This window comes from Kitasatospora sp. NPDC004615 (assembly GCF_042873545.1).
GTDB lineage: Bacteria > Actinomycetota > Actinomycetes > Streptomycetales > Streptomycetaceae > Kitasatospora.
Window position 1 is genome coordinate 9,382 of record NZ_JBIALQ010000016.1, and the last position, 92,144, is coordinate 101,525.

86 protein-coding genes and 2 pseudogenes are annotated in these 92,144 nt (G+C 71.6%); 68 read left to right on the plus strand and 20 right to left on the minus strand.

The genetic code is table 11. The features are described from left to right. Positions 1-990: 990 nt before the first annotated feature. Positions 991-1,704, minus strand: a complete 714-nt coding sequence (locus ACFYS8_RS34840; RefSeq protein WP_035866446.1) for an IclR family transcriptional regulator — start codon at positions 1,702-1,704, stop codon at positions 991-993. 233 nt (positions 1,705-1,937) lie between these two features. Here ACFYS8_RS34840 and leuC point away from each other — a divergent pair, with 233 nt between their 5' ends. The 4 genes from leuC to ACFYS8_RS34860 all read left to right on the plus strand — a co-directional run bounded on the left by leuC (position 1,938) and on the right by ACFYS8_RS34860 (position 5,174). Continuing rightward, positions 1,938-3,359 carry a 3-isopropylmalate dehydratase large subunit gene (leuC, locus tag ACFYS8_RS34845; RefSeq protein ID WP_387649196.1) on the plus strand — a complete coding sequence of 474 codons (1,422 nt, stop codon included), beginning with the start codon at positions 1,938-1,940 and terminating at the stop codon, positions 3,357-3,359. A 3-nt stretch (positions 3,360-3,362) separates the two neighbouring features. Next, positions 3,363-3,959, plus strand: coding sequence for a 3-isopropylmalate dehydratase small subunit (gene leuD, locus ACFYS8_RS34850; protein ID WP_387649199.1), 597 nt, complete (start codon positions 3,363-3,365; stop codon positions 3,957-3,959). Positions 3,960-4,093: 134 nt separating this feature from the next. After that, positions 4,094-4,384 carry a hypothetical protein gene (locus ACFYS8_RS34855; RefSeq protein ID WP_387649201.1) on the plus strand — a complete coding sequence of 97 codons (291 nt, stop codon included), beginning with the start codon at positions 4,094-4,096 and terminating at the stop codon, positions 4,382-4,384. A gap of 133 nt (positions 4,385-4,517) precedes the next feature. Next, complete coding sequence (locus tag ACFYS8_RS34860) at positions 4,518-5,174, plus strand: HU family DNA-binding protein (protein WP_387649204.1); 657 nt, start codon at positions 4,518-4,520, stop codon at positions 5,172-5,174. Positions 5,175-5,422: 248 nt separating this feature from the next. Here ACFYS8_RS34860 and ACFYS8_RS34865 read toward each other — a convergent pair whose 3' ends face one another. Beyond that, a complete protein-coding gene (locus ACFYS8_RS34865) occupies positions 5,423-6,163 on the minus strand; it encodes a GntR family transcriptional regulator (RefSeq protein ID WP_387649207.1) in 741 nt (246 codons plus the stop codon). A 141-nt stretch (positions 6,164-6,304) separates the two neighbouring features. Between ACFYS8_RS34865 and ACFYS8_RS34870 the strand changes: the two genes are divergently transcribed. Together ACFYS8_RS34870 and ACFYS8_RS34875 are read left to right on the plus strand one after the other, a co-directional pair. Next, positions 6,305-6,550 (plus strand): hypothetical protein, encoded by a 246-nt coding sequence (locus tag ACFYS8_RS34870; protein ID WP_380488859.1) that lies wholly within the window; start codon positions 6,305-6,307, stop codon positions 6,548-6,550. Then, positions 6,547-6,939, plus strand: coding sequence for a hypothetical protein (locus ACFYS8_RS34875; RefSeq protein WP_387649210.1), 393 nt, complete (start codon positions 6,547-6,549; stop codon positions 6,937-6,939). The genes ACFYS8_RS34870 and ACFYS8_RS34875 overlap by 4 nt, the downstream gene beginning before the upstream one ends. Positions 6,940-7,193: 254 nt before the next feature. On the opposite strand, the pseudogene cofC reads toward ACFYS8_RS34875, so the two are convergent. Next, positions 7,194-7,904, minus strand: a pseudogene (gene cofC / locus ACFYS8_RS34880) (2-phospho-L-lactate guanylyltransferase); the annotation flags it as partial. A 223-nt stretch (positions 7,905-8,127) separates the two neighbouring features. Here cofC and ACFYS8_RS34885 point away from each other — a divergent pair. From ACFYS8_RS34885 to ACFYS8_RS34895, 3 genes are read left to right on the plus strand one after another with little or no spacing between them, the layout of a single operon-like run. Next, entirely contained in the window at positions 8,128-8,931 is an 804-nt protein-coding gene (locus tag ACFYS8_RS34885; protein ID WP_387649213.1) for a lysophospholipid acyltransferase family protein, read from the plus strand. Beyond that, complete coding sequence (locus ACFYS8_RS34890; RefSeq protein ID WP_387649215.1) at positions 8,928-9,929, plus strand: NAD(P)H-dependent glycerol-3-phosphate dehydrogenase; 1,002 nt, start codon at positions 8,928-8,930, stop codon at positions 9,927-9,929. Before ACFYS8_RS34885 ends, ACFYS8_RS34890 begins: the two co-directional genes overlap by 4 nt. A 30-nt stretch (positions 9,930-9,959) precedes the next feature. Further along, the gene (locus ACFYS8_RS34895; protein WP_387649218.1) at positions 9,960-11,102 is read left to right on the plus strand and encodes a D-alanine--D-alanine ligase family protein; all 1,143 of its coding nucleotides are present in this window, start codon (positions 9,960-9,962) and stop codon (positions 11,100-11,102) included. A 3-nt stretch (positions 11,103-11,105) separates the two neighbouring features. On the opposite strand, the gene ACFYS8_RS34900 is transcribed toward ACFYS8_RS34895, so the two are convergent. Beyond that, positions 11,106-11,645, minus strand: coding sequence for a DUF3515 domain-containing protein (locus tag ACFYS8_RS34900; RefSeq protein WP_387649221.1), 540 nt, complete (start codon positions 11,643-11,645; stop codon positions 11,106-11,108). A gap of 19 nt (positions 11,646-11,664) precedes the next feature. After that, positions 11,665-11,898 (minus strand): Lrp/AsnC family transcriptional regulator, encoded by a 234-nt coding sequence (locus ACFYS8_RS34905; RefSeq protein WP_387649224.1) that lies wholly within the window; start codon positions 11,896-11,898, stop codon positions 11,665-11,667. Between the two features lie 169 nt (positions 11,899-12,067). On the opposite strand from ACFYS8_RS34905, the gene ACFYS8_RS34910 reads away from it, so the two are divergent. From ACFYS8_RS34910 to thiD, 3 genes are all read left to right on the plus strand, one after another. Next, positions 12,068-13,036: a thiamine-phosphate kinase gene (locus ACFYS8_RS34910; RefSeq protein WP_387649227.1), complete on the plus strand. Its 969-nt coding sequence runs from the start codon at positions 12,068-12,070 to the stop codon at positions 13,034-13,036. Positions 13,037-13,171: 135 nt separating this feature from the next. Next, a complete protein-coding gene (locus ACFYS8_RS34915) occupies positions 13,172-14,197 on the plus strand; it encodes an ATP-dependent 6-phosphofructokinase (RefSeq protein WP_387649230.1) in 1,026 nt (341 codons plus the stop codon). 31 nt (positions 14,198-14,228) lie between these two features. Next, on the plus strand, positions 14,229-15,029 hold the full coding sequence (thiD, locus tag ACFYS8_RS34920; RefSeq protein ID WP_387649233.1) for a bifunctional hydroxymethylpyrimidine kinase/phosphomethylpyrimidine kinase: 801 nt from the start codon (positions 14,229-14,231) through the stop codon (positions 15,027-15,029). Positions 15,030-15,306: 277 nt separating this feature from the next. On the opposite strand, the gene rpmB is transcribed toward thiD, so the two are convergent. Continuing rightward, positions 15,307-15,492: a 50S ribosomal protein L28 gene (gene rpmB, locus ACFYS8_RS34925; protein ID WP_073813963.1), complete on the minus strand. Its 186-nt coding sequence runs from the start codon at positions 15,490-15,492 to the stop codon at positions 15,307-15,309. A 241-nt stretch (positions 15,493-15,733) separates the two neighbouring features. Here rpmB and ACFYS8_RS34930 point away from each other — a divergent pair, with 241 nt between their 5' ends. The 10 genes from ACFYS8_RS34930 to mutM all read left to right on the plus strand — a co-directional run bounded on the left by ACFYS8_RS34930 (position 15,734) and on the right by mutM (position 25,397). After that, positions 15,734-17,347 (plus strand): DAK2 domain-containing protein, encoded by a 1,614-nt coding sequence (locus ACFYS8_RS34930; protein ID WP_387649236.1) that lies wholly within the window; start codon positions 15,734-15,736, stop codon positions 17,345-17,347. 37 nt (positions 17,348-17,384) lie between these two features. After that, a complete protein-coding gene (gene recG, locus ACFYS8_RS34935) occupies positions 17,385-19,592 on the plus strand; it encodes an ATP-dependent DNA helicase RecG (RefSeq protein WP_387649238.1) in 2,208 nt (735 codons plus the stop codon). 104 nt (positions 19,593-19,696) lie between these two features. Next, complete coding sequence (locus ACFYS8_RS34940) at positions 19,697-20,206, plus strand: hypothetical protein (RefSeq protein ID WP_380488276.1); 510 nt, start codon at positions 19,697-19,699, stop codon at positions 20,204-20,206. Positions 20,207-20,292: 86 nt separating this feature from the next. Then, positions 20,293-20,877, plus strand: coding sequence for a 16S rRNA (guanine(966)-N(2))-methyltransferase RsmD (gene rsmD, locus ACFYS8_RS34945; protein ID WP_387649242.1), 585 nt, complete (start codon positions 20,293-20,295; stop codon positions 20,875-20,877). 32 nt (positions 20,878-20,909) lie between these two features. After that, a complete protein-coding gene (gene coaD / locus ACFYS8_RS34950) occupies positions 20,910-21,395 on the plus strand; it encodes a pantetheine-phosphate adenylyltransferase (RefSeq protein WP_387649245.1) in 486 nt (161 codons plus the stop codon). Positions 21,396-21,576: 181 nt separating this feature from the next. Next, the gene (locus ACFYS8_RS34955) at positions 21,577-22,746 is read left to right on the plus strand and encodes an ATP synthase F0 subunit B (protein WP_387649248.1); all 1,170 of its coding nucleotides are present in this window, start codon (positions 21,577-21,579) and stop codon (positions 22,744-22,746) included. Between the two features lie 128 nt (positions 22,747-22,874). Then, complete coding sequence (locus ACFYS8_RS34960; protein WP_387649250.1) at positions 22,875-23,501, plus strand: YceD family protein; 627 nt, start codon at positions 22,875-22,877, stop codon at positions 23,499-23,501. A 49-nt stretch (positions 23,502-23,550) separates the two neighbouring features. Continuing rightward, a complete protein-coding gene (gene rpmF, locus ACFYS8_RS34965) occupies positions 23,551-23,724 on the plus strand; it encodes a 50S ribosomal protein L32 (RefSeq protein WP_035866499.1) in 174 nt (57 codons plus the stop codon). Between the two features lie 20 nt (positions 23,725-23,744). Beyond that, a complete protein-coding gene (gene rnc, locus ACFYS8_RS34970; protein ID WP_387649252.1) occupies positions 23,745-24,539 on the plus strand; it encodes a ribonuclease III in 795 nt (264 codons plus the stop codon). 3 nt (positions 24,540-24,542) lie between these two features. Further along, the gene (mutM, locus tag ACFYS8_RS34975; protein WP_387649255.1) at positions 24,543-25,397 is read left to right on the plus strand and encodes a bifunctional DNA-formamidopyrimidine glycosylase/DNA-(apurinic or apyrimidinic site) lyase; all 855 of its coding nucleotides are present in this window, start codon (positions 24,543-24,545) and stop codon (positions 25,395-25,397) included. Here the strand turns inward: mutM and ACFYS8_RS34980 are convergent, their stop codons facing one another. Together ACFYS8_RS34980 and ACFYS8_RS34985 are read right to left on the minus strand one after the other, a co-directional pair. Continuing rightward, entirely contained in the window at positions 25,398-26,066 is a 669-nt protein-coding gene (locus ACFYS8_RS34980) for a hypothetical protein (RefSeq protein WP_387649258.1), read from the minus strand. It lies immediately after the preceding gene. A gap of 20 nt (positions 26,067-26,086) precedes the next feature. Next, positions 26,087-27,001, minus strand: coding sequence for a hypothetical protein (locus ACFYS8_RS34985; RefSeq protein WP_387649260.1), 915 nt, complete (start codon positions 26,999-27,001; stop codon positions 26,087-26,089). Positions 27,002-27,202: 201 nt separating this feature from the next. On the opposite strand from ACFYS8_RS34985, the gene ACFYS8_RS34990 reads away from it, so the two are divergent. Continuing rightward, complete coding sequence (locus ACFYS8_RS34990; protein ID WP_387649263.1) at positions 27,203-28,600, plus strand: hypothetical protein; 1,398 nt, start codon at positions 27,203-27,205, stop codon at positions 28,598-28,600. Between the two features lie 55 nt (positions 28,601-28,655). On the opposite strand, the gene ACFYS8_RS34995 is transcribed toward ACFYS8_RS34990, so the two are convergent. Beyond that, a complete protein-coding gene (locus tag ACFYS8_RS34995) occupies positions 28,656-29,918 on the minus strand; it encodes an MFS transporter (protein WP_387649266.1) in 1,263 nt (420 codons plus the stop codon). A gap of 169 nt (positions 29,919-30,087) precedes the next feature. Between ACFYS8_RS34995 and ACFYS8_RS35000 the strand changes: the two genes are divergently transcribed. From ACFYS8_RS35000 to ftsY, 5 genes are all read left to right on the plus strand, one after another. Beyond that, positions 30,088-30,888: a hypothetical protein gene (locus tag ACFYS8_RS35000; protein ID WP_387649269.1), complete on the plus strand. Its 801-nt coding sequence runs from the start codon at positions 30,088-30,090 to the stop codon at positions 30,886-30,888. Between the two features lie 147 nt (positions 30,889-31,035). Continuing rightward, the gene (locus ACFYS8_RS35005; RefSeq protein WP_387649272.1) at positions 31,036-31,329 is read left to right on the plus strand and encodes an acylphosphatase; all 294 of its coding nucleotides are present in this window, start codon (positions 31,036-31,038) and stop codon (positions 31,327-31,329) included. A gap of 378 nt (positions 31,330-31,707) precedes the next feature. Beyond that, positions 31,708-31,911, plus strand: coding sequence for a hypothetical protein (locus tag ACFYS8_RS35010; protein WP_387649274.1), 204 nt, complete (start codon positions 31,708-31,710; stop codon positions 31,909-31,911). Positions 31,912-32,186: 275 nt separating this feature from the next. After that, a complete protein-coding gene (smc, locus tag ACFYS8_RS35015) occupies positions 32,187-35,768 on the plus strand; it encodes a chromosome segregation protein SMC (protein WP_387649277.1) in 3,582 nt (1,193 codons plus the stop codon). 24 nt (positions 35,769-35,792) lie between these two features. Next, complete coding sequence (ftsY, locus tag ACFYS8_RS35020) at positions 35,793-37,058, plus strand: signal recognition particle-docking protein FtsY (protein WP_387649280.1); 1,266 nt, start codon at positions 35,793-35,795, stop codon at positions 37,056-37,058. 109 nt (positions 37,059-37,167) lie between these two features. On the opposite strand, the gene ACFYS8_RS35025 is transcribed toward ftsY, so the two are convergent. Then, positions 37,168-37,833, minus strand: coding sequence for a bifunctional DNA primase/polymerase (locus ACFYS8_RS35025; protein ID WP_387649283.1), 666 nt, complete (start codon positions 37,831-37,833; stop codon positions 37,168-37,170). A gap of 433 nt (positions 37,834-38,266) precedes the next feature. Here ACFYS8_RS35025 and ACFYS8_RS35030 point away from each other — a divergent pair, with 433 nt between their 5' ends. The 7 genes from ACFYS8_RS35030 (at position 38,267) to ftsH (ending at position 48,339) form a co-directional block, all read left to right on the plus strand. Next, complete coding sequence (locus ACFYS8_RS35030) at positions 38,267-39,721, plus strand: hypothetical protein (protein WP_387649286.1); 1,455 nt, start codon at positions 38,267-38,269, stop codon at positions 39,719-39,721. Between the two features lie 175 nt (positions 39,722-39,896). Then, entirely contained in the window at positions 39,897-41,213 is a 1,317-nt protein-coding gene (locus ACFYS8_RS35035; RefSeq protein WP_387649288.1) for an ammonium transporter, read from the plus strand. Further along, entirely contained in the window at positions 41,210-41,548 is a 339-nt protein-coding gene (locus ACFYS8_RS35040) for a P-II family nitrogen regulator (RefSeq protein ID WP_387649291.1), read from the plus strand. Before ACFYS8_RS35035 ends, ACFYS8_RS35040 begins: the two co-directional genes overlap by 4 nt. After that, positions 41,545-43,917: a [protein-PII] uridylyltransferase gene (locus ACFYS8_RS35045; protein WP_387649379.1), complete on the plus strand. Its 2,373-nt coding sequence runs from the start codon at positions 41,545-41,547 to the stop codon at positions 43,915-43,917. The genes ACFYS8_RS35040 and ACFYS8_RS35045 overlap by 4 nt, the downstream gene beginning before the upstream one ends. A gap of 103 nt (positions 43,918-44,020) precedes the next feature. Then, entirely contained in the window at positions 44,021-45,574 is a 1,554-nt protein-coding gene (gene ffh / locus ACFYS8_RS35050; protein ID WP_387649293.1) for a signal recognition particle protein, read from the plus strand. 278 nt (positions 45,575-45,852) lie between these two features. Further along, positions 45,853-46,377: a GNAT family N-acetyltransferase gene (locus ACFYS8_RS35055; RefSeq protein WP_387649296.1), complete on the plus strand. Its 525-nt coding sequence runs from the start codon at positions 45,853-45,855 to the stop codon at positions 46,375-46,377. A 57-nt stretch (positions 46,378-46,434) separates the two neighbouring features. Further along, on the plus strand, positions 46,435-48,339 hold the full coding sequence (ftsH, locus tag ACFYS8_RS35060) for an ATP-dependent zinc metalloprotease FtsH (protein WP_387649298.1): 1,905 nt from the start codon (positions 46,435-46,437) through the stop codon (positions 48,337-48,339). On the opposite strand, the gene ACFYS8_RS35065 is transcribed toward ftsH, so the two are convergent. Next, positions 48,326-49,135, minus strand: coding sequence for a class I SAM-dependent methyltransferase (locus ACFYS8_RS35065; RefSeq protein WP_387649301.1), 810 nt, complete (start codon positions 49,133-49,135; stop codon positions 48,326-48,328). The genes ftsH and ACFYS8_RS35065 overlap by 14 nt on opposite strands. Before the next feature lie 242 nt (positions 49,136-49,377). On the opposite strand from ACFYS8_RS35065, the gene proS reads away from it, so the two are divergent. The 18 genes from proS (at position 49,378) to ACFYS8_RS35155 (ending at position 67,198) form a co-directional block, all read left to right on the plus strand. After that, positions 49,378-50,790 carry a proline--tRNA ligase gene (gene proS / locus ACFYS8_RS35070; RefSeq protein ID WP_387649304.1) on the plus strand — a complete coding sequence of 471 codons (1,413 nt, stop codon included), beginning with the start codon at positions 49,378-49,380 and terminating at the stop codon, positions 50,788-50,790. A gap of 422 nt (positions 50,791-51,212) precedes the next feature. Beyond that, a complete protein-coding gene (locus ACFYS8_RS35075; RefSeq protein WP_043916169.1) occupies positions 51,213-51,791 on the plus strand; it encodes a hypothetical protein in 579 nt (192 codons plus the stop codon). Between the two features lie 383 nt (positions 51,792-52,174). Next, positions 52,175-52,603 carry a 30S ribosomal protein S16 gene (rpsP, locus tag ACFYS8_RS35080; RefSeq protein WP_043916170.1) on the plus strand — a complete coding sequence of 143 codons (429 nt, stop codon included), beginning with the start codon at positions 52,175-52,177 and terminating at the stop codon, positions 52,601-52,603. A gap of 2 nt (positions 52,604-52,605) precedes the next feature. Beyond that, entirely contained in the window at positions 52,606-52,845 is a 240-nt protein-coding gene (locus tag ACFYS8_RS35085; RefSeq protein WP_043916171.1) for an RNA-binding protein, read from the plus strand. 294 nt (positions 52,846-53,139) lie between these two features. After that, positions 53,140-53,787 carry a ribosome maturation factor RimM gene (gene rimM / locus ACFYS8_RS35090; protein ID WP_387649308.1) on the plus strand — a complete coding sequence of 216 codons (648 nt, stop codon included), beginning with the start codon at positions 53,140-53,142 and terminating at the stop codon, positions 53,785-53,787. Positions 53,788-53,792: 5 nt separating this feature from the next. Beyond that, positions 53,793-54,611, plus strand: coding sequence for a tRNA (guanosine(37)-N1)-methyltransferase TrmD (gene trmD / locus ACFYS8_RS35095; RefSeq protein ID WP_380488282.1), 819 nt, complete (start codon positions 53,793-53,795; stop codon positions 54,609-54,611). Between the two features lie 155 nt (positions 54,612-54,766). Further along, the gene (gene rplS / locus ACFYS8_RS35100) at positions 54,767-55,117 is read left to right on the plus strand and encodes a 50S ribosomal protein L19 (protein WP_030458810.1); all 351 of its coding nucleotides are present in this window, start codon (positions 54,767-54,769) and stop codon (positions 55,115-55,117) included. Positions 55,118-55,293: 176 nt separating this feature from the next. Next, a complete protein-coding gene (gene lepB, locus ACFYS8_RS35105; RefSeq protein ID WP_387649311.1) occupies positions 55,294-56,082 on the plus strand; it encodes a signal peptidase I in 789 nt (262 codons plus the stop codon). A gap of 268 nt (positions 56,083-56,350) precedes the next feature. Further along, the gene (gene lepB / locus ACFYS8_RS35110; protein WP_387649314.1) at positions 56,351-57,115 is read left to right on the plus strand and encodes a signal peptidase I; all 765 of its coding nucleotides are present in this window, start codon (positions 56,351-56,353) and stop codon (positions 57,113-57,115) included. Between the two features lie 205 nt (positions 57,116-57,320). Continuing rightward, complete coding sequence (lepB, locus tag ACFYS8_RS35115) at positions 57,321-58,244, plus strand: signal peptidase I (protein ID WP_387649316.1); 924 nt, start codon at positions 57,321-57,323, stop codon at positions 58,242-58,244. Between the two features lie 167 nt (positions 58,245-58,411). Beyond that, positions 58,412-59,161: a signal peptidase I gene (lepB, locus tag ACFYS8_RS35120; RefSeq protein ID WP_387649317.1), complete on the plus strand. Its 750-nt coding sequence runs from the start codon at positions 58,412-58,414 to the stop codon at positions 59,159-59,161. A 70-nt stretch (positions 59,162-59,231) separates the two neighbouring features. Then, positions 59,232-59,705 (plus strand): NUDIX hydrolase, encoded by a 474-nt coding sequence (locus ACFYS8_RS35125; protein ID WP_387649319.1) that lies wholly within the window; start codon positions 59,232-59,234, stop codon positions 59,703-59,705. Positions 59,706-59,761: 56 nt separating this feature from the next. Next, positions 59,762-60,088, plus strand: coding sequence for a DUF2469 domain-containing protein (locus ACFYS8_RS35130; RefSeq protein WP_030458804.1), 327 nt, complete (start codon positions 59,762-59,764; stop codon positions 60,086-60,088). A 289-nt stretch (positions 60,089-60,377) separates the two neighbouring features. Next, on the plus strand, positions 60,378-60,848 hold the full coding sequence (locus ACFYS8_RS35135) for a YraN family protein (protein WP_387649382.1): 471 nt from the start codon (positions 60,378-60,380) through the stop codon (positions 60,846-60,848). Between the two features lies 1 nt (position 60,849). Continuing rightward, complete coding sequence (locus ACFYS8_RS35140) at positions 60,850-62,502, plus strand: YifB family Mg chelatase-like AAA ATPase (RefSeq protein ID WP_387649322.1); 1,653 nt, start codon at positions 60,850-60,852, stop codon at positions 62,500-62,502. A 607-nt stretch (positions 62,503-63,109) separates the two neighbouring features. Then, positions 63,110-64,264, plus strand: a complete 1,155-nt coding sequence (gene dprA / locus ACFYS8_RS35145; RefSeq protein ID WP_387649324.1) for a DNA-processing protein DprA — start codon at positions 63,110-63,112, stop codon at positions 64,262-64,264. Between the two features lie 1,330 nt (positions 64,265-65,594). Beyond that, on the plus strand, positions 65,595-66,464 hold the full coding sequence (whiG, locus tag ACFYS8_RS35150) for an RNA polymerase sigma factor WhiG (RefSeq protein WP_387649385.1): 870 nt from the start codon (positions 65,595-65,597) through the stop codon (positions 66,462-66,464). A 98-nt stretch (positions 66,465-66,562) separates the two neighbouring features. Further along, positions 66,563-67,198 (plus strand): TetR/AcrR family transcriptional regulator, encoded by a 636-nt coding sequence (locus tag ACFYS8_RS35155; RefSeq protein WP_387649327.1) that lies wholly within the window; start codon positions 66,563-66,565, stop codon positions 67,196-67,198. Positions 67,199-67,270: 72 nt separating this feature from the next. On the opposite strand, the pseudogene ACFYS8_RS35160 reads toward ACFYS8_RS35155, so the two are convergent. Then, positions 67,271-67,756: pseudogene (locus ACFYS8_RS35160) on the minus strand (peptidoglycan DD-metalloendopeptidase family protein); the annotation flags it as partial. A gap of 592 nt (positions 67,757-68,348) precedes the next feature. Here ACFYS8_RS35160 and rpsB point away from each other — a divergent pair. The 7 genes from rpsB to rlmN all read left to right on the plus strand — a co-directional run bounded on the left by rpsB (position 68,349) and on the right by rlmN (position 74,301). After that, positions 68,349-69,209 carry a 30S ribosomal protein S2 gene (gene rpsB, locus ACFYS8_RS35165; protein ID WP_387649330.1) on the plus strand — a complete coding sequence of 287 codons (861 nt, stop codon included), beginning with the start codon at positions 68,349-68,351 and terminating at the stop codon, positions 69,207-69,209. A 131-nt stretch (positions 69,210-69,340) separates the two neighbouring features. Beyond that, positions 69,341-70,180 carry a translation elongation factor Ts gene (gene tsf / locus ACFYS8_RS35170; protein WP_387649333.1) on the plus strand — a complete coding sequence of 280 codons (840 nt, stop codon included), beginning with the start codon at positions 69,341-69,343 and terminating at the stop codon, positions 70,178-70,180. 287 nt (positions 70,181-70,467) lie between these two features. Then, a complete protein-coding gene (gene pyrH, locus ACFYS8_RS35175; protein WP_387649334.1) occupies positions 70,468-71,223 on the plus strand; it encodes a UMP kinase in 756 nt (251 codons plus the stop codon). A gap of 81 nt (positions 71,224-71,304) precedes the next feature. After that, positions 71,305-71,862, plus strand: a complete 558-nt coding sequence (gene frr / locus ACFYS8_RS35180; protein ID WP_014138333.1) for a ribosome recycling factor — start codon at positions 71,305-71,307, stop codon at positions 71,860-71,862. Next, complete coding sequence (locus ACFYS8_RS35185; RefSeq protein ID WP_387649388.1) at positions 71,859-72,872, plus strand: phosphatidate cytidylyltransferase; 1,014 nt, start codon at positions 71,859-71,861, stop codon at positions 72,870-72,872. The genes frr and ACFYS8_RS35185 overlap by 4 nt, the downstream gene beginning before the upstream one ends. Before the next feature lie 99 nt (positions 72,873-72,971). Then, positions 72,972-73,160 (plus strand): hypothetical protein, encoded by a 189-nt coding sequence (locus ACFYS8_RS35190; RefSeq protein ID WP_387649337.1) that lies wholly within the window; start codon positions 72,972-72,974, stop codon positions 73,158-73,160. A gap of 40 nt (positions 73,161-73,200) precedes the next feature. Beyond that, positions 73,201-74,301 (plus strand): 23S rRNA (adenine(2503)-C(2))-methyltransferase RlmN, encoded by a 1,101-nt coding sequence (gene rlmN / locus ACFYS8_RS35195; protein WP_387649339.1) that lies wholly within the window; start codon positions 73,201-73,203, stop codon positions 74,299-74,301. A 59-nt stretch (positions 74,302-74,360) separates the two neighbouring features. Here rlmN and ACFYS8_RS35200 read toward each other — a convergent pair whose 3' ends face one another. The 4 genes from ACFYS8_RS35200 to ACFYS8_RS35215 form a co-directional block, all read right to left on the minus strand. Continuing rightward, a complete protein-coding gene (locus tag ACFYS8_RS35200) occupies positions 74,361-75,500 on the minus strand; it encodes a hypothetical protein (RefSeq protein ID WP_387649340.1) in 1,140 nt (379 codons plus the stop codon). 9 nt (positions 75,501-75,509) lie between these two features. Then, on the minus strand, positions 75,510-76,217 hold the full coding sequence (locus ACFYS8_RS35205; RefSeq protein ID WP_387649343.1) for an ABC transporter ATP-binding protein: 708 nt from the start codon (positions 76,215-76,217) through the stop codon (positions 75,510-75,512). A gap of 214 nt (positions 76,218-76,431) precedes the next feature. Next, entirely contained in the window at positions 76,432-77,826 is a 1,395-nt protein-coding gene (locus ACFYS8_RS35210) for an aspartate aminotransferase family protein (RefSeq protein WP_387649345.1), read from the minus strand. Next, positions 77,823-78,296 carry an Lrp/AsnC family transcriptional regulator gene (locus ACFYS8_RS35215; RefSeq protein WP_014138339.1) on the minus strand — a complete coding sequence of 158 codons (474 nt, stop codon included), beginning with the start codon at positions 78,294-78,296 and terminating at the stop codon, positions 77,823-77,825. The genes ACFYS8_RS35210 and ACFYS8_RS35215 overlap by 4 nt, the downstream gene beginning before the upstream one ends. 266 nt (positions 78,297-78,562) lie before the next feature. Between ACFYS8_RS35215 and ACFYS8_RS35220 the strand changes: the two genes are divergently transcribed. The 5 genes from ACFYS8_RS35220 (at position 78,563) to ACFYS8_RS35240 (ending at position 83,616) form a co-directional block, all read left to right on the plus strand. Then, positions 78,563-80,008, plus strand: a complete 1,446-nt coding sequence (locus tag ACFYS8_RS35220; protein ID WP_387649349.1) for a gamma-aminobutyraldehyde dehydrogenase — start codon at positions 78,563-78,565, stop codon at positions 80,006-80,008. 173 nt (positions 80,009-80,181) lie between these two features. After that, the gene (locus tag ACFYS8_RS35225; RefSeq protein ID WP_387649351.1) at positions 80,182-81,540 is read left to right on the plus strand and encodes an aspartate aminotransferase family protein; all 1,359 of its coding nucleotides are present in this window, start codon (positions 80,182-80,184) and stop codon (positions 81,538-81,540) included. A 209-nt stretch (positions 81,541-81,749) separates the two neighbouring features. Continuing rightward, a complete protein-coding gene (locus ACFYS8_RS35230) occupies positions 81,750-81,977 on the plus strand; it encodes a hypothetical protein (RefSeq protein ID WP_387649353.1) in 228 nt (75 codons plus the stop codon). Continuing rightward, positions 81,974-83,002: a WXG100 family type VII secretion target gene (locus ACFYS8_RS35235; RefSeq protein ID WP_387649355.1), complete on the plus strand. Its 1,029-nt coding sequence runs from the start codon at positions 81,974-81,976 to the stop codon at positions 83,000-83,002. The genes ACFYS8_RS35230 and ACFYS8_RS35235 overlap by 4 nt, the downstream gene beginning before the upstream one ends. Further along, complete coding sequence (locus ACFYS8_RS35240) at positions 82,999-83,616, plus strand: hypothetical protein (protein ID WP_387649357.1); 618 nt, start codon at positions 82,999-83,001, stop codon at positions 83,614-83,616. Before ACFYS8_RS35235 ends, ACFYS8_RS35240 begins: the two co-directional genes overlap by 4 nt. A 26-nt stretch (positions 83,617-83,642) precedes the next feature. Here the strand turns inward: ACFYS8_RS35240 and ACFYS8_RS35245 are convergent, their stop codons facing one another. Further along, positions 83,643-85,289 (minus strand): PucR family transcriptional regulator, encoded by a 1,647-nt coding sequence (locus ACFYS8_RS35245; RefSeq protein ID WP_387649360.1) that lies wholly within the window; start codon positions 85,287-85,289, stop codon positions 83,643-83,645. 184 nt (positions 85,290-85,473) lie between these two features. Between ACFYS8_RS35245 and ACFYS8_RS35250 the strand changes: the two genes are divergently transcribed. The 3 genes from ACFYS8_RS35250 (at position 85,474) to ACFYS8_RS35260 (ending at position 89,453) form a co-directional block, all read left to right on the plus strand. After that, the gene (locus ACFYS8_RS35250; RefSeq protein ID WP_387649363.1) at positions 85,474-86,988 is read left to right on the plus strand and encodes a gamma-aminobutyraldehyde dehydrogenase; all 1,515 of its coding nucleotides are present in this window, start codon (positions 85,474-85,476) and stop codon (positions 86,986-86,988) included. A 73-nt stretch (positions 86,989-87,061) separates the two neighbouring features. Beyond that, positions 87,062-87,823 (plus strand): hypothetical protein, encoded by a 762-nt coding sequence (locus ACFYS8_RS35255; RefSeq protein WP_387649366.1) that lies wholly within the window; start codon positions 87,062-87,064, stop codon positions 87,821-87,823. Positions 87,824-87,929: 106 nt separating this feature from the next. Continuing rightward, complete coding sequence (locus tag ACFYS8_RS35260; RefSeq protein ID WP_387649369.1) at positions 87,930-89,453, plus strand: CoA-acylating methylmalonate-semialdehyde dehydrogenase; 1,524 nt, start codon at positions 87,930-87,932, stop codon at positions 89,451-89,453. A 59-nt stretch (positions 89,454-89,512) separates the two neighbouring features. Here the strand turns inward: ACFYS8_RS35260 and ACFYS8_RS35265 are convergent, their stop codons facing one another. The 3 genes from ACFYS8_RS35265 to ACFYS8_RS35275 are packed head-to-tail and all read right to left on the minus strand — an operon-like array spanning position 89,513 to position 91,919. Next, positions 89,513-90,154, minus strand: a complete 642-nt coding sequence (locus ACFYS8_RS35265) for a TetR/AcrR family transcriptional regulator (RefSeq protein ID WP_387649372.1) — start codon at positions 90,152-90,154, stop codon at positions 89,513-89,515. Between the two features lie 32 nt (positions 90,155-90,186). After that, on the minus strand, positions 90,187-90,924 hold the full coding sequence (locus tag ACFYS8_RS35270) for a DUF4166 domain-containing protein (protein WP_387649374.1): 738 nt from the start codon (positions 90,922-90,924) through the stop codon (positions 90,187-90,189). Then, entirely contained in the window at positions 90,921-91,919 is a 999-nt protein-coding gene (locus ACFYS8_RS35275) for a hypothetical protein (protein ID WP_387649377.1), read from the minus strand. The genes ACFYS8_RS35270 and ACFYS8_RS35275 overlap by 4 nt, the downstream gene beginning before the upstream one ends. Positions 91,920-92,144 lie beyond the last annotated feature (225 nt).

Here is a 92,144-nt window from a genome sequence, read left to right on the forward strand (position 1 = left end):
CGCAACTGGCCGGTGCCGTCCGGCCCGGCGCCCTTGGCGTTCCGCCGGCTCGGGTGCACCACGGCTCCGCAGCGGCTGCTGCCGCAACTGGCCGGTGCCGTCCGGCCCGGCGCCCTTGGCGTTCCGCCGGCTCGGGTGCACCACGGCTCCGCAGCGGCTGCTGCCGCAACTGGCCGGTGTCGTCCGGCCCGGCGCCCTCAGCGTTCCACCGGCTCACGTGCACCACCGTCCCACAGGGGCGCTTCCGCAGCTCACCGGTCCGGTCTTAGCCGCCCCACTCGTGCACCCGCCAGCCAGGCGCACCGCGGCTCCGCGGCGGCTGCCACGGCTACCGGCTGCCGGCCCGCCACCCTCGGCGTTCCGCCGGCTCACGTGCACCGCTGCCGCGCAGAGACGCTGCCGCCGCTCGTCCGGCCCGCGGTTCTTGTTGCCAGCGCTCTGGCGCCCACCGTTCAGCCCGTTGCTCGCGCCCCATCTGACTTGGCGCGCCACCGGCCTGCGTCGGCTGTGCAGGTTGTCGGTCTGGTCCGGCTTGTGGGCGGTGCTCCGCCAACTCGCATGCGCCACCGCCCCGCAGAGGCACTGCTGCTCGCCGGCCGGGCTGTCTTCAGCGCCCTGGCGACCGCTCGTCGGGTCGTTGCTCGCGCGCCATCCAGCCGGCGCCCCCCGGCCTGCGGGCCGTGCTCCGCCAACTCGCATGCGCCACCGGCCCGCAGAGGCCCTGCCGCAGCTCACCGGCCTGGTCCTGGTGGTCCGAACGCCGTGGCATCCGCCGTGCTTCGTCGGTGCGTGGTTCCACCGGTCCGGTACGTCGCCCCTGTGCCTCCGCTGTACCGGCGGTCCGCCCGTCACTCGTGGCCTGTGGGGGTTCGCCAACTCGGGTGCCTCACTGTCCTGCTGAGGGCAATTGCTCTGTGTCCCGGTGTCCCCGGGCCGTGGAAACGCGTGTGCCCCCGCCGGGTGGGCGGGGGCACGGGCGGTGGGGGGGTGTCAGCTGCGGCGGAGGGCCTCGGTGAGGCGGTTGGCGGCTTCGATGATGGCCTGGGCGTGGAGGCGGCCGGGGTGGCGGGTGAGTCGTTCGATGGGGCCGGAGACCGAGACGGCGGCGACGACGCGGTTGGAGGGGCCGCGGACGGGGGCGGAGACGGAGGCGACGCCGGGCTCGCGTTCGCCGATGGACTGGGCCCAGCCGCGGCGGCGGACGCCGCTGAGCGCGGTGGCGGTGAACCGGGCCCCCTGGAGGCCGCGGTGGAGGCGCTCGGGCTCTTCCCAGGCGAGCAGGACCTGGGCGGCGGAGCCGGCCTTCATCGGGAGGGTGGAGCCGACGGGCACAGTGTCGCGGAGGCCGGAGAGGCGCTCGGCGGCGGCCACGCAGATGCGCATCTCGCCCTGGCGGCGGTAGAGCTGGGCGCTCTCGCCCGTCACGTCGCGCAGGTGTGTGAGCACCGGGCCGGCCGCGGCGAGGAGCCGGTCTTCGCCTGCGGCGGCGGAGAGTTCGGCGAGCCGGGGGCCGAGGATGAATCGGCCCTGCATGTCCCTGGTGACCAGGCGGTGGTGTTCGAGTGCGACGGCGAGTCGGTGGGCCGTGGGGCGTGCCAGGCCGGTGGCGGCGACCAGCCCCGCCAACGTGGCGGGGCCCGACTCCAGTGCGCTCAGCACCAGAGCGGCCTTGTCGAGAACGCCGACGCCGCTAGTGTTGTCCATGTCTCGATACTGCAGTCTCAATCAGCGAGACGCAAGTTCAATCTTCCGAGAAAAGCGCCACTCTGGAGTCAGCAGCCAGGGAGAACACCCAGCGCGGAGCCGTATCACGGTGTCCGCATGCTGGACGGTCCGGCGTGCAGGTCACGATGCCGAGCGAGCCTCACAGGGCGGCACGGGACAAGACCTCGACGATCACGAGAAGGCCGGCAGAGCGGCCGGCTGGAGGGAATCCGATGGGACGGACACTCGCAGAGAAGGTCTGGGACGACCACGTCGTCCGGCGCGCCGAAGGCGAGCCCGACCTGCTCTACATCGATCTGCACCTGCTGCACGAGGTGACCAGCCCGCAGGCGTTCGACGGCCTCCGGCTGGCCGGTCGCCCGGTTCGCCGTACCGATCTGACGATCGCCACCGAGGACCACAACACCCCGACCCTGGACATCGACAAGCCGATCGCCGACCCGGTCTCCCGGGTGCAGTTGGAGACGCTGCGCAAGAACGCCGAGGAGTTCGGCGTGCGCATCCACTCGCTGGGCGACGTCGAGCAGGGCGTGGTGCACGTGGTCGGCCCGCAGCTGGGTCTGACCCAGCCGGGCATGACCGTGGTGTGCGGCGACTCCCACACCTCGACCCACGGTGCTTTCGGCGCACTGGCGTTCGGCATCGGCACCAGCCAGGTCGAGCACGTGCTGGCCACCCAGACGCTGCCGCTGGCGCCGTTCCGGACGATGGCGATCACCGTCGAGGGTGAACTGCCCGAGGGCGTCACCGCGAAGGACCTGATCCTGGCCGTGATCGCCAAGATCGGTACCGGCGGCGGCCAGGGCTACGTCCTGGAGTACCGCGGTTCGGCGATCCGCAGCCTCTCCATGGAGGCCCGGATGACCGTCTGCAACATGTCCATCGAGGCGGGCGCCCGGGCCGGCATGATCGCCCCGGACCGCACCACCTTCGACTATCTGCAGGGCCGTCCGCACGCCCCGCAGGGCGCGGACTGGGATGCCGCGGTCGCCTATTGGGAGACCCTGGCCACCGACGAGGACGCGGTGTTCGACGCCGAGGTGTTCATCGACGCCGCCGAGTTGACCCCGTTCGTCACCTGGGGCACCAACCCGGGCCAGGGCGCGCCGCTGGGTGCCAACGTGCCGAACCCGGCCGACTTCGAGGACCCGCAGGAGCGGATCGCCGCCGAGAACGCCCTGAAGTACATGGGCCTGGAGGCCGGTACCCCGCTGCGCGAGGTCAAGGTCGACGCGGTGTTCGTCGGCTCCTGCACCAACGGCCGGATCGAGGACCTGCGGGCCGCCGCCGCAGTGCTGGAAGGTCGTCAAATCGCCGACGGCGTAAGGATGCTGGTCGTTCCGGGCTCGGTCCGGGTCGCCCTGCAGGCCGTCGAGGAGGGCCTGGACAAGGTGTTCACCGCCGCGGGTGCCGAGTGGCGGCACGCCGGCTGCTCGATGTGCCTGGGCATGAACCCCGACCAGCTGGCCCCGGGCGAGCGTTGCGCGTCCACCTCGAACCGCAACTTCGAGGGCCGGCAGGGCAAGGGCGGCCGTACCCACCTGGTGTCGCCCCAGGTTGCCGCCGCCACCGCGCTGCTGGGCCGCCTGGCAGCCCCTTCCGACCTGCCGCACAATGTCGCCGTGGAGGCCTGAGCCATGGAGAAGTTCACCACCCACACCGGCCGCGCCGTCCCGCTGCGCCGCTCGAACGTGGACACCGACCAGATCATCCCGGCCCATTGGCTGAAGAAGGTCACCCGTTCCGGTTTCGAGGGCGGCCTGTTCGAGGCGTGGCGCAAGGACGACGCGTTCGTGCTCAACCTCCCTGAGCGGCAGGGCGCGACGGTCCTGGTGGCCGGCCCCGAGTTCGGCACCGGCTCGTCCCGCGAGCACGCCGTCTGGGCGCTGCAGAACTACGGTTTCCAGGCCGTCATCTCCTCCCGGTTCGCCGACATCTTCCGCGGCAACTCGCTGAAGAACGGCCTGCTGACGGTGGTGCTGCCGCAGGAGACCGTGGACCGGCTCTGGGAGTTGACCGAGGCCGACCCGACCGCGGAGATCACCGTCGACCTGGAGGCCCGCGAGGTTCGCGCGGCCGGTGTGACGGCCTCGTTCGAGCTCGACGACAACGTTCGTTGGCGTCTGCTGAACGGCCTGGACGACATCAGCATCACGCTGCAGAACGAGGCAGATGTGGCCGCGTTCGAAGCGAAGCGGCCGTCGTTCAAGCCGCGTACTCTCCCGGCTGCCTGAGTCACCGCTTTCTGACGCTCGGACAACAAGACCCGCCCCCCTCCGGGGCGGGTCTTCGTTGTTCGCAGGGGAGTTCGTCACCCGTGAATAGACCCTGGTTCTGCGCAACTGCGTACAGATGGCACAATCGTTGCATGCACCACAACCCCGAACCGCCGTACCCGGGTGGCGAACCCGCGTCTGCGAAGGGTCGGGACGGTGATGCCGACTCGGAAGTCACCCTGCTCCACGCACTGGTGGCCGAGCGGTTGAAGCAAGCCCACGCCCGCGTTCACGCGCTGAACGTGTCGACGGACGCAAAGACCGCTCTCACCCGACAACTGCTGATCGTCACGGAGACCGCCAAGCGTGATCTCCCGGAGGCGGCACGGCGGTTGAGTCGCTTTGTGCAGGACCTCGACGAGGGGCGGATGCCGCCCCGGTGAGCACCTCCATGCGCAAATATGTTGCGACACTAGGGTGATTCACGCGTTTGGTAATTGAAAGTCCGCAGATACATACCTAACGTGCGAAAAGAACGGATGGAATCATCCGGCGCCCGTTTCCGAAGGGGAAGACGTGAACAAGGCTCAGCTTGTCGAAGCGGTGGCCGAGCAGCTGGGCGGTCGCAAGGCTGCCGCAGAGGCCGTCGACGCAGTGCTCGACACCATGGTGCGTGCCGTCGTGGCGGGTGACCGGGTGTCGGTCACCGGCTTCGGCACCTTCGAGAAGGTGGAGCGCTCGGCGCGCTTCGCCCGCAACCCGCAGACCGGCGAGCGGGTCAAGGTCAAGAAGACCGCCGTTCCGCGGTTCCGCCCCGGTCAGGGCTTCAAGGACCTGGTCTCCGGCAGCAAGAAGCTGCCGAAGGAGGGCCCGTCCGTCAAGAAGGCCCCCAAGGGCTCGCTGACCCCGGGCAAGTCCGGTGTGGCCGCCACCCCGGCCGCCAAGCGCGCCGCGACCAAGCGGGCCGCCGCTGCCGCCGCCCCGGCGACCAAGAAGACCGCCGCCAAGAAGACCGCCACCACCGCGGCCAAGAAGGCCACGGCGGTCAAGAAGGCCACCACCACGAAGACCACCGCGGCGAAGACCACCGCCAAGGCCACCTCCGCCAAGACCACCGCGGCGAAGAAGACCACCGCGGCCGCCACCAAGAAGGCCGCCGCCGCCAAGAAGACCGCTCCGGCGAAGAAGACCACCGCGCGCAAGACCACGGCGCGCAAGTCCACCGCCAAGTAAGTCGCACCGAGCCTGGTGCCGGAACAGCCGGCGCCGGGGCGGTCAGGCCGTGACGGCCCCACGCCAGGGGAGACCCAGGACCGGGGCCGTCGCGGCCTTTTCGCGCCCCTGGACAGGCCGTTGGGACGCCCGGACGGGCTGTCGGGACACCCGGGCGAGCAGGCGTCCTCGGGCCCGGGCGAGCAAGTCTTCGGCCCGGGCGGGCAAAGGGCCGTAGCGGGCCGGGAAATACCGCAGGCCGCGCGGAATTACTTCGGCTGTTCCACCGCGAGGTCGTAGATGATCTCCCAGCGGGAATCCGGAATCACCAGATCAGCGGTCTCCACCGGCCGGTCGGAGTCGTCCAGATACGTGCGCTCGATCAGCAGCACCGGATCTCCGGTGCTGATCCCCAGCAGATTCGCCTGCTCTGCCGTCGCCCGCCCGGGACGCGGCCGTTCCTCCGCGCGCACCACCCGCACGCCGATCGAGGCCATCCGTTCCACCACGCCGTGTCCGGCCAGCGGGCCCAACTCCGGTAGCAGTACGGGAGTTCCGCCGGTGATCGCCATCGGCTCCCAGGATTCGGCGAGTTGGACCGGCTTGTGCTCCAGCGTGAACTCGTAGCGGGTGTGGACGGTCAACTCGCCCGGCTCGATGCCCAGTCGGCGGGCCACTGCGGGCGGCGCCTCCACCCGGGCCTCGCTGTGGGACTCCCAACTCCCGTCCGGCACAGCAGACATCGGGAACGCGGCGACCGTGCGGGCGCGTCGCACCGGCAGTCGCTCCACCGGCTCGCGCAGATACGTCCCGGAACCCGCCCGGCCCTCCAACAGGCCTTCCGCGATGAGGACTTCCTGTGCTCGCTGGAGCACGTTGGCCCCGACGCCGTAGCTGAGCGCGAGCTGCGCACGGGACGGCAGCCGCTCACCGATCGTCCACTCCCCGTCCGCGACCCGGCGGCGCAGATGGTCAGCGATGCGGAGGTACGGAGGGTCCTGTGACGGCATCTGGCATCTCCCGGCGGAAGGCGAGACCTGCCGGATCGCGACAGGACGGGTGATTCAGCTTGACAATCTAATGCATCAGGAGGAATCTAATGGCTTAGATTCACTTTGCGTGATCGGCCGACTGCGGGGGAGAGGCGTGGCGTGCGAACCACCAGGGTGTTCGACCTTGCATCCAGGCTCACCGCCGCCACCGGAGCCGAAGCCCGTATCCGACGCCTCCCCGGCGGCGGTTACCGGGTGGAGGCCACCCTCCCCGGAAACCCGGACGCCGAGGCCCATTTGGTGCTCCTCGACGTGCTCGCCGAGGCCGACCGCTACGGACATCGCCACACCGCCCGGTCCCACACCATCTGGGCCGAACTCGACCCGCCACAGGAGCCGCCGTGAAGGGCCCGCAGTCCGGATACGCCGTCAGTATCGAAGGCATCACCGAATCGGCCTCGTTCGCCTCGCTCGCCGACGCGCTCGCCTCGCTCTGGGGCACTCTGCGGACGCTCCCGCTCGGTTGGACGCAGTACGAGGCCTACCGCTACTTCTTCGGCCCGGGCGCCGCGCAGCGGACCGAGGGATTCCTGGCCCGTGACGGCCATCTGCTGCTGAGCTTCGTCCTGCTCGGCCACAACCGGGCGATCCGGGTGCTCCCCACTACCGCCGGCCCGCTGCAACTCGCCCCGAAGCGGCTGGAGTTGCTCAACACCCCGGCCGTTGTGGCGCTCTGCCTGCACGACGCGCCCGCGTATCCCGACCCGGGGAGCCCCCTCCCGCGCAGCGCCTGACCGAAGTCCGGCCGCCGGGGCGGTCGTTGGGCGACGCGTCAGGCCGACTCGGGGTCCGGGAAGGTGGGGAGGGTGAGGAAGGTGACGCGGCGGTCGGCGCCCTCGCCGGTGGTGCGGATCCGCAGGCGCTGGCCCGGGCGAAGGAGCCGGAGGCCACCGGCGTCGAAGGCAGGCGCGTCGAAGGGGAGGGGCGTGCCGTCGTCGAGCAGGACCGAGCCGGAGCGGGTCGTGGGGTCGAAGGTGAACGCGGTGGCCTGCATGGGAAGCAGCATAGAGCTTCGGAGCAGGGCACCGGTGGCCGGGCCGAGGCCCAGCCGGTGGGCGACGGCCAGGTCCTCGGGGGTGTCGACGTCGCGCCGGACGGACGGTACGTCGAGGAGGTGGAGTTCGGTCGCCCCGCCGGCCGCGTGGCGTTCCCGGGAGCCGGGCCCGAAGGCCGGGCGGAGCGGGGTGCCGGGCGGTCCGGCGAGCAGCACCGTCCCGGTGCCGGGGGCGTCCGCGAGGAAGGCCCGGCGCTGCGCGGGTACGGCGGCGAGGACGCGGGCGAGTTCGGCGGGCCGCAGCGCCGGCAGGTCCGCGGAGAGCGTGGCGACGGGGGAGCCGGGGTGCAGCCGGTGTGCGGCGCTACTGCCGTGCGAGAGCGCCGGGTTGAGCCCGTCGCCGGGTTCGTCGTCGAGGACGGTCGCCCCCAGCGCACGCAGCGCACTCGCGGCGCGCGGATCCCGTCCGACCACCAACACCCGTTCGACCACCGGGCAGGCGAGCGCCGCGGCGACGGTGTCCAGGGCGAAGGCGAGGGCGAGCCGGGGCCGCAGCTCCCCGAGCGCCGCGAGGCGGCTCTTCGCCTCGGCGAGCGGCTTGACGGGGACGATCAGCGTCCAGCCGGTGCCGTCCGGTCGCCGCCCGGATCCGCTGCCCGGGACGGACGGGCGGACGGTGCCTGGGCGTACGGTGTCCTCTGTCATCGGCGTCATTGTGACGTCGGCCGGGGAGCCTGGCCAGCGGTTCCGGGGCGTCCGGGCCGTCGGCGGGGCGCCTGTGGGCCGGTGGCGGCGGTGGCTGCTCGACACGGACTTCCCTCGCGGGTGAGACTGGTCGGCGCCTCGGAGCCGTGCCCGGCCCCCGGCGAGGGAGAGAGATCAGCGGCACCGCTCGGGCGGCTCGCCGCGCGAATGAGGAGGAGCTGGGGTGGCCCGCCGCTCTAACGCCAGGTTCGGAAACGCCGACTACGGGATTTGGTACCGCCTGGCGGCGGCGCTCGTGAAGCCGGTGACAAACGCCCTGGCGAAGACGGACTGGCGGGGCTGGGAGCACCTGCCCGAGAAGGGCGGCTTCATCGCCGTCGTGAACCACAACTCGGTGATCGACCCGGTGTTCTACGGGCACTGGCAGTACAACTCGGGCCGCCCGCCCCGGATACTCGGCAAGTCCTCACTGTTCCAGGTGCCGTTCATCGGATTCATGCTGCGCAAGACCGGCCAGATCCCGGTGTTCCGGGACTCCACCGACGCCGCCGACGCGTTCCGGGCCGCGATCGACGCGGTCAAGAGCGGCCAGTGCGTGCAGTTCTACCCGGAGGGCACGCTCACCCGCGACCCTGACATGTGGCCGATGACGGGCAAGAGCGGCGCCGCCCGGGTCGCGCTGATGACGGGCGCGCCGGTGATCCCGGTCGCGCACTGGGGCGCGCAGGAGATCATCCCGCCGTACGGCAAGGGCGGAAAGGGCAAGTACCACCTGTTCCCGCGGCACAAGGTGACGGTCGCGGCCGGCCCGGCGGTCGACCTGAGCAAGTACCAGGGCCAGGAGATCACCGCCCAGGTGCTGCGCGACGCCACCGACGACATCATGGCGGCGATCACCGCCGTGCTGGAGGGGATCCGCGGCGAGCAGGCCCCCGCCGAGCGCTACGACATGCGCAAGGCCGCCAAGGACCGCGCCACGGCCGCCGAGGCCAAGCGCGAGCGCGCCGCCAAGGAGGGTGACCGATGACCCGCTGCGCCGTGATGGGGACGGGCTCCTGGGGCACCGCCTTCGCGATGATCCTGGCCGACGCCGGCTGCGAGGTGACCCTGTGGGGCCGCCGCCAGGAACTGGCCGACGCCATCAACAAGGAGCACGTCAACCGGGACTACCTGCCCGGCCTGACGCTCCCGGACACGATCCGGGCGACCACCGACGCGGCCGCCGCACTGACCGGCGCGGACTTCGCGGTGCTCTCGGTGCCGTCCCAGACGCTGCGCGACAACCTCGCGCACTGGGCACCGATGCTGGCCCCGGACACCGTGCTGGTCAGCCTGATGAAGGGCATCGAACTCGGCACCGCGAAGCGGATGAGCGAGGTGATCGAGGAGGTCGCGCAGGTCGGCCCGGAGCGCGTCGTGGTGGTGTCCGGCCCCAACCTGGCCGGCGAGATCGCCAACCGGCAGCCCGCCGCCACCGTGGTCGCCTGCACCGACGAGGAGGTCGCCAAGCGCTTCCAGAAGGCCTGCCACACCCCGTACTTCCGCCCGTACACCAACACCGACGTGGTGGGCTGCGAGCTCGGCGGCGCGGTGAAGAACGTGATCGGCCTGGCGGTCGGCATGGCCAACGGCATGGGCCTGGGCGACAACACCAAGGCCACCCTGATCACCCGCGGCCTGGCCGAGACCACCCGCCTGGGCCTGCGGCTGGGCGCCGACGCGCACACCTTCGCGGGCCTGGCCGGCATGGGCGACCTGGTGGCGACCTGCTCCTCGCCGCTGTCCCGGAACAACACCTTCGGCACCAACCTGGGCCGCGGCATGACGGTCGCCGAGACCATCGCGGCGACCAGCCAGACCGCGGAGGGCGTGAAGTCCTGCGAGTCGGTGCTCGACCTGGCCCGGCGCAACGGCGTGGAGATGCCGATCGTCGAAGCCGTGGTCGACGTGGTGCACAACGGCCGGCCGACCCAGGAAGTGCTGAAGGGCTTGATGGCCCGTTCGGCCAAGCCGGAGCGCCGGTGACCGGAATCGGACGGTAGTCTCAACGCCGATATGAGCATCGAACAGACCTCCCCGAACCAGTCGGCCAAGCCGCGCGTCGCGATCGTCTTCGGCGGCCGGAGCTCCGAGCACGGCGTGTCCGTGGTCACCGCCGCCAGCGTGCTGCGCTCGATCGACCGCAGCAAGTACGAGGTGCTGCCGATCGGCATCACCCACGAGGGCCGCTGGGCCCTGGTCGGCGACGAACCCGCCCGGATGGCGATCACCGACGGCCGGATGCCCGACGTCGACCAGGTCGCCGAGTCCACCGAGGGCCAGGTGGCGCTGCCCCTCGCCCCCGGCAACCGCGACGTGGTGTGGAGCGAGCCCGGCGCCACCCCCAAGGTGCTCGGCGAAGTCGACGTGGTGCTGCCGCTGCTGCACGGCCCCTGGGGCGAGGACGGCACCCTGCAGGGCCTGCTGGAGCTCTCCGGAGTGCCGTACGTCGGCTCCGGCGTGCTGGCCAGCTCGGTCGGCATGGACAAGGAGTTCACCAAGCGGATCATCGAGTCGCTCGGCCTGTACGCGGGCGAGTACACGGTGGTCAAGCCGCGCGACTGGCAGACCGAGACCGGCCGGGCCGCCGCCCGCGAGCGGATCGCCGCGCTCGGCCTGCCGCTGTTCGTCAAGCCCTGCCGGGCCGGCTCCTCGATCGGCATCACCAAGGTCAAGGACCTCGCCGACCTGGACGCCGCGATCGACGAGGCCCGCCGCCACGACCCCAAGGTGATCGTCGAGAAGGGCGTCGAGGGCCGCGAGATCGAGTGCGGCGTGCTGGAGTTCGAGGACGGCCCGCGCGCCTCGGTGCCCGCCGAGGTGCTGGTCGACGCCGACTTCGAGTTCTACGACTTCGAGGCCAAGTACATCGACTCCTCCGAGGTCGAGATCCCCGCGAAGCTCACCGACGCCGAGCGCACCGAACTCCAGCGGCAGGCCGTCGAGGTGTTCGACGGCCTCGGCTGCGAGGGCCTCGCCCGGGTCGACTTCTTCCTGCTGAACGACGGCCGGTGGATGGTCAACGAGGTCAACACCATGCCCGGCTTCACGCCGATCTCCGCCTACCCCAAGATGTGGGAGGCCACCGGCGTGCCCTACGCCGAGCTGATCGACCGCCTGCTGGCCGCCGCGCTGCGCCGCTCCACCGGCCTGCGCTAGTTCCTAGGCGCCGTCGCCGAAGCAGTCCGAGTCGGCCGTCCCGTTGATCGTCGGGATGGCCGACCGGATGGCTTCGGTGTACGAGCTCAGCGGGTCCGCGTAGTTGGTGTAGGCGCCCGCCGGGACGTGCACCTCCACGTACGCCTTGCGCAGCCCGGTGGCGAACCAGTAGCCGCCCTCCCCGTCCTTGTCCATGCCCCAGCTGACCTCGTCGATGCACGGGCCCTTCCGGTCGAAAGCGCTCATGTAATCCGGCCGGTCCCCGCCGCAGGTCAGCACGGTGCGCGGCGAGGACGCCCAGGCAGCGGTGTACGGCGAGGCCGGGGACGGGTCCTTGCGCGGGTGGCCGAGCACGTCCGCGGGCAGCTTGGCGTCCAGCGCCTCGCAGTACTGCGCGACCTGGGCCTCCGGCGTCGGCGGCTTGACGTCCGGGTCGCCGCTCCAGACGAAGGCCAGCAGCGCGGTGCAGGACAGCAGGACGGCCGGCGGGGCGAGCCAGCGGACCGGTGCGGGAAGGCGGTTCAGGAGCTCACGTGAACGCATCCGTCGATGGTAAGCGCCCCTACAGGCGGACCACCGGACAGGTCAGGGTGCGGGTGATGCCCTCCACCTGCTGCACCTTCGCCACCACAAGACGGCCCAGGTCATCGATGGATCCGGCCTCGGCCCGGACGATCACGTCGTACGGACCGGTGACGTCCTCGGCCGTGATCACGCCGGGGATCTTGGAGATGGACTCGGCGACCGCGGTGGCCTTGCCCACCTCGGTCTGGATCAGGATGTAGGCCTGCACCACAGTGGACCTCCAGGCGGCTGGGTGGGGGGAGTTGCTGACCGGCAGTCTGATCACCACGCTACCGCGCGACAGCGGCACAGGGGAGACCTCGGCACCCCTTGAGGGCGTACGCTGCCGCGCGGGGGCGCACCCCAGACGGATCACGTGAAGAACGCGGGAGGACGGGCTGATGCAGGGGACCGTGGGCGAGCTCGGCGAGTTCGGGCTCATCCGGGAGCTGACCGCACGGCTGCCGATGACGCCGGCGGTGGAACTCGGGCCCGGCGACGACGCCGCCGTGGTCAAGGCCCCCGACGGACGGGTGGTGGCCACCACCGACGTACTCATCGAGGGCCGGCACTTCCGCCGCGACTGGTCCACCGCGTACGACGTGGGCCGCAAGTGCGCCGCGCAGAACCTCGCCGACATCGCCGCGATGGGCGCCGTCCCCACCGCCCTGCTGCTCGGCCTGGTCGCCCCCGCCGACCTGCCCACCACCTGGGCCACCGAACTGATGGACGGCCTGCGCGACGAGTGCCAGGTGGCCGGCGCCACCGTGGTCGGCGGCGACGTGGTCCGCGGCGACACCATCACCCTCGCCATCACCGCCCTCGGCGACCTGCAGGGCCGCCGCCCCGTGGTGCGTTCCGGCGCCCAGGTCGGCGACGTGGTCGCCGTCACCGGCTGGCTCGGCTGGTCCGCGGCCGGCCTCACCGTCCTCCAGCGCGGCTTCCGCTCCCCGCGCGCCTTCGTCGAGGCGCACCGCCGCCCCGAACCGCCGTACCACGCCGGCCCCGCCGCCAGCGACCTCGGCGCCACCGCCATGGTCGACGTCTCCGACGGGCTGGTCGCCGACCTCGGCCACGTCGCCCGGGCCAGCGGCGTGGACATCGACCTGCGGGCCGCGGACTTCGACGTCCCCGCGCAGATGGCCGACATCGGCCAGGCCGTCGGCGTCGACCCGCTGGTGTGGGTGCTGTCCGGCGGCGAGGACCACGCGATCGTCGCGACCTTCCCCAAGAGCGCCGGCCTCCCGGCCCGCTGGCGGCAGATCGGCGAGGTGGTCCGCCCCGCCCGACCCGGCCGCGGGGGAGTGGTCACCGTCGACGGCGCCCCCTGGGACCGCACCGCCGGCTGGGACCACTTCGCCGAGGGCTAGGCCGCCCGCGGCTACCCCTCGGTAGGCCCGTGAACGCGTAGGGTGGCGGCTGTTGGGCGGGCCGGCGATGTCGGCGGTCCGGTCTCCACCTACGCGGGGGCCCCGCGCCCCCGGGAGCAGGAGAACACAGCCACCATGCGCATCGGCGTTCTCACCAGCGGCGGCGACTGCCCCGGACTCAACGCGGTGATCCGCTCCGTCGTCCACCGCGGCACCGACGTCCACGGCGACGAGATCCTCGGCATCGAGGACGGCTTCCTCGGCCTGATCGAGGGCCGCGCCCGCCCGATCTCGCACGACGACGTCACGGGCCTGCTCACCCTCGGCGGCACGATCCTCGGCTCCGCCCGGGTGCAGCGCGAACGGATCCGCTGGGCGGTCGAGAACTCCGCCGAACTCGCCGCCGAACTCGGCATCGACGCACTGATCGCGATCGGCGGCGAAGGCACCCTGACCGCCGCCGAACTGTTCAGCGACGCCGGACTGCCGGTGGTCGGCGTCCCCAAGACCATCGACAACGACATCGACGCCACCGACGTCACCTTCGGCTTCGACACCGCCGTGCACGTCGCCACCGAGGCCATCGACCGGCTGAAGACCACCGCCGAATCCCACCAGCGCGTCATGGTGGTCGAGCTCATGGGCCGGCACACCGGCTGGATCACCCTCACCGCGGGCATGGCCGGCGGCGCCCACGGCATCCTCATCCCCGAGAAGCCCTTCGACATCGAGGCCGTCGCCAGGATGATCGAGGACCGCTTCCGGCGCGGCAAGAAATTCGCCATCGTCGCCGTCGCCGAAGGCGCCCAGCCGCTGCCCGGCACCCTGCGCTTCGAACACGGCCAGGTCGACCGGTTCGGCCACCAGACCTTCGGCGGCATCGGCACCCGGCTCGCCATGGAACTGGAGAACCTGCTCGGCAAGGAGGCCACGCCGGTCATCCTCGGCCACACCCAGCGCGGCGGCACCCCCACCGCACTCGACCGGGTCCTCGCCACCCGCTTCGGCTGGCACGCCGTCGAAGCCGTCCACCAGGGCGCCTTCGGCCACTTCACCGCCCTGCGCAACACCGGGATCCGGCTCACCCCGATGTCCGACGGCGTCGCCCGGCTCAAGACCGTCCCGCCGGACCGCTGGACCGAATCCGAGGCCGTGCTCTGACGCGTTTCCCCCGGTAGATAGGTTGGGGCGCATGACCACCAACACCGCCCCGCCCCGGGTGCTCACCGTCGCCGGCTCCGACAGCGGCGGCGGTGCCGGCATCCAGGCCGACCTCAAGACGATGCTCGCCCTCGGCGTCCACGGCATGAGCGTCATCACCGCCGTCACCGCGCAGAACTCGCTCGGCGTCCAGGGCTACTGGGAACTGCCCGCCGAAGCCGTCCGCGCCCAGTACCGCAGCGTCGTTGACGACATTGGCGTCCAGGCGATCAAAACCGGCATGCTCGCCTCGATCGAACTCGTCGAAACCGTCTCCGCACTCCTCACCGACGCCCCCGCCCCCGTGGTCGTCGACCCCGTCGGAGTCTCCAAGCACGGCGACGCGCTACTCGCCGCGGAGGCCGTCGCCACTGTCCGCGAGCGCCTTCTGCCGGTCGCCACCCTGGTCACCCCCAACCTGCACGAAGTGACCCAACTCACCGGCCTCGAGGTCACCGACGAGAGCCGGATGCTCGACGCCGCGAAGGCACTCCGCGACCTCGGCCCCCGCTGGACCCTCATCAAGGGCGGCCACCTCGAAGGCGAAGCCGCCGATCTCCTGCTCGGCCCCACCGGCGAAACCCACTGGTACCGCGCCCCCCGCCACGACAACCGCCACACCCACGGCACCGGCTGCACCCTCGCCAGCGCGATCGCTTCGCAGCTGGCGAAGGGCGAGCCGATGCCCACGGCTGTCGCGAACGCCAAGTCGTATGTGACGGGCGCCATCGAGCACGGCTTCGCACTGGGTTCCGGCATCGGGCCGGTGGACCACTTCTGGCGCCAGAGATAGGCAGAGGGGGAACCACCAGGGGCCCGGGGAACGGCGGGGCCGAGCTGCGGGTGGTCGGAGACAGCAGAGGGTCGAGACTGCGGCGGGTCAGAGACGGGGACCAGAAACGGCGGAACGCTCAGAGCCCAGTTGATCCTCCGCAGACTCGGCCCCGCCGTTCCCCGGGCCCCTGGGTTCGCACCCCGAATGCAAAAACAGCGAAAGCCGACCATGACCCCCGAAGGGGATGGTCGGCTTTCGCCACAGCAAGAAGGTGACCGGCGGACCGGTCAGCGCGTCAGCGCGAGACCTTACCGGCCTTGATGCACGAGGTGCAGACGTTGAGCCGCTTCGGCGTGCGCCCAACCACAGCGCGCACCGTCTGGATGTTGGGGTTCCAACGACGGGGGGTGCGGCGGTGCGAGTGGGAGATGCTGTTGCCGAAGCCCGGGCCCTTGCCGCAGACGTCGCAGTTGGCTGCCACAGGAGTCACTCCAAGACTTCAGATTCACGAACTTGAAAGCCCGGGTTGTTCCAGGCAACCGGGAGAGCATACAACGGTGACTCCCGCTCAACGAAACTACCACGATCGCGGAGGTGATCGTTCCCGCGACCTGCGGTGGAGGGTGCCGCAGGCGTCGCCGTGGGGGCCGATAACCTGCCAGCATCGCCCCTCGCCACCGCGTCCCGTCGCGTTCTCGTGGCGTTCACCCGGAGGAGACCTGGTGCTGGACACCCTCGACGCCCCGGCCGTCCGCACCTGGTGCCGGCTCGCGCTGGCGGCCCTCGGCCAGGCCCGCGAGGAGATCGACGCGCTGAACGTCTACCCGGTCCCGGACGGCGACACCGGCACCAACCTGTATCTGACCGTGGAGTCCGCCGCCGAGGCGCTGGACGCGCTGTTCGCGGAAGCCGTCGAGGAGCAGCCCGCGCTGGCGGCCGCCGCCACCGCCGCGGCCCGGGGGGCGCTGATCGGGGCGCGCGGCAATTCGGGTGTGATCCTCGCGCAGTGGCTGCGCGGTCTCGCCGAGGTGCTGGCGGAGGGCGGCGAGCTGGGGGAGGCCCTCGACAACGGTGCGCGCTCGGCGTACCTGGCTGTCGCGGAGCCGGTCGAGGGGACCCTGCTGACCGTCGCCGCGGCCGCCGCCGGTGCCGCGCGGGCCGCGGACGGCCTGACCGGTCAGGCGAAGGAGGCGTACCGGGCGGCCCGGCAGGCGCTGCTGCTCACCCCGGACCAGCTGTCGGTGCTCGCCGAGGCGGGGGTGGTGGACGCCGGCGGTCGTGGCCTGGTCGCCGTGCTGGGCGCGCTGGTGGACGCGGTGTCCGGGCAGCAGCCGATGGGGCCGGTGGCGCTGCGGCGGGAGGTGGACCCGGTGGTGGTGGCCGGCTGCGAGGGGCACGAGCGTCCGCCGGGGCCCGGCCATCCCGCGTTCGAGGTGATCTACCTGCTGGAGGCCGAGGACGGGCAACTGCCGAGGCTGCGCGAGCGGCTGGGGCAACTCGGCGACTCGCTGGTGATCGGCGGCGGCGACGGCCTGTGGAACGTCCATGTGCACGTGAACGACGCGGGCGCTGCCGTGGAGGCGGGCGTCGAGGCGGGCCGGCCGTACCGGATCCGGATCACGCACTTCGCCGAGGCGGCGGCCCGCGCGGGCGAGCGCGAGGAGACCGTCTCGCACGGGCGGGCGGTGCTGAGCGTGGTGTCCGGCAGCGGGCTGGCCCAACTGTGCGAGCAGGCCGGTTCGGTGGTGCTCGCCGCCGACCCGGACCGGGCCCCCGCCAGCGCCGAACTGGTCGCCGCCGTGCACCGCTGCGCGGCCCGCGAGGTGATCCTGCTGCTCAACGACCCCGAACTGCGGGCCGCCGCGGGCGCCGCCGCCGACCAGTTGCGCGAGGAGGGCGTGCGGATCGCCGTGCTGCCCACCCGTTCGCCGGTGCAGGGCCTGGCCGCGCTGGCCGTCCACGACGCCGGCCGCCGCTTCGACGAGGACGTGGTCGCCATGACGTCCGCCGCCGGCGCCACCCGGTACGCCGAACTCGCCGTCGCCGAGGGCGAGTCCTGGACGATGGCCGGCGTCTGCCAGGCCGGTGACGTGCTCGGCCTGATCGACGGCGACGTAGCGGTGATCGGCCACGACCTCACCGAGACCGCGCTTACCGTGCTGGACCGGATGATCGCCGCGTCCGGCGAACTCGTCACCCTGGTACTCGGCGAGGACGCCCCCGCCGAGCTCGCCGACCGGCTGATCGCGCACGCCAGGCGCACCCGTCCCGAGGTCGACACCGTCGCCTACCAGGGCGGCCAGGAGGCCGCGCCGCTGCTGATCGGCGTCGAGTGAGCCGCGACGTCGGTCCCGTGGTGTGAAATGGGATCCGATGGGCGCTCTCGATGAACCACTGAAGGACCTGGTCGGCGACCGCACCGCGAAGGTGCTGGCCGACTCCCTCAAGCTGCGCACGGTCGGCGACCTGCTGCACCACTATCCGCGCCGGTACGTCGAGCGCGGCCAACTCACCAGCCTGGACGAGCTGGACGTGGACGAGCACGTCACCGTGCTGGCCCGGATCGAGAAGGTCACGCTGATCCCGTTCCGCGGCCGCAAGGGCGATCGGCTGGAGGTGGTGGTCACCGACGGCCGCTCCCGGCTCTCCCTGGTGTTCTTCAACCAGGGCTGGCGGCAGAAGGAACTCAAGCCCGGCCAGCAGGGCCTGTTCGCCGGCAAGGTCGGCATGTTCAACCGCACCCGCCAACTCGCCTCGCCCGACTACCAGTTGATCGACGACGAGGAAGGGTCCTCGGCGGCGAAGCAGTTCGCCGGCCGGCTCATCCCGGTCTACCCGGCCAGCGCCCAACTGCCCAGCTGGAAGCTGTCGCTCTGCGTCGAACTCGCCCTCACCAAGCACCTGGCGGACGTCGGCGAACCGCTGCCCGCCGAACTGCGCGCCGAGCACGACCTGATCCCGCTGCCCGAGGCGCTCGAACTGATCCACCGCCCGCGCAACCAGGTGGAGAAGGAACGCGCCCAGAACCGGCTGCGCTGGGACGAGGCGTTCGTCCTCCAGGTCGCGCTCGCTCAGCGCCGGGCCGCCGACTCCGCGCTGCCCGCCGTCCCGCGCCGCGCCGTCCCCGGCCGGGTGCTGGACGCGTTCGACGCCCGGCTGCCGTTCACGCTGACCGACGGCCAGCAGAAGGTGTGCGCCGAGATCTTCGCCGACCTCGCCACCGAACACCCCATGCACCGCCTGCTGCAGGGCGAGGTCGGCTCCGGCAAGACCCTGGTCGCGCTGCGCGCCATGCTCGCCGTGGTCGACACCGGCGGCCAGGCCGTACTGCTCGCACCCACCGAGGTGCTCGCCCAGCAGCACCACCGCTCCATCGTCGAGATGATGGGCGACCTCGCCGAGGCCGGGATGATCGGCGGCTCCGAGATCGGCACCCGGGTCGCCCTGCTCACCGGCTCGATGGGCACCGCCGCCCGCCGCGGCGCGATGCTCGACATGGCCTCGGGCAAGGCCGGCATCACCATCGGCACGCACGCCCTGATCGAGGACAAGGTGCAGTTCGCCGACCTCGGCCTGGTGGTCGTCGACGAGCAGCACCGGTTCGGCGTCGAACAGCGCGACGCGCTGCGCGCCAAGGGCGAACAGCCCCCGCACCTGCTGGTGATGACCGCCACCCCGATCCCGCGCACCGTCGCGATGACCGTCTTCGGCGACCTGGAGACCTCCGTCCTCGACCAGCTGCCGTCCGGCCGCTCGCCGATCTCCACCCACGTCGTCCCCGCCCTGGAGAAGCCCAACTTCCTCACCCGCGCCTGGGAACGCGTCCGCGAGGAGGTCGGCAAGGGCCACCAGGCGTACGTGGTCTGCCCGCGGATCGGCGACGAGGACGAGGCGCCGAAGGGCAAGAAGAAGCGCAAGGAGGACCCGGAGGAGGTCGACGCGGGCGGCGCGGACAGCGAGGAGCGCCGGCCCCCGCTCGCCGTGGTCGAGACCGCCGAGAAGCTCGCCAAGGGACCGCTCGCCGGACTGCGGGTGGAGATCCTGCACGGCCGGCTCGCCCCCGACGCCAAGGACGACGTGATGCGCCGCTTCGCCGCCGGCGAGGTCGACGTGCTGGTCGCCACCACCGTCATCGAGGTCGGCGTCAACGTCCCCAACTCCACCGTCATGGTGATCATGGACGCGGACCGGTTCGGCGTCTCCCAGCTCCACCAGCTCCGCGGCCGGGTCGGCCGGGGATCCGCCGCAGGGCTCTGCCTGCTGGTCAGCGACATGCCCGCGGCCAGCGCCGCCCGCGCCCGGCTCGACGCGGTGGCCGGCACCCTGGACGGCTTCGCGCTCTCCCGGATCGACCTCGAACAGCGCCGCGAGGGCGACGTCCTGGGCCAGGCCCAGTCCGGCGTGAAGTCCTCACTCAAGGTGCTCTCCGTCCTCGACGACGAGGACGTCATCGCCACCGCCCGCGCCGAGGCCACCCGACTGGTCGCCGCCGACCCCGAACTCGCCGCCCACCCCGAACTGCGCACGGCGCTGGAGAGCCTGCTCGACGAGGACCGCGCGGAGTACCTGGAGAAGGGCTGACAGGCGGTGTGATCAGGTCGGATTGTCAGTGCCCCGAGAGAGAATGTAGTTGTTCGGGGCGCTCCTCAAGTCGCGCTCCCGGCACGAGATTTGGGGGTCATTGCATGGCATTCCGTCACCTCAACGAGCTCCCGCTCGGCGACAAGGTCTTCCGGATCGAGGTCGCCAGCGAAGACGACCGCGAAGTCACCCTCACCCTGACCGGCTGGCGCGAGGGCAACTCCGCCAACCCGGTCGCCTCCGGCAAGCTCCGCCTCCCGGTGGAGGACGTCGCCTCACTGCGCATCGCGCTCAACCGCGCCCTGCGCGCGCTGGCGATCGTCGCCGACATCTCCGAGCCCATCCCCGACCGCGACGTGCTGCGCGAGCTCTACCCCGGCCACGGCTCCCCCTGGGTGCCGCAGCACGAGGAAGAACTGGTCCGGCGCTTCCACGACGGCGACACCATCGCCCGGATCGCCGCCCGCTACGGCCGCACGCCCGACTCCGTCCGCACCAAGCTGCGCGAACTCGGCCACGACCCGCGCCGCCCGGAGTACTGCCCGCCGGACGGCTGCCTGTCCTGGTCGCGCTACGCCTCGCCGACCCTGTTGGGCGCGGCGTCCAACGAGTAAGCGCTGACGCGAGCGACTGCGCGCCCGGCCATGCACGATTTGTCAGCTATGGTCGGGCGCGCAGTCCCTCCCACCTAAGGAACGTCATGCCCCGCGTCATCGCCGGTGTTGCCGGAGGCCGCCCCCTCGCCGCGCCGCCCGGCCGGAACACCCGTCCGACCTCCGACAAGGCGCGGGAGGCGATGTTCTCCACCGTCGAGGCGCTGTTCGGGCCGATCGCCGGGGCGCGGATGCTGGACCTGTTCGCGGGCAGTGGCGCGGTCGGGCTGGAGGCGCTGTCCCGGGGCGCCGCGCACGCGCTGCTGGTGGAGGACGACGCGGGCGCGGTGAAGACGGTGCGGGAGAACGTCCGGACGCTGGGGCTGCCGGGCGCGGAGGTGCGGGCGGACAAGGCGGAGAAGGTGATCGCGGGCGCCCCGCCGGCCGAGCCGTACGACCTGGTGTTCCTGGACCCGCCGTACGCGGTGGAGGACGCCGTACTGCGGGAGATGCTGGTCACACTCCGCTCGGGGGGCTGGCTGTCCGAGCATGTTCTCGTCACCGTGGAACGCAGCACCCGAGGGGGCGAGTTCGGCTGGCCGGACGGCTTCGAAGGGCTGCGCTCGCGCCGTTACGGCGAGGGCACGCTCTGGTACGGTCGCGCCGCTACCGGGGCTGACCAAGACTCGTAGCAGAACATCCCGCCCCACAAGGGAGCACACCCATGCGCCGCGCCGTCTGTCCGGGGTCCTTCGACCCCATCACCAACGGACACCTCGACATCATCGAGCGGGCCTCGAAGCTGTACGACGTGGTGCACGTGGCGGTGGCGGTGAACCGCAGCAAGCAGGGGATGTTCACGATCGAGGAGCGGCTCGCCCTGATCGAGGAGACCACCGCGCACCTGGGCAACATCCAGGCGGAGTCGCACAGCGGCCTGCTGGTGGACTTCTGCACGCAGCGCGGCATCCCGGCGATCATCAAGGGCCTGCGTGCGGTCAGCGACTTCGACTACGAGCTGCAGATGGCGCAGATGAACCACGGCCTGACCGGCGTGGAGACGCTGTTCGTGCCGACCTCGCCGACGTACAGCTTCCTGTCCTCCAGCCTGGTCAAGGAAGTCGCCTCGCTGGGTGGTGACGTCTCCCACCTGCTGCCCGAGGTGGTGAACCGGCGGCTGGTCGAGAGGATCGCCGAACGCCGCAAGTGACCTGGGGTCCGTCCGGCCGGTCTTGCCGGGCGCCAGGACCGGCCGGACAGGCCCTGGCCGTTGTGAGCGGCGGGGTGGGTGGCCGTACAGTCTGTACTCCCGGCCCCGGGGGCGCAGTCCGCGACCTCGTGGCACTGCCTCCGCCGCACCTCGGCGGCACACGGAAAGACTGAAGACGCCCGTGGACGTGCAGCAGAAACTCGACCAGATCATCGCCATGGTCGAGAAGGCCAAGGCGATGCCGATGTCGGCCTCCTGCGTGGTCAACCGCGCCGAACTGACCGGCCTGCTGCGCGAACTGCGCGACGCCATGCCCGCCGAACTCGCCAAGGCGCAGTCGGTGGTGGCGGACCATCAACAAATGGTCGCCGACGCCCAGGCGCAGGCCGACCAGATCATCCGCGGCGCGCACGACGAGCGCGGCTCGCTCATCTCCGACACCGAGGTGGTGCGCAAGGCCCAGGCCGAGGCGGACCGGATCCTCAACGAGGCCCGCTCCGAGGAACACACCAAGCGCGCCGAGGCGGACGACTACGTCGACTCCAAGCTCGCCAACTTCGAGGTGGTGCTCACCAAGACGCTCGGCGCGGTCGGCCGCGGCCGGCAGAAGCTGCGCGGCGAGGCCGGGGTGTACCAGCCGGAGGGCGAGGGCACCGAGGACGGCGAGGAGTTCCAGCCGCAGCGGATCAGCCTCAGCCCGGAGGCCGACGAGTACGTCGATGTGAAGCTCGCCACCCTGGAGGCGGTGCTCTCGGCGACCCTGGAGGCGGTCGGCAAGGGCCGCGACAAGCTGCTCGGCAAGGCCCCGATCGACGAGCTGGGCGCCTACCTGGCCGCCGCCGACGAGGCCCAGCAGCTCAAGAACCGCGCCGAGGCGGTGGCGGCCGGCTTCGCCACCACCGACGGCGAGCAGTCCTGGTACGCGGAGGTCCCGCAGCACCAGAGCTGGCCCGAGTCGACCCCGGCCGCCGCGGGCTGGCAGAACCCCGCCGAGGACCAGTACGGCCAGCCGCAGGCCCCGCAGTACGCCGAGGTCTACGGGGGCGGCTACGACCCGGCGGCGGCCCCGCAGACCGACCCGTACGGGCAGCCCTACGGCTACCAGCAGCCGGTCGACCCGTCGTACTACCAGCAGCAGCAGCAGTACCAGCAGCCGGGCTACGACCAGTGGGGCAACCCGCTGCCCGCCGAGCCGCAGGCACTGCCCGCCGACCCGCACGGCTACCAGCAGCAGCCGCAGCAGCCGCAGCAGGCCGGGCTGCCGCAGCAGCAGGCCGGACTGGACGAGACCAGCTTCTTCGACACCAGCATGATCGACATGACCCGGCTGCGGGAGCTCGGCGGCCGGTGAACGGCGACGAGTTGGGTTCGGCCCGGACTCTCGGGTAGTCTGACCACTCCGGCCTGCTCGTGCCGGGTTCGCCGCGTGCCCGCAGCCGGGCCGCGCACCGCAGGAACCAAAGTCCGCGCCACGCAGGAATGCGTGTGCCGCCGTCAGGAAGTCAGGAAGCCTTGAACCGCCTCGACCACCGCGACCCGCTCGTGTTCGACACGCATGAGCTCGGCCGTCGCCCCGGCTCGCTGCGCAAGGTGTCCCGGACCCTGGAGGCCCCGGCGGACCTCGGTGTCGCGGATGTGATCGGCGTCCCCGAGAAGAGCGAGATCAAGCTGGAGCTCCGCCTGGAGTCCGTGGTCGAGGGCGTGCTGGTCACCGGTACCGCCGAGGCCCACGTGACCGGCGAGTGCTCCCGCTGCCTGGAGCCGCTGGAGGACGACCTGGAGGTCGACTTCCAGGAGCTGTACTACTACCCGGAGTCCGAGGAGCGTCACCGCGCGATCGCGGGAGACGACTTCGACGAGGAGTCCGAGGACGAGACTTACCGCCTGGAGGGCGACCTGTTCGACCTCCAGCCGGTGCTGCGTGACGCGGTGGTGCTCGCACTGCCGCTGCAGCCGGTGTGCCAGGAAGACTGCTTGGGTCTGTGCTCCGAGTGCGGGGCCCGCCTGAGCGACGACCCGTCGCACCACCACGATGCCGCCGACCCCCGGTGGGCGGCTCTGCAGGGACTCTCCGCCGCCCCCGGCGACGAGGGTGACGAGGAATAAGACACAGCGCTACCCGTGAGGGTCTCGCCGTAGAACCAGGAGATTTACCGTGGCTGTTCCGAAGCGGAAGATGTCGCGCAGCAACACGCGTCACCGGCGTTCCAACTGGAAGGCCGTCGTGCCCGCGCTCGTCGCGTGCGACCGCTGCCACGAGCCGAAGCTTGCGCACATCGCGTGCCCGAGCTGCGGCACGTACAACCGTCGCCAGGTCCTCTCGGTCTGATCGGCGGGGTGCACGGATCGATGTCGGACGGCAGCAATTCTTCTCGCAAGCCGAACCCCAATTCCAACGGGGGCAAGGGCGGCGGGCCGGCTTCGACCGAATACGACGTCCTGGAAGGGCGCCTCGGGTACTCACTTGAGCGCGCCCTTCTGGTACGTGCCCTGACCCACCGCTCGTACGCGTACGAGAACGGCGGGCTGCCCACCAACGAGCGCCTGGAATTCCTCGGCGACTCGGTGCTGGGCCTGGTGGTGACCGACACCCTCTACCGCCTCCACCCGGAGGTCGCCGAGGGGACGCTCGCCAAACTCCGTGCCGCGGTGGTCAATTCCCGCGCGCTCGCCGAGGTCGGCCGCGGCCTGGACCTCGGAGCCTTCATCCGGCTCGGCAAGGGTGAGGAAGGAACCGGCGGCCGCGACAAGTCGTCGATCCTCGCCGACACCGTCGAGGCCGTGATCGGCGCCATCTACCTCGACCAGGGTCTGGGTTCGGCCACGGACTTCGTCCACCGGCTGTTCGACCCGCTGATCGCGGAATCCGCGCTGCTCGGCGCCGGCCTCGACTGGAAGACCAGCCTCCAGGAACTCACCGCCGCCGTCGGCATCGGTGTTCCCGAGTACGTGGTCACCGAGTCCGGACCGGACCACGAGAAGACCTTCACCGCCGCCGCCCGGGTGGCCGGCCAGGACTACGGCTCCGGGAGCGGACGCTCCAAGAAGGAAGCCGAGCAGAAGGCCGCCGAATCCGCCTGGCGCGCGATCAAGGCCAAGCAGGACGGCGGCACCGACGGCGACCAGCCGACCGCGGCCGTCTGACCGGTGCCCGAACTCCCCGAAGTCGAAGTCGTCCGCCGCGGCCTGGCCCGCTGGGCCGTCGGCCGGACCGTCAGCGACATCGAGGTGCTCCACCCGCGCGCCGTCCGCCGACAGGCAGGCGGCGCCGAGGAGTTCACCGCGCTACTGCGCGGCCGCACCTTCGGGGAACCGCAGCGCCGCGGCAAGTACCTGTGGGTGCCGCTCGACGACGGCCTGGCGATGATCGGCCACCTCGGCATGAGCGGCCAACTGCTCGTCCAGGAAGCCGACATGGCCGACTCGGTGCACCTGCGGGTACGCCTCCGGTTCGCCGACGGCGGCACCGAACTGCGCTTCGTCGACCAGCGCACCTTCGGTGGCCTCGCCGTCGAGGAGACCGAGCCGGACGACCCCGAGTCCACCCCGCTCTCGCTCGCCCACATCGCCCGCGACCCGCTCGACGCACGCTTCGACGACGCGGCGTTCGCCACCGCGCTGAAGGCCAAGCGGACCACCGTGAAGCGGGCCCTACTCGACCAGACGCTGATCAGCGGCGTCGGCAACATCTACGCCGACGAGGCGCTGTGGCGCAGCCGCCTGCACTACGAACGCCCCACCGCCACCCTCACCCGCCCCGCCGCGCTCGAACTGCTCGGCCACGCCCGGGACGTGATGACGGCGGCACTGGCCGTCGGCGGCACCAGCTTCGACTCGCTGTACGTCAACGTCAACGGCGAGAGCGGCTACTTCTCCCGCGACCTCGACGCCTACGGCCGCGAGGGCGAGCCGTGCCGCCGCTGCGGGACGGCGATGCGGCGGGACGCCTGGATGAACCGCTCCAGCTACTACTGCCCGAAGTGCCAGCGCCGGCCGCGCTGATCAGCTGTACGCGATCCGCTCGATCTCCTGGAGCCGGTAGGCGCCGAGGAAGCCCGGGTCGAGGGTGAGCAGCCACTCCGGCAGCACCGGCCGTGCGTCGAACTCCTCGTGGAAGCCGAAGCGCACCTCCAACCGGCGTTCCAGCCAGCCGTCGACCGCCGCCGAGAGCTGCTCCTCGGCGTACCCGGTGCCCACCTGCGCCCACCGCTCCAGCCACGGGACGAGCGTGCCGGTCAGCGGGACGGCCAGCTCCAGCGCGTCGACCGGGCGCACGCCGGACGGCTGCCGCAGGACGGTCTCCCACCAGGCCGACAGGAACCGCTCGACGGCCACGCGCTCGGGCCACTCGCGCCAGCCCGCCGCCAGCAGCCGGGAGGCGACCATGGCCGGCTCGGCTCCCCCGCCGTTGAGTGCCAGGGAGCGCAGGATGCGTGGGGTCAGGCGGCGGTAGAGACCGGGGAAGTCGTCCCAGTGGTCGGGGACTTCGGCGGCCACGGCGTCCACCAGCCGGTCGGGTATCCCGGCCACCGGGCCGGAGAGGAGCGCGAGGTCGGCTTCGCCGTAGCAGTACGTGCAACCGTCGACGGGCTGTTCGGCGTACGGGGCGAAGACGGCGTCCACCCGGTCGAGGGCGTCGAGCAGGTGCTGGTGCTGGTGCGGGTCGGTCACGGGAACCACCGGGAAGGCCATCAGCTCGACTTCCCGGCGGAGGTCTTCTCCTCTTCGGCGGCCGCTTGGATCGCCCCGCCGTCCTCGCCGAAGTAGGCGACGCCGACGGCGCTGACCACGGCCAGCAGGAAGCCGAGGACGGCCAGCCAGGCGAGGCCCGGGCGGGAGGAGTCGCCGAGCCAGAGCACGCCGACCGCGCCGGGGACGACGGTCTCGCCGACCACCAGGGCGGCGGTCGCGCCGTTGACGGAGCCGACCTGGAGGGCGACGGTGTGCAGGTACATGCCGCCGATGCCGCCGATCAGGATGGCGTACAGCGCCGGGTCGGCGAGCAGCGCGGTGATCGAGAACGGCTCGATGCCGTCCAGGATGCGCACGCCGATGCCCAGCGCGCCGAAGCCGAGACCGGACAGCAGACCGGCCACGATCGCCCCGTTGGAGCCCATCCGCCGGACGATCAGCGAACCGCCGGCGATCAGCACCGCGGAGCCGATCAGCAGCCCCCAGTGGAACGCCCGCGCGGCGTGGTGACCGCCCTCCGGCCCGGCGGCGACCGCCAGCAGCACCAGGGCGCCGCACAGGATGCCGATGGACAGCCACTCCAGCTGGCGCAGCCTCAGTCCGAGCAGCTTGATCGACAGCAGCGCGGTGATCACCAGGTTGGCGCTGATGATGGTCTGCGACAGGAACAGCGGCAGCAGCCGCGCGGCCAGCGCGCCGAGCCCGAAGCCGATGAAGTCCAGCACCGTGCCGAGGATGAACTCCCAGGTGACGGCGGCCTTCGCGGTGGAGGCGAGGCTCGGCCCGCCGTGCTCGGTGACGGTGCCGTCGGCCGCCTCCTGCCGGGCCGACCGGCGGGCGCCGACGGCTTGCAGCACGGAGCCCGTGCCGTAACAGACGGACGCGGCGACGGCGGTGACGAGGCCGAGGATCACGCTGGGGGCTCCTGTCGGGAGGAGGGAAGATCGTCACCACTATGCCTGCTCCCGACCGGGCCGAGGCCGGGCGGGGCCCAACTCCGGCCGGTCGGCGGGGGTCGGGGCCGGTGGGCTCGTCCCCGGGTAGGGGAAGAAGTCAGGGTCGGACCGTCCCGAGGTAGGGCGTGGATCCTTACTTCGGACCGGTACGGTCTTGGTATGAGAACTGTGCTTCGACGTTCCCGAGCCACCGGGCCGGCCGCCGTGCTGGCAGCTCTGCTCGGCCTGTTGATGGTCCTCGGCCTGTCCGCGCCCGCCCAGGCGGCCGGACTGAGCGACGCGACCGACTCGCTGAAGAAGACTCAGGTCTACGTCGACCCGGCGATGACCAGCCGGTTCTCCCCGGACCAGGCCGACGCGCTGGCGAAGAAGCTGAAGAAGGCCGACAAGCCGATCTTCGTCGCGGTGCTGCCGGACAGCCAGGCCTACGCCCCCAAGACCCTGATGAACGACCTGCGCACCAAGGTCGGCATCGTCGGCGTCTACGCGGTGTGGCGCGGCAACGGGTTCGATGCCAAGGCCGACTCCAAGGCGCTGTCGTCGAACTCCGCCAGCAAGATCGCCGGTTCGTCCTTCCGCTCGCACAACGGCGACATCAACGGCACCGTCAACGACTTCGTCGACCAGGCCGTCGGCCAGACCAAGGGCGAGGGCCCGCAGCACAGCACCTCCGCGGCCTGGATCATCGTCCCGATCGTGCTGGTGGTGCTGGCCGGCGGCGGCGTGTTCCTGCTGTTCCGCCGCGCCAAGAAGCGCAAGGAGGAGAAGGCCCGCGCCGAACTCGCCCAGCTGCGCACCGTGGTGGACGAGGACATCACCGCGTTCGGCGAGGAGCTCGACCGGCTCGACTTCAACCCCGGCGCCCCCGGCTCGGACGACACCCAGCGCGCCGACTACAGCCGGGCGCTGGACTCCTACGACCGCGCCAAGCGGACCATGGACGAGGCCAAGAAGCCCGACGACGTCCGCCCGGTCACCGAGGCGCTGGAGGACGGCCGGTTCGCGCTGGCCACCCTCGCCGCCCGCCGCGACGGCCGGCCGCTGCCCGAGCGCCGCGTCCCGTGCTTCTTCGACCCGCGGCACGGCCCCTCCACCACCGACGTCCAGTGGGCGCCCGCCGGCGGCGCGCCGCGTTCCGTCCCGGCCTGCGCCGACGACGCGCACCGCCTGGCCACCGGCCAGGACCCGTACATCCGCACCGTGGAGACCGAGCACGGCCACCAGCCGTACTGGAACGCCGGCCCGGCCTACAGCCCGTGGGCGGGCGGCTACTTCGGCGGCGGCATGCTTTCCGGCCTGCTGGTCGGCACCATGCTCGGCTCGGTGATCTCCAGCCCCGGCTACGCCTACGCGGGCGGCCACCACGACTACCACGGCGGTGGCGGCGGCGCCGACTACACCGGCGGCGCGGACGCCGGTGAGTACTCGGGCGCGGCCTTCAACAACTCCGACTTCTCCGGTGCCGACTTCGGTGGCGGCGGCGGGGACTTCGGCGGCGGCAGTGGCTTCGGCGACTTCGGTGGCGGCGACTTCGGCGGCGGGGACTTCGGCGACTGACGCCCGGTCGTCCACTGCCCGGCCCCCGGTCCCGTTCGCGGACCGGGGGCCGCTGTCATGCCCGGGCGGGGGAGGGGGCCCCGGCGGCCTCGACGCCGGCGGGGTCGGCCGGCTCCCGGCGGCCCAGGACGAGCAGGGTCAGCGCACAGGACGCCAACTGCCAGGCCGCACCGAAGCCCAGCACGGAGCCGGTGCCGACCCGGTCCGCGATCGGCCCGGCCAGCGCCAGCCCGACCGGTCCGAAGGCGAACGCGCCGAGCGTCCCGTACGCGCTGACCCGGCCCAGCGCCTCCGCCGGAACGTGGCGCTGCGTCAGTGTGGCGAACAAGGTCATGCAGAGGATCGAGGTCACCCCCGCGCCGACCGCCGCGACCGCCACCAGCGGCAGCGGCCAGCCCAGCGCCAGCGCGCCAGAGGGCAGCGCCCAGCCCGCCGTCGCCGCGATCGCCAGGCGCAGCGGACGAGTGGGCCGGCGTCCGAGCAGCACCAGCCCGCCGAGCACCGCGCCGGCCCCGTACGCACCCATCACCACGCCCCAGCCGCCCGCCCCGCCGAGGCGCGCGTCCGCCACCACCGGGCCGAGGATCAGGAACGGCGCCCACACCAGCAGGTTGAACAGGCAGGCCTGCAGGGTGCTCACCCACTGCCACCGCCGGGAGCTGAACTCGCTCCAGCCGGCCCGCAGTTCGGACAGCAGCGAGGCCTCGCCGGACGGCTGCCGGGCGGCCCTGGGCAGCCGGAGCAGGGCCAGTGCCACGCCGCCGACCGCGTACGAGAGGGCGTCCACCAGCAGCACCCAGCCGGGACCCGCGACGGCGGTCAGCCCGCCCGCGAGGGCCGGGCCGGCCACCGCGACGCCGTTCCGGGCGATCCCCAACAGGGCGTTCGCGTCGGAGAGTTCACCGGCCGGGACGAGCCTGGGCAGCAGCGCGTCCAGGGCCGGCATGAACACTGCCTCGGCCAGGCCCCAGAACGCCATCAGCACGGCCATCGCCCACACCCGGTCGTGCGCGGTGAACATCAGCACCGCCATCACCGCCTGGGTCGCGAAACGCAGCCCGTCCGAGCCGAGCATCACCGGCCGCGGCCCCAGCCGGTCCGCGGCCGCGCCGCCGAGCACCAGCAGCAGCACGATCGGCAGGATCCGCGCGGTCATCACCACGCCGAGCCCGGAGCCGCCGCCCCCGCTGTCGAGCACGGCGAACGCCACGGCCACCGAGGCCATCGAGGATCCGAACAGGGAGACGGCGAAGCCGATGAAGAAGAGGCGGAACTCCCGCCCGCGCAGGACGGCGAGCCGCCGTGAGGTCAGCACCATGACCGGCAGACTGCCCCGCCGCCGAGGCGTCCGGCAAGGGCTTCCGGCGAAATACTTGAGCGTTGTGGTGTCAATTTTCGGGAGCCTCGGAGTTGTCGCAGTAAATCGATTGTTTACCGCAGTCAGGGGCGATATTGACGGCGCATCGGGTTGGCGATTTACTGCGGATATGACACCTGTGGAGTTCGCCGTCGCGGCCGAGTGCTACCTGACGGAGGCCCGGCTCTCGGACGGCTCCCGGCGGGTCTACCGGATCGCCCTGCACACCTGGGCCTGGCTGCTGGTCGGCCGCACCCCGCCGGCCGGCGCCGAGCGGCGGCGGGCCGTGCCGCCGGTGCTGCCGCTCGCCCTGCTGGACGGGCCGGACGCGCCCCGGCGGGTGGCCGAGGCGTTCGCGGCCCGGGCCGGGGCGGTCGGCGCGCGCACCGCGAACCGCGAACTGTCCGCGCTGCGGGCCGCCGTCCGCTGGTGGTGCGGGCAGGGCTGGCTGGCCGCCGACCCCGCCGAGAGCCTGCGCCCGCTGCCCGCCGCCGCGTCCGAACCCGCGCTCACCGACGCCCAGGCGCGGGCCGTGCTCGCGCTGCGGGTGCCGCTGCGCGAGAAGGTGCTGTGGTACCTGGTGCGGGAGACCGGCGCCCCCATCGAACGGCTGCTCGCGCTGGACGTGGACCAGCTCGACCCGGCCGCCCGGCAGACCCGCCCCGCCACCGCCGGCGAGCGCCCGCTGCGCTGGCGCGGCGGCACCGCCCGGCTGCTGCCACTGCTGATCGCCGGGCGCAGCGCGGGCCCGCTGTTCCTCACCGACCGGCGCGCCCCGGCCGGCACCCCGGAGGCCGACCGCTGCCCGTTCACCGGCCGGGCCCGGCTCTCCTACCGCCGGGCCGCCGAACTGTTCACCGCCGCCACCGCCCCGCTCGGCCGGGCCGGCCGCGGCTGGACGCTGCACCGGCTGGCCGAGCCGCGCCACTGAGAGAGCGGTGCGGCCCGGTCGAGAGGTGCCGCTCGGTCAAGAGCGGATGCCGACGCTGTGAATGCGCGCGGGCCGGTGAGGAGGCACGGTAGAAGGGGCGTGAAGTCCGTTCCGTACGCCCCTGAAGTGCCCGACTATGGTCGACGCATGCAAGGTCACGACAGTCACCGTTCCGTCCGCGCCACCATCTGGGTGCGTGGGCGCGTCCAGCAAGTGGGGTTCCGCTGGTGGACCAGGGCCAGGGCCCTGGAGATCGGGCTGACGGGCTATACGAGCAACCTCGGGGACGGCCGTGTCCAGGTGGTCGCCGAGGGGTCGCGCGCGGACTGCGAGCGGCTGCTCGCCGCGCTGCGCGGGCCCGGAACGCCAGGTCGGGTCAGTGGAGTCACCGAAATCTGGAGCGCCGTGGGCAACGGATACGAGGGCTTCGCGATCCGATGAACGCACCGCGGTTGCCGGCCGGAGGAGAGCCGCCGGCAACTGCCGGTGTCATACGGTTGCCATCCGGGCAGACTCGTGGTTGACTCCGCAAGCGAAGTGATCCACTACCCCGGCCGATGGCGTGACAACCCCGCCATGCAGGTGACAGGGGCGCGGTAGCGTGCGGTGATCGTGTTGACCCGTACGGTCTTTGGTGAGACGCTGGAAACCCGCGCACAGGTCTGAGTTTACCGGCGAAGCTCCGCCGTGTGAGCATGCCACTCACCAGCGGCTGTTTCGTAGTGCCCAGCCAGCACGTCCGGCGCGCAGGCGCGTGCGTATCCCCCCAAGACCCACACCGTACACGGTTCGGTCACTCAGCGTGGAGGACCACACATCATGGCAAAGGCGCTTCTCGGGTACGTCGGCGGCCCCGACCCGCGAATGCTCTCCGAGATGCGACGGCTTCAGCAGCGCGTCCAGGACCTGGAGAACGAGCTCGTGAAGCTCCAGGCCGAAAACGATGCCCTGATCGCTGTCGCTGACGAGCATTCGCTGCTCAACAGCATCGACCTGGACCAGCGCGAGCCGGTCCTTACCTGATCGGCAGAACGGCCTGATTCACATGACGGCCTGATCGCTCGTGGTCCTCACGATCGACGCTGTGACGCACTGAGCTTCCCCGCAGGGGATGGCAGCCTGCAAGGGACGTCCGAGGTGGACGTCCCTTCGTCGTGTCCGCGGCGTTCTTGTGCCCTAACGTGCCCAGCCTGCGGCGTGGCCAAACCGCCACCTGGGGGCAGGTCGGCGGCCCGGCCGGATACAGTCGCCAGCGGAGCCGGACAGCGGGGTCGCGGCAGGGCGAGGAGGACGGGCGGGTGCACCTGAAGAGCCTGACCCTGCGTGGGTTCAAGTCCTTCGCGTCGGCGACCACCCTGCGCTTCGAACCCGGCATCACCTGCGTGGTCGGCCCCAACGGCTCCGGCAAGTCCAACGTCGTCGACGCGCTGTCCTGGGTGATGGGCGAACAGGGCGCCAAGTCGCTGCGCGGCGGCAAGATGGAGGACGTGATCTTCGCCGGTACCAGCGGGCGCCCCCCGCTCGGCCGCGCCGAAGTCAGCCTCACCATCGACAACACCGACGGCGCGCTGCCCATCGACTACACCGAAGTCACCATCACCCGGACGATGTTCCGCAACGGCGGCAGCGAGTACGCGCTCAACGGCACCGGCTGCCGGCTCCTCGACATCCAGGAACTGCTCTCCGACTCCGGCATCGGCCGCGAGATGCACGTCATCGTCGGCCAGGGCCAGCTCGACTCCGTGCTGCACGCCGACCCGATGGGGCGACGCGCCTTCATCGAGGAGGCGGCCGGCGTCCTCAAGCACCGCAAGCGCAAGGAAAAGGCGCTGCGGAAGATCGACTCGATGCAGGCCAACCTGAACCGCGTTCAGGACCTGGTCGCCGAACTGCGCCGCCAGCTCGGCCCGTTGGGGCGGCAGGCGAAGATCGCCCGGCGGGCCGCCGGCATCCAGGCCGAACTGCGCGACGCCCGGCTGCGGCTGCTCGCCGACGACGTACTCACCCTGCGGCAGGCCGTCGAGGCCGAGATCGCCGACGAGTTGGCGCTGAAACTGCGCCGCACCACCGTCGAACAGCAACTCGCCGCCGCCGTCCAGCGCGAAGCCGTCCTGCAGGCGCAGGTCGAACAGCTCGGGCCCGCGCTGGAAGCCGCCCGGCAGACCTGGTACCGGCTCTCCGCGCTCGCCGAACGCACCCGCGGCACCATCGGACTCGCCGAAGCCAGGGTCCGGTCCGCCGCCACCGCAGGGCGGTTGGAGGAACGGCGCGGCCGCGACCCCGAGGACCTGGAACGGGAGGCCGCCCGGGTCCGCGAGGAGGAAGCCGCCCTCGAAGAAGCCCTGGAACAGGCCCAGTACGCGCTCGCCGAAACCGTCGAGGAACGCGCCGAACTCGAACGCGCCCTCGCCGCCGAGGAGTTGCGGCTCAAGGCGGCCGCCCGGGCGATCGCCGACCGGCGCGAGGGCCTGGCCCGGCTGCAGGGCCAGGCCGCCGCCGCCCGCTCCCGCGTCACCGCAGCCGAGGCCGAGATCGAACGGCTTGCCGTCGCCCGCGAAGAAGCCCAACTGCGCGCCGAGGCCGCCCAGTCCGAGTACGAGGAACTCCGGGAACGCGGCGAGCAGGACGCGGCCGGGGACGAGGAGACCGACAGCCGCCACGACCGGGCCCGCGCCGCGCTGGCCGACGCCGAACGCGCCGCCGGCGCCGCCCGCGAGGCACTCGCCGCCGCCGAGAAGGAACGCGCCGCGCTCACCGCCCGGCACGACACACTCGCCCTCGCCCTGCGCCGCAAGGACGGCAGCGCCACCCTGCTCGGCCGCCCCGGCGTACTCGGCCCCGCCGCCGAACTGCTGCATGTCGAGCCCGGGTTCGAACTCGCCGTCGCCGCCGGACTGGGCGCCGCCGCGGACGCCGTCGCCGTCGAGGACGTGGCCACCGCCGCCGCCGCGCTCACCCGGCTCCGGGCCGAGGACGGCGGCCGGGCCGCACTGCTGATCGCCGCCGATGGCACGGACGTTGACGACCAGCTGCCCGAAGGTGCCCGCCCGGCAGGGGAGTTGGTCGACGGACCGATGGCCGCCGCCGCCCGAAACCTGCTGCGCCGCACCGCCGTCGTCGAAGACCTCCACGCCGCACAGCAGTTGATCGACCAGCAGCCGAACTGGACGGCCGTCACCCGGGACGGCGACCTGCTCTCCGCCACCCTCGCGCACGGCGGCTCGGCCGGCGCGCCCAGCCCGCTGGAGACCCAGGCCGCCGTCGCCGAGGCTGCCCGCGGCATCGAAGAACTCGACGCCCGCTGCGAAGAGTTGACCCACCGACTGGCCGAGGCGCGGGAACGCCACCGCGAACTCGGCGCCGAAGTCGAACAGTTGGCCGCACTGCGTCGGCAGGGCGAGAAGCAGCGCGCCGAACTCGCCGGAGCACTCGGGCGATCGGGCGGCGCCGCGCGCGCCGCCGCCGGCGAGGCCGAACGCGCCACCACCGCCGCCGCCAAGGCCGAGAGCGGCCTCGCGGAAGCCCGCGCCGCCGCCGAAGAACTCGCCGAACGCCTCGCCACCGCCGAAGAGTTGGCCGGCAGCGGCGAGGACGAACCCGACAGCGCCGAACGTGACCGGCTGGCTGCCACCGGCACCGCCGCCCGGCAGACGGAGCTGGAATCCCGGCTCGCCGTCCGCACCCACGAAGAACGGGTCCGCGGACTGGCCGGCCGCGCCGACCAGTTGGACCGCGCCGCCCGCGCCGAACGCGAAACCCGGGCCCGCGCCGCCGAACGCCGCGCCCGCGCCCGCCGGGAATCCGCCGTCGCCGGAGCCGTCGCCACCGCCGCCCGCCACCTGCTCGGCCGGATCGAGGAGACCCTCGCCGCCGCCGAGACCGAACGCGCCGCCGTCGAGGCCGACCGGGCCGCCCGCGAGAGCGAACTGCGCCAGTTCCGCGAACACGGCCGCGAACTCCAGGCCGAACTCGACCGGTTGGTCGACGCCGGCCACCGCGACGAGGTGCTGCGAGCCGAGAAGCGGCTGCGGATCGAGCAGCTGGAGGCCAAGGCGCTGGAAGAGTTCGGCATCGAGGCCGCCGAACTGCTCACCGGCTACGGCCCCGACCTGCCCGTCCCCGCGCCGCCCGCCGAGGACGGCGAGAGCGTCGGCGAGGAGCGCCCGTACGTCCGGGCCGAGGTCGAGAAGCGGCTCAAGGCCGCCGAACGCGCCTACCAGCAGCTCGGCAAGGTCAACCCGCTCGCGCTGGAGGAGTTCGCCGCCCTGGAGGCCCGCCACCAGTTCCTCGGCGAACAGCTGGACGACCTGCGCAAGAGCCGCCGTGACCTGCTCGACATCGTCCGCGACGTCGACGCCCGGGTCGAGCAGCTGTTCACCGCCGCCTACCACGACACCGCCGCCCAGTTCGAAGGCGTCTTCGCCCGGCTGTTCCCCGGCGGCGAGGGCCGGCTCGTCCTCACCGACCCCGAGAACATGCTCACCACCGGTGTCGAGGTCGAGGCCCGCCCGCCCGGCAAGAAGGTCAAGCGGCTCTCCCTGCTCTCCGGCGGCGAACGCTCGCTGACCGCCGTGGCACTGCTGGTATCGATCTTCAAGGCCCGGCCCAGCCCGTTCTACGTCATGGACGAGGTCGAGGCCGCGCTCGACGAAACCAATCTGCGCCGACTGATCGCGATCATGGAAGAACTGCGGGAAAGCTCCCAACTGATCGTCATCACCCACCAGAAACTCACCATGGAATCCGCCGACGCCCTGTACGGCGTGACCATGAAGGGCGACGGCATCTCCCAGGTGATCAGCCAGCGCCTGCGGATGCCGGAGAGACCGCCACAGCACAGGACGAAAAGGCTGGAGCCCGCACAACCCGGGCCGGCATAGGCGCTAAGTGATACTGGACGGGTTATGGAATACGTGATCCTTGCCGTTGTCATCGCGGTGGTCGCCATCGGCGCGATCACCGGACTCGTCGTTTCCGGCAGACGACGCAAAGAGCTCGACAAGCCGAGCCAGACCCCCACGATCACCGCGCCGCCCACTGCGGACACCAAGAGCGCGCCCACCAAGCCGGCCGAGACCGCCGCGCCGCCGACCGTCGAGAAGCCCGCGGTAGCGAAGCCCGCGGCGGAGAAGCCGGCGGTCGAGGAACCGGCGGCGGAGAAGCCCGCGGTCGAGGAACCGGCGGTCGAGAAGCCCGCCGAGGAGGTGCGGATCGAGGAGGCGGAGGCCGCCCCCGCGATCGAGGTCCCCGAACCCACCGCCGGACGCCTGGTGCGCCTGCGCTCGCGGCTCTCCCGCTCGCAGTCCACGCTCGGCAAGGGCCTGCTCACCCTGCTCTCCCGCGACCGCCTCGACGAGGACACCTGGGAGGAGATCGAGGAGACCCTCCTCACCGCGGACGTCGGCGTCGGCGCCACCCAGGAACTCGTCGACAACCTGCGCACCCGGGTCAAGGTGCTCGGCACCCGCACCCCCGACGAGCTGCGCGGACTGCTCCGCGACGAGCTGATCAAGCTGATCAACCCCGAGCTGGACCGCACCGTCCACTCCGTCAAGACCGACGGCGGCCCCGCCGTGGTCCTGGTGGTCGGCGTCAACGGCGTCGGCAAGACCACCACCACCGGCAAGCTCGCCCGCGTCCTGGTCGCCGACGGCCGCAAGGTCGTGCTCGGCGCCGCCGACACCTTCCGCGCCGCCGCCGCCGACCAGCTCCAGACCTGGGGCGAACGGGTCGGCGCGCACACCGTCCGCGGCCCCGAGGGCGGCGACCCCGCCTCCGTCGCGTTCGACGCGGTCAAGCAGGGCATCACCGACGGCGTCGACACCGTCCTGGTCGACACCGCCGGCCGCCTGCACACCAAGACCGGCCTGATGGACGAACTCGGCAAGGTCAAGCGGGTCGTCGAGAAGCACGGGCCGGTGGACGAGGTCCTGCTGGTGCTCGACGCCACCACCGGCCAGAACGGCCTGGTGCAGGCCCGGGTGTTCGCCGAGGTCGTGGACATCACCGGCATCGTTCTCACCAAGCTGGACGGCACCGCGAAGGGCGGCATCGTGATCTCGGTGCAGCGCGAACTCGGCGTGCCCGTCAAGCTCATCGGCCTCGGCGAAGGCGCGGACGACCTCGCGCCGTTCGAGCCCGGCGCATTCGTGGACGCGCTCCTGGGCTAGCCGCCCGGGTGGGTGCGAAAACAGGGGCGCGGGGGACTGCGCGAGGCACCCGGCAGCAAGGTCCGTTCGAGGAGGGACGTTCTCTCCTGGGACGGACCTTGCTGTGTGTTCAACCCGCCAGCGAGGTTTCCCGATCGCGGGTGCGGTGGCACGCGTACGCCAGGGTGCCCAGCAGCAGGCGGGCCTCCGGCGGGGGGTTGTCCGCGGTGGGGCGGCGCAGCCATCGCATGGGGCCGAGCGGGCCGAGGGCGACCGGTGGGGCGGCCAGGTAGGAGCCGAGGCCGTGGCAGGCGAGGTCGAGGGAGGCGTCGTCCCAGCCCATGCGGTAGAGCAGGTCGGGCAGGCGCTCGGCGGTGCGCGGGGCGACGAAGAGCAGCAGCCGGCCGGTGGGGGAGGCGAGGACGGGGCCGATCTGGGTGCCCATCCGTTCGAGCCGGACCAGGGCCTGGAGGCCGGGCTGGGCCGGTACGTCCAGGACGTCGAACTGGTGGCCGGTGGGGAGCAGGAGCGGCGCGTCCGCCGGACAGCTCGCGGCGAGTTCGGCGGCGCCGGTGCCGGGGGCGATGAGCGGGCCGACCCGCTGGTGCAGGTTGGGCGCGGCGCAGAGCGGGACGGCGCATTCGCAGCGGGCCGAGGTGTGTGCGGGCGGGCTGCCGGCGGCGAGCGTCCAACCCCAGCGCTCGGAGTACTCGGTGGCGGCCTGGAGCGCGGTGGGCCGGGTGCGGCGGCGGGCGCCGAGGGGCGCGCGTCGCAGGGTGCCGAACAGCTTGTCCATACCTCCCCCAACAGCTTCCGGTCGCCGGTGGTTACGGGATTGTGACGGTGCGTCGCCCGGTGGGCGTGTGATGCGTGGTGCGCCGGAGGCGCGCGCGGACCGGCGCACACCGATTCGGGCGGCTCGGGCGAGCAAGCGCCTTGTACGGGTGGTTCGGATGCCGGATCGTCGTTGCCGCACGCGTGCCTCCTTCGGGTCCGGGCATGTGCCGGGGTCATGCCGGGCTGACACATAGTGAAGCGCGGCTCCACGCCCGGTAGTTCACTCGTGGGGGTGGCGAAGGGTGGCGTTTCAGCGACGTTGCTCCCTCGGATGGCGGAGGGACGCTACGTTCTGGATACGGAATGCAGCGGACCGGTCACTGCGGTCGGCGAAATGACGAGTCGTCAAGGCGAGCGGGAGCCCCGGGGCCGGGGCGGGATGGGGACTTCCCATGGGTGAGAAGCAGCCGAACGAGAAGCTGGGCTCCTGGTTCGCGCGCAGTGGCTGGTCGAAGGGCGAGCTGGCCCGCCAAGTGAACCGCCGGGCCCGTCAGATCGGTGCGCACCACGTCTCCACGGACACCTCCCGGGTACGTCGCTGGCTGGACGGCGAGCAGCCGCGCGAGCCGATCCCGAAGATCATGTCCGAGCTGTTCTCCGAGCGCTTCGGCTCGGTGGTGGCGATCGAGGACCTCGGCCTGCGCGCCGCCATCCCGGTGACCACCGTCGGCGGCGGGGTGGACCTGCCGTGGAGCCCGCAGCAGACCGTGCAGGCGATCAGCGAGTACTCCCGCAGCGACCTGATGCTCAACCGCCGTGGATTTCTTGGCACTTCGCTTGCACTGACGGCCGGCGCGGCGCTGATCGAACCGATGCAGCGCTGGCTCACGCCGGGTCCGAACGGCGAGCCCACGCCGATCCTGGCGGCGGCCAACGGCGGCGAGCAGTTCTCCGGGCGGCTGTCCGAGCCGGAGATGCAACTGCTGGAGCAGACCACCGAGATGTTCCGGAAGTGGGACGCCCAGAACGGCGGCGGCCTGCGCCGCAAGGCCGTGGTGGGCCAACTCCACGAGGTCACCGACCTGCTGCAGGAGACCTACCCGGAGGCCACCACCAAGCGGCTGTTCCGACTCACCGCCGAACTCGCCCACCTGGCCGGCTTCATGTCCTACGACGTGGGCATGCACCCGAGCGCGCAGAAGTACTACGTGCTGGCGCTGCACGCCGCCAAGGAGGCCGGGGACCGGCCGTTCGGCGCGCACGTGCTGACCGACATGTGCCGGCAGATGATCCACCTGAACCGCGGCGAGGACGCGCTGGAGCTGATCCACCTGGCCCAGTACGGCAGTCGGGACACCGCGAGCACCCGCCAGCAGTCGCTGCTCTACGCGATGGAGGCCCGCGCGTACGCCACCATCGGCGAGGTCAACCGCTGCGCCCGGGCGATCCGGCTCTCGGAGGACACCTTCACCGACATCAACGCCGGTGACGAGACGCCGAATTGGCTGCGTTTCTTCTCGGCCGCCGAGCTCAACGCGGAGAACGGGCACTCCTACCGGGACTTGGCGTACACCTCGGACCGGAGCGCCGCGATGGCCAAGGCCGCCGAGCCGATGATCACCAAGGCGGTCGACCTGTTCCGGAAGGACGGCGACCACGTCCGCACCTACGCGTTCAACCTGGTCGGCATGGCCTCCGTCCGACTGCTTCAGCGCGAGCCGGAGAACGCGGCGGAGTACTGCGAGGCGGCGGTGGACATCGCCCGCAAGGTCCGTTCGGAGCGGCTGAACACCCGGGTCCGGAAGACCTCCGAGGCCGCCACCCGGGACTTCCGCGGCGTGCCCGGCGTGGACCGGCTCGCCGAGCGGGTGGTCCAGGACATCCCGGAGTTCGTCTCGGTCGTCTGACCGGCCGCCGCGCCCGGTTCACGCGCCCGTAACGGGCGCGTCGACCACGTCACCGCGGTGAAACACCGGGCCGCATCGGCGGAAACCCGCCTTCGGCACGCTCCTCCCATCGCCGTCGTTCCGGGACAGGCACACGTCCCGGCACGGAGCGGCTTCCAGCTGGGAGGAGACGCCGATGCCGGAGGGCTTCAGCGCGGGCGACACCGCCTTCGTGTTCATCAGTGCGGCCCTGGTCATGGTGATGACCCCGGGTCTGGCCTTCTTCTACGGGGGCATGGTCAGGGTCCGGAGCACCCTCAACATGCTCGCCATGAGCTTCATCTCGCTCTCGATCGTCAGCGTGCTCTGGGTGCTCTACGGGTACTCGCTGGCCTTCGGGCCGGACGCCGGCGCCGGGCTGATCGGCAACCTCGACTTCGTCGGGCTGCGCGGCATCGACCTGAACGCGCTCACCGGCAGCATCCCGGTCACCGCGTTCGCCGCGTTCCAGCTGATGTTCGCGGTCATCACGCCGGCGCTGATCAGCGGCGCGATCGCGGACCGGGCCAGGTTCGCGTCCTGGAGCCTGTTCGTGGCGCTCTGGGTGACGATCGTCTACTTCCCGGTCGCGCACTGGGTGTTCTTCTTCGACGGCGGCCACGGCGGCTGGCTCGGCGACCGGGCCGGCGTGATCGACTTCGCCGGCGGCACCGCCGTGCACATCAACGCCGGTGCGGCGGGCCTGGCCCTGGTGCTGGTGCTGGGCCCGCGGATCGGCTTCCGGAAGGACCCGATGCGCCCGCACAGCCTGCCGCTGGTGATGCTCGGCTCCGGCCTGCTGTGGTTCGGCTGGTTCGGCTTCAACGCGGGCTCGGCGCTGGCCGCCAACGGCGTCGCCGGAATGGCGTTCGTGAACACCCAGGTCGCCACCGCCGCCGCGATGCTCGGCTGGCTGGCGTACGAGCGGCTGCGGCACGGCGCGTTCACCACCCTCGGCGCGGCGTCCGGCGCGGTGGCCGGACTGGTCGCCATCACCCCGGCCTGCGGTTCGGTGTCGCCGCTCGGCGCGATCGCCGTCGGTTTGGTCGCGGGTGCGGTGTGCGCCGCCGCGATCGGCCTCAAGTACCGCTTCGGGCTGGACGATTCGCTCGACGTGGTCGGCGTCCACCTGGTCGGCGGGGTGATCGGCTCGCTGCTGGTCGGCCTGTTCGCCACCGGCCACGTCGGACAGTCCGCGGCCGGCCTGTTCTACGGCGGCGGGTTCGGCCAACTCGGCAAGCAGGCACTCGGCGTGGCCGCCGTGCTGGCGTACTCGTTCGTGCTCTCCTGGCTGCTGGGTACGGCGATCCAGCGGACGATCGGCTTCCGGGTCGCCGCGGACGTCGAGGTCTCCGGCATCGACCAGGCCGAACACGCCGAGTCCGCCTACGACTTCACCACCCTCGGGGCCGGCTCGGCCCGCACCGCCACCACCTTCACCACCGCCGGAAAGACCGAGGTCGACGCCCGATGAAGCTCATCACCGCCGTCATCAAGCCGCACCGCCTGGACGAGGTCAAGGAGGCCCTGCAGGCGTTCGGGGTGCACGGGCTGACCGTCACCGAGGCCAGCGGGTACGGCCGGCAGCGCGGCCACACCGAGGTCTACCGGGGCGCCGAGTACACCGTCGACCTGGTGCCCAAGCTCCGGGTCGAAATACTCGTCGAGGACGAGGACGCCGAGCAGTTGATCGACGTGGTGGTCCGGGCCGCCCGCACCGGGAAGATCGGCGACGGCAAGGTCTGGTCGGTCCCGGTGGAGACCGTGGTGCGGGTCCGGACCGGCGAACGCGGCCCCGACGCGCTCTGACCGTGACGACCGACCCCGGCGACCACCTCGCCGAACGCGCCCGGCTGCTGGCGGATCCCGAGCTCCCCGCCCGCAGTCGGCGCACCGCGCTGGCCCGGCTCGCCGACGGCTGGCTGACCGGCCTCCACCGGACGGCCGGCGCGCCCGCCGGCACCGCCCTGGTCGCGGTCGGCGGCTACGGCCGCGGCGAACTCTCCCCGCGCAGCGACCTGGACGTGCTGCTGCTGCACGACGGCCCGCTCGACCCCGGGGTCGCCGAACGGATCTGGTACCCCGTCTGGGACAGCGGCATCGCCCTCGACCACGCCGTCCGCACCCCCGCCGAGGCCCGCAAGGTCGCCGCCGAGGACCTCAAGGCAGCCCTCGGCCTGCTGGACGCCCGCCACCTGGCCGGTGACGCGCGGCTGACCGCCGAACTGCGCGCCCGGGTGCTCGCCGACTGGCGCGCCACCGCCCCCGCCCGGCTGCCCGAACTGCGCGCCCTCGGCCGGGCCCGGGCCGAACGCCACGGCGAACTGTCCTTCCTGCTGGAACCCGACCTCAAGGAGGCCCGCGGCGGCCTGCGCGACCTCGCCGCACTCGACGCGATCGCCGCCAGCTGGCTCGCCGACGCCCCCCGCGACGGCCTGGACGCCGCCGCCCGCACCCTCGCCGACGTCCGCGACGCCCTGCACCTGAGCACCGGCCGCGCCACCGACCGGCTCGCCCTGCAGGACCACGACCAGGTCGCCGAACAGCTCGGCGTGCCCGACGCCGACACCCTGCTGCGGCAGGTCTACGCGGCCGCCCGCACCGTCGTGTACGCCTCCGACGTCACCTGGCGGGCCGTCGACCGGGTGCTCGCCCGCCGGGGTCGGCCCTTCCGAGCGGCCCGCCGGGCCGCGCCCGCCGAACGCCGCCCGCTGGCCGAAGGCGTGGTCGAGCAGGACGGCGAAGCGGTGCTCGCGCAGACCGCCCGGCCCGCCACCGACCCGGTGCTGCCGCTGCGCGCCGCCGCCGCGGCGGCGCAGGCCGGACTTCCTCTCGCCCACGCCACGGTGCGCCGGCTGGCCGCCGAGACCGGACCGCTGCCGGTGCCCTGGCCCGCCGAGGCCCGCGACCGCCTGGTCGGTCTGCTCGGCGCCGGCGAGGCCTGCCTGCCGGTGTGGGAGGCGCTGGACGCCGAAGGGCTGATCGTCCGGCTGCTGCCCGACTGGGAACGCGTCCGCTGCCGCCCGCAGCGCAACGCCGTACACCGCTGGACCGTCGACCGGCACCTGATCGAGACCGCGGTACGGGCCGCCGCGCTGACCCGCCGCACCACCCGCCCCGACCTGCTGCTGGTCGCCGCCCTGCTGCACGACCTCGGCAAGGGCCTGCCCGGCGACCACTCCGCGGCCGGCGAGGCGATCGTCCGCCGCCTGGCCGCCCGGATGGGCTTCGACCGGCCGGACACCGACACGCTGGCGTTGCTGGTGCGCCACCACCTGACGCTGGTGGACACCGCCACCCGCCGCGACCCCGACGACCCCGCCACCGCCGACCTGATCGCCAGGGCCGTCGGCGACCGGACCCACCTGGAGCTGCTGCACGCGCTCACCGAGGCCGACGCCACCGCCACCGGCCCCGCCGCCTGGTCCGCCTGGCGCGCCTCGCTGGTCGACCAGCTGGTCGCCCGCACCGCCGCCCGGCTGGCCGGCACGCGTCCGCCCACCACCGACGCCCCGACCGCCGAACAGGAGCGCCTCGCCGTCGAGGCCGCCCGCACCGCCGGCCCCGCGCTGGCCCTGCGCGCCGAACTCGCCGCCGACGGCACCGAATCCGTCGGCATCGAACTCACCCTCGCCGTCCCCGACCGCCCCGGCCTGCTCGGCACCGTGGCCGGCCTGCTCGCTCTGCACCGCCTGACCGTCCGCAAGGCCGGCCTGCGCGAACTCGACCCGGCCGGCGCCGGCCCGGTCCTGCTGCTCGGCTGGACGGTGGCCGCCGAGTACGGCGACGTCCCCGAGACGGCCCGGCTGCGGGCCGACCTGCGCCGCGCGCTGGACGGCTCGCTGGACGTGGGCCGCAGACTCGCCGAGCGCGACGCCGCCGCCCCGCGCCGGCCCGGCATCCGCACCCCGCCGCCGGTGGTCACCGTCGCCCCCGGCACGGCGTCCCGTTCGGCGACCGTCCTGGAGGTGCGCGCCCACGACGCGCCCGGCCTGCTGCACCGCATCGGCCGGGCCCTGGACACCGCGGGCGCCCGGGTCCGTACCGCGCACGTGTCCACCCTGGGCGCGGAGGCCGTGGACGCGTTCTACCTGACCACCGAGGCCGGCCGTCCGCTGGCACCGGAGCGCGCACAGCAGGTGGCGCAGGCCGTGCGGGACGCCCTGAAGACCCACTGAGAGCCCGTTCACGCAGGGGCGCAGACCGTCCACCGGGCGTACGGCTACCCTTGGGGGCGACGACAGTACCCGTACTCGATGCCGCAAGGGACCCGCGACCGACGTGTTCGACACTCTCTCCGACCGCCTCGCAGCGACGTTCAAGAACCTCCGGGGCAAGGGCCGTCTCAGCGAGGCGGACATCGACGCCACCGCGCGCGAGATCCGGATCGCCCTGCTGGAGGCGGACGTCGCGCTCCCCGTGGTCCGCGCCTTCATCAAGCAGGTCAAGGAACGCGCCCTCGGCTCCGAGGTCTCCGGCGCGCTGAACCCCGCCCAGCAGATCATCAAGATCGTCAACGAGGAGCTGATCGGCATCCTCGGTGGCGAGACCCGCCGCCTGAAGTACGCCAAGACCGGCCCGACGGTGATCATGCTCGCCGGTCTCCAGGGTGCCGGTAAGACCACCCTGGCCGGAAAGCTCGGCCACTGGCTCAAGGCCCAGAAGCACACCCCGCTGCTGGTCGCCTGCGACCTTCAGCGCCCCAACGCCGTCACCCAGCTCGGTGTCGTGGCGGAGCGGGCCGGCGTCGCCTTCTACGGCCCGCAGCCCGGCAACGGCGTCGGCGACCCGGTGCAGGTCGCCCGCGACTCCATCGAGTACGCGAAGCAGAAGCAGTACGACGTCGTGATCGTCGACACCGCCGGCCGCCTCGGCATCGACGCCGAACTGATGCAGCAGGCCGCGGACATCCGCGCCGCCGTCAACCCGGACGAGGTCCTGTTCGTGGTCGACGCCATGGTCGGCCAGGACGCGGTCACCACCGCGCAGGCCTTCCTCGAAGGTGTCGACTTCACCGGCGTCGTGCTCTCCAAGCTCGACGGCGACGCCCGCGGCGGTGCCGCGCTCTCCGTCGCGCACGTCACCGGCCGCCAGATCATGTTCGCCTCCAACGGCGAGAAGGTCGACGACTTCGACGCCTTCCACCCCGACCGGATGGCCTCGCGCATCCTCGGCATGGGTGACGTCCTCTCGCTGATCGAGAAGGCCGAGCAGACCTTCTCGCAGGCCGAGGCCGAGAAGATGGCCGCCAAGCTGCAGGGCGGCGGCAAGGAATTCACGCTCGACGACTTCCTGTCGCAGCTCGAGCAGGTCCAGAAGATGGGCTCCATCTCCAAGCTGCTCGGCATGCTCCCCGGCATGGGCCAGATCCGGGACCAGATCAACAACATCGACGACAAGGACGTCAACCGCGTCGGCGCGATCATCAAGTCGATGACCCCGGCCGAGCGCACCGACCCCAAGCTCATCAACGGCTCGCGCCGCCTGCGCATCGCCAAGGGCGCCGGCGTCCAGGTCGGCGAGGTCTCCAGCCTGGTCGAGCGGTTCTTCGACGCCCGCAAGATGATGGCCGCGATGGCCTCCGGCAAGGGCATCCCGGGCATGCCCGGCATCCCCGGCATGGGCGGCGGCGGCAAGCGCTCCGGCAAGAAGGCCCCCGTCGCCAAGGGCAAGCGCAAGAGCGGCAACCCGCTCAAGCGGGCCCAGGAGGAGGCGGCGGCCGCCGAGCGCAAGGCCCTCGGACCGGGCCAGGCCGACGGCAACGCGTTCGGCCTCCCGCCGGGCAAGGGGCCGTCGGACTTCGAGCTGCCCAAGGAGTTCAAGGACCTGCTGTAACGCGGGTGCCGGCCCAGGCAGAGCATTTCCGTGGGCGACCTGCGCGAGCGGTTGGGTGCGAAAAACAGGGGCGCGGGGAACTGCGCGACCAGCCATGCACCGGTCCGCAAGGTCGCGATCAATGGCAAGTCATTGCCCGCGTCGCGATCTTGCGGTGGGATGCCTTCCGCTGTGCGCAGTTCCCCGCGCCCCTGCTTTCGCACCCCGCTGCCCACGCACCCCACTGCGCCCCTGTTTTCGCTCCCACCTGCTTTCGTGCCATGGGCGATGATGGCGGGATGCGCGTAACGATCCGAGCTCCCCGCCCAGATGACGTCGTTCCCTATGCCGATGCGGTGCGGCGTTCCGCCGAACACATCGGGCGGTGGAACCCGGTGGAGCCCGACGGGTTGCCGGATCTGCTGAGTCGTCAGGGTGTCGGGCTCCGGACGTTCCTGATTTTCGATCAGGAGACCGGTGGCCTGGTGGGCAAGTGCAACGTGGCGAACATCGTGATGGCGCGGTTCCGCAACGGCGTACTGGGCTACGACTCGTACGTGCCGTTCGTCGGGACGGGGCGGATGTCGGAGGGCATGCGGCTGGTGGTGGAGCGGTGCTTCACGCCGGCCGAGCAGGGCGGGCTGGGGTTGCACCGGCTGGAGATCAACGTGCAGCCGGACAACGAGCGTTCGGTGGCGATGGCGCGCCGATTGGGCTTCCGGCACGAGGGGTTCACGCCGCGGATGCTGTTCCTGCAGGACGCCTGGCGTGATCATGAGCGGTTCGCGCTGACGGCGGAGGAGTGGCCGACCCCCGTGCGCTGACCGGCGGCGCGGCGTTGCGCGCCGACCGGTGGTCGGAATGTCCGTATCGTCCGGCTGGTGAGCAACCCTGTGCCGCCGCGTCAGACTCCCGACCAGCCCTGGCGGTCCGAGGGGGCGCCGCCCCCTCCGCCGCCGAAGCGGAAGATGCCGGGCGGCTGGACGGGCCTGATCCTCACCGCGCTGGTGGTGTTCCTGCTGTCCGACCTGCTGCTGAGCTTCTTCGGTGGTGGCGGCTCCACCACCATCTCGTACACCGAGTTCAGCAAGCAGCTCGACAGCGGAAACATCACCAAGATCTACTCCAAGGGCGACTCCATCGAGGGCACCTTGAAGAACAAGCAGCCCAAGCCGGACGGCGGTAAGGGCGACTACACCGAATTCACCACCCAGCGCCCGGCGTTCGCCACCGACAACCTGTGGGGCACCCTCCAGGCGCAGAACGTCGAGGTGATCGCCCGGCCGGTGGTGCAGCAGCGCAGCTTCCTGGCCAACCTGCTGATCTCGCTCGCCCCGATGCTGCTGCTGATCGCGGTCTGGGTGTTCCTGGCCCGCCGGATGGCCGGCGGTCTGGGCGGCGGCGCGCTCGGCCGCAAGGCCCCGCCGAAGCCGGTGGACACCAGTCAGGGCCGGCGCAGCACCTTCCAGGACGTGGCCGGCATCGACGAGGTGGAGGCCGAACTCAGCGAGGTCGTCGACTTCCTGAAGAACCCGCAGGCGTACCGCCGACTCGGCGCGAAGATGCCGCGCGGCGTCCTGCTGTCCGGCCCGCCCGGCACCGGCAAGACGCTGCTCGCCCGCGCGGTCGCGGGGGAGGCGGACGTCCCGTTCTTCTCCGCCTCGGCGTCCGAGTTCATCGAGATGATCGTCGGCGTCGGCGCCAGCCGGGTCCGCGACCTGTTCGCCGAGGCCCGCAAGGTCGCCCCCGCGATCATCTTCATCGACGAGATCGACACCATCGGCCGCCAGCGCGGCGGCGGTGGCGGCATGGGCGGCCACGACGAACGCGAACAGACGCTCAACCAGATCCTCACCGAGATGGACGGCTTCTCCGGCTCCGAGGGCGTCATCGTGATCGCCGCGACCAACCGGGCCGAGATCCTCGACCCCGCGCTGCTGCGTCCAGGCCGCTTCGACCGGCGGATCACCGTCAGCCCGCCCGACCGGGCCGGCCGCGAACAGATCCTGCGGATCCACGCCCGCGAAGTCCCGCTGGCCAAGGGCACCGACCTGGACGTCGTCGCCCGCACCACCCCCGGCATGACCGGCGCCGACCTGGCCAACCTGGTCAACGAGGCCGCGCTGCTGGCGGTCAAGAACCAGCAGGACGCGGTGAACCAGGAGAACCTGTCAGAGGCCCTGGAGAAGGTCCAACTCGGCGCGGTGCGCCCGCTGGTGATGCCCCAGCAGGAACGCGAACGCACCGCCTACCACGAGTCCGGGCACGCCCTGCTCGGCATGCTCCAGACCGGCGCCGACCCGGTCCGCAAGGTCACCATCGTGCCGCGCGGCCGCGCCCTCGGCGTCACCCTCTCCACCCCCGACACCGACCGCTACTCCTACACCGAGCCCTACCTGCGCGGCCGGATCATCGGCGCGCTCGGCGGGATGGCCGCCGAGCAGGTGGTGTACGGCGTGGTCACCACCGGCGCCGAGAGCGACCTCGAACAGCTCACCACCATCGCCCGCTCGATGGCCGGCCGCTGGGGCATGAGCAGCCTGGTCGGCCGGGTCACCGCCATCCCCAACGACGGCCAGTCCCCGTACGGCCTGTCCGCCGCGCCCACCACGCTGGACGCGGTCGACGAGGAGGCCCGCCGGATCGTCGCCGAATGCTGGGAGGAGGCGATCGTGCTGCTGAACCGCCACCGCCACCGCCTCGACGCCCTCGCCACCGCCCTGCTGGAGGCCGAAACGCTGGACGAGGACGCCGCCTACGCCGCCGCCGGGATCACCCGCGAGTAGCGTCCTCCGGCCGGAGGCCCGCCACCCAGCGGTACTCGTTCACCATCCGCACCGAGCCGTCCGGGAGCCGGTACGGGTGCAGCGCCTCCTCCAGCTCCTTGGCCACCAGCGCCGCCCCGGCCTGCTGCTCCGCCCGGTCGAACAGGCCGGTGGCCAGCAGCCCGCGGACCGCCGAGTCCAGGTCCGCGTACGCGAACGGGCAGACCACCCGGCCGGCGGTGGACGGGCGCAGACCGGCGGAGACCAGTAGCGACTCCAGCGCCGCCGGAGCGGGCTCCGGCCGGTCCTCCGGCGGGGCGTGCCGGTGCGCCACCTCCAGCACCGCCGTGCTCTCGCAGCGCGCCGCCGGGCCCCGGTCCGCGAGCACCAGCAGCCCGCCGGGGAGCGTGCGCTGTGCCGACCAGGCGACCAGCGCGGGCGTCGGCGACTGCTCGAAAACCGTCACCAGGGAGTGCGCCGGCCGGGGGACGGGGTGCGCCGAACGGGCGAGGCTCCCACCGGGCGCCACCTGCAGCCCGCGGGCCGCCGCCAGCTCGCGCAGCTCGTCGTCCCACTCCACCCCCGAGACCTGCGCGCCGCGCCCCTCGGCGAGCAGCAGCGCCAGCCCGGACCGGCACCCCACCCCGAGCAGGCTGGTCGCCGGGCCGACCTCGAGCCGCCGGTAAACGTCCTGGTAGAGGGGGACGAGCATGCGTTCCTGGATCTCCGCCCAGTCCCGCGCCCGGCCGCACCGCTCCGCCGGACCGTCCGCCCGGACCCGGTCCACGGTGCTGCCGGTCACTCGCGCTGAAGCCATCGCGGCCTCCCAATCGGTCCACGTCGGTCCTCGGAATCGGCTGCGTGTGCCGCAGCCCGGCACCCCCCGGCCCCTCTCAGCGAACAGCGGGTCGCCGCCGTCGTCCAGAGGGGTGCGAGCAGGACTCCGCGCGCCGCAGGTGTGCGCCCCGGGGTGTGCGCGGGCGCCCCCCGCCCCGTCCGAGGGCCGGGGCGGAGAAACGGATTCACGGTCCGGCCGCCGCTCCCCGTACCATTCGGCCCATGGCTAAGGCACCCGTTCTCACCCCCCAGGCGGAAGACTTCCCGCGCTGGTACCAGGACCTCATCAACAAGGCAGAGCTGGCCGACAACGGTCCGGTGCGGGGCACCATGGTCATCCGACCGTACGGCTACGGCCTGTGGGAGCGGATGCAGCAGGAGATGGACGCGCGGATCAAGAAGGCCGGCGCCCAGAACGCGTACTTCCCGATGTTCATCCCGCAGTCCTACCTGACCAAGGAAGCCGAGCACGTGGAGGGCTTCGCCCCCGAGCTCGCGGTGGTCACCCACGGCGGCGGCAAGGAGCTCGAGGAGCCGGTGGTCGTCCGGCCCACCTCCGAGACGATCATCAACGAGTACTTCTCCAAGTGGGTGCAGAGCCACCGCGACCTGCCGCTGCTGATCAACCAGTGGGCCAACGTGGTCCGTTGGGAGCTGCGCCCGCGCGTCTTCCTGCGCACCACCGAGTTCCTCTGGCAGGAGGGCCACACCGCCCACGCCACCTACGAGGACGCCCGTGACTACGCCTCGCTGATCCACACGGACGTCTACGGCGACTTCATGACCAACGTGCTCGGCATCGACGTGGTGCTCGGTCGCAAGACCGCCCGCGAGCGTTTCGCCGGCGCCATCAACACCCTCACGCTCGAAGGCATGATGCGTGACGGCAAGGCCCTGCAGATGGGCACCAGCCACGAGCTGGGCCAGAACTTCGCCAAGGCCTTCAACACCACCTACCAGCTCCAGGGCGCCGAGCGCGAGTTCGTCTGGCAGACCTCCTGGGGCGTCTCGACCCGCATGGTCGGTGGCCTGATCATGTCCCACGGCGACGACAACGGTCTGCGGGTCCCGCCGCGGCTGGCCGCCGTCCAGGTCGTGGTGCTCGCCATCAAGGGCGAGGACGCGGTGCTGGCCAAGGTCCGCGAGATCGGCGCCCAGCTGGAGGCCGCCGGTGTCCGGGTGGTCGTCGACGACCGCACCGACACCCCGTTCGGCCGCCGCGCCGTCGACTGGGAGCTCAAGGGCGTGCCGCTGCGCATCGAGGTCGGCCCGCGTGACCTGGAGGCCGGCACCGCGATGCTGGCCCGCCGGATCGCCGGCGGCAAGGCCCCGGTCCAGGTCGACTCCCTGGCCGCGATCGTCCCCGGCATCCTGGAGGAGGACCAGGCGCAGCTGCTGCGCGAGTCCCGGGAGCGCCGTGAGGCCCGCACCGTGGACGTCAAGACCATCGACGAGGCCGTCGAGGCCGCCGCCACCGGGTGGGGCCGGATCTCCTGGGCCGACCTCGGCCCCGAGGGCGAGGCCAAGTTGGCCGAGCAGGGTGTGTCGGTGCGCTGCATCGTCGCTGCGGACGGCACCGTGCCGGCCACCGACGACCAGGAGGGCAACCTCGCCCTGGTGGCCCGCGCGTACTGATCCGACCGCCGACGGCGTCCCCGGGCTCCGGCCCGGGGGCCCTGTGCGGAGCGTGATCACCGGGATGAGCTGCGGCTGTCCGGGCCGGCCGTCGCCGAACCCGAACCCCGGTTCGTGTGTTGGTAGTTGAGACTACTCACCAGTCAACTCCCGGGAGTACCTGACAAGCGGTACGGTATACGGCCCGTGGCCCTGTCAATTTTCGGACAGGTCGCGGGCCGTCCGTCGTGGGGATGTTGGGCTCCGCGGCGGGTGCCGAGAGCCCGGCGAAGGCGCCGGGTCCAAACGTGCAGGGGGTTGGTCTTGCGTCAGTTCGGAACCGCGCAATTCGCGTGCGGAAGTGCATTCCTGAGAGTTCGCTGGGAATTCCCGAACCACGGGGTCCAGCGGAACATCGGCTCTCTCCCCATCGTTGGTACAGCGTGAGCACGACACAGCCCCTCGTCCTTGCGGCCGAACTGGCCGCCGCCTGGAGCGACATCCAGGCCCACCACCGGGACCTGCCCGACCTGGCGTCTCCCGAGGCGCTGATCGGCGAGTCCTCGTCGGCCTGCGGCACCCGCCTCAACTTCGAGCGACTGCTGCACGAGGCCGCGCACGGCCTGGCCGCCGCGCGGGAGATCCGCGACACCTCGCGGGCCGGGCGCTACCACAACCGCCGCTTCCTGCTGCTCGCCTCCGAGCTGGGCCTGGCCCACCCGGTCGAGCCGCACGCCAGCAGCGGCTTCTCCCAGGTCACGATGGGCCACGAGACCCGCGAACGCTACGCCGAGACCATCGAGCGTCTCGACCGCGCGCTCGGGGCGCACCAGCTCGCCGTCGCCGGCGAGGGCAACCACCGCGCCTTCCGCGGACCGGCCGCCCGGCACGGTTCCTCGGGCGGCGGCGTGCGGGTCAAGGCGGTGTGCGGCTGCGGTCGCAACGTCCGCGTCGTCCCGTCCGTGCTGGCGCAGGCCTCGATCGTCTGCGGCGCCTGCCAGCAGCCGTTCAAGATCGCTTGACAGCTGTTGAAGAACGCTTGATCCGGGCCGCGGGCGGGGTGTCCGCGGACCGGCCATGAGTCGGCCGACCCCTCCGGGGGGCGGTCGACGCAACTTTTTCCGGCCCTGTTTGTTGTGGCGCTGTCGTGGTGCCGCCTGCCTTGTCGCTCGCCGCTCGCCGTGTGGTGGGGGCGGTCGGTCCGATGGTGCCTGGAGGGCCTGCCGGGCCTGCGGGGGCGCGGTCCGGGGGGTCTCGGCAATGTGGCAGAATGGACAGCTGAGTACTCGGCAGCCAGGCAGGACCCTCTCTCCTAACGGCTGGCGTGTCCCTTGAACGGCATCTCGCGCCGCAGCCCCACGCGGCGGAGCGCTGCTCACCCACGTCAAAACCAGGAGAATCCACCGTGGCTGTCAAGATCAAGCTGAAGCGTCTGGGCAAGATCCGCTCCCCGCACTACCGCATCGTCGTCGCCGACTCGCGCACCAAGCGTGACGGCCGCGCCATCGAGGAGATCGGCATCTACCAGCCGACCTACAACCCCTCGAAGATCGAGGTCGACGGCGACCGCGCGCAGTACTGGCTGTCCGTCGGCGCCCAGCCGACCGAGCCGGTTCTCGCCATCCTCAAGCTGACCGGCGACTGGCAGAAGTTCAAGGGCCTGCCGGCTCCGGAGCCGCTGAAGGTTGCCGAGCCCAAGGTCGAGGACTTCTCGCACCTGTTCGCCAAGGCCGTCGCCGGCTTCGAGGACGCCACCACCGGTGTCGCCATCACCCCGAAGGCCAAGAAGTCGGACAAGGCTGACGAGGCCGAGGCCGCTTCCACCGAGGCCTGAGCATGATCGAGGAAGCCCTCGACCACCTGGTGAAGGGCATCGTCGAGCACCCGGACGAGGTGCAGGTCCGCTCGCGGAACCTGCGCCGCGGCCACACCATCGAGGTGCGGGTGCACCCTGACGACCTCGGCAAGGTGATCGGCCGGGGCGGCCGCACGGCACGCGCACTGCGCACCGTGGTCGGCGCCCTCGGCGGTCGCAACGTCCGGGTCGACCTGGTCGACGTGGACAGCATTCGCTGACCTCCTCGATCGACCGGCAACGTCAATCGACAGGTCGACCACCGGGTTTCCGGACCGGCCGGGACGCATCCGTCCCGGCCGGTCCTTCCCGTTTTCCGGCCCCTTCCGGGCGGCTCCGTTCGGGTAACCCCGGTCGGGTAACCCCGTTCGGGTAACCCCGGCCGGGTAACCCCGTTCGGGTAACCCCGGTCGGACAACTCCGTTCGGGTGGCCCGTTCTTCTCGGGGCCGTTCGCTTCATGTACCGCACCACCTCGCTCGCCTCACCCAGGCTCATCTCAGGAGAACGATCACCGTGCAGCTCGTCGTCGGCAAGATCGGCCGCGCCCACGGCATCCGAGGGGACGTCAGCGTCGAGGTCCGCACCGACGAGCCGGAACTGCGGCTCGGACCCGGCGCGGTCCTCATGACCGACCCGGCAGGCATCGGACCGCTGACCGTCGAGTCCGGCAAGGTGCACAGCGGACGCCTGCTGCTGCGCTTCGCCGGCGTCAAGGACCGCACCGCCGCCGAGGCGCTGCGCGGCACCTTCCTGATCGCCGAGGTCGACCCGGACGAGACCCCCGAGGACCCCGACGAGTACTACGACCACCAGCTGATCGGCCTGGACGTCGTCCTCACCGACGGCACCCTGATCGGCGAACTCACCGAGGTGGTCCACCTCCCGTACCAGGACCTGCTCACCGTCCAACGCCCCGACGGCACCGAGGTGCTCATCCCGTTCGTCGAACAGATCGTCCCTGTCATCGACCTGGACGAGCAGCGCGCCGTGATCACCCCGCCGCCCGGCCTGATCGACCCCGCCGACGCGGTGGTCGTCTCGTCCCGGGACGACGCGGACGCGGACGCGGCGGCTGGCGCTGAAGAGCCGGCCGATTCTGCCGACTCCGAGGGCTCCGAGAGCTCCGAGAGCTCCGACGACTCGACCGGGGGTGCGGCGTGACCGACATGCGGATCGACGTCGTCACGATCTTCCCCGAGTACCTGGAGCCGCTGAACGTCTCGCTGGTCGGCAAGGCCCGGGCCCGCGGTCAGCTCGACGTGCACCTGCACGATCTGCGGCAGTGGACCACCGACATCCACCGCACCGTGGACGACACCCCCTACGGCGGTGGCCCCGGCATGGTGATGAAGCCCGAGCCCTGGGGCGCGGCGCTGGACGCCGTCCTCGCGGCAGGGCCCGAGGGCGAGGTGCCGACCCTGGTGGTGCCCACCCCCAGCGGCCGGCCGTTCACCCAGGAACTCGCGCAGGACCTGGCTGCCCGCAACTGGCTGGCCTTCGCGCCCGCCCGCTACGAGGGCATCGACCGCCGGGTCATCGAGGAAGCCGCGACCCGGATGCCCGTGGTCGAAGCCTCCATCGGCGACTACGTGCTGGCCGGCGGCGAGGTCGCCGTCCTGGTGATGGTCGAGGCGATCGCCCGGCTGCTGCCCGGCGTGCTCGGCAACGCCGAGTCACACCGGGACGACTCCTTCGCCCCCGGCGCCATGGCCGACCTGCTGGAGGGCCCCGTGTACACCAAGCCCGCCGAGTGGCGCGGCCGCGAGGTGCCGGAGATCCTACTCAGCGGCCACCACGGGAAGATCGCCCAGTGGCGGCGCGAGCAGGCGTTCGCCCGCACCCTTGCCAACCGGCCCGACCTGGTCGCCCGTTGGCAGCGCGACGCGTTCACCAAGAAGGAACGCGAAGCACTCAGCGTCCTCGGCCTGGCCTGGGACGACGCCGCAGGCCGATTTCGGTCTGCGGTAGAGCCTGTGGAAGAATAGGCGACTGCTGTCTGTCGCCGGACTCCCCTCGTGGGGGTCAGTGGACCGGTGCCCCCGCCACGGGGGGTTCATCGCCAACCGAAGCGGCCCGCAGCACCACCCAGTTGAGACGATTTTCCGTGGGCGGCCCGTGGCGCCTGCGATGGAGAGCAACGATGAGCAACAAGCTCGCTGCTGTCGACGCGGCCTCGCTGCGCACCGACATCCCCGCCTTCCGCCCCGGCGACACCCTGAAGGTGCACGTCCGAGTCATCGAAGGCAACCGCTCGCGCGTCCAGGTCTTCCAGGGCGTTGTCATCCGTCGTCACGGCGCCGGCATCGGTGAGACCTTCACCGTTCGCAAGGTCAGCTTCAACGTCGGTGTCGAGCGCACCTTCCCGGTGCACACCCCGGTCGTCGAGAAGATCGAGGTCGTGACCCGCGGTGCGGTTCGCCGCGCCAAGCTGTACTACCTGCGTGACCTCCGCGGCAAGGCCGCGAAGATCAAGGAGAAGCGCGACGCGTGATCGCGCAGGCTCGACGGGGGAAGGCCCTCCGACCGGTTTAGACCGGGAGGATAAGCTCACCCCCGATGAGCACGCACGAGCCACCGACGGACCGCGACGGCAGTCCCGTACCCACGGGTGCGGACACGCCGACGCGGTCCGTTGTCGTTTCCGGGCCCGTGATCGGCAGCGGGGCCGTGATCGACGGTGGAACCGAGGGCGACGCTGCGAGTGGGCGCCGGGCCAGTGAACCGGACGCCGGAGACGACGCCGGACACGATGCCGAGGACGACGCCGGAGACGACGCCGAGGACGGTGCCGGGCGGCGGTGGTCGCGGGACCTGCTGTGGATCGGTGCGGTGTGCGTGGCCGCGCTGCTGCTGGTGAACGCCTTCGTGGCCCGGCCCTTCGCGGTGCCGTCCGGCTCCATGGAGGGGACCTTGCAACCGGGGGACCGGGTGCTGGTCAACCAACTCGCCTACGCCTTCGGCGAGCACCCGCAGCGGGGCGATGTAGTGGTCTTCGACGGCATCGGCTCCTTTCTGCCGTACCAGGACGAACCGTCCGGGGTGAAGCGACTGCTGACCAGAGCCGGGCTGGCCCCGGCCGGCAACACGGTCTACGTGAAGCGAGTGATCGGTGTCGGCGGCGACCGGATCACCTGCTGCGGCTCCGACGGCCGTCTCCGGGTCAACGGGGTGCCGCTGGACGAGAGCGGATATCTGCTCCCCGGCGACGCACCGTCGGCAGTGCCGTTCGACATCGTGGTTCCTTCCGGCAAGTTGTGGGTGATGGGCGACCACCGCAGCGCGTCCCGCGACTCCCGGGACCACCTCGGCGAGCCCGGCGGCGGCACCGTTCCCGTGGACCGGGTGATCGGACGCGCCGACTGGCTGCTGTTCCCCCTCGGCCGGACGACCTCGCTCGAACGGCCGGCGGCATTCGCCGCGATAGAGGGGACCGGTGGTCATGGGGAGCAGAGGTAGACCCAGGGCCGCCACCGACGGAGCGGACGGTGCTGACCAGGCCGATGGCGCCGAGGCTGCTGACACGGCCGGGGGAGCGGGGGCTGGGGGAACCGAGGAGGCTGGGGGAACCGAGGAGGCGGGGGGAGCCGAGGAGGCCGAGGGGGCGGCCGACGGCGGTGGGGGCGGTGCCGGGTGCAGCCGGGCCGTGAGGGGCCGCGCCGAGCGGCGGCGGGCCGCAAAGCGGGCTGGGCGTCGCGGACGGCGCTCCTTTCTGCGTGAACTGCCGGTGATCGTGCTGGTGGCGCTGGTCATTGCCGTGGTGCTGAAGACCTTCCTGGTCCAGGTGTTCGTCATTCCCTCCGGTTCGATGGAGCCGACCCTGCAGGTCGGCGATCGGGTCGTGGTGGACAAGCTCACCCCGTGGTTCGGTTCGGAGCCGGAGCGCGGCGAGGTGGTGGTCTTCAAGGACCCCGGCGGCTGGCTGGAGAACGACCACAAGCCGGCTGCGGACGGATCCGTGCTGCACAAGGCCGCGTCGGTGTTCTCCGCGGTGGGGCTCCTTCCTTCCGACGACGAGCGAGACTTGATCAAGCGGGTGATCGGTGTCGCGGGCGACACCGTGGAGTGCTGCGACGCCCAGGGCCGGCTGAGCGTGAACGGCACCCCGCTGGACGAGCCGTACATTGCGCCCGGCAACGTGCCCTCGCGGATCACCTTCAAAGTGACAGTCCCTCAGGGGCGATTGTGGGTGATGGGGGACCATCGCGACCTGTCCGCGGACTCCCGCTACCACATGGGCAATCCGGGCGCCGGGACCGTCCCGGTGGCGAATGTGGTGGGTCGTGCGTTCGTGGTCGCGTGGCCGCCCTCCCACTTCGGTCAACTGGGTGTTCCCAATTCACTCTCCGCTGTGCCGGTGCAAGTGGCAGGATCATCGGCCGTTGGACCGATTCCTGCGGAACCCCCGCTCGTTATAGGTGTGTTGGGCGTCCTCCCGGTCGTTGTCGGGCGGTGGAGAGTGCACCGGCGGGTCGGGCCAACGGCCGACTGACGGTTCGGTCGGCGCGTGGGAACACGGGCTGGCTGACCGGGAGTGATAGAGAAGTGCTGAAGTGCTCGGTTCCGGCCTGGTGTCGGGCGTGCCCGGGTAGGGCAAGCCAGAGGCGGGTTGTCGGTCGATCGCAGAGTGTGGTGCCCGCTGTGCGGCACTGGTGAGCGCGGACGCGCAGGCGTCCGCACAGCAGGGAGGAGATGTCGTGGGGGATCTGGTGATCGGTGCCCGCTCAGGTGCTCCGGAGCCCGACGGGGAGCCTTCGGGCAACTCCGATGGGCGACACGCGGAGGACGGTGACGCCCTGCGGGCGGCCGAGTCCGATGCGGCCGAGGAGAGCGATTCGGCGGCGCCGCCGGGGGCCAAGAAGGCTCCCAAGCAGCGTTCCTTCTGGAAGGAACTGCCGATCCTGGTCGGCATCGCCCTGATCCTGGCCCTGGTGATCAAGACCTTCTTCGTCCAGGCGTTCTCGATTCCGTCGGGTTCGATGGAGAACACGCTCCAGGTCGGTGACCGCGTGCTGGTCGACAAGCTCACCCCGTGGTTCGGTTCGGAGCCGGAGCGCGGCGAGGTGGTGGTCTTCAAGGACCCGGGTGGCTGGCTGAACGACGAGCCCGCCCAGCGCAGCAGCAACTCCTTCGTGCGTGGCGTCCAGGACGTCTTCAGCTTCATCGGGCTGATGCCGTCCAGCGACGAGAAGGACCTGATCAAGCGTGTCATCGCGGTCGGCGGCGACACCGTCGAGTGCCAGGGCACCGGCCCGGTCAAGGTGAACGGCATCGCACTCGACGAGCCGTACATCTTCCCCGGCAACACCCCGTGCGGGGAGAAGCCGTTCGGTCCGGTGAAGGTGCCGGACGGCCGGATCTGGGTGATGGGCGACCACCGCGCCAACTCCCTGGACTCCCGGTTCCACATGGACCAGCCGGGCGGCGGCACCGTGCCGGTCGGGAACGTCGTCGGCCGCGCGTTCGTGGTGGCCTGGCCGATCGGTGACTGGGCGACGCTGCCCGTCCCCGACACCTTCGACCAGAAGGGTCTGGCGGCCGGCGGGCCGCTCGCGCCGCCGCTGGCCGGCGCGGCCCTGGTTGCCCCCGCCGTGTGGTGGGTGCGCAAGCGCCGTCGCTGACCGGTCGCAGACCGTCCGCGACTGACTCTTGCGCGGGCCGTGGTACTCGTGAGTAATCTGCTCGCACGTGCCACGGCCCGCAGTGCTGTCCAGCCCAGGACGGCGAGGCCCAGGCAGGTAGCGAGCGCTCGCCCGGAGCGCGTGAGCGCCAGGAGAGGGCGAAGCCGATGAGCAGCGTCGTGGAGCAGACACCGCCCACCGAGGCCCAACCGGCCCGCCGCCGGAACCCGGCGTCGATCGTGCAGGGCGTGGTGATCGCGATCGGATTCGTGATGCTGGTCGGAGGCTTCGCGATGCTCGCCATCCAGTACCGGCCCTTCAAGATCCCCACCGGATCGATGAGCCCCACCCTGGAGGTCGGCGATACCGTCCTCGCGCACACCGCTGACGGGAAGTCGATCGGACGCGGCGACATCGTGGTCTTCCAGGACACGGATTGGGGCAACGCCACCCTGGTCAAGCGGGTGGCCGCCGTCGGTGGCGACACCGTCTCCGGCGATCGCGAGGGGCGGATCACCGTCAACGGCCACCAGGTGGACGAGCCCTACTTGGCGAAGGCCACAGCGCCCGCCACCGCGTTCTCGGTGACGGTGCCCGAGGGGCGGCTGTTCCTGCTCGGTGACTTCCGCGGGAACTCGATGGACTCGCGCAGCCATCTGGATGTGGCCTTCGGCTCCGTTCCTGCCTCCGGAGTGAAGGCGAGGGTCGAGGCGGTGATCCTGCCGCTGTCCCGGGCAGGGTTGGAGGGGCGCACCGCAGCCTTCGACGAACTGGGTGCGCCGCGTGCTCACCAGGCGGGCGTGCTGGTGCCGGCCAGCTGGACGGCGGTTGGCGGGGCGGTCCTGATCGTGCTCGCCTCCGCGGCGGGCTGGGCGGTCTCTCTGAGCCGCAAGCTGCAGGGGCGGCGGAAGGCCTGAATCGGGGGCCGACGGCATCTCGGGGCCGGCCCGGAAACGGGCGCAGAACCTCAGGACGGAGCTGAACCAGGTGGCGGTCGAACGTCGCAGAGCCGTCCGCGTGCTGCTGCTGGACCCGGACGGGCGCGTCCTGCTGCTGCAAGGGACCGATCCGGCCGCGCCGGGCATCGACTGGTGGATCACCCCCGGTGGCGGCATCGAGCCGGGCGAGAGCCCGGCCGAAGCGGCCCGGCGTGAACTGGCCGAGGAGATCGGGCTGACCGAGGTGGAGTGGGGACCGCTGGTCGCGTACGGCACGGTGACGTTCTCCTTCCAGGGCAGGGACTACGAACAGGAGCAGTGGTTCCACCTGGCCCGCATCGGTCGGAGCGAGGTGGTACTGCGGCAGAGCGGGGCGGAGGAGCACGCGCTGCTGCTCTCCGTCCGCTGGTGGACGGTGGGGGAGTTGAGGACCACTGAGGAGACCGTCTACCCGCGCGGACTGGCCGCGCTGATGGAGCAGGTTCTGACGGAAGGGCCGCCAGAACCGCCAGTACGGCTCTGAGCACGGGCCCGGTGGTCCACAATGGGGTGGACGTGACGAGTGAGGGGACGCTTGGAATGAGTGCCGAAGACCTCGAGAAGTACGAGACCGAGATGGAGCTCAAGCTCTACCGGGAGTACCGGGATGTCGTCGGCCTGTTCAAGTACGTGATCGAGACCGAGCGGCGTTTCTATCTGACGAACGACTACGACCTCCAGGTGCATTCGGTGCAGGGCGAGGTGTTCTTCGAGGTGTCGATGGCGGATGCGTGGGTCTGGGACATGTACCGACCGGCCCGGTTCGTTCGGAAGGTCCGCGTGCTGACTTTCAAGGACGTGAATATCGAGGAGCTGGCCAAGAGCGATCTCGAGCTGCCCTCGGACGACTCCGCGTTCGGGAACTGACCGCTCTGCGGCTGAACGGCCGGCCCGGGAGTGCCCCGGGCCCGACAGCCCAGGGTGGGCGGGGAACGGCGCGGCCGACCGCGCCCTTCCACCGGAGCGGCCGCACCACGATGGCCTGCGGCGACGCCCGGGCCACCGAGACTGGTCGTTGAAATCGTCGGATGTCCAGCGCATTTTGGATTTGCCACTCGAACGAGTGAGCTAAGTTATCCACAGGCCCGAGTTATCCACAGGCTCGACGATTTCGCTGGCCCATCTCCCGGCTGTGACGGCAACCTTCCGGCCGGAGGTGATTGCCGTGCAGAATCCCAACAAGATTTCCACCAACGGCCTCGGACGCTACGGCGAGGAGGTCGCCGCCCGCCGGCTCACGGAGGGCGGGCTGTGCATCCTGGAGCGCAACTGGCGCTGCGCCGAGGGCGAGCTCGACATCGTCGCGCTGGACGGGGACACCCTCGCGGTGTGCGAGGTGAAGACCAGGTCCGAGCGGGGCTTCCAACAGCCGTCCGAAGCGATCGACCAGAGCAAGGCCGATCGGTTGCGCCACCTTGCCGAACGGTGGCTCGTCGAACGCTGGCCCGTGCACTTCTCCCGACTGGTGCTGGCTGCCGAGCGGGTCGACGGCGGCGAACCGACGGACGAAGCCTCGGTCGGCGGACCGGCGCCCCCACCGCCGGGCGGAGTCCGCATCGACCTGGTCGCCGTGGTCAACCCCCGCAAGGGCGCCGCCGCGGTCGAGCACCTGCGGGGGGCGGTGTGAGATGGCCTTCGCCCGCACCTGCTCGGTCGCCCTGGTCGGGGTGGACGGCGTCGTGGTCGAGGTCCAGGCCGACCTCGAACCCGGACTCGCAGCCTTCAGCCTGGTGGGCCTCGCCGACAAGGCCCTCCTCGAAGCCCGCGACCGGGTCCGCGCAGCCGTCTCCAACAGCGGCGAGAAATGGCCGCTGCGAAAACTCACCGTGGGCCTCACCCCGGCCTCCGTACCCAAGAGCGGCAGCGGGTACGACCTGGCAGTGGCCTGTGCCGTACTGGCGGCCGCCGAACGGCTCGACCCCGCGTCGATCGACGGCCTGCTGATCATCGGCGAACTCGGACTGGACGGCCGGGTGCGCCCGGTGCGCGGCGTCCTGCCCGCAGTACTCGCTGCGGCGGACGCCGGCTACCGCCAGATCGTGGTCGCCGAACAGACCGCCGCCGAAGCCGAGTTGGTTCCAGGTGTCTCCGTCCTCGGCGTACGAAGCCTGCGTCAACTCATCGCCATCCTCACCAACGCCCCCATCCCCGACGAACCACCCGATCCGTCCATCGGCCGTCCGGACTCCTCGTTCGCCGGACTGATGCTCCCCGGGCTCGGCGTCCGCGATGTCAGCTCGGACCAGGCCTGCCGACCCGACCTCGCCGACGTGGCCGGGCAGTCCGAAGCCAGGCAGGCCCTGGAGATCGCCGCAGCGGGCGGCCACCACCTGTACCTCAAAGGGCCGCCCGGAGCCGGCAAAACCATGCTGGCGGAACGGCTCCCCGCCCTGCTCCCACCACTCACCCAGGCCGAAGCCCTCGAAGTGACCGCGATCCATTCCGTGGCCGGCCTGCTCCCACCCGACCGTCCGCTTATCAACACCCCGCCGTACTGCGCACCGCACCACTCGACCACCATGCCCGCCATCGTGGGCGGCGGAACGGGACTGCCCAGACCCGGTGCCGTCTCCCTGGCCCACCGCGGCGTGCTCTTCCTCGACGAGGCACCCGAATTCCCGGTCCGGGTCCTCGACGCCCTTCGACAACCCCTGGAATCGGGGGAGGTGATGATCGCCAGAGCCGCGGGTTCGATGCGGCTACCCGCCCGATTCCTGCTCTGTCTGGCCGCCAACCCCTGTCCCTGCGGCCGCTATTCGTTGAGAGGAGAAGGCTGCGAATGCACACCCGTCATGGTCAACCGCTATCAGGCCAGACTGTCCGGGCCGCTGCTCGATCGAGTAGACCTCCAAGTACAGGTCGCCGGGGTCAGCAGAGCCGAGTTGCTGCAGCAGGGCGGAAAAGTCGAGAGCACAGCTACGGTCGCCGAACGCGTAAGGGAGGCCCGCGAGCGGGCCGCCGCTCGCCTCGCCGACACCCCGTGGCGGACGAACGCCGAAGTGCCTGGGCACGAACTGCGCACGCGCTGGCAACTCGCGCCCGGCTCGCTCATCGACGCCGAGCGTGACCTCGACAGGGGGTTGCTCACCGCACGAGGCCTCGACCGAATTCTCCGCGTCGCCTGGACGGTCGCCGACCTCGCCCACCGTCCCCGCCCCACCCGTACCGACGTCCAGACCGCGCTCACCCTCCGCACCGGAGTCCAGCGCGTCACCCGCCCGAACGACCGCAGATCCGACCCGTACTACGACGTGGATGCCGACCTGGGCGCCGAGTCCTGACCAGGCATCACCTGTGCTGCGGCTGGCAAGTCCGCAGGCCGGCAGGCCCGCAGACCCGCAGCACAAGGCGCCACGCAGCGCACCAGACCGTGAAGCGGCCCGTGCGCCAACTCCCCCGCCGGACAAGCCATCGCAGGAGGACCTTCCCGTGACCGCAGCACTTCCCGCACCCCAGCAGCATGCCGACTCCGCCGCCCCACCGACGCTCACCTCGGTGCCCAACGGCCCGGCCCGCGACCGCGAGACCGCAGGCCCGCATGGCGGCCCGGCCCACGCCGGGCGAGCCCAGCGCGGCAGCCGTCACTTCGTTGGCGAGCCCACCTTGCCGGGTCCACCTGACAGCCCCTGTCCGCCCCATCCGCCCGACGACCGTGCGGCGGGTGACGGCCACGACCGGTTGCGCCACCTGATCCGCGGAGCCGGCCCACCCGCCGTTCATCGAGCGGGCTCGGACACCGTCGATTCCCGGCTTGCGGTCCCGGACTGTGCGGTGACCACAGGCCATGCCGCACAAAGTGCCGCGACGAGTCGGCACTGTACGGCCGAACCGGGCGCCGCGGGCCACTCCGCACACCGGGTCATCCGTCCCGTCGGGTGGGCCGCAGCGGTGACCACGCCGGACCCGCCCGAGCCCGAGCGGGTCGCCAGAGCGGCGCTCACCCGGCTGATCGAACCGGGCGATGCGGCCATCGGCCGGGCGATTCAGCGCCTCGGTGTGGTCGGCCTGGTGCAGGGCTTCTACCGCGGAGCATCGCCGAGCCGACTTGGGCTCGGAGCGGACCGGATCACCGCCTACCAGGAGAGGCTGCGAAAGTTCAACCCGGCCACCGACCTTGAACGAATCGCCAAGCTCGGTGGGAAGTTCATCATTCCGGGCGACACGGAGTGGCCCTCTCAGCTGGACGACCTCGGCGACAGCCGTCCAGTCGGACTGTGGATCCGCGGCCGGCCGCGGACGCGGCTCCCCTCGTTGCGCCTGCTGGCGCTCAGGTCGGTCGCCATTGTCGGATCCCGGGCCTGCACCGCCTATGGGCGGCACATCGCCGGCCAGCTCGGCTCGGAACTGGCCGAGCGCGGCTGGGTGGTGGTCTCCGGAGCCGCGTACGGCGTCGACACGGCCGCCCATCAGGGTGCGCTGGCCGTCAACGGGATGACGATCGCGGTCCTTGCCAGTGGGGTCGACATCTGCTACCCGCGCGGGAACGAGTCACTGATCGAGCGGATCGGAGATGCCGGGTTGCTGGTGAGTGAATTGGCGCTCGGGATGAACCCGACCAGGTTCAGATTCGTGCTGCGTAACCGGGTAATAGCGGCGCTCACCAGAGGCACGGTCGTGGTCGAGGCGGCACCTCGCAGCGGCGCGCTCAGCACCGCACGTCGTGCGATGGATCTCAACAGGCACACGATGGGTGTTCCCGGCCAGGTGACGTCCGAACTCTCGGCGGGAGTTCACGCGTTGATCAGAAGCGGAGCCGCAACTCTGGTCACCAACGGTGCCGAAGTGGGCGAGCTGATCGGCTCCATTGGCAACGATCTGGCACCGGAGCGGGTCGGTCCGATCCTGCCGAGAGACGCGCTGGTGCCATCGGTGGCAAGGGTTCTGGAAGCGGTGCCGGCGAGTGCGGACGGCGCACCGGTGCAGCGACTCGCCCAGTACGCCGCGCTCTCCCCGCAGGAGACCGTGCACCACCTGCACGAGCTGAGCTCGCTGGGCTTCGTCGAGAGGCACGGAGCGCACTGGAGGTTGGTACGACGCAAGTGATCGGATCTGCGCAATAGCGGACATGGAAGGTCGACCGAACGGAGCATCCCGTCAACAGGAAGGAACCCCAGGTGAGTTGAGAGCGACGCTGAGACGGGTGAGCCCGGGAGGGCGACAGCGGCGAGCGGGAGTGACGCAAAGATTCCGACGTGTTGAGGGAGGTCTGTGCTGGTCGGCGGCTCGGCGGAGGTGGGGTGCCCGGCAGCCGGCCGGGCCCCGACCCGCGACGCGCCGGTGGAGCCCGTTGCTGCCACCGGATCGGGCGACGCCCGAGTGGCGGTAGCACTGTGCAGCGACTTGGTCACGCTACGCTCCCTTATGGCGTCCCTATCAGCACATGACTCGGCAGAACGGCGCAGACCAACGCATGCCCACTCACATTCCCGGACACAGGGTGACCGGTGACGGTCGGTCCCCGGACGGGACCGGGGCCGAGACCCGCAACGCCGCGGAGCTGCGGGCCAGGCCCTCGGGAGTCGTGGGAATGGCGAGGCCGGGCAACCCCCCGACCGCGACCCCACAGTCCCAGGCCCGTCCCGCTTCGCCCTCGCCCCTTCCCCGTCCTCCCGTCCCGCTGGGGCCGTCGGACCGGCAGTCCCCGGCGCGCCCGCCCATCGAACGGCCCGGCCAGTTGCTGCCCTGCCCACAAGCAGTGCCGTCCAGTGTGGCCAAACCGAGGCCGCGCGGGGAGGAGACCACCAGCACCCCGCCGGGTGGGCCGGCGCCGGTCGGTGGTGGGAGCGCCGATCAGCCGGGCGCCGACCAGCCGGGCGGCAGTCAGCTCGGCGAAGGCCAGGGCGACGATGGGCCGACGCCCGGGCGGGCTGCGGCCGAAGCGCAGGCGGCGGGCGCCTCCTTCGTCGACGCGTCGCCCGCGAACGCCAGGCCGGTGCGGGGCCAGTCCAGGCGCGGCGCGCGTTCGAAGGTGAAGCCGGGGGAGCTTCCCACCCGGAGTTCGCAGGTTCGCCGACAGACGGGCGGGCCGGAGGCGGAACGTTCCTCGGATGCGGCAGCCGCCGCGTCGGCAACGGCGCCGGAGCCAGGGCAGGGCGAGTCGCAGCCTCAGCCCCAGCCCCAGCTTCTGGCCGAGCCGCCGTCGGCCGAGCCGCCGCCGGCCGAGCCGCCGGTCGGTCCGCGGCCAGTCGCGCTGCCCGGGCCGGCCTCGGCGTCGACGTCCAGGCCTGCGCCCGTGTCCGAGACTCCCGCGTCCGAGACGCCGGCGACTGCGGCACCCGCGTCCGCGGCACCCGCCCCTGCGGCACCCGCGTCCGCGGACGGCGAGGGCTTGGCGAATACGGGGACCGGGCCGGGCGCGCGTGTTGGCGCGGTGGTGCCTGCGCCGGCGGCGGCGCCCACGGTGGGTGGTGCCGGGCCCGAGGGTGTGGAGGCTGAGGGGAAGACAGCGGCGGCGAGTCGGGGCAGCACAAAGGGCGGGGCGGACCAGTCGGCGCTCCAGATGCTGTGGCGTTCGTACAAGGAGACGGGCGCCCAGGGGCTGCGCGACCAGCTGATCCTGCACTACTCGCCGCTGGTGAAGTACGTCGCGGGCCGGGTCGGGGTCGGACTGCCGGCCAATGTGGAGCAGGCGGACTTCGTGTCCTCGGGGGTCTTCGGGCTGATCGACGCCATCGAGAAGTTCGACATCGATCGGGCGATCAAGTTCGAGACCTACGCGATCAGCCGGATTCGCGGCGCGATCATCGACGAGCTGCGGGCGCTGGACTGGATCCCGCGGTCGGTGCGGCAGAAGGCGAAGGCGGTCGAGCGGGCCTACGCCACCTTGGAGGCCCGGCTGCGGCGGACGCCGCACGACCCCGAGGTGGCGGCGGAGATGGGCATCGCGCTGGACGAGCTGCACACCATCTTCAGCCAGCTGTCGCTGGCCAACGTGGTGGCGCTCGACGAACTGCTGCACTCGGCGGGCGAGAGCGGTGACCGGCTGACTCTGATGGAGACGCTGCCGGACCACGGTGCCGACAACCCGGTCGAGATCGCCGAGGACCGCGAGCTGCGCCGCCTGCTGGTCTCGGCGGTCAACACCCTGCCCGAACGGGAGAAGACGGTGGTGACGCTCTACTACTACGAGGGCCTGACGCTCGCCGAGATCGGCCAGGTGCTCGGGGTGACCGAGAGCCGGGTCAGCCAGATCCACACCAAGTCGGTGCTGCAACTGCGGGCGAAGATGTCCGACGCCCGCTGAGACGAGGATGCGAAGGCGGGGACCGCTCGCGAGGTCGGCGGATCGGCGGGTACGCGGTGTGCGCCCCCGTCGGCCGTTGGCGTCCGTAGAGTTGGTGCGTGCCGAAAATCCGGGCGGCCACGGTGGCCGAGCATCGACAGTTGCAGCAGGCAGCACTGTTGGACGCCGCGCGCGTCCTGTTGGCGGAGGGCGGCAGGGAGGCGCTGAGCTTCGGTGCCCTCGCCGCGCGGGCCGGCCTGGCCAGGTCCTCGGTGTACGAGTACTTCCGGTCCAAGTCGGAGCTGGTGGAAGCCCTGTGCGCGGTGGACCTCCCGCTGTGGGCCGCCGAGATCGAAGCCGGCATGGCGGCCTGCGACGGTCCGGCCGAGCGGATCGAGGCGTACGTCCGGGGGCAGGTCGCGCTGGCCACCGATCCGGTGCACCGCGCCCTGGTGGCTGTCGCCGAGTACGAACTCGACGACGCGGCGCGGGCGCGGATCAGGGCCGCGCACACCGGCCTGACCGCGCTGGTGGTGCGCACCTTGGAGGAACTCGGCCACACCGGGCCGGCCGTCGCGGCTTCGCTGCTGCAGGGCGTGGTGGAGGCGGCGGTCCGCCAGATCGAGCGGGCCCGGGAGGCTGCCGACGTGCCGGAGATCGCCGACGCCGCGGTGCGGTTCGCTCTGGACGGCCTCCGGTCCGGTGCCGCGGGAACCGCCGGGGCCGACGCGGACTCCGGTTCGGGCGCGGGCTGATCCGGCGTCGGGGGAGTCGAGCGGCAGCAAGCGGGCCCGGCCGGTGCCGAGCAGGGCGAGTGGATCGAGGTAGCGGGTGCCGCGGAGCAGGCCCCAGTGCAGGCAGTCGACGGGGCAGTGCCCGGAGTCGGCGGTCAGTTCGCCGATCGGTTCGCCCGCCGCGACCGCAGCGCCGACCGGGACGGACCCGGCCACCGGGAGGTAGGTGGTCCGCAGCGGGGGAGTGCCCGAGCCGGTGTGGGTGACCACCACGATCGGGCGGCCGGCCACCTGCCCGGAGAACGTCACCACGCCGGGCGCGGCCGCCCGCACCGCCGTGCCGGCCGCGGCTGCCAGGTCGACGCCGCGATGCCCGGCCGCCCAGCGCACCGGAGGCGGATCGAACCGCCGCAGCAACCCGGACCGATCACCCACCGGCCACACCCTCCCCGGCCCCGGCCCGGCCGTCCCGAGCCGTACCGCCCCCGGCCCCGCCGCCGTGGAGAACCCCACCGGGACCACCGCCACCGGGCTCCCCGACCCGTTCCCACCGGTGATCGCGGACGCAAGACCCGCCATCACCAGCACCACACCGACGCGCACCGCCACCCGCCTGAACGAACCCCGCCCACACCCCACGCCAACCTCCCTCAACGCGACGAAACCGGCACAGCGCCAGCACCCGGCGCAAACCACGACAAGCCCGCTCAGCAGGCGCGACCCCCACCATGGAGGTCGGAGCGTTGGCGTCGCCCGCCGATTCCGGGGGCTGTGGACAAACCGGGGGCTGTGGACAACTGCCGTCCCCCACAGGGGTGAACGGTGGGCGGCGGGCCGCCCGTAGCGGTGCTGAACAGGGCGGCGGGACCGCACGGAGTCGCCCGCCGCGCGGGGCTTCCCGTACACTTCACACGCGACCCGGTCTGCCGGGTCGACTTCGCACGCCCCGCCACCGACGGCCCGCCCCTCCGGGGAACGGTCGAAAGGTGCGAGTGCCGCTCGGTCCGCCGAGCCTGCCGAGGCCGCAAGCCCCGAGTAGGCCAAGCGGCTTGGCACGTCGGGGCGTCAGGCGTGACGGTCGCCCGACCGGCACGGACAAACCGAGAGCCCCGGCACCCCGCAGAGCGCACCTGCCTCGCGGCGCGCCGGGAAACACAGAGGAGTACGGCACATGGCCGTCGTCACGATGCGGGAGCTGCTGGAGAGCGGCGTCCACTTCGGTCACCAGACCCGTCGTTGGAACCCGAAGATGAAGCGCTTCATCTTCACGGAGCGCAACGGCATCTACATCATCGACCTCCTGCAGTCGCTGAACTACATCGACCGCGCCTTCGAGTTCGTCAAGGAGACCGTTGCCCACGGCGGCAGCGTCCTCTTCGTCGGCACCAAGAAGCAGGCCCAGGAGGCCATCGCCGAGCAGGCGACCCGCGTGGGCATGCCGTACGTCAACCAGCGCTGGCTGGGTGGCATGCTGACCAACTTCTCGACCGTCTACAAGCGTCTGCAGCGCCTCAAGGAGCTCGGCGAGATCGACTTCACGGATGTGGCCGGCTCTGGCCTCACCAAGAAGGAGCTCCTGGTCCTCCAGCGCGAGTACGACAAGCTGGAGAAGACCCTCGGCGGTATCCGCGACATGCAGCGCGTTCCCAGCGCTGTCTGGATCGTGGACACCAAGAAGGAGCACATCGCGGTCGGCGAGGCCCGGAAGCTCAACATCCCGGTCGTCGCCATCCTCGACACCAACTGTGACCCGGACGAGGTCGACTACAAGATCCCGGGCAACGACGACGCGATCCGCTCCGTCACCCTGCTGACCCGCGTGATCGCCGACGCCGTCGCCGAGGGCCTGAAGTCCCGCGCCGGTGTCGCCAAGGGCGACGCGAAGGCCGAGCCGGGCGCCGACCAGCCGCTGGCCGCCTGGGAGAAGGAGATCCTCGAGGGCGAGAAGGCCGCCGAGGCCCCCGCCGCCGAGGCTGCTGCCGAGGCCCCGGCCGAGGCTGAGGCTCCGGCTGCCGAGGCCGAGCAGGCCTGACGTACCACCAGGGTGAGGGGCACCGGCCGGGCTGAGCCGGTGGGTGCCCCTCTCTCCCGTGCCGGGGTACCGCACCCCGGGCCCCGGCACTTTCCCACGCAGACACGCGAGACGTGAGAAGAGATCACACGATGGCGAACTTCACCGCCGCGGACGTCAAGAAGCTCCGTGAGCTCACCGGCGCCGGCATGATGGACTGCAAGAAGGCTCTGGACGAGGCCGAGGGCGACGTTCAGAAGGCCGTCGAGCTCCTGCGCATCAAGGGCCAGAAGGGCGTTGCGAAGCGCGAGGGCCGTGACGCCTCCAACGGCGCCGTCGCCGCGCTGATCGCCGAGGACAAGAAGTCCGGCGTTCTGGTCGAGCTGAACTGCGAGACCGACTTCGTCGCCAAGGGTGGCAAGTTCGTCGAGGTCGCCGACGCGATCGCCGCGCACGTTGCCGCCACCTCCCCGGCCGACCTGGAGGCCGCGCTGGCTTCCGAGATCAACCCGGGCCAGACCGTCCAGCAGTTCGTGGACGAGGCCAACGCGACCCTGGGCGAGAAGATCGTCTTCCGTCGCTTCGCGCAGTTCGACAACGACGGCTTCGTCGGTGTCTACATGCACAAGTCGGACCCGGACCTGCCGCCGACCATCGGTGTCCTCGTCGAGCTCGACCAGGAGAACGCCGAGACCGCCAAGGACGTCGCGCAGCACATCGCCGCGTTCGCGCCGAAGTACCTCTCCCGCGAGGAGATCCCGGCCGAGGAGCTCGAGAACGAGCGCCGCGTCGCCGAGGCCACCGCGCGCGAGGAGGGCAAGCCCGAGGCTGCCCTGCCGAAGATCGTCGAAGGCCGCGTGACCGGCTTCGTCAAGGAGAACGCCGTCCTGGAGCAGGCGTTCGCCAAGGACAACAAGAAGTCCGTCGCCAAGGTCCTCGAAGAGGCCGGCGTCACCCTCAAGCGCTTCGTTCGCTTCCGCGTCGGCGCCTGAGACCGTTCCGCGCAGTTCCTCCCCGCCAGGACCGGCCCCGGGCCGGACATAAGGTAGGAGGACACGCCCGTCCGTAAGGACGGAGGAACGCGCCGACCGCGCCCTCCAGCACCCCGTGGGGGCGGCGTCGGCACCATGAACGACGAGGAGGCCATTGCCGTGCAGGAGACCGTACCGGTTCCCGCGGCAGTGGCCTCCTCGCGTATGCACGGCACCGGGCCCGCACGCCCGGCGTCGTGAGTAGCACTTGCAGATCTGCTGACCAGCAGGCGGAGAAGGGAAAGTCCATGCAGGAGACGCAGGAGACCGCACCGGACGGCACCCGCCGCCGGGTACTGCTCAAGCTGTCCGGCGAGGCGTTCGCCGGCGGAGGCGGCCTCGGCGTCGACCCGGACGTGGTGCACGCCATCGCCCGTGAGATCGCCACGGTGGTGCGCGCGGGAACGGAGGTCGCCATCGTGATCGGCGGCGGCAACTTCTTCCGCGGCGCCGAACTCCAGCAGCGCGGCATGGACCGGGCCCGTTCCGACTACATGGGCATGCTGGGCACCGTGATGAACTGCCTCGCGCTCCAGGACTTCCTGATCAAGGAGGGCATGGAGACCCGCGTGCAGACCGCCATCACGATGGGCCAGGTCGCCGAGCCGTACCTGCCGCTGCGCGCCATCCGGCACCTGGAGAAGGGCCGCGTGGTGATCTTCGGCGCGGGCATGGGCATGCCCTACTTCTCCACCGACACCACCGCCGTGCAGCGCGCCCTGGAGATCCACGCCGACGTCCTGCTGATGGGCAAGAACGGCGTCGACGGGGTCTACGACTCCGACCCGCGTACCAACCCCGCCGCGGTCCGGTTCGACGCGCTGGACTACACCGAGGTGATCTCCCGCGACCTCAAGGTCGCCGACCTGACCGCGATCACCCTGTGCAAGGACAACCGCCTGCCGATCCTGGTCTTCGAGCTGCTCGCCGAAGGCAATATCGCCCGTGCGGTCAAGGGTGAGAAGATCGGCACACTCATCAGCGAGGACTCCGCCCAGGCCTAGTCGCCGGGGGCACTGAGTAGCAACAGCCGTCCGGGGCACCGGTACGGAACAACAGCAGATGAACCGGACAGGGAGCACACAGTGATTGACGAGACCCTCCTCGAGGCCGAGGAAAAGATGGAGAAGGCCGTCGGGGTCGCCAAGGACGACCTTGCCGCCATCCGTACCGGCCGTGCACACCCGGCGATGTTCGCCAAGATCGTCGCGGAGTACTACGGCGCCCTGACGCCGATCAACCAGCTGGCCTCGTTCTCCGTCCCGGAGCCGCGGATGGCCATGGTCACCCCGTTCGACAAGACCGCGCTGAAGGCCATCGAGACCGCGATCCGCGACTCGGACCTGGGCGTCAACCCGTCGAACGACGGCTCCGTCATCCGGGTGGTGCTCCCGCAGCTCACCGAGGAGCGCCGCCGCGAGTACATCAAGCAGGCCCGCGGCAAGGGCGAGGACGCCAAGGTCTCGGTCCGTTCCATCCGCCGCAAGGCGAAGGACGCGATCGACAAGCTGGTCAAGGACAAGGAGATCGGCGAGGACGACGGCCGCCGCGGCGAGAAGGAGCTCGACGACCTGACCGCCAAGTTCGTGGCGCAGATCGACGAGCTGCTCAAGCACAAGGAAGCCGAGCTGCTGGAGGTCTGACCCCAGACCCCCGCGCGTACGCCCCGGTCCGGCGGCTCTGTCCGCCCGGCCCGGGGCGCGGCTCGACCCGGGCCGGCACCAAACGGGTCACTCGCGGCGGCCTCCGGTATGGCACAGGGGGCGGCGCGGCACAGACTCAGTTCATGCCCCCCGCCCAGGAGACCTCCGTGGCCCAAACCGACCAGCAGCCCCGCAAGCCGCGCGGCGGCCGCAACCTGCCCGCCGCGATAGGTGTGGGAGTCGGCCTCGGGGCGGTGATCGCGGCCTCGCTGTTCGTGGTCAAGGCGGTCTTCATGGTGGTGGTGGCCGCCGCCGTCGCCGTCGGCATCTGGGAGCTCACCAGCCGGCTCGCCGAACGCAAGGACATCCACGTCCCGCAGATCCCGCTGCTGGTCGGCGGCGTCGGCATGGTGGTGACCGGCTACTTCGAGGGCGGCCAGTGGGCCGCCGCGATCCTGGCGCTCACCGGCCTGGCGATGATGGTCGCCCGGATGTCCACGCCGCCGGAGAACTACCTGCGCGACATAACGGCAGGCGTGTTCACCGCGTTCTACGTGCCCTTCCTGGCGACCTTCGTCGCGCTGATGCTGTCCGCCGACGACGGCGCCTGGCGGATCCTGCTGTTCCTGGTCGTCACGATCTGTTCGGACACCGGCGCGTACGCCGTCGGCTACAAGTTCGGGCGGACCAAGCTCGCCCCGACCATCAGCCCCGGCAAGACCCGCGAGGGCCTGGCGGGCGGCATCGGCCTGTCGATGATCGCCGGCGCGCTGCTGATGCACTTCCTGATCGACGGCGGCGCCTGGTGGCAGGGCCTGATCCTGGGCGGCTGCGCGGCCGTCACCGCGACCCTCGGCGACCTCGCCGAGTCCATGATCAAGCGCGACCTCGGCATCAAGGACATGGGCACCCTGCTCCCCGGCCACGGCGGCATCATGGACCGCCTGGACTCGCTGCTCCCGACCGCCCCGGTGGTCTGGCTGCTGCTCACGGTCTTCGTCGGCAACTGACGCGCGCGCGACCGCTACGGCCTCCGGTTTCCGGGGGCCGTTTTTCGGTTGAGCGCGGGCCGTCGGCCCGCTACTGTCCGCTGTGGCGGAGGGGGTGCGATGAGCAGACGGCGGTACGTGGCACGCGGCGTCCCGGGCGGGTACCGGATCTGGGACAACCGGTCGCGGCGGTGGTGGGGAGACCTGTACGAGCTGTGCCCGGACGAGCTGGTGGCGGGCCTGAACGCGGGAGTCGACCATCCGACGCTGACGGCGCTGCTCAAGCGGTACCGGGCGGCGAAGAGGTAGCGACGGGGCAGGGGCCGCGGTCTGCGACACTGGATGAACCATGCCTAAGCCCGGAGAACTGACCTTTGTCGCGCCGCGTGGCGCCAAGCCCCCGCGACACCTTGCCGACCTCAGCCCTGCCGAGCGCAAGGAGGCCGTCGCCGAGCTGGGCGAACAGCCGTTCCGCGCGAAGCAGCTGTCGAACCACTACTTCGGCCGGATGTCGAACGACCCGGAGAGCTGGACGGACATTCCGGCGGCCAGCCGGGGCAAGCTGACCGAAGCGCTGCTGCCCGAGCTGATGTCGGTGGTGCGGCACGTGTCGTGCGATGACGACGCGACCCGCAAGACGCTGTGGAAGCTGTTCGACGGCACGCTGGTCGAGTCGGTGCTGATGCGGTACCCGGACCGGGTGACGATGTGCATCAGCTCGCAGGCCGGCTGCGGCATGAACTGCCCGTTCTGCGCGACCGGCCAGGCCGGGCTGACCCGGAACCTGTCGACGGCCGAGATCGTCGAGCAGATCGCCGCCGGCATGCGCGACCTGAAGACCGGGACGGTTCCCGGCGGCGAGGCCCGGCTGTCCAACGTGGTGTTCATGGGCATGGGCGAGCCGCTGGCGAACTACAACCGGGTGCTGTCGGCGATCCGTCGCCTCACCGACCCGGCGCCGGACGGTTTCGGGCTCTCCCAGCGCGGCATCACGGTCTCCACGGTCGGCCTGGTCCCGGCCATGCACCGGTTCGCGGACGAGGGCCTGAGCTGCCGTCTCGCGCTGTCGCTGCACGCCCCCGACGACGAGCTGCGGGACGAGCTGGTCCCGGTGAACACCCGGTGGAAGGTCGCCGAGGTGCTGGACGCCGCGTGGAACTACGCGGAGAAGTCCGGTCGCCGGGTGTCGATCGAGTACGCGCTGATCAAGGACATCAACGACCAGGCGTGGCGGGCGGACCTGCTCGGCCGGCTGATCAAGAACCAGCGGGTGCACGTGAACCTGATCCCGCTCAACCCGACGCCGGGTTCGAAGTGGACGGCCTCCCGCCCGGAGGACGAGCGCGAGTTCGTCCGCCGGCTGCAGGCGCACGGCGTGCCGACCACCGTCCGCGACACCCGCGGTCAGGAGATCGACGGCGCCTGCGGTCAGCTGGCCGCGGCGGGCTGAGGCCGCAGCAGCACGAACGCCCCGGTGGAAACCACCGGGGCGTTCCGCGTTCGTGGGTGCTACCTCAGCGGGCAGAGCGCCAGCGTCAGTCCGCCGGTCACCAGCAGGACGGTGCCGGCGGCGAGGGCGCGCAGGGCGAGGGTGCCGGTGAGCAGGCCGGGCGGGGTGCCGAGCCGGTCCAGGGTGGCGAGGGTGGTGCGGCGGTCGGCGCGCAGTTCCAGCAGCCGGGCGGCGAGCGCGGCGACGGCGCAGGCCAGGATCAGCAGGCCCTCGACCAGGGTGAGGGTGGGGACGTCGGCGTCGGTGCGGGCCCACTCGCGGCCGGCCACCAGCAGCAGCGCCGCGATCGCGGTGAGCACGGCCAGCGGCGTGCCGAGTCGGGGTGCCTGGGCGGTGAGCGCGCGGCCGGCCAGCAGGCGCAGCGGCGCGGGCCGGCGGATCACCATCAGCCGTCCGGCGAGGGCGAGCAGCGGGCCGGTCCACAGGGCGAGCGCGAGGGCGGCGAGCGTCCAGCCGGCCAGCAGGGCAGGGCTGGTGGCGGGCAGGCCGCCGGGCAGGTCGAGGGTCTTTTCGGCGTCGGTGGCGCCGGGCCGCAGTCCGTACAGTTCGAGGCCGATGCCGGCGAGCAGCAGCGGGCCCGGCAGGGCGAGCCGCCGGGCGCTCCAGCGAGCCGGGGCGGGTTCGGCGGGGCGGCCGGGCAGGGTGTCGGGGAACCGGACGGCGCAGGCCGCGGAGACGCCGGCGACCAGCGCGGGGACGGCGAGCAGGGTGACGGGTGCGGCGGTGGGCAGCGGGATGCCCATGCCGATGTCGGAGGCGAGCGAGGGCCCGGCGATGTCGTTGCGCAGCACCAGGAAGAGCAGCAGGGTGAGCCCGGAGCCGAGGGCGTAGGCGAGGGCGATCTCGCCGGCGATCAGCAGCCGGATCCGGCGGGGGCCGGCGCCGGCGGCGGTGAGGCCGGTGATCCGCTCGGGGTGCTGGGCGGGGACGGCGCGGGCGGCGACGGCGGCGAACCAGGCGACGGCGGCCAGCGGGGGCAGGCACCACAGCAGCCGGTCGGCGCCGCCAGCGGGTTCGGCCAGGGCCCGGCCGAGGGCGCGCAGCAGGAAGCCGGCGACCACGGCGGCGGCGGTGGCGGTGAGCAGCCAGCGGACCAGGTCGGGGGCGCGGTAGCCGCGGGCGAGTCCGAGATAGTACACGTCGGCCTCTCAGCGCCCGGCGGGGACGGCGGCGGGTTCGGTCGCGATCCGGCCGTCGATCAGGTGGACGGTGCGGTCGGCGTAGCGGGCGAGTTCCGGGTCGTGGGTGGCGAGTACCAGCGTCAGGTGGTGGGAGCGGGCGGCGCTGGTCAGTATCCGGAGGACCTGCTCGCGGGCGTCGCGGTGCAGCGGCGCGGTGGGGTCGTCGGCGAAGACCACGGGCGGCTCGGGGGCGAGGGCGCGGGCGACGGCGATCCGTTGGCGGCGGTCCTGCGGGAGGTCGGCGGGCCGGAGCTTGGCGCAGTCGGCGACGTCGAGGCGGTCGAGCCATTCGGTGGCGGCCCGGTGGGCGGCCCGGTGGCCGGCGCCGGCCAGCAGCAGGGGCAGGGCGACGTTCTCACGGGCGGTCAGTTCCGGTACCAGGTGCGGTTCGGGGCCGACGTAGCCGAAGCGTTCGCGGCGCAGCCGTTCGCGTCCGGCCCGGCCGAGGGTGTGCACGGGGGAGCTGTGGAACCAGACCTCGCCCTCGTCGACCGGGAGTTGCGCGGACAGGCAGCCGAGCAGGGTGGACTTGCCGGAGCCGCGCGGGCCGGTGACGGCGAGCATCTCGCCCTCGCGGACGCGGAGGGAGACGCCGCGCAGTGCGGGGGTGCCGTAGTGGGACTTGACGATCCCTCGGGCCCAGAGCACGTCGTTGTCGGGCGGGGCCGCTGACATGTGATCCATCCAGGTGCCGACGGGGATATGACAGTCGTCAGATTAGAACGATCGGACGGTGGTGCGGGTGCGCCGCACTGGCCCGAACGGGGGCGAATCGCCGCGAAAGCGGCGTGTTGCCCGCAGATTTGCTTCCGGATACGCCGAAGGGCGGTCCCGACGTGAGGAGTCGGGGCCGCCCTTCGGTGGAGGGTGGGGAAGAAAGCTCAGGTGATCAGATCTTCGCCCACGCGTCGGTCAGGCTGGTCCGCAGGATCTGCTCGATCTCGTCGAAGGTCGACTGGTCGGAGATCAGCGGCGGGGCCAGCTGGATGACCGGGTCGCCACGGTCGTCGGCACGGCAGTACAGGCCGTTGTCGAACAGCGCCTTCGACAGGAAGCCGTACAGAACGCGCTCGACCTCTTCGTCGTTGAACGACTCCTTGGTGACCTTGTCCTTGACGAGCTCGATGCCGTAGAAGTAGCCGTTACCGCGAACGTCGCCGACGATCGGCAGGTCGCGCAGCTTGTTCAGGGTGCCGAGGAACTTCGACTCGTTGTCGAGGACGTGCTGGTTCAGGCCCTCACGCTCGAAGATGTCGAGGTTGGCCAGCGCCACCGCGGAGGACACCGGGTGACCACCGAAGGTGTAGCCGTGCAGGAAGGTGTTGTCACCCTTGTAGAACGGCTCGGCCAGGCGGTCCGAGATGATCGTGGCGCCGATCGGGGAGTAACCCGAGGTCATGCCCTTGGCGCAGGTGATCATGTCGGGCATGTAGTTGAACTTCTCGGCGCCGAACATGGTGCCCAGGCGGCCGAAGGCGCAGATGACCTCGTCCGAGACCAGCAGCACGTCGTGGCGGTCGCAGATCTCGCGCAGGCGCTGGAAGTACCCGGGCGGCGGCGGGAAGCAGCCACCGGCGTTCTGCACCGGCTCGACGAAGACGGCGGCGACGGTCTCGGCGCCCTCGTTGAGGATGGCCACCTCGATCTCGTCGGCGCACCAGCGGCCGTAGGCCTCGGGGTCGACCGTGCCGTCGGGGCCCTCGAGGAAGGCCGGGGCGCGGTAGATGTTGGTGTTCGGGGCCTTGTGGGTGCCCGGAACCAGCGGCTCGAACGGGGCCTTCAGGCCCGGCAGGCCGGTGATCGACAGGGCGCCCTGCGGGGTGCCGTGGTAGGCGACCGCGCGGGAGATGACCTTGTACTTGGTCGGCTTGCCGGTCAGCTTGAAGTACTGCTTGGCGAGCTTCCACGCGGTCTCGACGGCCTCGCCGCCACCGGTGGAGAAGAAGACCTTGTTCAGGTCGCCCGGGGCGTAGTTGGCCAGGCGCTCGGCCAGCTCGACGGCCTTCGGGTGGGCGTAGCTCCACACCGGGAAGAAGGCGAGCTCCTTGGCCTGCTTGGCAGCGGCCTCGGCCAGCTCCTCGCGGCCGTGGCCGGCCTGGACGACGAACAGGCCGGCGAGCCCGTCGAGGTACTTGCGCCCCTTGTCGTCCCAGACGTAGGTGCCCTCGCCCCGGACAATCGTCGGCACGGGGGAGTTCTCGTACGACGACATGCGGGTGAAGTGCATCCACAGGTGGTCGTAGGCGGTCTTGGAAAGGTCCTTCTGCGCCGGCTCGGCTGTCATCGGGTGCCCCAGGTGTAGGTCTGTTTCCGGAGCTTCAGGTAAACGAAGCTCTCGGTGCTCCGCACGCCGGGAAGCGAGCGGATGCGCTTGTTGATCAGTTCGAGGAGGTGTTCGTCGTCCTCGCACACCAGCTCTGCGAGGAGGTCGAACGAGCCCGCGGTGCAGACCACGTAGTCGACCTCGTCGAACGCGGCCAGCGCGTCCGCGACCGGCTCGATGTCGCCCTCGACCCGGATGCCCACCATCGCCTGGCGGGTGAAGCCGACGGTGAGGGGATCGGTCACGGCGACGATCTGCATCACGCCCTGGTCGAGCAGCTTCTGGACGCGCTGTCGAACGGCCGCCTCGGACAGGCCTACAGCCTTGCCGATGGCGGCGTACGGACGGCGCCCGTCCTCCTGGAGTTGCTCGATGATCGCCTTGGAGGCGGCGTCGAGGGGAACGCTGGCGTTCCGGTCACGGTTGGCCACGCCGACACTGTGCCCGACATGGCAAGGATTCGCAAGCGGTGGTTCTGCTGATTTCGTCGTCCATTCGATGATCAAGAACGAAATGCGTGGCGCTTCGGGCGGGTCCCTGTCGATTCCGGCAGTGTCGGAGGTAGTCTGACGACGTACACGCGCGAGCGTGCACACCGCCGATCGTGGCTTGTCGCTGACATGCTGTGTCTGCGCCGGTCCGGAGTAATCTGGCGCCCGGGGATGCAACGAGGCAGGCCCAGACCGAGGAGAGACCCGTGAGCGAGCTTCGTACGCTGCGCAACTACATCAACGGTGAGTTCGTCGACGCGGCGGACGGCCGCACCCTCGACATCGTCGACCCGACCACGGGTGAGGTGTACGCGACCTCCCCGCTGTCCGGTGCCGCCGACGTGGACGCCGCGATGGAGGCCGCGGCCGCCGCGTTCCCGATCTGGCGGGACTCCACCCCGTCCACCCGGCAGAAGCTGCTGCTCAAGATCGCCGACGCGGTCGAGGCCCGGGCCGACGAGATCGTCGACGCCGAGGTCCGCAACACCGGCAAGCCGCGCGCGCTGACCCTCTCCGAGGAGATCGGCCCGATGGTTGACCAGCTGCGCTTCTTCGCCGGTGCCGCCCGCCTGCTGGAGGGCAAGGCCGCGGGCGAGTACATGGACGGGATGACCTCGATCATCCGCCGCGAGCCGGTCGGTGTCTGCGCGCAGGTCGCGCCGTGGAACTACCCGATGATGATGGCCGTGTGGAAGTTCGCCCCGGCGATCGCCGCGGGCAACGCCGTGGTGCTCAAGCCGTCCGACACCACCCCCGCCTCCACCGTGCTGCTGGCCGAGATCATCGGCGGCGTGCTGAAGGAGATGGAGCTGCCGGCCGGCATCTTCAACGTGATCTGCGGCGACCGTGAGACCGGCCGCCTGATGGTCGAGCACCACACCCCGGCGATGGCCTCCATCACCGGCTCGGTCCGGGCCGGCATGCAGGTCGCCGAGTCCGCCGCGAAGGACGTCAAGCGCGTCCACCTGGAGCTCGGCGGCAAGGCCCCCGTGGTGGTCTTCGACGACGCCGACATCGCCGAGGCCGTCGAGGGCATCTCGGTCGCCGGCTACTTCAACGCCGGCCAGGACTGCACCGCCGCCACCCGCGTGCTGGTGCACGAGTCGATCCACGACGCGTTCGTCGAGGCGCTCGCCAAGGCCGCCAAGGACATCAAGACCGGTGGCGTGGACGACGAGGACGTGCTCTACGGCCCGCTCAACAACGCCAACCAGCTGAAGCAGGTCACCGGCTTCATCGAGCGCCTGCCCGAGCACGCCAAGGTCGAGGCCGGCGGTCACCGGGTCGGCGAGGTCGGCTACTTCTACGCGCCGACCGTGGTCTCCGGCCTGAAGCAGGACGACGAGATCATCCAGAACGAGGTCTTCGGCCCGGTCATCACCGTGCAGAAGTTCACCGACGAGGAGCAGGCAGTCAACTACGCCAACGGCGTCGAGTTCGCGCTCGCCTCCTCGGTGTGGACCAAGGACCACGCCCGCGCGATGCGGATGTCCCGCCGCCTGGACTTCGGCGCGGTGTGGATCAACACCCACATCCCGCTGGTCGCCGAGATGCCGCACGGTGGCTTCAAGAAGTCCGGCTACGGCAAGGACCTGTCGTCCTACGGCTTCGAGGACTACACCCGGATCAAGCACGTCATGACCGCGATCTGACGCGGTAGCGGACGGAAAAGGGGCGCGAGGAACTGGGCCACCGATCATCGCTCTACGTGAGTGCATGGTCGGGCGCGCAGTTCCTCGCGCCCCTTCACGTTGTCAGGGTGCGACACGAGCTCCGTGACACGATGCAGCTGCCCCGGGAGGAGCCGGCTCCCTACGCTGGGCGCATGAGCACTCCCACCGCTGACTCGGTCGCCGGGCAGGCCGTCAAGGCCGCCGATCGTGCGCACGTCTTCCACTCGTGGTCCGCCCAAGCACTGATCGACCCCCTCGCGGTGGCCGGTGCCGAGGGCTCCTACTTCTGGGACTACGACGGCAACCGCTACCTGGACTTCTCCTCGCAGCTGGTGAACACCAACATCGGTCACCAGCACCCGAAGGTGGTCGCCGCGATCCAGGCGAAGGCCGCCCAGCTGTGCACCATCGCCCCGGGCTTCGCCGAGGAGTCGCGCAGCGAGGCCGCGCGGCTGATCGCCGAGCGCACCCCCGGCGACCTGGACAAGATCTTCTTCACCAACGGCGGCGCCGAGGCGAACGAGAACGCGATCCGGATGGCCCGGCTGCACACCGGCCGGCACAAGGTGCTCTCCACCTACCGCTCGTACCACGGCGCCACCGCCAACGCGATCGCCCTGACCGGCGACCCGCGCCGCTGGGCGAACGAGGCCGGCGTCTCCGGCATCGTGCACTTCTGGGGCCCGTACGCCTACCGCTCGAACTTCCACGCCGAGAACGAGGCGCAGGAGTGCGAGCGTGCGCTCGCGCACCTGGAGCAGACCCTCGCGTTCGAGGGCCCGGGCACCATCGCGGCGATCATCCTGGAGACCGTGGTCGGCACCGCGGGCATCCTGGTGCCGCCGGCCGGCTACCTGGCGGGCGTGCGGGAGATCTGCGACAAGTACGGGATCGTGTTCATCCTGGACGAGGTGATGGCCGGGTTCGGCCGCACCGGCGAGTGGTTCGCCGCCGACCACTGGGGCATCACCCCCGACCTGCTGACCTTCGCCAAGGGTGTCAACTCCGGCTACCTGCCGCTCGGTGGCGTGGCGATCTCCGGGGCGATCGCCGAGACCTTCGCGCAGAAGGCGTTCCCCGGCGGCCTCACCTACTCCGGCCATCCGCTGGCCTGCGCCTCCGCCGTGGCCACGATCAACACGATGGCCGAGGAGGGCATCGTGGAGAACGCCAAGCACATCGGCGAGAACGTGCTCGGACCCGGCCTGCGCGAGCTGGCGGAGCGGCACCCCTCGATCGGCGAGGTCCGCGGCCTCGGCGTGTTCTGGGCGCTCGACCTGGTGAAGAACCGTGAGACCCGCGAGCCGCTGGTGCCCTACAACGCGGCCGGCGCCGACAACGCGCCGATGGCGCAGCTCGCCGCGGCCTGCAAGCAGCGCGGCCTGTGGCCGTTCACCAACATGAACCGCTTCCACGTGGTCCCGCCGTGCAACATCAGCGAGGAGGACGCCAAGACCGGCCTGGCCGTCCTCGACGAGGTGCTCACCCTCACCGACGCGCACGTGATCTGACGACATGTTGGCAACGAAGGGGCCCCGGGCGACCGCCCGGGGCCCCTTCGTGCTGAAGTCAGCACACCACGCGCAGATATGTACGATGATCGGCTTAAACTTGGCACGATCTTGGGGGAATCATGGGGGGACAGGGCTTTCAGGTTCATCCGGAACAGTTGGAGAGGTACGGGCAACTGATCCACGATCAGATTGCTCGGGTCGAAGCGGTGCGCTCCAGGCTCGCGGGCTTCCCGCTGGCCCCGGAGGACTTCGGCAAGCTGCCCGGCTCCGGATCGCTGCACCAGGCGTACCTGGAGCACGCGCAGGCCGAGGGGCAGAACTTCACCGACCTGACGGAACTGCTCGACGGCGCTGGGGAGGCGCTGCACGGGGTGGCCGGGCACTACCGGGACACCGACGAGGAACTCGCAGTCGGACTGGGGGGCCAGCCGTGAGCAGGCTCGCGATCAACGACTTCGGCCAGGTCGGCGAGGCCTACAAGTGGACCCGGGACCGGGTCGACGCGATCACCGCGCCATTGCCAGACCTGAGCAACCCGGTCAGCGAGGGGCTGGACGCCGGTCTCGACCACATCGTCAAGGCCGCGCTCGACGCCACCGGCCTCATGGGCATGCTGGAGAAGGTCACCGGCAACCTGGCCGAACTGACCGCCGCCGCCCAGGAGTGGCAGGCCCAGGCCAAGGAGATGCGCGCCATTGCCGCAGATCTGCGGGCCGGCGCCGCACCGCTGGCCGAGGACTGGCGCGGCGGCGCCTCCATATCCTTTGCCGGATACATGGGCGAGGTGGTCGAGAGCATCGACGCGACCGCGGCCGACATGGAGCAGGTCGCACAGATCATCGGGCAAGGCGCGGCCCAGTGCCAGCTCGCCGAGAACCTGGTGATCGGCATCATCCGGGAGGCGATCGAGACCCTGATCGTCAGCCTGGCCGTCATGGTGGTCATCGACATCGTCACGGTCGGCCTGGCCACCATCGTGGAGGCCTTGGTCGCCGAGGCCGAGATCGCGATCTTCATCGCTCGGGTCGAGAAGGTCTCGGTCGACCTCGCCAAGGCGTTGAGGACGCTTCAGAAGGCTGTCAAGGACCTGCGCACCATCGACCGCAACCGTAAGGGCCTGCAGAAGGCGACGGAGGCGGCCAAGGCGGTCCGCAAGATGGGCAAGAAGCCCTTGAAGGCCGGCTGGGGTGTGATCAAGAACGCCGATGACCTGCCGCTGGAGGAGCGCCTGTTGAAGGCGGGCGTGCAGATCGGAGTCAAGCAGGTGTTCTCCCCGATCAAGGGCGGCACCAAGGCGGTGATCGGCGCCGGTATCGGTGCGGGCGACTACGGCGGCCTGCTCGGGGACACCTTCCGCGACGACCGCAACGTCGACACGGTCACCGGCGCCCTCGACGGTCCCGGCAAGCCACAGCCCTACCGGGTTCCGAAGAACCGCATCGAGGAGGCTTTCGGATGAACCATCTCCCGTACGACACCGCGCCGACGTACGGCACCGTCCAGTACGGCGGACAGCACCTGTCGGAGATCGTCCACCTGCTCGCCCCCGGCGAGCAGGTGCGCGGCATCGTGGACGCCGACCTCTGCGACCTGATCCGCCGCCCCCCGCGCCGCTACCGTAAGGAGCGCTTCGGGCGGGGCACCGAGGCCGGGGTCGGCTGCCTGTCCGTGGTGCTCGACTTCGGAGGGTTCCTCTCCGACCTGGTCGAGGACTGCACCTGGGGCCTGATCCGCACCTTCCGCCGGCTCTTCCGCGGCCGCGGTCTTACCCGCGGCTGGCAGAGTCAAGCCGGACAGTTCGTCATCGCGGTGCGTTCCGCCCATGGCGACTTCGACAACGACGACGTGCTGATGGTCTTCACCGACCGGCGGATTCTACTGGCCGCCACCGCGGTCAACAGCCGCACCATGTACGCCCTCGGCGACCTGCCCTACGCCCACCTGGTCCGGGTCGAGCCCCGGCACACCTGGCTCTCCAACCGCGCCGACCTGCACCTCGCGGACGGCTCGCTGGCCGCGCTGGAGATCTACGAGGAGGAACTCGCCGGGCTGGTCGCCCTCGGACCGCGCTGATTCCAGGGTGCGTCGCTGACATCGTGTCAGCGGCGCACCGCGTCCAGCGCCAGCAGTGCGACGTGCAGGGACAGGCAGGACTCCACCTGGTCCAGGTCGACGCCGAGGATGCGTTCGACCTTGTGGAGGCGGTCGTAGAAGGACGGGCGGGACAGGTGGGCGGCGTCCGCGGCGGCGGACTTGTTGCGGCCCTGTTCCAGGTAGATGCGCAGCATCTGCACCAACTGGCCGCCGTGTTCGGCGTCGTGGGCGAGGAGGGGGCCGAGTTCGCGTTCCACGTAGGTCTGCAGGCGCTCGTCGTCGCGCAGCAGGTGCAGGAGGCCGCGCAGGCGGACGTCGGGGAGACGGTAGTAGGCGGCCCGGCTGCCGGGGGCGTCGTGCAGGGCGGCGTCGGCGACCTGGGTGGCTTCCAGCAGGGCGCGGCGGGCGTCGCGGACCGAGCCCACCGAGGAGCCGACCGCTATGACCGGTTCGGCGGCCGCGCCGTCCCGGCCGGCCTCGGCGGACAGCCGGCGGAGCGCCGCGGCGAAGGCCTCCAGCGAGGTGTGTTCGTCCTGCTGCGAGCCGAGCGCGATCAGGACGCCCACGCCCTCGTCGTCCAGCGCGCCGACCAGGGCGGAGAGCCGGGCGGAGCGGATCGCGGTGGCGGCCAGTTCGGTGAAGTCGCGCAGCCGGGCCTGCGCCTCCAGGGCGGCGGGGAGCGGACCCTGACGCTGCCTCAGCACCACGCCGACCAGGCGGCGGCCCTCCAGCGGGACGCCGAGAGCCTGGGCGCGCAGCGACACCTCGGAGACGGTGAGGGCGTGGGTGAGGATGCCCGACAGCAGGGTGCGGTGGGTCTGCCGCTCCAGCGACTCGCGGTCGCGGACCACCAGCCGGTTCAGCGCGAGGGTGGCCGCGCCGCGCTCCAGCAGCATCGCGTGCTTGTGCGGCATGTCCCGGGGGAGCGGCGCGGGCTCGTCGACCAGTACCAGTCGGCCCCAGTCCTGGCCGCGCGCGCCGACCGTGGTGACCAGCCAGCCCGAGCGCGGGTCGTAGCCGGTGCGGCCGGGCGGGTGGACGCCGCGCGAGCGGTGCTCCCAGTTCTCCAGCAGCTCCTGCTCGCCGCGGCCCGCCGTGTCGTGCGCCAGCACCTGGTGGGCCAGGTTCTCCAGCACCACCGGCGCGCCCGCCATCCGGCCGACCTGCCGGACCACCTCGGAGGGCTCCGCGCCCTCGGTGGCCAGCTCGTTGAACACCTGGTGCACCGCCTCGGACACGCGCAGCTGCTCCAGCTGCGCGTTCACCACCAGCGCGTGCACCGCCTCGGTCACCGCGACGAACTTCAGCTCGCGGCGCAGCACCACCAGCGGCAGGTTGTGACGCTCGGCGGCCGCCACCAGCGCGCGTGGCAGCGAGTCGAAGTAGCGCCGGCCGAACTCGATCACCAGCCCGGCCACCCCGACCTCGGCCAGCTCCCGCACGTACCGGGCCAGCCCCTCCCGGTCCTCCGGGAGCGCGATGCCGGTGGACAGCACCAGCTCACCGCCGTGCAGCAGCCCCGCCAGGTCCGGCAGCTCGCTGACGTGCACCCAGCGCACCGGCCGCTCCAGCGCGGAGGCGCCGGCCACCACCTGGGGCAGGCCGCGCCGCATCACGTCGAGATCGAGCACGCGGGCGACGGTGGGGAGCATCGCGGATACCTCCAGGGGTTTCAGGGTGTCAAGTGAATCATGCTCGTGAGCAACGCCCTGTCGCCCAGGTGCGGGCCTTGCAGCGTGTAAGGAGGGTCGGGAGGGCCGTTGCTGAGTGACGCTTGCCCCGGCCACCCGAATCGAGGCATCGTCGGCCGGGTCGAGTAGGCAATGGAGGCAACTCATGGACCTGACCAGCTTCAACGACGGCGCGCAGTACATCGCGGGCCGCTTGACCCGAGCCTCCGGCGGTGAGCCGTTCAGCGTGGTCAACCCCGCCGACGGCAGCACCGTCCAGCAGGTCGAGCTCGCCACCACCGCCGATGTCGACGCCGCGGTCGCCGCCGCCCGCGCCGCGTTGCCCGAGTGGTCCGGCGCCACCCCCGGCGCCCGCTCGGAGGCGCTGAACCGGCTGGCCGGCATCCTCGGTGAGCGGGCCGGCCAGTTCGCCCGGGTGGAGACCGCGCAGACCGGCAAGCCGATCAAGCTGTCCACCGAGTTCGACGTCCCCGGCACCATCGACAACACCGCGTTCTTCGCCGGCGCCGCCCGCAACCTCGAAGGCAAGGCCGCCGGCGAGTACAGCGGCGACCACACCTCGTACGTGCGCCGCGAGGCGATCGGCGTGATCGGCAGCATCGCGCCGTGGAACTACCCGCTGCAGATGGCCGCCTGGAAGATCCTCCCGGCCATCGCGGCCGGCAACACCATCGTCCTCAAGCCCGCCGAGCTCACCCCGCTCACCTCGCTGATGTTCGCCCGGGCCTGCACCGACGCCGGCATCCCCGACGGCGTCGTCAACGTCATCACCGGCGCCGGACGCACCGCCGGCGAGCATCTGATCGGCCACCCCGACGTCGCCATGGTGTCCTTCACCGGCTCCACCGCCGTCGGCAAGCGGGTCGCCGAGATCGCCACCGCCACCGTCAAGCGCACCCACCTCGAACTCGGCGGCAAGGCCCCGTTCGTGGTCTTCGACGACGCCGACCTGGACGCCGCCGTGCACGGTGCCGTCGCCGGCTCGCTGATCAACAGCGGCCAGGACTGCACCGCCGCCACCCGCGCCTACGTCCAGCGCCCGCTGTACGACGCCTTCGTGGCCGGCGTCGCCGAGCTGTACGCCGCGATCCGCCTCGGCGACCCGATGAACCCGCAGACCGACCTGGGCCCGCTGGTCTCCTTCGCCCACCGCGACCGCGTCGCCGGCTTCGTCGAACGCGCCCGTGCCTACGCCACCGTGGTCACCGGAGGCCCCGCCGACGGCAAGGGCCACGACGGCACCGACCTCACCCTCGGCGCCTACTACCGCCCCACCCTGATCGCCGGCGCCGCCCAGGACAGCGAGGTCGTCCAGGGCGAGATCTTCGGCCCCGTGCTCGTCGTGCTGCCCTTCGACAGCGACGAGGAGGGCCTGCGGCTCGCCAACGACACCCCCTACGGCCTGGCCGCCTCCGCCTGGACCCGCGACATCCACCGCTCGCTGCGCGCCACCCGGGAGATCGCCGCCGGCTGCGTCTGGGTGAACGACCACATCCCGATCATCAGCGAGATGCCGCACGGCGGATACAAGGCCTCCGGCTACGGCAAGGACATGTCGCAGTACTCGCTGGACGAGTACACCCAGGTCAAGCACGTCATGTTCGACACCACCGCGGTCGCCCGCAAGGACTGGCACCGCACCATCTTCGGCGACCGCTGACCACGCGGGCGGCGCAGCGTGTCGTGCAGCTGCGCCGCCGCACCGGGCGGCCCGGGCGGCCCACACTGTCCCCATGGACACCAGCACCGCCGACCCCGGGCCACCCGCCCTGGACCCGCACGCCGACCGCACCCGGCTGCTCACCGACGCCCAGCCGTACTGCCTGCAGCACGCCCTCGCACTCGCCGGAGCCGACGCGCTCCGGCTGCACGGCCTGCCCGTCCGGCTGCACGGCACCGACCTGCTGCTGGTCTGCGCCGGCGGTCCGCCGCTCGCCGACCTCGCCACCGGACTCGCCGAAACGCTGCGCGCCGCCGGACACCGCACCGAGGACACCCCCGGCACCGCCCGCCGCCACCAACTCGCCGTCACCGCCTCGGGAGGACTCGGGCTCCCGGACCCGGCCCGGCCCGCGCTCGGCATCGAACTGCGGCGCGAACCGCTGCGCCACCCGCCGGTGCTGTCCGACGGCGCCCCGCTCCCGGTCGCCGCGCTGGAGGACACCGCCGCGCTAGCCGTCCTCACCCTCTGCGAACGCGCGCTGCCCACCGACCTGTTCGCCCTGCACGCCCTGACCGCCCGGCTGCGCGAAGGCCAACTCCTCGCGCTGGCAGGCTCGTTCGACGAGGAGTTCACCCCCGGGATGCTCGCCGACCGGCTGGAGAGCGCCGCCGCGCTGCTCCCGGCCGGCGCCGCCGACATCCGGCGGTGGGCCGAGACCTGGGCCCAGGACCTGCGGCTCGACCTGCTGGAGACCACCGAACTCGCCGACGGGCTGCACGACCCCTACCTGGACGCCGTCGACGATAATTCCGAGGCTCCCGACGACCTGTAAGGGTGAATCGCGGTTCTCCGTCAGGGTGCTCGTTGAGTGGACCAAGTACGCGGAGCAGACTGGACAACGAGCGCGGGACGTCCGTGGACAGTCGGAGGCAGAGACCTTGAGCAAGCACATCACGCACTGGATCGGCGGCCAGCCCGTCGCCACCGCCGGAACCGCGCCCCGCCGGGGCGACATCTTCGACCCGGCCACCGGCCAGACCACCGGCCAGGTCGACTTCGCCGAGATCGCCGAGGTCGACCAGGCGGTCGCCGCGGCCGCCCAGGCCTTCACCAGCTGGCGCAAGGCGTCCATCGCCAAGCGCACCCAGGTGCTGTTCAACTTCCGCGAGCTGTTCAACGCCCGCAAGGACGAACTCGCCGCGATCATCGTCGCCGAGCACGGCAAGGTGCACTCCGACGCCCTCGGCGAGCTCGCCCGCGGCCAGGAAGTCGTCGAGTACGCCTGCGGCATCCCGCAGCTGATCAAGGGCGGCTTCACCGAGCAGGCCTCCACCGGCGTCGACGTCTACTCGATCCGCCAGCCGCTCGGCCCGGTCGCGATCATCTCGCCGTTCAACTTCCCGGCCATGGTGCCGATGTGGTTCTTCCCGATCGCGATCGCGGCCGGCAACACGGTCGTCCTGAAGCCCTCGGAGAAGGACCCGTCCGCCGCCAACTTCATCGCCGAACTGTGGAAGGAAGCGGGCCTGCCCGACGGCGTCTTCAACGTCGTGCACGGCGACAAGGTCGCGGTCGACCGCCTGCTGGAGCACCCCGACATCAAGTCGGTCTCCTTCGTCGGCTCCACCCCCATCGCCCGCTACGTGTACGAGACCGGCACCCGCTACGGCAAGCGCGTGCAGGCCCTCGGCGGCGCCAAGAACCACATGCTGGTGCTCCCCGACGCCGACCTCGACTTGGCCGCCGACGCCGCCATCAACGCCGGCTTCGGCGCGGCCGGCGAGCGTTGCATGGCCGTCTCCGTGCTCGTCGCCGTCGACCCGATCGGTGACGAACTCGTCGCCAAGATCAAGGAGCGGATGGCCACCCTCAAGGTCGGCCCCGGCTGCAACGGCGACTCCGAGATGGGCCCGCTGGTCACCGGCCAGCACCGCGACAAGGTCACCTCCTACGTCGAGTCCGGCGTCGCCGACGGTGCCGAACTCGCCGTCGACGGCCGCAAGCACGCCATCACCGGCGAGGACGCCTCGGGCGCCCCCACCGCCGACGGCTTCTGGCTCGGCCCCACCCTGTTCGACCACGTCAAGCCGGGCATGTCCGTCTACAACGACGAGATCTTCGGCCCGATCCTGTCGATCGTCCGGGTCCCCTCCTACGACGAGGGCCTGGAACTGATCAACAACAACCCGTACGGCAACGGCACCGCCATCTTCACCAACGACGGCGGCGCGGCCCGGCGCTTCCAGAACGAGGTCGAGGTCGGCATGGTCGGCATCAACGTGCCGATCCCCGTCCCCGTCGCCTACTACTCGTTCGGCGGCTGGAAGGCCTCGCTGTTCGGCGACAGCCACGCGTACGGCGCCGACGGCGTCCAGTTCTTCACCCGCGGCAAGGCCGTCACCCAGCGCTGGCTCGACCCCTCGCACGGCGGCATCAACCTCGGCTTCCCCACCAACAGCTGAGAACGCCGTACGAGCCGAACGGCCGGCCCCCTGCCCGGGGCCGGCCGTTCGGCGTTCCGCTATTCCGTGCTGTTGTTCTTCACCTGCCGGCGCACCGTCGCCCGCACCGCACGCGACACCACCGGGCCGAGGCCGTCCACCACCTCGACCAGCACCCCCAGCTGGTCCAGCGCCCCGAACGCGCCCGCCGCGCCCGTCGGGTCCACACCGTCGTACAGCTCCAGGCCGATGAACCCGGCCGTCACCGCCTGCGCCAGCCCCTTCAGGTCGAGGAACTCGGCCAGCGGATGACCGACGAACAGCCGGACCAGGACGGCCTCGATCTCCACCGTCCACAGTCGCAGCGCCTCGGCCGTCACCTCCGCGAGCTGCGGATAGCCCTTCGCCCCCGCCAGGAACTGCCCCAGCAGCGCGACGTTCCCCTCCTCCTGCTCCCGCGCATGCAGCTCCCGGCCGACCGTCAGCAACTCGCGCAGCGACCGCACCTCCGCGAACCGCTCGCGGTACCGCTCCAGCCGCAGACCCGTCTCGCGCAGCGCCGCCGCAGCGAGCAGCCCCTCCACCGTCTTGAAGTGGTAGAACACCAGCGCCTGATTGGCCCCGATCTCCCCGGCGATGGTCCGCGCCGACACCCCCGCGATCCCCTGCCGCTTGAGCGCACTGATCGCCGCATCCATCAACCGCTCACGTGTGTCGCTCATGGGCCGCAGCGTAGCCGCCGGTCGTTGTCGCACTACATCCGGAAGCTCTCGCGCACCGGACGGACATGACGCGGAATCCCCTCCGCCCCCACCCGCGGGTACTCCGCCGTGAACCACCCCTGGTACCCCAGCACCAGCCCCACCAGCGGATTGCTCACCCGCACCTTGATCCGGAACCGCCCCGCCTCGTCGTCGAACCACTCGTGCAACTCCGCCCGCCCCGTCAGCAACTCCGGCACCACCGGCGCCCCCACCAGCGGCGCCAAGCGCTGCGCCGCCGAGGAGATCGTCAACCCGCCACGCGCTGTCACCCCCAGCCGCAGATCCACCGCCAGCTCCTGATGCGTGCCCAGATAGTCGAGCACCGTCCCCGGCCGGCCCGCCGCCGCGACCATCGTCGCGTCGAACCGCCGCGGCCGGGTGAACTGGAACGTCCGCACGAACGTCACCGTCTCCCGCCCGAACCCGTCCCGGTACGCGTAATTGGCGATCGTGAACGGAATGTCCCGCCCCTGCTCCGGAAACAGGATGTTGCGGCGCGCCCCCACACGGAGAAACGGCACCAGCAGCCGCGACCCGCGCTCGATCCGATCCATCCGTCCCGTGCCGATGCAGGCGATCCCGTCCGCACTGGAGAAGCCGAACCGGCGCTGCAACTCCGGGTGCAGACGCTCGAAGTCCGCGCCGAGCGCCGCATGGAAGATCGAACGAGTCGGAGCCGCGGCGGTGGGGGAGCCGGCCGGGTCGGTGACGGCAAGGGTGACTGTCATGGCTGCTCCAGGGTGATCGTGCCCAGGTTCCTGCTGGGTCGGCGTGGGGAGAGGTGCTTCCGGCTCGTAGAACTCGTAGAACTCGTAGAACTCGTAGAAGGAGCGGAGCGGTCGGACGGTGGGGCGAGCGCCGTCAGGAGACGGGGTGCGCGGGCGGCGGCCCGGCCGCGAGCACTCGGACGCGGGCGACGACGACAGCGGCGGGCAGCCGGAGTGAGCGGCGAGGGCGGGACGAGCGCCGCGAACACCAGCACCACCCCCGCCGTGAGCACGCCCGCGACGGCCTGCCCCGTGACCGCCGCATCCACCACCCCCGCCAGCGCCACAGCTCCCGCCCGGACCGCCACCTCGGCCAGCCCGTGCCACAACGCCCGCTCCGGCGAGATCCCGCGCTCCGCCCACAGCCGCAGCCGGTCGAACGACCAGGCCGTCAGCCACCCCACGAACGGCCGCACCAGCCAGCGGTCCAGCTGCGCACCGCCGGGCCAACGCCAGCTGCGGTAGTCGTAGCCGGTGACGAACGCGACGTGGGGCTCTCCGTCCGCCGACGTCCCATCAGCCGCCGGGCCCTCGGAACCGCTGGGCAGGTAGCGCCAGTACCCCGCACCCTCCCGCAGCGGGGACCAGCCCGAGTCGGACGCGAAGCGCAACGCACTCACCCGCTGCCCGTCCGGTCGCCGCCGCTCGGCCGTGGTGACCCCGCTTCCCGTCAGCGCCGGCCCGCTTGCCAGCCCCAGCAGGTACCGGAACCGGACCGGCTCCGCTCCCTCCGCCGTCCCCTTCTCCGTCCCCTCCTCCGCACCGGACTCGGGCGGGTGCTCGCTCCGCACGCTCTGCTCGCTCGGGGAGTTCAGGTAGTCGATGCGGCTGAATCGGGCGTCCCATCGCTGGTGGTGCCACGGCCGCTGGGTGAGCTCCCAGAGCGTGTCCAGATCCGTGCGGATCGACAGCTCCACATAGATCGGTTTGGTCGGGCGTCGCCCCTGACCAGGCATGGATGTCCCCCTGTTCCGAGTTTGAGCGATCGCTCAACGCTTGGCGCGGCCATCATGGCAGAGGTTTGAGCGACTGCTCAAGGGTTGGCGCTGCGGGGTGATGGCGGGGTGCCCGCGGGAGGTGTTTGCGCCTGGGGCGGATCCGGCGTAGTGTTCACTGGTCGCTCGGCAGGGAGCACCGGACACGCAATCTGTGTGGACGGTCCCGGGGCGGCCAATCCCTGA

Bases quoted from the DNA above. Each gene is read 5' to 3' on its own strand.
- ACFYS8_RS34840 (WP_035866446.1), bottom strand. From the start codon at position 1,704: ATGGACAACACTAGCGGCGTCGGCGTTCTCGACAAGGCCGCTCTGGTG.
- leuC (WP_387649196.1), top strand. From the start codon at position 1,938: ATGGGACGGACACTCGCAGAGAAGGTCTGGGACGACCACGTCGTCCGG.
- leuD (WP_387649199.1), top strand. From the start codon at position 3,363: ATGGAGAAGTTCACCACCCACACCGGCCGCGCCGTCCCGCTGCGCCGC.
- ACFYS8_RS34855 (WP_387649201.1), top strand. From the start codon at position 4,094: ATGCACCACAACCCCGAACCGCCGTACCCGGGTGGCGAACCCGCGTCT.
- ACFYS8_RS34865 (WP_387649207.1), bottom strand. From the start codon at position 6,163: ATGCCGTCACAGGACCCTCCGTACCTCCGCATCGCTGACCATCTGCGC.
- ACFYS8_RS34890 (WP_387649215.1), top strand. From the start codon at position 8,928: ATGACCCGCTGCGCCGTGATGGGGACGGGCTCCTGGGGCACCGCCTTC.
- ACFYS8_RS34895 (WP_387649218.1), top strand. From the start codon at position 9,960: ATGAGCATCGAACAGACCTCCCCGAACCAGTCGGCCAAGCCGCGCGTC.
- ACFYS8_RS34900 (WP_387649221.1), bottom strand. From the start codon at position 11,645: ATGCGTTCACGTGAGCTCCTGAACCGCCTTCCCGCACCGGTCCGCTGG.
- ACFYS8_RS34910 (WP_387649227.1), top strand. From the start codon at position 12,068: ATGCAGGGGACCGTGGGCGAGCTCGGCGAGTTCGGGCTCATCCGGGAG.
- ACFYS8_RS34915 (WP_387649230.1), top strand. From the start codon at position 13,172: ATGCGCATCGGCGTTCTCACCAGCGGCGGCGACTGCCCCGGACTCAAC.
- thiD (WP_387649233.1), top strand. From the start codon at position 14,229: ATGACCACCAACACCGCCCCGCCCCGGGTGCTCACCGTCGCCGGCTCC.
- recG (WP_387649238.1), top strand. From the start codon at position 17,385: ATGGGCGCTCTCGATGAACCACTGAAGGACCTGGTCGGCGACCGCACC.
- ACFYS8_RS34940 (WP_380488276.1), top strand. From the start codon at position 19,697: ATGGCATTCCGTCACCTCAACGAGCTCCCGCTCGGCGACAAGGTCTTC.
- rsmD (WP_387649242.1), top strand. From the start codon at position 20,293: ATGCCCCGCGTCATCGCCGGTGTTGCCGGAGGCCGCCCCCTCGCCGCG.
- coaD (WP_387649245.1), top strand. From the start codon at position 20,910: ATGCGCCGCGCCGTCTGTCCGGGGTCCTTCGACCCCATCACCAACGGA.
- ACFYS8_RS34960 (WP_387649250.1), top strand. From the start codon at position 22,875: ATGCGTGTGCCGCCGTCAGGAAGTCAGGAAGCCTTGAACCGCCTCGAC.
- rnc (WP_387649252.1), top strand. From the start codon at position 23,745: ATGTCGGACGGCAGCAATTCTTCTCGCAAGCCGAACCCCAATTCCAAC.
- ACFYS8_RS34990 (WP_387649263.1), top strand. From the start codon at position 27,203: ATGAGAACTGTGCTTCGACGTTCCCGAGCCACCGGGCCGGCCGCCGTG.
- ACFYS8_RS34995 (WP_387649266.1), bottom strand. From the start codon at position 29,918: ATGGTGCTGACCTCACGGCGGCTCGCCGTCCTGCGCGGGCGGGAGTTC.
- ACFYS8_RS35000 (WP_387649269.1), top strand. From the start codon at position 30,088: ATGACACCTGTGGAGTTCGCCGTCGCGGCCGAGTGCTACCTGACGGAG.
- ACFYS8_RS35005 (WP_387649272.1), top strand. From the start codon at position 31,036: ATGCAAGGTCACGACAGTCACCGTTCCGTCCGCGCCACCATCTGGGTG.
- ACFYS8_RS35010 (WP_387649274.1), top strand. From the start codon at position 31,708: ATGGCAAAGGCGCTTCTCGGGTACGTCGGCGGCCCCGACCCGCGAATG.
- ftsY (WP_387649280.1), top strand. From the start codon at position 35,793: ATGGAATACGTGATCCTTGCCGTTGTCATCGCGGTGGTCGCCATCGGC.
- ACFYS8_RS35025 (WP_387649283.1), bottom strand. From the start codon at position 37,833: ATGGACAAGCTGTTCGGCACCCTGCGACGCGCGCCCCTCGGCGCCCGC.
- ACFYS8_RS35030 (WP_387649286.1), top strand. From the start codon at position 38,267: ATGGGTGAGAAGCAGCCGAACGAGAAGCTGGGCTCCTGGTTCGCGCGC.
- ACFYS8_RS35035 (WP_387649288.1), top strand. From the start codon at position 39,897: ATGCCGGAGGGCTTCAGCGCGGGCGACACCGCCTTCGTGTTCATCAGT.
- ACFYS8_RS35040 (WP_387649291.1), top strand. From the start codon at position 41,210: ATGAAGCTCATCACCGCCGTCATCAAGCCGCACCGCCTGGACGAGGTC.
- ACFYS8_RS35055 (WP_387649296.1), top strand. From the start codon at position 45,853: ATGCGCGTAACGATCCGAGCTCCCCGCCCAGATGACGTCGTTCCCTAT.
- ACFYS8_RS35065 (WP_387649301.1), bottom strand. From the start codon at position 49,135: ATGGCTTCAGCGCGAGTGACCGGCAGCACCGTGGACCGGGTCCGGGCG.
- proS (WP_387649304.1), top strand. From the start codon at position 49,378: ATGGCTAAGGCACCCGTTCTCACCCCCCAGGCGGAAGACTTCCCGCGC.
- ACFYS8_RS35085 (WP_043916171.1), top strand. From the start codon at position 52,606: ATGATCGAGGAAGCCCTCGACCACCTGGTGAAGGGCATCGTCGAGCAC.
- trmD (WP_380488282.1), top strand. From the start codon at position 53,793: ATGCGGATCGACGTCGTCACGATCTTCCCCGAGTACCTGGAGCCGCTG.
- rplS (WP_030458810.1), top strand. From the start codon at position 54,767: ATGAGCAACAAGCTCGCTGCTGTCGACGCGGCCTCGCTGCGCACCGAC.
- lepB (WP_387649317.1), top strand. From the start codon at position 58,412: ATGAGCAGCGTCGTGGAGCAGACACCGCCCACCGAGGCCCAACCGGCC.
- ACFYS8_RS35130 (WP_030458804.1), top strand. From the start codon at position 59,762: ATGAGTGCCGAAGACCTCGAGAAGTACGAGACCGAGATGGAGCTCAAG.
- ACFYS8_RS35140 (WP_387649322.1), top strand. From the start codon at position 60,850: ATGGCCTTCGCCCGCACCTGCTCGGTCGCCCTGGTCGGGGTGGACGGC.
- rpsB (WP_387649330.1), top strand. From the start codon at position 68,349: ATGGCCGTCGTCACGATGCGGGAGCTGCTGGAGAGCGGCGTCCACTTC.
- tsf (WP_387649333.1), top strand. From the start codon at position 69,341: ATGGCGAACTTCACCGCCGCGGACGTCAAGAAGCTCCGTGAGCTCACC.
- pyrH (WP_387649334.1), top strand. From the start codon at position 70,468: ATGCAGGAGACGCAGGAGACCGCACCGGACGGCACCCGCCGCCGGGTA.
- ACFYS8_RS35190 (WP_387649337.1), top strand. From the start codon at position 72,972: ATGAGCAGACGGCGGTACGTGGCACGCGGCGTCCCGGGCGGGTACCGG.
- rlmN (WP_387649339.1), top strand. From the start codon at position 73,201: ATGCCTAAGCCCGGAGAACTGACCTTTGTCGCGCCGCGTGGCGCCAAG.
- ACFYS8_RS35205 (WP_387649343.1), bottom strand. From the start codon at position 76,217: ATGTCAGCGGCCCCGCCCGACAACGACGTGCTCTGGGCCCGAGGGATC.
- ACFYS8_RS35210 (WP_387649345.1), bottom strand. From the start codon at position 77,826: ATGACAGCCGAGCCGGCGCAGAAGGACCTTTCCAAGACCGCCTACGAC.
- ACFYS8_RS35225 (WP_387649351.1), top strand. From the start codon at position 80,182: ATGAGCACTCCCACCGCTGACTCGGTCGCCGGGCAGGCCGTCAAGGCC.
- ACFYS8_RS35240 (WP_387649357.1), top strand. From the start codon at position 82,999: ATGAACCATCTCCCGTACGACACCGCGCCGACGTACGGCACCGTCCAG.
- ACFYS8_RS35245 (WP_387649360.1), bottom strand. From the start codon at position 85,289: ATGCTCCCCACCGTCGCCCGCGTGCTCGATCTCGACGTGATGCGGCGC.
- ACFYS8_RS35250 (WP_387649363.1), top strand. From the start codon at position 85,474: ATGGACCTGACCAGCTTCAACGACGGCGCGCAGTACATCGCGGGCCGC.
- ACFYS8_RS35255 (WP_387649366.1), top strand. From the start codon at position 87,062: ATGGACACCAGCACCGCCGACCCCGGGCCACCCGCCCTGGACCCGCAC.
- ACFYS8_RS35265 (WP_387649372.1), bottom strand. From the start codon at position 90,154: ATGAGCGACACACGTGAGCGGTTGATGGATGCGGCGATCAGTGCGCTC.
- ACFYS8_RS35270 (WP_387649374.1), bottom strand. From the start codon at position 90,924: ATGACAGTCACCCTTGCCGTCACCGACCCGGCCGGCTCCCCCACCGCC.
- ACFYS8_RS35275 (WP_387649377.1), bottom strand. From the start codon at position 91,919: ATGCCTGGTCAGGGGCGACGCCCGACCAAACCGATCTATGTGGAGCTG.